The organism is Acinetobacter sp. WCHAc060042, assembly GCF_003231195.1.
Lineage (GTDB): Bacteria > Pseudomonadota > Gammaproteobacteria > Pseudomonadales > Moraxellaceae > Acinetobacter.
Window position 1 is genome coordinate 1 of sequence record NZ_QKVN01000012.1, and the last position, 96,341, is coordinate 96,341.

General features: G+C 42.4%; 86 protein-coding genes and 1 riboswitch. Of the genes, 51 read left to right on the plus strand and 35 right to left on the minus strand.

Going from position 1 to position 96,341, the window contains the following annotated elements; all coding sequences use genetic code 11:
• Positions 1 to 89: 89 nt before the first annotated feature.
• The 5 genes from DPG01_RS06880 to DPG01_RS06900 all read right to left on the minus strand — a co-directional run bounded on the left by DPG01_RS06880 (position 90) and on the right by DPG01_RS06900 (position 5,345).
• Positions 90 to 1,457 carry an MATE family efflux transporter gene (locus DPG01_RS06880; RefSeq protein WP_110974594.1) on the minus strand — a complete coding sequence of 456 codons (1,368 nt, stop codon included), beginning with the start codon at positions 1,455 to 1,457 and terminating at the stop codon, positions 90 to 92.
• Between the two features lie 124 nt (positions 1,458 to 1,581).
• On the minus strand, positions 1,582 to 2,739 hold the full coding sequence (locus tag DPG01_RS06885) for a methionine aminotransferase (protein WP_110974595.1): 1,158 nt from the start codon (positions 2,737 to 2,739) through the stop codon (positions 1,582 to 1,584).
• A gap of 128 nt (positions 2,740 to 2,867) precedes the next feature.
• Positions 2,868 to 4,175 (minus strand): DUF445 domain-containing protein, encoded by a 1,308-nt coding sequence (locus DPG01_RS06890; protein ID WP_110974596.1) that lies wholly within the window; start codon positions 4,173 to 4,175, stop codon positions 2,868 to 2,870.
• 16 nt (positions 4,176 to 4,191) lie between these two features.
• On the minus strand, positions 4,192 to 4,767 hold the full coding sequence (locus DPG01_RS06895; RefSeq protein ID WP_086210318.1) for a CC0125/CC1285 family lipoprotein: 576 nt from the start codon (positions 4,765 to 4,767) through the stop codon (positions 4,192 to 4,194).
• 38 nt (positions 4,768 to 4,805) lie between these two features.
• Entirely contained in the window at positions 4,806 to 5,345 is a 540-nt protein-coding gene (locus tag DPG01_RS06900) for a DUF924 family protein (protein WP_086210317.1), read from the minus strand.
• A 224-nt stretch (positions 5,346 to 5,569) separates the two neighbouring features.
• On the opposite strand from DPG01_RS06900, the gene gshA reads away from it, so the two are divergent.
• Both gshA and DPG01_RS06910 read left to right on the plus strand, forming a co-directional pair.
• A complete protein-coding gene (gshA, locus tag DPG01_RS06905) occupies positions 5,570 to 7,147 on the plus strand; it encodes a glutamate--cysteine ligase (RefSeq protein ID WP_086210316.1) in 1,578 nt (525 codons plus the stop codon).
• A gap of 19 nt (positions 7,148 to 7,166) precedes the next feature.
• The gene (locus DPG01_RS06910; RefSeq protein ID WP_086210315.1) at positions 7,167 to 7,682 is read left to right on the plus strand and encodes a disulfide bond formation protein B; all 516 of its coding nucleotides are present in this window, start codon (positions 7,167 to 7,169) and stop codon (positions 7,680 to 7,682) included.
• A gap of 54 nt (positions 7,683 to 7,736) precedes the next feature.
• On the opposite strand, the gene DPG01_RS06915 is transcribed toward DPG01_RS06910, so the two are convergent.
• Positions 7,737 to 9,068 (minus strand): hypothetical protein, encoded by a 1,332-nt coding sequence (locus tag DPG01_RS06915; RefSeq protein ID WP_086210314.1) that lies wholly within the window; start codon positions 9,066 to 9,068, stop codon positions 7,737 to 7,739.
• A gap of 244 nt (positions 9,069 to 9,312) precedes the next feature.
• On the opposite strand from DPG01_RS06915, the gene DPG01_RS06920 reads away from it, so the two are divergent.
• From DPG01_RS06920 to urtE, 7 genes are all read left to right on the plus strand, one after another.
• Complete coding sequence (locus DPG01_RS06920; protein ID WP_086210313.1) at positions 9,313 to 9,888, plus strand: YqiA/YcfP family alpha/beta fold hydrolase; 576 nt, start codon at positions 9,313 to 9,315, stop codon at positions 9,886 to 9,888.
• A 14-nt stretch (positions 9,889 to 9,902) separates the two neighbouring features.
• Entirely contained in the window at positions 9,903 to 11,783 is a 1,881-nt protein-coding gene (gene parE / locus DPG01_RS06925; protein WP_086210312.1) for a DNA topoisomerase IV subunit B, read from the plus strand.
• 415 nt (positions 11,784 to 12,198) lie between these two features.
• Positions 12,199 to 13,482 carry an urea ABC transporter substrate-binding protein gene (urtA, locus tag DPG01_RS06930; protein ID WP_110974597.1) on the plus strand — a complete coding sequence of 428 codons (1,284 nt, stop codon included), beginning with the start codon at positions 12,199 to 12,201 and terminating at the stop codon, positions 13,480 to 13,482.
• A gap of 95 nt (positions 13,483 to 13,577) precedes the next feature.
• On the plus strand, positions 13,578 to 15,209 hold the full coding sequence (gene urtB, locus DPG01_RS06935) for an urea ABC transporter permease subunit UrtB (protein ID WP_110974598.1): 1,632 nt from the start codon (positions 13,578 to 13,580) through the stop codon (positions 15,207 to 15,209).
• A gap of 4 nt (positions 15,210 to 15,213) precedes the next feature.
• Positions 15,214 to 16,287, plus strand: a complete 1,074-nt coding sequence (gene urtC, locus DPG01_RS06940) for an urea ABC transporter permease subunit UrtC (RefSeq protein ID WP_086210298.1) — start codon at positions 15,214 to 15,216, stop codon at positions 16,285 to 16,287.
• On the plus strand, positions 16,284 to 17,102 hold the full coding sequence (gene urtD / locus DPG01_RS06945) for an urea ABC transporter ATP-binding protein UrtD (protein WP_110974599.1): 819 nt from the start codon (positions 16,284 to 16,286) through the stop codon (positions 17,100 to 17,102). Before urtC ends, urtD begins: the two co-directional genes overlap by 4 nt.
• Before the next feature lie 10 nt (positions 17,103 to 17,112).
• On the plus strand, positions 17,113 to 17,811 hold the full coding sequence (gene urtE, locus DPG01_RS06950) for an urea ABC transporter ATP-binding subunit UrtE (RefSeq protein ID WP_086210296.1): 699 nt from the start codon (positions 17,113 to 17,115) through the stop codon (positions 17,809 to 17,811).
• Between the two features lie 114 nt (positions 17,812 to 17,925).
• Here urtE and DPG01_RS06955 read toward each other — a convergent pair whose 3' ends face one another.
• The 3 genes from DPG01_RS06955 to alc all read right to left on the minus strand — a co-directional run bounded on the left by DPG01_RS06955 (position 17,926) and on the right by alc (position 20,316).
• The gene (locus DPG01_RS06955; protein WP_110974600.1) at positions 17,926 to 18,633 is read right to left on the minus strand and encodes a phospholipase D family protein; all 708 of its coding nucleotides are present in this window, start codon (positions 18,631 to 18,633) and stop codon (positions 17,926 to 17,928) included.
• A gap of 56 nt (positions 18,634 to 18,689) precedes the next feature.
• Positions 18,690 to 19,202 carry an ureidoglycolate lyase gene (locus tag DPG01_RS06960; protein ID WP_110974601.1) on the minus strand — a complete coding sequence of 171 codons (513 nt, stop codon included), beginning with the start codon at positions 19,200 to 19,202 and terminating at the stop codon, positions 18,690 to 18,692.
• A gap of 109 nt (positions 19,203 to 19,311) precedes the next feature.
• The gene (gene alc, locus DPG01_RS06965; protein WP_110974602.1) at positions 19,312 to 20,316 is read right to left on the minus strand and encodes an allantoicase; all 1,005 of its coding nucleotides are present in this window, start codon (positions 20,314 to 20,316) and stop codon (positions 19,312 to 19,314) included.
• 212 nt (positions 20,317 to 20,528) lie between these two features.
• Here alc and hpxO point away from each other — a divergent pair, with 212 nt between their 5' ends.
• Together hpxO and DPG01_RS06975 are read left to right on the plus strand one after the other, a co-directional pair.
• Positions 20,529 to 21,686 (plus strand): FAD-dependent urate hydroxylase HpxO, encoded by a 1,158-nt coding sequence (gene hpxO, locus DPG01_RS06970; RefSeq protein WP_110974603.1) that lies wholly within the window; start codon positions 20,529 to 20,531, stop codon positions 21,684 to 21,686.
• Positions 21,687 to 21,832: 146 nt separating this feature from the next.
• A complete protein-coding gene (locus tag DPG01_RS06975; RefSeq protein WP_110974604.1) occupies positions 21,833 to 22,339 on the plus strand; it encodes a DUF1877 family protein in 507 nt (168 codons plus the stop codon).
• On the opposite strand, the gene DPG01_RS06980 is transcribed toward DPG01_RS06975, so the two are convergent.
• The 6 genes from DPG01_RS06980 to puuE form a co-directional block, all read right to left on the minus strand.
• Positions 22,328 to 22,834 carry a GNAT family N-acetyltransferase gene (locus tag DPG01_RS06980; protein ID WP_110974605.1) on the minus strand — a complete coding sequence of 169 codons (507 nt, stop codon included), beginning with the start codon at positions 22,832 to 22,834 and terminating at the stop codon, positions 22,328 to 22,330. The genes DPG01_RS06975 and DPG01_RS06980 overlap by 12 nt on opposite strands.
• Before the next feature lie 96 nt (positions 22,835 to 22,930).
• Positions 22,931 to 23,680 carry an outer membrane protein OmpK gene (locus tag DPG01_RS06985; protein WP_086210289.1) on the minus strand — a complete coding sequence of 250 codons (750 nt, stop codon included), beginning with the start codon at positions 23,678 to 23,680 and terminating at the stop codon, positions 22,931 to 22,933.
• A 127-nt stretch (positions 23,681 to 23,807) separates the two neighbouring features.
• On the minus strand, positions 23,808 to 25,166 hold the full coding sequence (locus DPG01_RS06990) for a nucleobase:cation symporter-2 family protein (RefSeq protein ID WP_110974642.1): 1,359 nt from the start codon (positions 25,164 to 25,166) through the stop codon (positions 23,808 to 23,810).
• Between the two features lie 37 nt (positions 25,167 to 25,203).
• Positions 25,204 to 25,530 (minus strand): hydroxyisourate hydrolase, encoded by a 327-nt coding sequence (uraH, locus tag DPG01_RS06995; RefSeq protein WP_110974606.1) that lies wholly within the window; start codon positions 25,528 to 25,530, stop codon positions 25,204 to 25,206.
• A complete protein-coding gene (gene uraD / locus DPG01_RS07000; RefSeq protein WP_110974607.1) occupies positions 25,527 to 26,030 on the minus strand; it encodes a 2-oxo-4-hydroxy-4-carboxy-5-ureidoimidazoline decarboxylase in 504 nt (167 codons plus the stop codon). The genes uraH and uraD overlap by 4 nt, the downstream gene beginning before the upstream one ends.
• Before the next feature lie 124 nt (positions 26,031 to 26,154).
• On the minus strand, positions 26,155 to 27,123 hold the full coding sequence (puuE, locus tag DPG01_RS07005) for an allantoinase PuuE (protein WP_110974608.1): 969 nt from the start codon (positions 27,121 to 27,123) through the stop codon (positions 26,155 to 26,157).
• 242 nt (positions 27,124 to 27,365) lie between these two features.
• Between puuE and DPG01_RS07010 the strand changes: the two genes are divergently transcribed.
• The 5 genes from DPG01_RS07010 (at position 27,366) to DPG01_RS07030 (ending at position 31,705) form a co-directional block, all read left to right on the plus strand.
• Complete coding sequence (locus DPG01_RS07010; protein ID WP_110974609.1) at positions 27,366 to 27,737, plus strand: HPF/RaiA family ribosome-associated protein; 372 nt, start codon at positions 27,366 to 27,368, stop codon at positions 27,735 to 27,737.
• Positions 27,738 to 27,875: 138 nt separating this feature from the next.
• Positions 27,876 to 28,418: a hypothetical protein gene (locus DPG01_RS07015; protein ID WP_086210283.1), complete on the plus strand. Its 543-nt coding sequence runs from the start codon at positions 27,876 to 27,878 to the stop codon at positions 28,416 to 28,418.
• A 14-nt stretch (positions 28,419 to 28,432) separates the two neighbouring features.
• Positions 28,433 to 29,203: a transporter gene (locus DPG01_RS07020; RefSeq protein ID WP_110974610.1), complete on the plus strand. Its 771-nt coding sequence runs from the start codon at positions 28,433 to 28,435 to the stop codon at positions 29,201 to 29,203.
• 18 nt (positions 29,204 to 29,221) lie between these two features.
• A complete protein-coding gene (gene dsbD / locus DPG01_RS07025) occupies positions 29,222 to 31,048 on the plus strand; it encodes a protein-disulfide reductase DsbD (protein ID WP_110974611.1) in 1,827 nt (608 codons plus the stop codon).
• Positions 31,049 to 31,066: 18 nt separating this feature from the next.
• On the plus strand, positions 31,067 to 31,705 hold the full coding sequence (locus tag DPG01_RS07030) for a glutathione S-transferase family protein (protein ID WP_110974612.1): 639 nt from the start codon (positions 31,067 to 31,069) through the stop codon (positions 31,703 to 31,705).
• On the opposite strand, the gene DPG01_RS07035 is transcribed toward DPG01_RS07030, so the two are convergent.
• A complete protein-coding gene (locus DPG01_RS07035; RefSeq protein ID WP_162900248.1) occupies positions 31,702 to 32,934 on the minus strand; it encodes a GGDEF domain-containing protein in 1,233 nt (410 codons plus the stop codon). The genes DPG01_RS07030 and DPG01_RS07035 overlap by 4 nt on opposite strands.
• 229 nt (positions 32,935 to 33,163) lie before the next feature.
• On the opposite strand from DPG01_RS07035, the gene DPG01_RS07040 reads away from it, so the two are divergent.
• Positions 33,164 to 33,730, plus strand: a complete 567-nt coding sequence (locus DPG01_RS07040; protein ID WP_110974613.1) for an FMN-dependent NADH-azoreductase — start codon at positions 33,164 to 33,166, stop codon at positions 33,728 to 33,730.
• A gap of 76 nt (positions 33,731 to 33,806) precedes the next feature.
• Here DPG01_RS07040 and DPG01_RS07045 read toward each other — a convergent pair whose 3' ends face one another.
• Positions 33,807 to 34,718, minus strand: coding sequence for an alpha/beta hydrolase (locus tag DPG01_RS07045; RefSeq protein WP_086210278.1), 912 nt, complete (start codon positions 34,716 to 34,718; stop codon positions 33,807 to 33,809).
• A 156-nt stretch (positions 34,719 to 34,874) separates the two neighbouring features.
• On the opposite strand from DPG01_RS07045, the gene DPG01_RS07050 reads away from it, so the two are divergent.
• Positions 34,875 to 35,312, plus strand: a complete 438-nt coding sequence (locus DPG01_RS07050) for a DUF2147 domain-containing protein (RefSeq protein ID WP_086210277.1) — start codon at positions 34,875 to 34,877, stop codon at positions 35,310 to 35,312.
• 47 nt (positions 35,313 to 35,359) lie between these two features.
• Here the strand turns inward: DPG01_RS07050 and DPG01_RS07055 are convergent, their stop codons facing one another.
• Together DPG01_RS07055 and DPG01_RS07060 are read right to left on the minus strand one after the other, a co-directional pair.
• Positions 35,360 to 35,710, minus strand: coding sequence for a Spx/MgsR family RNA polymerase-binding regulatory protein (locus DPG01_RS07055; protein WP_110974614.1), 351 nt, complete (start codon positions 35,708 to 35,710; stop codon positions 35,360 to 35,362).
• Between the two features lie 463 nt (positions 35,711 to 36,173).
• Positions 36,174 to 36,992 (minus strand): exodeoxyribonuclease III, encoded by an 819-nt coding sequence (locus DPG01_RS07060; RefSeq protein WP_110974615.1) that lies wholly within the window; start codon positions 36,990 to 36,992, stop codon positions 36,174 to 36,176.
• Positions 36,993 to 37,031: 39 nt separating this feature from the next.
• On the opposite strand from DPG01_RS07060, the gene pyrE reads away from it, so the two are divergent.
• Complete coding sequence (pyrE, locus tag DPG01_RS07065) at positions 37,032 to 37,682, plus strand: orotate phosphoribosyltransferase (RefSeq protein WP_086210274.1); 651 nt, start codon at positions 37,032 to 37,034, stop codon at positions 37,680 to 37,682.
• Between the two features lie 37 nt (positions 37,683 to 37,719).
• Here the strand turns inward: pyrE and DPG01_RS07070 are convergent, their stop codons facing one another.
• The 4 genes from DPG01_RS07070 to DPG01_RS07085 all read right to left on the minus strand — a co-directional run bounded on the left by DPG01_RS07070 (position 37,720) and on the right by DPG01_RS07085 (position 41,863).
• Positions 37,720 to 38,580 carry a methylated-DNA--[protein]-cysteine S-methyltransferase gene (locus DPG01_RS07070; RefSeq protein WP_110974616.1) on the minus strand — a complete coding sequence of 287 codons (861 nt, stop codon included), beginning with the start codon at positions 38,578 to 38,580 and terminating at the stop codon, positions 37,720 to 37,722.
• Positions 38,581 to 38,768: 188 nt separating this feature from the next.
• Positions 38,769 to 41,015 (minus strand): TonB-dependent receptor, encoded by a 2,247-nt coding sequence (locus tag DPG01_RS07075; protein WP_110974617.1) that lies wholly within the window; start codon positions 41,013 to 41,015, stop codon positions 38,769 to 38,771.
• Between the two features lie 198 nt (positions 41,016 to 41,213).
• Complete coding sequence (locus DPG01_RS07080) at positions 41,214 to 41,411, minus strand: DUF3565 domain-containing protein (protein WP_110974618.1); 198 nt, start codon at positions 41,409 to 41,411, stop codon at positions 41,214 to 41,216.
• Positions 41,411 to 41,863 carry a MarR family winged helix-turn-helix transcriptional regulator gene (locus DPG01_RS07085; protein WP_110974619.1) on the minus strand — a complete coding sequence of 151 codons (453 nt, stop codon included), beginning with the start codon at positions 41,861 to 41,863 and terminating at the stop codon, positions 41,411 to 41,413. The genes DPG01_RS07080 and DPG01_RS07085 overlap by 1 nt, the downstream gene beginning before the upstream one ends.
• A gap of 176 nt (positions 41,864 to 42,039) precedes the next feature.
• Here DPG01_RS07085 and DPG01_RS07090 point away from each other — a divergent pair, with 176 nt between their 5' ends.
• The 9 genes from DPG01_RS07090 (at position 42,040) to lpxC (ending at position 52,279) form a co-directional block, all read left to right on the plus strand.
• Positions 42,040 to 42,522: a glutathione peroxidase gene (locus tag DPG01_RS07090; protein WP_086210269.1), complete on the plus strand. Its 483-nt coding sequence runs from the start codon at positions 42,040 to 42,042 to the stop codon at positions 42,520 to 42,522.
• 216 nt (positions 42,523 to 42,738) lie between these two features.
• Entirely contained in the window at positions 42,739 to 43,683 is a 945-nt protein-coding gene (gene gshB / locus DPG01_RS07095) for a glutathione synthase (protein ID WP_086210268.1), read from the plus strand.
• Positions 43,684 to 44,164: 481 nt separating this feature from the next.
• Positions 44,165 to 45,262: an undecaprenyldiphospho-muramoylpentapeptide beta-N-acetylglucosaminyltransferase gene (gene murG, locus DPG01_RS07100; RefSeq protein ID WP_110974620.1), complete on the plus strand. Its 1,098-nt coding sequence runs from the start codon at positions 44,165 to 44,167 to the stop codon at positions 45,260 to 45,262.
• A 12-nt stretch (positions 45,263 to 45,274) separates the two neighbouring features.
• The gene (gene murC / locus DPG01_RS07105) at positions 45,275 to 46,723 is read left to right on the plus strand and encodes a UDP-N-acetylmuramate--L-alanine ligase (RefSeq protein ID WP_086210266.1); all 1,449 of its coding nucleotides are present in this window, start codon (positions 45,275 to 45,277) and stop codon (positions 46,721 to 46,723) included.
• A 56-nt stretch (positions 46,724 to 46,779) separates the two neighbouring features.
• Positions 46,780 to 47,709 (plus strand): D-alanine--D-alanine ligase, encoded by a 930-nt coding sequence (locus DPG01_RS07110; RefSeq protein WP_086210265.1) that lies wholly within the window; start codon positions 46,780 to 46,782, stop codon positions 47,707 to 47,709.
• Positions 47,710 to 48,564 carry a cell division protein FtsQ/DivIB gene (locus tag DPG01_RS07115; protein WP_086210264.1) on the plus strand — a complete coding sequence of 285 codons (855 nt, stop codon included), beginning with the start codon at positions 47,710 to 47,712 and terminating at the stop codon, positions 48,562 to 48,564.
• 66 nt (positions 48,565 to 48,630) lie between these two features.
• A complete protein-coding gene (gene ftsA / locus DPG01_RS07120; RefSeq protein ID WP_086210263.1) occupies positions 48,631 to 49,893 on the plus strand; it encodes a cell division protein FtsA in 1,263 nt (420 codons plus the stop codon).
• Positions 49,894 to 50,056: 163 nt separating this feature from the next.
• Positions 50,057 to 51,253 (plus strand): cell division protein FtsZ, encoded by a 1,197-nt coding sequence (gene ftsZ / locus DPG01_RS07125; protein WP_086210262.1) that lies wholly within the window; start codon positions 50,057 to 50,059, stop codon positions 51,251 to 51,253.
• A 123-nt stretch (positions 51,254 to 51,376) separates the two neighbouring features.
• Complete coding sequence (gene lpxC / locus DPG01_RS07130; RefSeq protein WP_086210261.1) at positions 51,377 to 52,279, plus strand: UDP-3-O-acyl-N-acetylglucosamine deacetylase; 903 nt, start codon at positions 51,377 to 51,379, stop codon at positions 52,277 to 52,279.
• Between the two features lie 97 nt (positions 52,280 to 52,376).
• Here the strand turns inward: lpxC and DPG01_RS07135 are convergent, their stop codons facing one another.
• Positions 52,377 to 52,817, minus strand: coding sequence for a DUF721 domain-containing protein (locus DPG01_RS07135; RefSeq protein WP_086210260.1), 441 nt, complete (start codon positions 52,815 to 52,817; stop codon positions 52,377 to 52,379).
• A 109-nt stretch (positions 52,818 to 52,926) separates the two neighbouring features.
• On the opposite strand from DPG01_RS07135, the gene DPG01_RS07140 reads away from it, so the two are divergent.
• The 11 genes from DPG01_RS07140 (at position 52,927) to recJ (ending at position 66,781) form a co-directional block, all read left to right on the plus strand.
• On the plus strand, positions 52,927 to 53,607 hold the full coding sequence (locus DPG01_RS07140; RefSeq protein WP_086210259.1) for a M23 family metallopeptidase: 681 nt from the start codon (positions 52,927 to 52,929) through the stop codon (positions 53,605 to 53,607).
• A 275-nt stretch (positions 53,608 to 53,882) separates the two neighbouring features.
• Entirely contained in the window at positions 53,883 to 56,585 is a 2,703-nt protein-coding gene (gene aceE / locus DPG01_RS07145; RefSeq protein WP_110974621.1) for a pyruvate dehydrogenase (acetyl-transferring), homodimeric type, read from the plus strand.
• A 2-nt stretch (positions 56,586 to 56,587) separates the two neighbouring features.
• A complete protein-coding gene (locus tag DPG01_RS07150) occupies positions 56,588 to 58,555 on the plus strand; it encodes a 2-oxo acid dehydrogenase subunit E2 (RefSeq protein WP_110974622.1) in 1,968 nt (655 codons plus the stop codon).
• Positions 58,556 to 58,694: 139 nt separating this feature from the next.
• Positions 58,695 to 58,982: a hypothetical protein gene (locus DPG01_RS07155; RefSeq protein ID WP_086210256.1), complete on the plus strand. Its 288-nt coding sequence runs from the start codon at positions 58,695 to 58,697 to the stop codon at positions 58,980 to 58,982.
• Positions 58,983 to 59,016: 34 nt separating this feature from the next.
• A riboswitch (yybP-ykoY riboswitch) is annotated at positions 59,017 to 59,157 on the plus strand.
• Positions 59,158 to 59,241: 84 nt separating this feature from the next.
• Positions 59,242 to 59,817, plus strand: coding sequence for a TMEM165/GDT1 family protein (locus DPG01_RS07165; RefSeq protein WP_086210255.1), 576 nt, complete (start codon positions 59,242 to 59,244; stop codon positions 59,815 to 59,817).
• 182 nt (positions 59,818 to 59,999) lie between these two features.
• Complete coding sequence (locus DPG01_RS07170) at positions 60,000 to 60,797, plus strand: MBL fold metallo-hydrolase (protein WP_110974623.1); 798 nt, start codon at positions 60,000 to 60,002, stop codon at positions 60,795 to 60,797.
• A 94-nt stretch (positions 60,798 to 60,891) separates the two neighbouring features.
• Complete coding sequence (locus DPG01_RS07175; protein ID WP_110974624.1) at positions 60,892 to 61,257, plus strand: YkgJ family cysteine cluster protein; 366 nt, start codon at positions 60,892 to 60,894, stop codon at positions 61,255 to 61,257.
• Between the two features lie 224 nt (positions 61,258 to 61,481).
• Positions 61,482 to 62,948: an IMP dehydrogenase gene (guaB, locus tag DPG01_RS07180; RefSeq protein ID WP_110974625.1), complete on the plus strand. Its 1,467-nt coding sequence runs from the start codon at positions 61,482 to 61,484 to the stop codon at positions 62,946 to 62,948.
• Between the two features lie 123 nt (positions 62,949 to 63,071).
• Positions 63,072 to 64,403, plus strand: a complete 1,332-nt coding sequence (gene glmM / locus DPG01_RS07185; RefSeq protein WP_086210252.1) for a phosphoglucosamine mutase — start codon at positions 63,072 to 63,074, stop codon at positions 64,401 to 64,403.
• Between the two features lie 14 nt (positions 64,404 to 64,417).
• A complete protein-coding gene (gene pdxH, locus DPG01_RS07190; protein ID WP_110974626.1) occupies positions 64,418 to 65,074 on the plus strand; it encodes a pyridoxamine 5'-phosphate oxidase in 657 nt (218 codons plus the stop codon).
• Positions 65,075 to 66,781 carry a single-stranded-DNA-specific exonuclease RecJ gene (recJ, locus tag DPG01_RS07195; protein ID WP_110974627.1) on the plus strand — a complete coding sequence of 569 codons (1,707 nt, stop codon included), beginning with the start codon at positions 65,075 to 65,077 and terminating at the stop codon, positions 66,779 to 66,781.
• Positions 66,782 to 66,827: 46 nt separating this feature from the next.
• On the opposite strand, the gene DPG01_RS07200 is transcribed toward recJ, so the two are convergent.
• Positions 66,828 to 67,583 carry a putative porin gene (locus DPG01_RS07200; protein WP_086210249.1) on the minus strand — a complete coding sequence of 252 codons (756 nt, stop codon included), beginning with the start codon at positions 67,581 to 67,583 and terminating at the stop codon, positions 66,828 to 66,830.
• Positions 67,584 to 67,752: 169 nt separating this feature from the next.
• On the minus strand, positions 67,753 to 68,529 hold the full coding sequence (locus DPG01_RS07205; protein ID WP_086209161.1) for a putative porin: 777 nt from the start codon (positions 68,527 to 68,529) through the stop codon (positions 67,753 to 67,755).
• 478 nt (positions 68,530 to 69,007) lie between these two features.
• Here DPG01_RS07205 and prfB point away from each other — a divergent pair.
• From prfB to DPG01_RS07230, 5 genes are all read left to right on the plus strand, one after another.
• Positions 69,008 to 70,103, plus strand: a protein-coding gene (prfB, locus tag DPG01_RS07210; RefSeq protein ID WP_110974628.1) for a peptide chain release factor 2 whose coding sequence is annotated in 2 segments (ribosomal slippage) — positions 69,008 to 69,079 and positions 69,081 to 70,103 — 1,095 coding nt in all. Because the reading frame shifts where the segments join, the coding sequence is not laid out codon by codon here.
• Positions 70,104 to 70,244: 141 nt separating this feature from the next.
• Positions 70,245 to 70,544, plus strand: a complete 300-nt coding sequence (locus DPG01_RS07215) for an ArsR/SmtB family transcription factor (protein WP_086209159.1) — start codon at positions 70,245 to 70,247, stop codon at positions 70,542 to 70,544.
• 27 nt (positions 70,545 to 70,571) lie between these two features.
• Positions 70,572 to 71,651 (plus strand): alkene reductase, encoded by a 1,080-nt coding sequence (locus tag DPG01_RS07220; protein ID WP_110974629.1) that lies wholly within the window; start codon positions 70,572 to 70,574, stop codon positions 71,649 to 71,651.
• A 99-nt stretch (positions 71,652 to 71,750) separates the two neighbouring features.
• On the plus strand, positions 71,751 to 73,031 hold the full coding sequence (locus DPG01_RS07225; RefSeq protein WP_110974630.1) for a 3-deoxy-D-manno-octulosonic acid transferase: 1,281 nt from the start codon (positions 71,751 to 71,753) through the stop codon (positions 73,029 to 73,031).
• Positions 73,032 to 73,245: 214 nt separating this feature from the next.
• Positions 73,246 to 73,956, plus strand: coding sequence for a 16S rRNA (uracil(1498)-N(3))-methyltransferase (locus tag DPG01_RS07230; RefSeq protein ID WP_110974631.1), 711 nt, complete (start codon positions 73,246 to 73,248; stop codon positions 73,954 to 73,956).
• On the opposite strand, the gene DPG01_RS07235 is transcribed toward DPG01_RS07230, so the two are convergent.
• On the minus strand, positions 73,942 to 74,913 hold the full coding sequence (locus DPG01_RS07235) for a mechanosensitive ion channel family protein (RefSeq protein WP_086209156.1): 972 nt from the start codon (positions 74,911 to 74,913) through the stop codon (positions 73,942 to 73,944). The genes DPG01_RS07230 and DPG01_RS07235 overlap by 15 nt on opposite strands.
• A gap of 446 nt (positions 74,914 to 75,359) precedes the next feature.
• Between DPG01_RS07235 and acs the strand changes: the two genes are divergently transcribed.
• Complete coding sequence (acs, locus tag DPG01_RS07240) at positions 75,360 to 77,303, plus strand: acetate--CoA ligase (protein ID WP_110974632.1); 1,944 nt, start codon at positions 75,360 to 75,362, stop codon at positions 77,301 to 77,303.
• 123 nt (positions 77,304 to 77,426) lie between these two features.
• Here acs and DPG01_RS07245 read toward each other — a convergent pair whose 3' ends face one another.
• The 5 genes from DPG01_RS07245 to msuE all read right to left on the minus strand — a co-directional run bounded on the left by DPG01_RS07245 (position 77,427) and on the right by msuE (position 81,334).
• Positions 77,427 to 78,041 carry a riboflavin synthase subunit alpha gene (locus DPG01_RS07245; RefSeq protein WP_110974633.1) on the minus strand — a complete coding sequence of 205 codons (615 nt, stop codon included), beginning with the start codon at positions 78,039 to 78,041 and terminating at the stop codon, positions 77,427 to 77,429.
• Between the two features lie 61 nt (positions 78,042 to 78,102).
• Positions 78,103 to 78,936, minus strand: coding sequence for an SDR family NAD(P)-dependent oxidoreductase (locus tag DPG01_RS07250; RefSeq protein WP_110974634.1), 834 nt, complete (start codon positions 78,934 to 78,936; stop codon positions 78,103 to 78,105).
• The gene (locus tag DPG01_RS07255; protein WP_110974635.1) at positions 78,933 to 79,343 is read right to left on the minus strand and encodes a DoxX-like family protein; all 411 of its coding nucleotides are present in this window, start codon (positions 79,341 to 79,343) and stop codon (positions 78,933 to 78,935) included. The genes DPG01_RS07250 and DPG01_RS07255 overlap by 4 nt, the downstream gene beginning before the upstream one ends.
• Positions 79,344 to 79,471: 128 nt before the next feature.
• Positions 79,472 to 80,578, minus strand: coding sequence for a dimethylsulfone monooxygenase SfnG (gene sfnG / locus DPG01_RS07260; RefSeq protein WP_110974636.1), 1,107 nt, complete (start codon positions 80,576 to 80,578; stop codon positions 79,472 to 79,474).
• Between the two features lie 27 nt (positions 80,579 to 80,605).
• A complete protein-coding gene (gene msuE, locus DPG01_RS07265) occupies positions 80,606 to 81,334 on the minus strand; it encodes an FMN reductase (protein ID WP_110974637.1) in 729 nt (242 codons plus the stop codon).
• 377 nt (positions 81,335 to 81,711) lie between these two features.
• Between msuE and DPG01_RS07270 the strand changes: the two genes are divergently transcribed.
• Positions 81,712 to 82,362 carry a response regulator gene (locus DPG01_RS07270; RefSeq protein WP_086209149.1) on the plus strand — a complete coding sequence of 217 codons (651 nt, stop codon included), beginning with the start codon at positions 81,712 to 81,714 and terminating at the stop codon, positions 82,360 to 82,362.
• Between the two features lie 54 nt (positions 82,363 to 82,416).
• Here the strand turns inward: DPG01_RS07270 and DPG01_RS07275 are convergent, their stop codons facing one another.
• Together DPG01_RS07275 and DPG01_RS07280 are read right to left on the minus strand one after the other, a co-directional pair.
• A complete protein-coding gene (locus tag DPG01_RS07275) occupies positions 82,417 to 83,184 on the minus strand; it encodes a hypothetical protein (RefSeq protein WP_086209148.1) in 768 nt (255 codons plus the stop codon).
• Between the two features lie 410 nt (positions 83,185 to 83,594).
• A complete protein-coding gene (locus tag DPG01_RS07280; RefSeq protein ID WP_110974638.1) occupies positions 83,595 to 87,092 on the minus strand; it encodes a PAS domain-containing hybrid sensor histidine kinase/response regulator in 3,498 nt (1,165 codons plus the stop codon).
• Positions 87,093 to 87,277: 185 nt separating this feature from the next.
• On the opposite strand from DPG01_RS07280, the gene DPG01_RS07285 reads away from it, so the two are divergent.
• From DPG01_RS07285 to betT, 4 genes are all read left to right on the plus strand, one after another.
• Positions 87,278 to 87,610, plus strand: coding sequence for a DUF485 domain-containing protein (locus tag DPG01_RS07285; protein WP_086209146.1), 333 nt, complete (start codon positions 87,278 to 87,280; stop codon positions 87,608 to 87,610).
• Entirely contained in the window at positions 87,610 to 89,325 is a 1,716-nt protein-coding gene (locus tag DPG01_RS07290) for a cation acetate symporter (protein ID WP_086209145.1), read from the plus strand. Before DPG01_RS07285 ends, DPG01_RS07290 begins: the two co-directional genes overlap by 1 nt.
• Positions 89,326 to 89,579: 254 nt before the next feature.
• Positions 89,580 to 90,269 (plus strand): ion channel, encoded by a 690-nt coding sequence (locus DPG01_RS07295; RefSeq protein WP_086209144.1) that lies wholly within the window; start codon positions 89,580 to 89,582, stop codon positions 90,267 to 90,269.
• 157 nt (positions 90,270 to 90,426) lie between these two features.
• Positions 90,427 to 92,394, plus strand: a complete 1,968-nt coding sequence (gene betT, locus DPG01_RS07300) for a choline BCCT transporter BetT (RefSeq protein WP_110974639.1) — start codon at positions 90,427 to 90,429, stop codon at positions 92,392 to 92,394.
• 49 nt (positions 92,395 to 92,443) lie between these two features.
• Here betT and omp33-36 read toward each other — a convergent pair whose 3' ends face one another.
• Positions 92,444 to 93,337: a porin Omp33-36 gene (gene omp33-36, locus DPG01_RS07305; RefSeq protein ID WP_265735889.1), complete on the minus strand. Its 894-nt coding sequence runs from the start codon at positions 93,335 to 93,337 to the stop codon at positions 92,444 to 92,446.
• A gap of 1,089 nt (positions 93,338 to 94,426) precedes the next feature.
• On the opposite strand from omp33-36, the gene DPG01_RS07310 reads away from it, so the two are divergent.
• Positions 94,427 to 96,136 carry a GGDEF domain-containing protein gene (locus DPG01_RS07310; RefSeq protein WP_110974641.1) on the plus strand — a complete coding sequence of 570 codons (1,710 nt, stop codon included), beginning with the start codon at positions 94,427 to 94,429 and terminating at the stop codon, positions 96,134 to 96,136.
• The last annotated feature ends 205 nt before the right edge of the window (positions 96,137 to 96,341 follow it).

The window sequence follows — 96,341 nt, forward strand, 5'->3', positions numbered from 1 at the left end:
TTGGCGGGTTTTTTTATGCTTCATTTTTGATGGATATCTGAAAGAATGATGCGTGGCGTGCGTGTAAGCAGGGCAGCAAAAATCCTATTTTAGATGAGCGTTTCAATAGTCTTTTTCTTCCAGACCAATTGATAGTACAGTCCTTGCATAATGCATAAGCTGACAAAGGCCAGTGCATAAGCATACCAAATACCTTGTAGTCCCCACCATTCACTAAACATATAGGCACAGGGCACTTCGATCGCAATAATCGCCACGATATTGATGACCATCGGCATGGTGACTGTACCGCTAGCCCGCATGATGGAGGCAAAAATGGCGCTGGCACCAAAGAATAAAATCGACCACAGTACAATAAACAACAACTGTTGCCCCAACTCAACTACCGCATGGTCAGTGATAAAGAGTGCCATGAGATATTTGGAGAAGAGGTAGGCCAACACCACCAAGGAGCCTGTAATGATGATGTTCATGCTGAGCGCTGTACGCGTGACTTTGGCCAATAACTCGGACTTGCCCGCACCAATGGCTTGAGCACCAAAAATGGATGCGGCAATCGCAATTGAAAGTGCAGGAAATTGAATATAGTTTAGGACTTGGTTGACTGCGCCATAAGCAGCTGTTGCATCTGCGCCGTGACGGTTAACCAGACCAACAATTACAAGGCCTGCCACGGAAGTGGTGATCATTTGAATGCCAGTTGGAATCCCCAAACGCAGAATAATTTTACTCAGTTGACGGTCAAAGCGAATATGGCTGAGCATTTGTGCATCAAGTCTTAGAGGGTGCTGCTTATAGCCCAAATAGAAATATAAAAATACCAAAACAGAAATGAAACCTAAGGTTGTTGCAATGGCAGGTGCAACAATCCCGAGTTTGGGAAAACCAAAATAGCCAGCGATGAGGATCGGTGTGACACAAAGCCCAATCAAAATGGTCATGCCAGAGGCGATGAGTGGCGTGGTGCTGTCACCGACACCGCGTAAAATTGAGGTATAAATAATATAAATAAATAATAGTGGGCTTCCCGCCAACATCCATCGTACATAAGGCAAGGACAGGTGCATGACATTTTCATCTATGCCCAAAGCCGATAAAATTGGACGTGCGAAAACTACCCCTAAAAAGGCAATAAAACTGCCTCCAATCAAGGTCATGAATAGCGTAGATCCAACCACTGCACGAACTTTCTCAATATTTTGTGCGCCCCACGCTTGGCCGATGAGGACTGTAGAACCCGCAGAAAGACCAATCACGAATGCCATTAAGCAAAACAGAATGGGGAAGAAAACAGCAACTGCAGCAATCGCCTGTACCCCCATCATCTGTCCGACGAAAACAGTGTTGATGGTTCCAGACAGATTTTGCAGAATATTGGTCGCAATTAAAGGCATCAAGAAAATGAAAAAGGCTTTCCATAGCTTTTGTTGTTGCACCAATGGGTTGTGTGCTGACATAAGTCATCCTGAAGGTCATTTTTATTACATTTTTCAGTCTTACCCTAGCATAGTTCTGTGCTGAAAAACCGATGTATTTCAGTAAGCAAAGGCGAGTTTCGAATAGAGTGTGGCGGTCAAAAAATTAGACTTTCTGCAAAATTTCGGTCGCTTGTGCCAGCGTTTGGTCAGTCTTAGCAAAGCAAAAGCGAATCAGGCGTAGTGCTTCGGGTGCCTGCTGATAAAACACCGAAACAGGGATGCCAACAATGCCATGCTGCTCTGCCAGAAAGTGGCAAAATTCAACATCGCTTAAATCGGGCCGAATGTGGCTGTAGTCCACATTTTGAAAGTAAGTGCCTTGAGAAGGTAGCCATTGAAAGCGTGAGCCAGTTAAACCCTCAATAAAACGATCGCGTTTTGCTTGATAGAATCCCGCTAAGTTTTGAATATGTTCAGGATGTTGTTGCATATAATTGGCCAAAGCCAGTTGTACAGGGGTGACTCCGCAAAAGTTGGCAAACTGATAGACCTGTCGGAATAATTGCATCAGTGCTGGTGCGGCAATGCAGTAGCCAGTTTTCCAACCCGTTACATGAAAGGTTTTGCCAAAGGAACCCACCACCACACTGCGTTCACGCAGTTCAGGAAAAGACAGCGCTGAATAGTGACATTGACCATCAAATACTAGATGCTCATAAACTTCATCGGACAGCACTAAAATATTGGTGTCGCGAATCAGTTCAATCAGCGTCAACCAATCTTGCTGGCTCCAAATGGCACCACTTGGATTATGTGGCGTGTTGATAATGATCAGTTTGGTTTTGGCTGTAATCGCGGATTTGACCTGCTCCCAATCCACCGAAAAATGTGGTGCATGCAGAGGGATGTGAACGGCCTTACCCCCAACCAAAGCGACACTGGGTGCATAGCTGTCATAACTGGGGTCAAAGATGATGACTTCATCGCCCGCATGGACCACGGCTTGAATGGTGGCAAAAATGCCGATGGTTGCGCCTGGGGTGATGGTAATTTCAGTGATTGGATCGAGTTGAATTTGATCGCGCTGTGCAAACTGCTGTGCCAGTTGTTCGCGTAATAACCAGACCCCATCGCCCGGAGCATACTGGTTGAACCCACTTTGTGTGGCCTGTGCTAAAGCATCCAGCAGTTCAGCGGGGGCTTCGAAGTCTGGAAAACCTTGGGATAGATTTAGGGCATTTAAGCGCTGTGCCATGGCAGTCATGGTGCTGAAAATAGTGATGCCCTGTGCGGGTAGTTTGGATGTAGGTAATTGAAGCATAAATCTTTATAAGTATTTAAATATTCATCCAAAATAGCACAGTAGGCCACTTTTTCTTATGCAAATTTTGCATGTAGCTACGGCTAAAAGCCGACATTTGGGTGAATGGTTTTTACTAAAGTGTGCGTTTACAAGAGTACTTCGACCACCGCACGAATAATTCCCAGTGCTAAACCAATAAATGCGCCCACCACCACACCATTGACTCGAATCATGTGTAAGTCACCACCAACTTCATTTTCGATTTTGTCGATCATGACACTGGAGTCCCATTCGTGGATGCGTTCACTGATAAAACGAATTACTTTTTCACTGTATTGATCGCTTAGATTGACTGCAATGCCACTTAAACGCTGATTGAGTAGATCTCGCACAGCTTGATTGGAGATGATATTTTCACCAATCTGTTGAATGGATACACGGATGTTGTGTGCAATGCCTGAGTCGGTTTTTTGTAGATCTTGTTTTATGGCATCACATAAAATGGCGACGGCACCACTAATAAAATTCAGTACTTGTGGACTATCCAATAGAGCATCTTTGGTTTGGTTCAAGCGTTGGCTGGCTGTACTGTTGGCATCTGCCAGTTCGAGCATGAGTTCATGTCCCATCGCTTCAATTTTTTGACGCCATGGATGTTCTGGATCGGCCAGCATTGACTCTACTCGTTGAATGAGTGAGTCAATGGTTCTTTGCTGAACATCTATCCCAATCCAACTGGCTCCTTTGGCCAACTTCCAGACCCCGAGTTCTTTGAACAAGGTTTGAGTCAGCTCGCGACTTTGTTCAGGGTGTTGGGTCATCCAGTCATGCGCCAAGTCGAGTCCGCGTTGTAATACATCTTGATGGAAATCATTTTCCAGCACTGCACGCAGCATTTCACTGGCCAAATGATTAACTTGGGTATTACGCACCCATTGCACGCTATTACTTTGAATAAAACGGCCAATTTGTTCTTGCCCCACAAACTCAAATACTTTAGGCACGGTTTGTTGAATCACTTGGGTGATTTGTAGATTGTTTTGCGGGTTGGCGAGCCATTGACCCACTGCCAAAGATAGGTCGGTACTTTGTAAGCTTTTTTCCACCACTTGGGGTGAAAGAAAATTCTCTTGTACAAAACGCCCCATGGATTCAGCAATCCGTGCTTTGTTACGAGGGATGATTTCGGTGTGGTCGCGCAAAAACTTTGGAATGGGCATTTTCCCAAAAGGGTTACGAAACAGCACAGTAATCGCATACCAATCTGCTAAACCACCGACCACACCTGCTTCAGCAGATAACATCAAAATATGAATGATCCACACTTTGTCTGTCGGGACAAACTTAGCAACTACCATCAGCAAAAGCCATGTCACGACTGCAGTGATGAGAGCAATAGTGGCAAAGCGTTTACTGCGTTGTAGGTTAGAAGACGTCGTTTGTGTTTCATTCATAGGCGAACTCTATGTCTTACTTTGTTTTGGTTGTGGGCGCTGGCGTTGTGGGTTCAGGTGGTGGCAAAACCTCGCCTGTTGGGCTTAGGCCATACTTTCCACCCAATGACTGTAAAATCAGCGTGGCGTCAAAGGCATCACTTGGTGCCGATTTTTGGTCTTTAAAGCATTGAATGCTGTATGACACTTGCACAGGGTCAATGTTTACAAGACGTGGTGTGTCATAGAATGGGTCGGGCCAGAAACCTGGGTGGCGTGAGTAATAGCCGTAGGGATAATAAGGCATTGGGTTAGAGTAAACCACGGCCTGCCTTGGTGCTTGATTCTGATTGCTTGGGTCATTCAACACTTTAAAGAAGCGATAACCATTTTGTACGGTGGTTTGTGCGGCTTTAACCAACGTGATTTCTTCAGCTGTACCATGGCTCATATTGGGACGTGCTTGAAAGCTGATTCGGTAGGTTGAGCTATTTAAAGGTGTGTTACTAAAGCGACCCAATTGGTCGAAGGTTAATGGTTTTGAGGGGGTAGAGGCACAACCCACTAAACTCAGACTAGTGGCCAATGCGCAGGCAATTAAAATTTTTGTCATGAGGTAGACTCCTTAGCACAGAGGGAGAAACCGAACAGTTAAAAATGGCTGTTGGGTTGCGTCAAAAATTCCAGTTCTTCTTGGCTTGAGTTACGTCCAAGGATTTGATTACGATGAGGATAACGTCCAAAACGGTCAATAATGACTTTGTGACGTTGTTCAAAGTCGAGATTGATCGGATTACCCAAGTCTTGGAACAATTTTAAAGCATATTGATGAATAAGTTTTGATTCACTATGCATAAAAGGCATATATAAGAAACTGCGTTGCGTCGCTGATAATTCGATATCTAATTTAAGTGAAATCGCTTCTTGTGCCAAAGCCAAAGCCAGCGCATCTTGAGCAAAGGCCAAAGGGCTGTTGCGATACAGGTTTCTCGACAGTTGATCGAGTACAATAATTTCAGCCAAACGTCCTTCAGCGCTACTGCGCCAAGACCAGAGCTCAGCATGTATGGCTTGCTCATGAATGCTCTTAAATTTTTCTTCGATCAGGGCATCAAAGGCATCATTTTGGCTAAACCACCAAGTTTGGTGTTGAGGATCAAACCAAAAGTCTAAAATTTCTTGATAATTCATAAAGTTTACAATTCTTTAGCATTTATTCTTCAATAGAATCACACTTTTGACATGTCTAATAGCGTAACTTTGTGATAAATATTTTCCGAAAAATAGAACAGATGGTTTACTTGAAAATAGGACTGGGTGTAATGTGCCGAGTTAAAATCACGTTATACTGATTTAAACTGATGATTTTATTTTATTCGTCGTGGTCGTTGTTTCTTCCAAAAAGTGAGATTGTAATGGGTCAACCCGCATCTAAATCTACAGCTGTGTTACCGACTTGGTTCAATTCATCACTTTTGCAAGGGATGTTACGCGGAATTGAGCGTGAAAGTTTGCGTATGCAAAGTAATGGCTTTTTATCTCAAGCTGATCATCCCCAAGCTTTGGGTTCTGCACTGACTCACCCACACATCACGACAGATTATTCAGAAGCGTTATTAGAATTTATTACCCCACCACAGCCGACTATTACTGAGGCCTTGGATTATCTAAAAGATATCCATACGGTGGCACATCGACACTTGGAAAGCGGTGAAAAATTGTGGCCCTTGTCAATGCCTTGTATGTTGGATGACGATGACGAAAAAATCCGTCTCGCTCAATATGGCACATCTAATATTGGAAAGTTTAAAACCCTATACCGTCATGGTTTAGGTGTTCGTTATGGGCGACGGATGCAAACCATTTCAGGACTGCACTATAATTTGTCCTTTCCCGATCAGCTGTTTGAACAATTACAACAACATGAGACAGATGAAGCGCTGAAAGCTTTGTCTGCACAGGATTATCGCAGTCATCGTTATTTTGGTTTGATCCGCAACTTTATTCGTCTCACGCCATTGGTGATGTTCTTGGTCGGGGCAAGTCCATCGGTCTGCCAGTGTTTTATGACAGGACGTGAACACCACCTATTGCCGTTGTTGCGCGGAACCTTATATTTGCCCTATGCAACTGCTCTGCGGATGGGACGTTTTGGTTATCAAAACTCAGCACAAAAGCAACTCGGGATTCATTATAACAATATCGACGGTTATCTCGAAGGTCTACAAAAAGCAGTCAAAACAGCTTATGCACCGTTTAGTCGTTTAGGCCTCAATGATGCGCAGGGCGAACCGATTCAGATTAATGATCATGTCTTGCAAATAGAAAATGAGTACTACAGTTTGGTACGTCCAAAGCAAGTACCACAAGCAGGGGAAACACCGTCCCAAGCGCTGAGTAATCGAGGCGTTGGTTATGTCGAGCTTCGCGCGGTGGATATCAATCCGTATAGCCCGATTGGAATCAATGAAGATACCGCTGGTTTCTTAGAAGTACTGGCACTGTATTGCTTACTGTTAGATAGCCCAGAACTTTTGTCCGCAGAGCAAGATCAAATCGAGAAAAACCAAGCGGAAGTGGTCAATCGTGGGCGCGCACCGAATGCCACAATTGCCGTGGGTGAGCAATCGTTCCCGATTGAAGCATGGAGTCAGTCTCATTTAGAGGCTATGCAAGAACTGGTTGTGTTGTTAGATCAGTGCTATGACACCACACTCTACAGTAAAGCAATGACAGTCATGCAACAGAGAGTGGCCGAAGTTGATGATACTTTGTCGGCGCAGATGATCGAAGATACTTTGGAAGCGGGTGGGACATGGGGCTTTGGTAGCCAAATGGCCGCACAACATGCATCAAGTTATGAGCGTCATCAGCTGAGTGCAGAGACATGGGCTTATTTTGATGATTTGGCTACGGTATCTTTACAACAGCAAGCACAATTAGAGCAAGACAGCCAACTGAGTTTTGAGCAGTATCTTGCACAATTTAGATAAAAAATTAAGAGGATTAACCATGCAATGGAGTTATCGCTTCGTGAGTGGTGTGTTGGTTTTAGCCAGTATTATTGGTATGGCCTTTGCCTTGTATTTAGAACATGGCCCTGCACAGTTGAACCCTTGCCCACTCTGTGTGTTCCAGCGTGTGGGACTGATTGGACTTGGGTTAATTTCACTGATTGCCTTTTTACATAACCCAGCATCAAATGGTTTTAAACGTTTTTATACGTTTCTTGGTAGTGTATCGGTCTTATGGTCTGCAGGTGTGGCAGCACGTCATGTTTGGCTACAAAACTTACCACCTGATCAAGTGCCGAGTTGTGGACCTGGTCTGGATTATTGGTTAGACACCTTGCCTTTGCGTTCAGTGTTTGAACAGGTACTGACAGGTTCTGGTGAATGTGCACTTGTGGACTGGACGTTCTTGGGTCAGTCTTTACCGGTATGGTCTTTGGTGTTTTTTGTGGCACTGGCGTTGATTAGCTTGTGGCAGCTGTTCCGTAAATATCCGAACCACGCAAAGAAAAAATAATAAAGATAAAAAAGCCAACGTCATGTTGGCTTTTTTATGAGCTGTATGAGTGGCTTAGGTCAGCGCAATACCCTCAAAATCATCCAGCCCAACCATGTATTCATGCACCTGACCATATTCCGTTTCAGTTGGATTTGGATAGAACCAATGTACGATTTGCTCTGCCACACTGGCATGGGTATGCAGTTCAAAATGGTTTAAGCCATAGAAAATCGCTTTATGCGAATCAGGCACTTTCAATTGAAAGCGTGGATTCATGTGTTCGCCTAAAGCACTTTTTACACTAACTAGATAATCGCCAATCACATTCAGCGCGCGATATTTGCGCTTTTCAAATTCAATCGTACCTGCGATCAAGAATGTATTGATATGTGAGGGCAATGGGGCAGGTTTACGGTTGTCATCAACTTGACCAATACGTGCTTCATTGTGCTCCCAGTCGTCATCACGCACACTGCCATGACGCAAGTCTAGAATGCCATTACTGCGAATATTGACGACATGCCCGATAATTTTGACAAATGGGAAACGCCCGAGTTTGTCTTGTAAATGAAAGCCAAAGCGTTCTAAAACTGCGCCATGGTGTGGAGAACCGATACAGACCATGTTTTCCACTACATGAATCCAGCTTTGCATATTCTGTTTGCCATAGAACAGTGCGCTGCGTGAAACCAGTCCACCCATGCTGTGTCCAATCAGATCAATTGAGCTGATACGGGGGTTACGGTTGAGCAAGTCTTGTAAAGTATTAGAAAAGCTACGTCCATTGGCTGAAATACGACGCCCTGTGTTGTAGTTCAAATACAACATCGTGTTTTGGGCTCGTTGTGCCAACAGCTTTTCCCCAATACCGCCATAACGCGCTGTACTCCAGTACAAATGATTCATGCATAGACCATGAACCATAATCACCACACGGCCAGATAACTCACCTTGTTGGACAGCGCCATAATGATCATACAGCACCATCGGTAGTGCCACAGGGTTATGGTATTTGAGTAAATAGTCACCCAAAACACCATTCAGCGCCCCAACTAAATAATGCAAGGTTGGGGTTAAGGGTTTATGGTGTAAATTGGGAAATTTTTCAATAATATGGCGTAAACTCGGTGCCAATAAATAACTACCGTAGTTTTGTAGGGTATTGAAAGAAAATTGGTAAAGCTTCTCAATGTAGCGGGTAGATAGAAACTTTTTTGAGCTGGCCTCGTTCATCCCAAACAAACTGATTAAAATTTCACGCTGAATGGCCTGAATTAAATCATGGACAACGTCGCCTAGGCGCGTGGTAAGCAGCTGAGCAACCCCTTCAAGCACATCGGCTTGGCTGGGAGGAGTACGATCCCATTTACAATAGGTCTCGTGCAGAGGCGTTAAACTTGGCATTTTTTCTACCCTTGAGTTTCTGTGTCGGCAGGGACTTTATTTTTTTCAACGATCACGGTATAAATTCTTAGCACTCTAGCTTATCTAATTCATCTCGAATAACTTTTACAATAGCGATGAATGTAAGGTTGATCTTATTTTTTTGTCTGACAATATTCGATACATACAAAAAAAATCAGTCAGTTAAAAGGATCTCCTTTGAGTGCACAATATAAATGATGATGTGGAAGAGTAAATTTACAGCATGAATATAATTTATTTACATGGCTTTCAAAGCAGTTCTTCATCAATAAAAGGTCAATTGCTGAAACACTACTGTGAAGCCCATTCAGGGTGGCAAGTACATTTACCTGACTTGAATATGCCTCCGCATTTGGCCTTGGAAAAATTAACGGCTTTGATTCAAGAGTTGGATCAAGTGGTGCTCGTGGGGAGCAGTTTAGGCGGTTTTTATGCGACACAATTGGTCGCGAAGTTGGCAGTCCCTGCTGTGCTGATTAACCCTGCTATGCAACCATGGCAATTGTTCAGAGATTTATTTGGTGTGGCTCAGTTGCCTTATAAGGTGAATGAACATTGGACGCTGGATGATGCACAGTTGGATTATCTTGAGCAGATCGAACTGCCATTTGTGCAAGATGCAGACAAAATTTTAGTGTTATTGCAACAAGGCGATGAAGTTTTGGATTATCGTGACGCAGAGCGCTATTATAATGGCGCAGCGCTTGTGATTTCGGAAACGAAAGGCAATCATGCGATGGAAGATTTCGCAGACAAAATACCGATGGCATTACAGTTTTTATCGGACTGCTTAAAATAAGGAAACAGTACAACGTGTCTCAATATACGGCCCAATCCCTTGAAGTATTATCTGGTTTAGATCCGGTACGTCGTCGTCCTGGCATGTATACCGATACCACACGCCCAAACCATTTGGCGCAAGAGGTTATTGATAATGCGGTCGATGAGGCACTTGCAGGTCATGCCAATAAAATTACTGTCACCGTTTATAAAGATGGTTCGCTGTCGGTGGAAGACAATGGTCGTGGTATGCCTGTCGATATCCACCCTGAATATGGTCAAAGCGGCATTGAAATCATTCTGACCAAACTGCATGCAGGGGGTAAATTCAGTACTGACAACTATCAGTTCTCAGGTGGTTTGCATGGTGTTGGAATTTCCGTGGTCAATGCGCTATCTAGCCGAGTTGAAGTGGAAGTTCAACGTCAGGGCAACCTTTACCAAATGGCGTTTGAGCAGGGGGAGCCGACTGCGCCCTTGGTGGTATTAGAAGGTAAAGCACCGAAGCGTGCGACAGGGACTTCTGTTCACTTTTGGCCTGAAGCCAAATATTTTGATTCACCGAAATTTGCCCTAAAAGCGCTGAAGCATAATTTAAAAGCCAAAGCCGTTTTGGCTGCAGGCTTACAAATCAATTATGTTGACCAAATCAATGATGAAAAAATTGTTTGGCAGTTTGAGAATGGCCTCGTCGATTATTTGATGGATGAAATAGAAGATCGTGAGATTCTGCCTCATCCAGCCTTTGTGGCTACAGGAGATGCTGAGCGTGCCAGTGCCGAATTTGCCATTTGCTGGAATGTTGATGGCGGTGAGTTGGTTCAAGAAAGTTATGTGAACTTGATTCCAACCGCGCAGGGGGGAACCCATGTGAATGGCCTACGTTCAGGCGTGACCGATGCAATGCGCGAGTTTTGTGAGCTTCGTAGCTTATTGCCAAGAAACATGAAGCTTTCTGCTGAAGATGTTTGGGATGGTGTGAACTATATTTTGTCGCTCAAGTTCCAAGAGCCGCAGTTTTCAGGGCAAACTAAAGAACGTTTATCCAGTCGTGAAGCAGCAGGGATTGTCCAAAATATCGCCAAAGATGCTTTTGCACTGTGGTTAAACCAAAACTCTGATATTGCCATGCAGTTAGCGGAAATGGCGATCTCGAAAGCGGGTCGTCGTCTGAAAGCTGCGAAAAAGGTTGAACGTAAGAAGATTGTGGCAGGGCCAACATTACCCGGAAAACTGTCAGACTGTGTTGGACATACCTTAGAAGAGTCTGAACTGTTTATTGTGGAAGGGGATTCTGCGGGGGGGTCAGCTAAACAAGCACGCGATAAAAACTTCCAAGCGATCATGCCAATTCGTGGGAAAATCTTAAATACTTGGGAAGTCTCTTCCGATGAAGTCTTGGCTTCGCAAGAAGTGCATAACATTGCGATTGCCATAGGAGTCGATCCGGGGTCGGATGATTTATCAGAACTACGTTATGGCAAGATTTGTATTTTGGCCGATGCTGACTCGGATGGTCTACACATTGCGACGCTGCTGTGTGCTTTGTTTGTGAAGCATTTTCCTGTCTTGGTTGAAGAAGGACATCTGTATGTGGCGATGCCACCGCTGTATCGAATTGATGATGCCAAAGATGTGCACTATGCCTTGGATGATGAAGAGCTGGAAAGCATTTTGAAAAAATGTAAAACCAAGAACCCACAAATTACCCGATTCAAAGGTTTGGGTGAAATGAATGCTAGCCAACTACGGGAAACTACATTGGATCCGAATACACGCCGTTTGGTGCAGTTGGACTTGGATGATAGTCATTTCACCGCAGGTTTATTGGATAAATTGCTGGCTAAAAAACGTTCGAGTGACCGTAAAGAGTGGTTAGAGCAAAAAGGCAATTTGGCAGAGCTAGTGGTTTAAATTTATTATAAGTGCATCAAAAGCCCACATATTGAACTGCACCCTGAAAGTTGGACACATTTAGTCTAACTTAGAGGGTGCTTTTTTATGGGTATATTTAATCTTCGGGTGCGCCTAATTTGTGCACAAATCTTAAAATAAAAGGGCAATAGTGGGCAAGATGGATTGATTTGGAACAAATGTTGTATACAAGCTTGTATGCATAAAAACAACAAAATGAGGTAAATTTAGGGTGCGTAGTGTGATTTTTTGTTTTATTTAAGATATTGATAAATATTAAAAAATATGTGTTTTAAAGAATGTTAAAACCTTCATTTAGACCTGCTTGGCATAGAAATTGAATTGGCACCTATAGCGCTAATAACAATCATGCATTGAAAAATGCACCCTAAGTTTCAAGTTTGGAGAAAATGAGATGTTCCAACAAAAATTATTAACGAAGACATTCCTTGCAACTGCAATTATGGGGAGTATTGCTTTAACAGGTTGTTCAAAACCTGCAGATAAAGCGAGCACAGCAGCATCTGAACCTGTTGCCACAGCAGCGAGTGGTGACACCATTAAAGTCGGGATTTTACATTCACTTTCAGGCACGATGGCCATTTCTGAAACGTCTTTAAAAGATACGGCATTGATGACCATCAATGAAATCAATGCCAATGGCGGTGTACTCGGTAAGAAATTAGAACCTGTGGTGGTTGATCCTGCATCTGATTGGCCTTTATTTGCAGAAAAAGCACGTCAGCTGATTACCCAAGACAAAGTGGCAGTAATTTTTGGCGCATGGACATCCGTTTCTCGTAAGTCAGTTTTGCCCGTAGTGGAAGAGTTAAATGGTTTACTGTTCTATCCTGTGCAATATGAGGGGCAAGAACAGTCTAAAAACATTTTTTACACGGGCGCTGCGCCAAATCAACAAGCGATTCCTGCAGTGGAATACTTGATGAGCGAAGAGGGCGGTAAAGCAGAGCGCTTTGTTCTACTCGGTACGGACTATGTCTACCCACGTACCACCAATAAAATCTTACGTGCGTTTTTGAAGTCCAAAGGTGTGGCAGATGCTGACATCATGGAAGAGTACACGCCCTTCGGTCATAGTAACTATCAAACTATTGTGAGCAATGTGAAGAAATTCGCTGCGGGTAAGAAAACAGCGGTGATTTCAACCATCAATGGCGACTCAAATGTGCCGTTCTACCGTGAATTGGGGAACCAAGGTATCAAAGCCTCTGACATTCCTGTCATGGCCTTCTCCGTGGGTGAAGAAGAACTCCGTGGTATTGATACCAAGCCATTGGTTGGACATTTGGCGGCGTGGAACTACTTCATGTCAGTGAAGAACCCAACCAACACCGAATTTGTCAATAAAATGAAGCAGTATGCAGTGGAATATAAACTGCCGAATGCAGACAAAATCGTGACCAATGATCCGATGGAAGCCACCTATGTGGGGATCAATATGTGGAAGCAAGCTGTTGAAAAAGCAGGAACGACCGATGTTGATAAGGTTCGTGAAGCAATGGCTGGTCAAGAGTTTAAAGCACCTTCTGGCTACACCTTAAAAATGGATGCAGAAAACCATCACTTACATAAACCAGTCATGATTGGTGAGATTCGCGCAGATGGTCAGTTTGATGTGGTCTACAAAACACCGAGTGTGATTAAAGCAGAGCCTTGGAGCCCATACATTCCTAAATAATTGTCTTAAGTACTGAGCCTATAGCTTCGGCTGTGGGCTCTTAAATAAAAACATCCCGATACGGGACTTTTTAAGCAACCTTAAGGGAATATTTTATGAATCCAAAGATTTTTTGTGTCGCGATACTCTGCTCAATGGCACAGCTCATGAGTAACAGTGTTTGGGCTAAAAATACTGAACCCACTTCTGCTACACAAAGTGCATCAGCATCTAATGATGCCATTCAACGTTTTGTTAAAGCAGAATTTGCAGAGCGTCGTGCCATGCTGAGCCAGTGGCCGGGCACGATTGAAGAGTTTGATCGTCTCGTTGCATTTATTGAAAATGATGAGTTATACAAAGACAGTGCAGGCACGACATATATTTTAAAAAATAATGAGAAATTATTGCATTATCCCGATGAGCAAGTGATTGAAACTTGGCCGGGTGATTTATCTCAAGTGACATTGGTCAATACTTTACGTAAAGCTTTAAACTTTGGTCAGGCACAAGCAAAATTAAAATCTGAAGACTTTTCTCAACGTTTAGAAGCGATTGATATTTTAGAAAATAACCTGTCCGAATTGAATATTGCACAGATTAATCAGCTCTATTTGAAAGAGCAAAATAACAAAGTCAAACAGCGCTTAGCACAGCTCAAAGCACGTTTAGATTTTGAAAATCCAGATGTGTTGGTACAGATTCAAGCAGCAAAAGTACTCGCTGAGTCAAATCGCCCCGATGTTTTAGCCTTAGTAGAACAAACCCTCACCCAGCCTAATCTGAATCCAGATCTCAAAGCTATTTTGGCGGATGGCAAAAGTCAGATTAAAACTCGCATTCAAGCCAGTGAATGGGCTGGACATGTATTTTCTGGTTTTAGTACAGCCAGCATTTTACTGCTAGCAGCGCTCGGTTTAGCCATCACTTATGGCCTGCTTGGTGTGATTAATATGGCACATGGCGAATTGATTATGATAGGGGCTTATACCACCTATGTGGTGCAAAGCCTGTTTAAGACTTACTTAGGCAGTTATGTTGATTGGTATTTAATTGCAGCTATTCCTGCAGCCTTTGTGGTAAGTGCGCTGATTGGCATGTTGATTGAACGGACGGTAATTCGACCGCTATACGGTCGTCAGCTGGAAACGCTGTTGGCAACTTTTGGCGTCAGTCTGATTTTGATGCAATTGGTACGGATGATTTTTGGCGCACAAAATGTTGAAGTTTCGAATATTTCTTGGTTATCGGGCGGTATTGCGCTGAGTCCCAGTTTAATGCTGCCGTATAACCGGATTGCCATTATTGTCTTTACGGTTGCGGTGCTACTGCTGTTGGTTTACCTGCTCAATAAAACACGCTTTGGTTTGTTTGTTCGTGCCGTGACGCAAAACCGCCAAATGGCACGAGCTGTAGGCATTCGTTCTAGTCGTATTGACATGATGGCTTTTGGACTGGGTTCAGGCCTAGCTGGTCTGGCAGGCTGTGCCTTAGCGCAAGTAGGTAATGTTGGGCCTGATTTAGGTCAGAATTATATCATTGATGCTTTCTTGGTCGTTGTTGTTGGTGGTGTAGGACAAGTCTGGGGAGCGGTACTGGCAGCACTCGGTTTGGGTATCAGTGGTACGATTCTTGAAATTGGCATGGGCGCTGTTCTTGCGAAAATTATTCTACTGGTTCTTGTGATTTTGTTTATTCAAAAACGTCCACAAGGTTTGTTTGCCATCAAAGGCCGTTTTGTGGAGTAAGCGCATGAAAATCAATTCTTTATTATCTGATAAACCTATCAGTGCAATGGCAATAGCGGCGTGTTTTGCTGTCATGTTATTGCTCCCATGGTTACATTTACTTCCTGCTGATTCGGCATTTTATCTTTCTGCGTATTGGGTCACCCTGATTGGTAAAATCATGTGCTTGGCTTTGGTGGCTTTGGCACTGGACTTGGTTTGGGGCTATGCAGGCATTTTAAGTTTAGGTCACGGCTTGTACTTTGCGCTGGGGGGGTATGCTTTCGGCATGTATCTGATGCGCCAATCTGCAGGGGATGCACTTCCTGACTTTATGCGTTTTTTAAGTTGGACTGAACTGCCATGGTATTGGGTGGGTACCAATCATTTCTTATGGGCTTTGGCCTTGGTGGTATTGGTTCCTGGTATGGTGGCTTTCATCTTTGGCTTCTTTGCGTTTCGCTCCAAAATTAAAGGCGTGTATTTTTCGATTATTACTCAGGCTATGACTTTTGCGGCGGCACTGTTGTTCTTTCGCAATGAAACAGGCTTTGGTGGAAATAATGGTTTTACAGGCTTTAAAACCATTTTTGGCATGGACATTACCTCAGCATCCATGCGTGCCACACTCTGTTTTCTCACCGCTGTTGTACTGTTGTTGTGCTTTGTGGGATTGCGTCATCTTATGAATAAACCTTATGGCCGTGTACTGGGAGCAATTCGTGACAGCGAAAATCGCTTACAGTATTTGGGCTACCGCACACTTTGGTACAAGCTATCTGCATGGGTGCTGTCGGCGGTCATTGCAGGTATTGCAGGGGCTTTATACGTTCCCCAAGCAGGTATTATTAACCCAAGTGAAATGAACCCCGTCAATTCGATTGAAATGGCGGTATGGGTGGCTGCGGGTGGGCGTGGGACTTTGATTGGCCCAATTTTGGGTGCAGGGTTAATTAATGGCGTGAAAACCTATTTCACCGTGGCTTATCCAGAAGCATGGTTATTAATCTTGGGTGCTTTATTTATTGTGGTCACCATTTTCTTACCCAAAGGTGTCATTGGTCTGTTTGACCGTTTTAAAAAGGAGCGTAGCGAATGAGTGAGCTAATACAACCTCATGGTGGCCATGCTTCAGACGGCTATGGGCGTCCCAAAGAACAAGGCGCTGACTTTAGCCACGGTATTGCACTGTACTTGGAGAAAGTCAGTGTTTGGTTTGATGCCTTTCGGGCCTTAAATGATCTGTCGCTGTACATCCAAGAAGGGGAGCTACGCTGCATCATTGGACCCAATGGGGCAGGTAAAACCACACTGATGGATGTGATTACAGGTAAAACCCGACCGACCGAAGGCTCAGCTTTTTTTGGGCAAAACTATGATTTGGCCAAGATGAGTACGGAGCAAATTGCAGAAGCGGGCATTGGTCGTAAATTTCAAAAACCAACGGTATTTGAAAATTTTACAGTGATGGAAAACTTGCTACTCGCGGCACCAAAAGATAAGCGCGTCAAAAAAAGCTTCTTCAGTAAACTGGATCCAGATGCGCAGTTGGCTTTGGATGAGTCTTTGGCGCAAATTCGGCTAGAAGAGTGGGTACATAAACCTGCGGGGCTGTTGTCACATGGACAAAAGCAATGGTTGGAAATCGGCATGTTGCTTATGCAACGTCCTAAGCTGATTTTACTTGATGAACCTGTGGCAGGAATGACTGATGCCGAAACAGAACGCACGGCTGAGCTGTGTTTAGAGTTGAAGAAAAATCACACTTTGGTGGTGGTTGAACATGATATGAGCTTTATCGACACCATCAGTGAAAAAGTGACGGTACTGGCTCAAGGGTCGATTTTAGCTGAAGGCACATTGGCAGAGGTACAGGCCAATGAAGATGTGATTGAGAAATACTTAGGACGTTAAGGAGCCGACCATGTTAGAAGTCAAAGACGTCAATCAGTTTTACGGTGGCAGTCATATTTTAAGAGATGTTTCATTTCAGGCCCCTGTGGGAGAGTGCTCGGTGGTGTTGGGGCGGAATGGTGTTGGAAAAACCACCTTACTGAAATGTCTGATGGGGATTTTACCGATCAAGTCGGGCCAAATTTTACTTGATGGCAAGGACATCTCGAAGATGAATCCTGAACAACGTGTTCGTGCAGGTTTGGCTTACGTGCCACAAGGCCGTGATATTTTTTCGACCCTAACTGTTGAAGAAAATATCCTGATTGGCATGGCCAAGTTTAAGGGGGCTAAAACCCGAAAAGTACCTGAACATTTGTATGAAATATTCCCCGTATTAGATGAAATGAAACATCGTCGTGGTGGAGATTTATCGGGTGGACAGCAGCAGCAATTGGCGATTGCGCGTGCTTTAGCGTCAGAACCGCGGGTGTTAATATTGGATGAACCCACAGAAGGCATTCAACCTTCTATTATCAAAGACATTGGCCGAGTGATTCGTAAACTGGCGGATGGTGGTGAGATGGCGGTGGTTTTGGTTGAGCAGTTTTATGACTTTGCCGAAGAATTGGCTGATACATATACCGTTATGGCCCGTGGGCAAGTGATTGCACAAGGGGCAGGCAGTGAAATGCCTGCAAAAGGTATTCGAGAATTGGTGGCGATTTAAGTCTCGTTATTTTCCCCTCTGTTGAACAAGTGACAAAAAGCCTCCCTGCTAAAGGGGAGGTTTAGAGGGATTTATTGTTTCTAATTCTTTTAGAAATTGGAAAATTTAATGTTTTTAAATCTCGGTATTTTCGTTCCATAGAAAATAAATACCATATTGACCCGTTCTAAATTCGCCACCAATAGCTTTTCCTGAGTCTGTCAGAAAATGCTTACCATTTTCTGTAAGGTTTAAATAGCCTTTATTGACTAATTTTTCCAATAAGTCTGGAGTTTTAATTCCAACTTTTGCAGCGAGTTTCGCAGTCGTTAGTTTTGTAAAAATGATGTCTTCTTCATGATCTGCCACTTCTGAAACTGGAGGTATTTCTGTTTTTACTTCATCTAGGGTAATACGTACTTCATCGCTAATTCGGATAATTCGTTGAGCTTCTTCATAAGCATCTTTGAAAACTTCAGTGTCTTCATATTTACGGACTAAGATTCCCATTTCATTGTTATTGACTTGGCTGAACTCATAAAGGTTTAGACTGGAAATAATACATTCACTTTCATTGATATAGCATTTTGCATGCAAATTTTTGCAAAAGCTAACTCGGACAAAATCTAATTTTTGCATCCATTTGATTTCGTCTGGATGTAAATCACTCTTTCCATAAACAATACGGATATCAATTTTTAGGCGATCTTTATCTTCTAAAAGTTCTTTGATTCGGTCATTTAAACGTAGATAAGGACTAATTAAAATGAGGCGTTCTTTGGCATTTTTGATGAGTTCTTCAAGAAAAAAATTAGTGCCACTCGTGTTTAAAAATTTTGCCATTTATCCCTCTGATTATTCTGAATAATTAAATGAGATACTAACGCATAAATACTGGGTTAGGGACGATCGAGAAGCATAATTTGAATTTTTTCATCAAACTGAAAAACATCACAATTATGTCCAGTCCCAATTCGATCAATAACGGCAAAATCACTAGGAGATTCCAGTGTTAAAAGTGGATGGTGCCATGTCCCTATATGATAATTCACACCCTGCGAACCATCTGTAATAAAAGCCTGTAATTTACAAATATCAGGTTGATCCGTATCCAAACTTGGCGCAACCAACACTAGAAATTTTTGACCGTGCATCGGGATGAACGCTTGAGAGCCTTTGGGGTGACGTTCCAACATTGAAATTTCAACAGGAAGTGTAGTGGTCTGGATATTTCGAAAGATACTAATACCAACTTTTGCATGGCCCATAATTTCAGTTTCAGCCAAGGCATGATAGCGCTCAGTGTGTGCATCATTAATATGGAAAAAATCATGCCCTCGGCAGCTAATCACATCACCAAACTCGGCAAAATTTTCATTGCTAATCGGTTGAATCAAAATATGATGGGGCATGGGTTTCTTCCAAATGAAAACTGTATTTTCAAAACTGATGCATATATGAAAATATAACAGCATAAATCTAAAAAAATAATTGAGCTAATCATGTCAATTTGAATATAAATTAGACAATTTTACCCCATAGACGAATGCGACTAATGCCACCGTCGGGAATCATATTGACCCGAATATGGGACACTTTGTTCTGTGTTAAAATTTCATTGGCATAACAATGGATATGATCCATTTGCATGGTTTTCGCCTCTAATAAAAAGGGCCAAAACATACTTTGTGGAATCAGTTGTGGGTCGGTAGCATCTTCAATATAAATGGCTTGAACTGAAACTTCAGCTGGGTAATTGCCTTTAAAATGTGCAGTGTCAATTTCAATTTTTTCAATAGAGCCTGCTTGCCCCAAGGCTAAAATGCACCAGTCAAAACCAGGTGCCCGACGACGTTTAGTTTCCCAGCCATCGCCCATATTGATCCCTCTACCGGGATTAATTAAATTACGGGGATGTCCAAAATGGGCATCACTATATGCAATGACGCGTCCTCCATTTTCCAATGCCAACAGATCTAATATTTGATTGTGGTCGGTAATTTGGGTTTGCACATCACCATAAACACGAAGACGTGCGATGCCACCATCAGGATAAATGTTTAAACGAATATGGGTATACACCATTTCAGTTTTAACCTCAAAAATATGGTGCTGGCTAGGTCCCAATATACTGTTTGGTAAAATTTGGTGCCATTCCACATCTTCAAAGTTACCCTTTGGTGCATAACAGGCTTCAATAGCCGCGGAAGCAGGATAATTGCCAGTAAAGAATGTCGTGTCGATATCAAAAGCTTTAATTTTTCCTGCGACTCCAAGTTTGACTATGGCCCAGTCGTAACCTGCATGGCGCTTACGCCGTGTTTCCCAACCATCCATCCATTTTCCGTGATCGTCAAATTTATCCTCCACAAAAACTGGAGCGTTAAATTGCAACATGCGTTTGGCTTCAGCAAAAAAATCATCCGAGCATTCAATCACTTCAGCCCCAATACGCAGATCTGCCAGATTGGTCAATTGTTGTATATTCGTAGGAAGCTCAAAGCTAGGTGCAAATAAGGTTGCCATGAAATAGGTCCGTGTTTAGGGTCATCAATAGGTGATTTTTCGTTTTAAAAATAAAGAAATTTATCTGCCAATTTTACGAAAATGAAATTACTTTCTTTCCTTTATATAGCACAGCTTATGCCAACTTTTGATGGACATAAATGAAGGGCTCAAAGATGGCATGCTTTTCGCTTTTTCAATCTGAATGATACAAATTTGAAAAAGAGGAACAGATGGAAATTGCAATTATTGGTGCAGGGATGGGTGGTTTAACGACAGGAATCGCATTGAAGAAATTTGGGCATCGAGTCACCATTTATGAGCAAACGGAGCATATTTTACCTGTAGGTGCAGCCATTTCATTGTGGTCAAATGGTGTGAAGTGCCTGAATTATTTGGGCTTAACCCACCAAGTCGCACGCCTAGGTGGGCAGATGGACCATTTGGCTTATGTTGATGGTTTAACGGGGGATGTCATGACCCAGTTCAGCTTGTATCCTTTGATTGAAGAGGTTGGACAGCGACCGTATCCTGTTTCGCGTGCCGAACTACAAAACATGTTGATGGATGAATTTGGGCGTCAGGATATCAAGCTCGGTAAAAAAATGCTGTCTTTAGCAGAGCACAATGATATGGTCACAGTTCGCTTTGCAGATGGAACAGAAATCCAAACAGAATTATTGGTTGGAGCAGATGGAACTCACTCTTTGACTCGAGCGTATGTTCTTGGTGATCAAGTTGAACGCCGTTACGCTGGTTACGTCAACTGGAATGGTTTAGTTGAAATATCTAGTGATTTAGCACCAGCAGATCAATGGACGACATTTGTTGGCGAAGGGAAGCGTGCTTCACTTATGCCAGTTTCTGACAATCGCTTCTATTTCTTTTTTGATGTGCCTCTACCAGTTGGTTTGGAAAATGATCGAAATCAATATAAAAAAAAGTTGAAAGAGTATTTTCAAAATTGGTGTGCGCCTGTGCAAAGCCTCATTGATGCAATGAATGAACAGCAGACTAATCGTGTCGAAATTCATGATATTGAGCCATTTATTGACTTCTATAAAGGTCGTGTGGTGATCGTCGGAGATGCAGCACATAGTACAACGCCTGATATTGGGCAAGGCGGTTGCCAGGCGATGGAGGATGCTATTTATTTGGCACGCGCACTACAAATTAATACTTTGGGCTTACAAGACTCGTTACGTCGTTATCAAAATAAACGCAACGAACGCACAGGAGAAATGGTGCTACGCGCACGTAAACGTTGTGATGTGACCCATATGAAAGATGAAAGTGTAACCCAGGCATGGTATGAGGACTTACGTACTGAGCAAGGCCCTCATATCATGAAGGGAATTATTAGTAATATTGTGGGTAATCCGCTGGATTAGGGGATATTTTTTGTGGCGTATTTAAGCTCGGAGTAAAGGACCACTGTCCTTTGCGTTTTTGTGAAAATTACTCATACAAATTGATTGAGCAGTTGGATTTCAGACGCGTTAAGCTAATGGAAAGTAACAACAATAAGAGCAGCCATATGGACACATTATTATTAAGTATTCAACCCAATGCTTTAGAAATGCTGATTTTAGAGTCGACTGCTGTGCAAGATGTATTGGATTCGCAACAGCTTGAATCACGTCTACTTTTAGGCTCAAACTGGAAGATCTTACAAACGTTGTTGCAGGGGAGTTTTAAGTCTGGAACTTCCTTACTGGCTTTGAGTGTACAAGCTGAACATCATTTATCGGAACGTCAGAAACAACTCACAGAGGTGCGCTATAACACGGCAGTTCGTGTAGTTGAAGTCGAAGAAGCATTAGGGAAACTCGATATTGATGACTTTAAAAAGCATATGCAAACTACTTGTTTAAAGCGCCTAGAGCAGGAACATGGGATTCGGACTGAGTCGATAGAACTGCAATTTGCGGAGTTGAGCTTGCTGTTTGCTCAACTCAAAAATTTTTATGAACAAGCAGCAAAGCATAATTATGCTGTGATCAGTGTAACCAGTGACAATTTAACGCCAATCTCACTGATTTAACATCAATTGCATCAGTACTAGATCACGCCATTGGCCAAATTTTTGTCCCACTTGTGGCATATAGCCTGTTTGTACGAAGCCGAATTTTTCGTGTAATGCAATTGATGCAAGATTGGCATGGTCAATTCCTGCAACCATGACATGCATTTGCTGTATTTTTGCTTGTTCAATCAAATAGGCTAAAAGTTGTTTACCTAAACCCTGACGTGCATAGTTGGGTGAAATATAAATAGAATGCTCAACGGTAAAACGATAGCCTGAAAAATTACGGAAAGTGGCATAGTCTGCAAATCCTGCAATCACCTTTTTCTCTTGGTCTTCCATTACACAAAATGGAAATTGCTGATTTTTAAAGTGTTGTAACTGTTTTTGAAAATGCGCTAAATCATATGCATGTTCATTCCACGTTGCCATACCATGTAGAACTTCAGCATTGTAAATATTTTGAATGGCAGGCAAATCGTGTTCAGTAGCAGGGCGGATGATAAAAGACATGGAAGGCTGAGTCGTTGTATTGGAGCTTTATCATGCTGCTTTTACATAAAAAAAAGCAAGACAGAAGTCTTGCTTTTGGATATTCACAAAAGTGAATTAGAAGTGGTATTTGATTAATGCACTAACGTCATTTTGGTCTAAACCTTTGATGCCGTATTTGTTGTTCCATACAGAGTGTTCAACACCCACATAAAGACGTGTATCTGGAGAAATGTGTTTACCAACATTCCATTTCCATTGTGTTGTCCAGTTTAATTCACTTGCATGACCTGCATTTTCACCTGTTGACCAGTCAAGGAAGCCATCAACAAGGAAATCTTCAGAACCTAATTTCACTGGAATACCATAGACAGCAGTCATTTGGTAGTCATCAGTTGTTCCTTTCTCATTATCCGCTTTATAGAAGTTCAACTGTGCATATTGGAAATAAGGAATAGCAAGATCAAAACCAATACCATAGAGGTAGTTGTTGAAGTCTGCACCTGGGTAGTTCGAGCTATTTGCTTCCCATGTTCCCGCAATTAAAATATCTTTAATTGGACCAGCTTCTAGTTTAGTTCCTGTAACAGCACTTAAGCTTAGGCGAGGCGAAAGCTCGAAATATGTGCTGTTTTCGAAATCATTGTGAGCACGGTCAGCGAAGCCGAAAAAGTCACCATATTTCAATTTAGCTGTATATTCGACAGTAGCCGTTGTTTGCTGGTTATTGTCATCCATATTTACAGGATGCGCATAGTTTTCACCGTATAAAGCAGTGAGGCTAAAGTCTTGCCAGATCGGCGCAGCTTGAGAAATTGCCGCAGCAGAAGATAATGCTACGAAAGCAGCAATTTGAGTCAGTTTCATGAATATTCCCCAAAAAATCGGATACAAGGATACCGATTATTAAGCAAAAATAAAGCCAAATTTGACGAACGTGATGGAGATGGATCATAAAAAAAGGTTATTTATTACACTTTTTTTACCAAATGGTTTAGTGGTGGGCTTCCTGAAGTATTTTATTTTTAGTGACAGACTTTCTTTTTGAAGAAGGAAGATGATTGAATAATAAATTTAATAATATCGCCATGATACAGGTCGAACTGATCCCAGAATGGAACAGGGTTTGCACCCATTTGGGGAAGTTTATAAAGAAAGAATAATCTATGATTGGAATCATGCCTGCTGCAATTGAAGTTGCAACAATAATTAGATTTTTTTGCTCATTATAGTCAACTTTAGCCAATGTTCGGATGCCACTAGCAGCTACTGTTCCAAATAAAACTAAACCTGCCCCACCTAAAACTGGGAATGGAATAGCCGCAATCAAGCGCCCCATAATCGGTAATAAACCCAAGATCACTAAAATGCCACCACCTGCAGCTACTACAAATCGGCTTTTAATTCCTGTAATGGCAACCAGACCGACGTTTTGCGCAAAAGCACTTTGCATAAAGGAACCCAAAATGGGTGCTGCCGCACTCGATAGCATATCTGCACGTAAACCTGCTGCAATGCGTTCAGCATCAACCTTCGTTCCAACAATTTCACCTACTGCAATAATGTCGGCAGTGGTTTCCGTCATAATGACTAAAGTCACAATCAGCATTGAAAGAATTGCGGTGAATTCAAAAACAGGAAGCCCAAAAGCAAAAACACTCGGGGCTTGAATCCAAGCACCATTGGTGATGTGGCTAAAGTCACCAAAACCTAGAATATAGGCGATGCATGTACCTAGAATGATTGATACTAGAATCGACAACCGGCGCATGGTCGGGCTTTGAAGCATATTCAGTCCAATCACGATTGCTAAAGTTAGGAGAGCCAAACTGATATTTTCAATACTTCCCCAGTTCGGTGCCGTTTTATTGCCACCCATCATCCAACGGACAGCGACAGGCAGGAGGGATAAACCAATGATGGTGATGACGGAACCTGTGACGACAGGGGGGAAAAAGCGAATAATTTTGGAAAAATAAGGGGCTAAGAAAAAGCCAATCAATGATGCAACGATGACTGCACCATAAACTGCGGGCAGCCCTCCACCTGTAGTGACAATCGCCACCATGGTAGCGACCCCTGCAAAAGAAACGCCTTGCACCAAAGGAAGTTGCGCCCCAATGTATTTCACTCCTATGGTTTGTAAAATAGTGGCTAAACCGCCGACAAACAACGCCGCAGCAATGAGTAAACCAATCTGTGCCGCGTTTAAGCCTGCTGCAGTACCAATAATCAGTGGGGGGGCAACAATTCCACCATACATAGTGAGCACATGTTGCAAACCGTAAGCTACACTTTTAGTCGCCCCCAAATACTCATGTTCTGGAGAGAGGCTTTTATTGAGTTTTGTCATGTTGTTTTTCCCCATATTCTGTTGGTTTGTGTTGTGCTTAGCTTCCACGGTAAGTGGAATAAGCAAAAGGGCTGATCAGCAGAGGAATGTGATAGTGTTGCTCGGTATTTTGGATATAAAAATGAATCACAGCTTTGGGGAAAAATGTTTCAAGGCCTTGTTTTTCGAAATAATCCTTTGTATTGAACTCAAGTGCATACTCTCCAGAAATGAGTGCTTCTAAGCCAAAATCTGCTGCTTGAATACGACCATCTATATTGGTTTGTGCACAAGCCAATAATTCGCCAACATGATTGAATAATCTCACATCGACCTGAGCTGCAGGTTGACCTAAAGCAGTATCTAGAATATGGGTGCTGATCATGCGGTAAGCTCCTGTGTAAGGCGAAGGATAGCAATTTCAGATAACTGCTGTTTGACGATGCGTTGTTCCGTTTCAGGGTCGTTTTTTAGTCGATAGTTCAGTGCCGTTAAAATATCATTCACATTTAAACCTGACGCCTTGATTAAGAAGATGTAGCCATATTTTTTTTCATAAGCGATGTTGGCGGTGAGCAATGCCTGTTGAGTCTCTTTATTGGTTTGGAGTTGGGCCTGTTCACGTTCTGAAAAAGCTTGTTCGGTTGGGCTAAGTTCAGTTTTGGCTCGCTTCTCTCCAATCCTTGGATGCATATCTAGAGCAGATTGAACCTCGTCCCATGTCCATGTCTGGCTGAGTTGAGTCGCGTAATCAAGTACCTTTTGTATAGATGAAAAGGGGCGAGCTGCAATAATGGCTTGCCCCCAACTTTGAATAGGCACGCAGTGTTTTAATCGGTTTTCGAGTTCGGCAGGGGGGGATTGATTAAATTCGTTCAGATGCACTATTTTGACCTGATGTTTAAAAAGAATAGCTAAAACTTTGCAATATCAGTGCCAAATACAGACAAATTTACACCCCAAAATAGCTAAATAAACGCCCAAAAGAGGCTCCTATTTACATGATGCTTCACATATTAGGGGCATGATGTTGATACCAATGTTCAGCAATCTCTGAGCGACGACAGATCCAAACTTTTTCATGGCTCTGAACGTAATCGAGAAAGCGTTGTAAGGCTTTAAAGCGACCCGGACGACCGAGAAGACGGCAGTGCATACCAATCGACATCATTTTCGGACTGCTTTCACCTTCGTTATACAACACATCAAAACTGTCCTTTAAATATTGGAAAAAATGTTCTCCTGTACTAAAGCCACCTGCGGAACTGAACTTCATATCATTGCATTCAAGTGTATAGGGAATAATCAGATGTGGACGTGTGGTGCCATCGGTTTGCGTTAATGTGGTCCAAAACGGTAAATCGTCGCCATAGTAGTCCGAGTCATATTGAATCTGTGGAAACGCTGCGAGCAATTGACGTGTATTGGGGCTGTCTCGGCCCGTATACCAGCCGATGGGAGTTTGACCCAATAATGTTTCAAGTACGCTCAAGGCCTGATCCATATGTTGATACTCGGTTTCAATATCGACATTTTGATAGTGCAACCAACGTTGTCCATGAGAGACCACATCGTAGTGGGCTTGTTTGATTGCTTCGACAATAGGTGGATTACGTGCCAGTGCCATACCTACCCCAAAGATGGTCATCGGGAGTCCACGTTTTTGAAACTCCGCATGGATGCGCCAAAAACCTGCTCGTGAGCCATATTCATACATGGAATCCATGGAGCGATGCTGAGCAGGAAAACTCGCTGCACCGACCAACTCAGATAGGAACTGCTCAGAACCAGCATCACCATGCTCAACATGGTTTTCAGCCCCTTCTTCATAGTTCAAAACAAACTGTAGTGCAATGCGTGCTTGATTCGGCCAGTGAGCGTGTGGTGGGGTTCCTGCATAGCCAATTAGGTCACGTGAATAGGCAGAAGTTTGAATAGAATCAATGAGTTCTTGGCCACGTAAGTAAGTGCTTGTCACAATAAGTATCCTTTTCATATTTTTTTTAAAATATCACTTGCATAATTTTGAGTTAGGCCCGATATTCAAAGTAGAAGGACACAGATCTGCAGACTCAAAAGTGTTCATCATTCAATCAGGGGAGGTTGCTTTCCAATAGAAATTGAAGATGGTCGTATGCTGTTAAAACAGTAAGCTACAAGTGTGCCAAGATAAAAAAGTTTTGCACAGAAAAGAGTCAAATAAAGAGAGGATGTTATTTTATGAACATAGAAATCCGTACAGATAAAAACATTCAAAATAGTGACCGTTTAATTAGTTATGTACGTGCAGAGCTCAATCAAGAATTCCAACGTCACAGTGAACGTATTACCCATTTTTCAGTGCATCTGAGTGATGCCAATAGCCATAAAGGCGGAGATGACGACATTCAATGTATGATTGAAGCTCGTCCTGCAGGTTTAAAACCCGTGGTTGTAAATCATAAAGGTCATAATGTCGATACGGCGATTCATGGTGCGATTGATCGCCTCAAACGTAGCCTAGAACATACCTTTGAAAGGAATGATAAACCACGTGCTGGGCAACCTGCTTATGCAGATCAGGATGATGGCCTAGAGGATGAGGAAGAATAAACCTCACGGAATTTTAAAAAGCCCCAGATTTGGGGCTTTTTTCATGTTTGGCACTCACTTTTATCCAACATTACGGATAACAAATGTTCCGTTTATTCGGCATAATAGAATAAAACTGAATTGAAGAGCGTCCTCTCCATGTTAACCGCGCAACAACAAGCTTTCGTGCAAGCACTTGAAGAATTAGATCTTCAGCAAGTTCAACGTTTATTAGCAGATGGATTAAATCCAAATTTTATTGACTCTGAAAAAGGACCTGTGATTTCAGTCTGGTCAGATGGCTTATTTAAATGGTGGGAAGCAATTTGCGAAGCGTATGAAGCGGGTACACCTTTATCAGAACAAGAAAAGCAAGATAGCCTAGCGGTACATTTAGAGATTTTAGAACAGTTAATTCAAGCAAAAGCGAATTTACATTTGTGGGATACAGAGGAAATTTATGGCCCACTTTGGGATGCTGCAAGTGCTGCATGTGCGCCCGCAGTCAAACGCTTATTGGATGAGAAAGTCGATCCAAACACCAAAGATGAAGATGGTTTGACTATTTTATCTTCGATTAGTGATTTGTTCTTTGATTGTGAATTTGATGAAATTAACTGGGCCGAAGCATTAGCTGAAGAAAAGCAAACTTTAGAGTTGCTTCGTCAGCACGGTGCAAAAATGTCAAAAGAATTAGCCTAAACAGCGAGAAAATCATGATGAAATTAAAACATTTGGGTTTATGTGTCACAGCTGGATTCAGTATGAATGCGATGGCTGCAGATTTTTCCTTTGACCGCCCTGGCTCGGGTATGGGTACTGGCATTACGCCTGTGGGTCAGTTGGCCTGGGAGCAGGGCTTAGCCAATGCAAATTATGTTGAGTCCACCACTGCCGATGGGGAAAAAGTAAAAACCACCAACTTAAATGTAGATATGTTGTTCCGCACAGGTCTAGCAAAAAACATTGAATTACAATTGGGTTGGGCAGGTCCGTCGTGGCAGCAAGTGAAAGTGGCGGGAAACAAGTCTGAAACAGATGGTTTGGGTGATGTCAGTGTGGGTGTAAAAGCGGCTATTCCACTGGATGATGAACGTTTGAGTATGGCCGTATTAGCTGAAGCGGTGATTGCCACAGGCAATGATGGTTTCACCAATGAAGATGATATTTATAGTCTGACTTCTGCTGTGTCTTATGATTATAGCGATCTCGTGACAACATCTATCACCATGCGTTATGAAGTTCAAAATAGTGATTGGGCAATTTCTGCAATTCCGACACTCGAGTACCAATTTACCGATAAACTCAGTGGCTTCTCTGAATTGGTTTACCGTAAAGCAGAAAGCCAAGACAATGAATATGCGCTGGGTACAGGTTTAATGTATGCGGTCAATCAGCGGATGCAACTGGATGCAAGTGTTGGCGTTGACTTAGATGGTTCAGATAAAAGCTATTACTCAGCCCTTGGCGTTTCATATTTATTTTAATTAGAAAAAGAAAACATTATGGAAAAGCATCTTCATCTGGAACAGGGGAAGAACGGAAGAACGTGGTATCTGGTGCTATCAGTATTGATTATCAATCTGTGTATTTTGGCCAGTATTCTAAACGTTCATGCAGAAACTCCACTGCTTTCAGCTAAGGATGCGTTTCCATTTACAGTGGAGTCCACAACTGAGCATAGCGCTCAGCTGCATTGGGATATCCCTGAACACTATTATATCTATCAGCACAAATTTGAAGTGAAACAGGCAGGACAGGTGCTTAAGTTAGAGCTACCTCCAGCCCATGATTTATATGATGAAAATTATGGGCATACCCAAGTTTATTATCAACACGTACAATTTGATTTAAATACACAAGCTTCGCAAACCTATCAGGTGACTTGGCAGGGTTGTGCCAAAGATCGTATTTGCTATCCACCGCAAACCATTGAATTTAAAACTGATGTTAATGGCTTGATCAGCCTGCAAGATCAGGCCAGTGGTTCAAAACGGCTGTTAGATTTGGCAGCGCAGTCGAATACTCAAGCGCAGTCCTTAGAGACAAATGTGACATCTGAACAAGTAACATTAAGCGCTGATGATTCCGCAGCCCAAGACCAAATGTGGTCAGAGGAATTGGCTAAGAGCTCGTTGGGTTATGGCTTATTGCTGTTCTTTGGGCTTGGCATCCTGCTCGCGTTTACACCGTGTTCTTTACCCATGTTACCGATTTTAACTTCTCTCATTATACGAGACAGTAAAGGTCTTAAAGCATGGATGATTGCTTTGGTTTTTGTCTGCAGCATGGCGATGGTTTATGCCATTTTGGGGTTGGTTGCATCCTCCGCAGGTTTGAATTTTCAGCGTTGGTTGCAGCAGCCTTCAACCCTCATTGCTTTTAGCCTGCTTTTTGTCTTATTCGCGTTAAATTTATTTGGACTATTTGAGCTTAAACTGCCTCAAGTGCTGGTCAATAAGCTTGATCATATTCAGTCCATGCAAAAAGGGGGTAGTCTGATCAGTGCGGGAATCATGGGTATGATTTCTGCCTTGTTGGTTGGCCCTTGTATGACAGCCCCTTTGGCTGGTGCTTTATTGTTCATTTCACAAACGCAAAGCCAGTGGCAAGGTGCAGTTTTATTGTTCACTTTAGGCTTTGGGATGGGAACGCCACTTCTGCTTGCCAGTATATTGGGGGCTAAAATCTTGCCACGTGCAGGGTTATGGATGAATCAAATTCGGGTGTTATTTGCTTTCATTATGTTGGCTTTGGCGCTGTATTTTATTCGCCCAATGCTTTCTGAGACATGGATGCAACTGCTGAGTTTAGTCTTAGGCTTAAGCTTTATTGGTTATGTGTTATATCGTTTAATGTGGAATAAAACCCAGTTACGTGTGTTATATATCGTGGCGTTGCTGATTGGCGGGTCTTATATTAGCTATAGCCAATATCAACAGAGTCAACGTTTTTTTGAGTCACCAGTGACAGACTCTGCGCATTGGCATGTCGCAAGTACGGCGGCAGAGTTTCAGCAGTTATTAGCACAAGCACCGAAAGGCCAAAAAATCGTGATTGATGTCTATGCGGATTGGTGTATTGCCTGTCAGCCGATTGAACACCGTATTTTAAAATCTGCCACAGTACAACAGGCACTTGCACCGTATTATTTAATTAAACTGGATTTGAGTCATTATGATGCAACCCATCAAGTGCTGTTAAACCAGTGGGATATTTTAGGGCCACCCACCTATTTATTTTTAGATGCCTCACAACAAGAAATTCGCAGTTTACGTTTAACAGGTGCATTTACTGAGGCTGAACTTTTAGCTCAATTACAACGTTTTTAAACCTGAGGGAGAAGGGTGATGCAACGTTTATATATTGCCAATAAAAACTCCTCCAGTTGGTCAATGCGAGCGTGGTTGGTTTTAACCGCATTTAACATCGACTTTGAAGAGGTACTCGTTCGCTTTGATGCGACAAACCCCAGTTTTAAAGAGCAACTATCCCATATTCATGCCAATGCTCAAGTACCTGTTTTAGATGTAGGAGAATTTAGAATTTGGGACTCTTTAGCGATTTGTGAATATTTGGCTGAGCAACATCCAGACTTAGCACTTTGGCCAAGAGCTAAAGCCTTAAGAGCGCAAGCACGAAGCATCAGTGGTGAAATGCACAGTAGTTTTATGGCACTGCGTGAATTGTGCCCAATGAATCTTCAGATGCAATACAGCACAGCCGAAGGTCAAGCACTTTGGGAGAAGCATGCGGCATTAAGAGCAGATGTTGCGCGGATTGAACACATTTGGGCTAAACGTGCAGACGCGCATGCTTTTTTATTTGGCAATTTCTGTATAGCCGATGCCTTTTATGCACCTGTGGTGATGCGTCTCAAGAGTTATGCATTGCCCGTATCTGAGCAAAGCCAGCAGTATATGCAACAGATAATCAAGCATCCTGCTGTCAGTGCTTGGATCCATTCTGGATTAGAAGAGACTGTCTAATGACGTGGAATATGAGGGTTATCACGGCATTTAGACTCGTATTCAATTTCAGAAGCACCGATTTCAAAATAGCATTTAATTTGATTCCGTCCTCCGGCTTTCGCTGCATAAAGTGCTTTGTCAGCTTGGTTTAATAATTGTTGGGGTTTTAATTTATGGGCAGATAGGGCAATACCGAAACTGGCGGTGATACGAATCGAACGTCCATCTTCATTTTCAATAACCAAAGATTCAATGGCTGCCCGACAACGTTCTGCAATACGGCGCGCACGATGTTGCGAAGAACGCTTTAAGATTAATATAAACTCTTCGCCGCCATAGCGACCTACGATATCCTGTTCACGTAAATGCTCACTCAATTTTTGACCGACTGCAATTAAAACTGCATCTCCCATATGGTGTCCGAACTGATCATTGATATTTTTAAACAGATCGAGATCTAGTAGCACAATTGCATAAGGAGAATGTTTCTCATGACCTAAGTTTTCTAAGTTTTGGCTAATACTGCGTCGGTTAAGCGTGTTGGTGAGGGGATCAATCTGACTTAAACTTTGGATCTGTTGTTCACGATGACGCCACTGGCTAAGTAAAATTTCAAATAAAATTAGGCAAGTGATTAAGATCGGAGTAATGAAATACAACATCGAAAATAACCAGAAGCCATTAAGAAAAAGTTTCCCATCAATGATAAAAAGAGGGGAGTAAGGGACAACGTCAATAAAACTCAGATATCCTGAAAAAACTAAAAAACTCGTGGCAGGAATCAGCATCATATAAATGATTTTGCGTTTAAACAGCACTAAACCCAGCGTCAGTAAACAAATGTAGGCAATCATGGTCATTGGGCTTAAAACCCCAACAAAATAGCTGTCTTGGCAAAGTGAAATCACAAAGATACCGATGGCGACATAAGGTAAAAAGCGTTGCACCCATGCGCGATCCTGTAAAGCATAGCAGGGGTAAATCAGCCCTAAGAGCACCAAACAAAAAATAGAATTCAGCACAAATTGAATGCGAACAAACTCGATATTGACCACCTGCCAGTATTGAGGGTTCATTAGAATAAACGTATCCCAGCCTAGCCAAGCAATATGGATGGTACAGGCTAAAATAAGCATCAGAATACATTTTTTCAATGTACTCCAATTCATAATGACTTCCTCTTCAAGTAGATAGCGAGAAAGTTTATTTTTCGTTAATTTTTTAGAGGCAACGGCTAGTGAATTCATTCAATATTCTTATCCTTTTATTTTCGTATTATTTTTTAATTTAAATATCATTATCATTAATTTTAAAATTGAAATAAAAGATAGCACCTAAAATCATAGTAAAAATATCCCTACAAAAAGGGAAAAGTGTTCTATTTTTGAAACATAGTGTTTTACTGAAGTGCATTATTCTGGTAGGGCAATTCTTTTAATATGCTCCTATTAAAGAAAGATTAGTCTGGAATATCCCATGAAAGTTTTACACATTGATTCAAGTATTATGTCTGATGCTTCTGTGTCTCGTCAGTTAAGCCAAGCCATTGTGTCGCAACTTATAGAAAAGCATCCTCAAGCCCAAGTTGAGTATTTGGATTTGGCGACACAACCAATTCCACATTTGGATGCGGAAATCTTGATGGGGCAAAATGCAGAGCAATCGGCTTTAGGTGAACGCATTATTCAACAATACCTCGGTGCAGATGTCGTGGTGATTGGCGCAGCAATGTATAACTTCGGGATTACCTCAACATTAAAAGCATGGATTGACCGCATTAGTGTTGCTGGTCGTACTTTTAAATATACAGAAAATGGTCCTGTAGGTTTGGCTGGTGACAAAAAAGCATATATCGCCAGTAGTCGTGGTGGTGTTTATGGCGACAACAGCCCTGTTGATTTCCAAGAAGGTTTTTTGAAAACAGTGTTTAACTTTACCGGCGTGACAGATGTTGAAATCATTCGTGCAGAGGGTGTGAATATGGGGCCAGAGTTGAAGGATCAAGCCATTACAGCGGCATTGGCACAGGTAAAAACCATCTAATCACAATAAAAAGCAGTTTCATGATTCCTCACTCGGTCAGCCTTAGGCTGACCTTTTTTTATTGAACTAATGATATCTAGTCTTGGTCGAGTGATTGAGCAAAAGTGGCAATATCGTCCAAGGCCATTTTGGCTTCGGGAAACCATGCATTAAACATTTGGAAGTTATGCCACATGCCCGTGTAGAGTTTAAAGGTCACGTCCACACCGGCTTTTGTTGCTTTATCTCTAAACCGTTGTGCATCATCTAACAGAATTTCTTTTGAACCGACTTGCACGAGAGTCGGAGGCAGATCGGATAAATCATCAAATAATGGCGAGACAAGTGGGTCAGCAGAATCAATTTGCTTGGGTAGATAGTACTCGATGCCCGTTTCAAGGGCTTCAATGGATAACAGCGCATCTAACTGGCGGTTATAGCGAATAGATTCACTGGTTAAACTTAAGTCCAAGAAAGGCGAGAGTAGAATCAGTCCACTAACCTGTGAGAGTTGTTCATCGCGAATACGCAGTGCTAAAGCCAATGCTAGATTTGCACCACAAGAATCGCCAGATAAAATAATGTCTTTGGCTTGTATCCCTTGTGCTAATAAAACTTGGTATACATCTAATAGTGCATCAATGGCCTCAGGATAAGGGTGCTCAGGTGACAAAGGATAATCCAGATGGATCACCTGCATGTGCGTGCTTGCAGCAAGGTCTGAGACAAATGCGCGGTGGGTATTCATTGAACCTAAAAAGAAAGCCCCGCCATGAATGTGCAAAATGAGCTGAGTGGCCTCGGTTTCAGCTTTCAGTTCTTCCGCACGCAAGCCTGCAAGACGCAGAGGGCGGATTTGAACGGATTTATTGAGTGGGAATGCACGACACATTTGTTCAATGAGAAAACGCTGACTACTGGGAGGGAGGCTAAATCGACTCGGGGTTCGAATCGTGGTTTTTAAAAACTGCTCTGTAATAATTTGTTTCCATGGATCGGCAATCTTCATAGTTATTCCATTTTATTATTTGTTTTACCTTGAGTTTGTGTATTTACCAACATAATTTACAAGGTTACACTAATTAGTCACATTGAAAAATTGAAAAATTGTTGTGACTTTTTAATAATGATAGTCGTCTATACTAGACTAGGGAAATGACAAAAAATGAAAAAAATTGCACTTGCATTAAGCGTACTGGGATTGGCCGCTCTAACTCACGCAGCAGATCCACTTAATGGCACAGTTTGGAAAACGATTGATGACAAAACGAAGCAACCGCGTGCGGTTGTGAAATTCACTGAGCAGAAAAATGGAACTTTAACTGGCAGTATTCAAAGCATTCTGACACCTGGTGAAGAAAATGCATGTACGAAATGTGAAGGTCCGTATAAAAACAAATCATTGAAAGGTTTGACAATCGTACATGGTCTAAAAAATGTCGGTGGTACAAAATACGATGATGGTAAAATTTTGGATCCGAAAAATGGTAAAACTTACAGCTTAAAAGGTGAGTTAACTTCGGGGGGTAAAAAGCTTGAACTCCGTGGTTATCTTGGCGTTGCTGCTTTAGGTCGTAACCAAACATGGATTCGTGTGAATTAATATATAGTCTAAAAAAGCCGAGCAATTGCTCGGCTTTTTTATTTTTGTTATGCCTTTAAGGCGCGAATTGCATCTTCATTGAAACCCACAACGAAACCATTTGCTGTCGCAATGACAGGGCGCTTAATCAGGCTGTGGTGAGTGGTGAGTGCATCAATCAACCCTTGCTCTGAAGCTAAAGCGGTCTGTTGTTCTGCTTCGGTCAGTTTACGCCAAGTGGTGCCTTTTTTATTCAGAACGACATCAGCACCTAGTTGATCCAGCCATGTTTTTACGGTTATAGCATCAATCCCTTGCTTTTTATAATCATGAAATTCATAGGCCAAACCTAATTCACTCAGTAGGTCGAATGCTTTCTTCATCGAGTTACAATTTTTAATGCCATAAACCTTCAACATGGGAAACCCTTTTTGCTTTTAATCTGGGTTTAGAGTAGCTGAAAAAAGAGGATGGCTCTAGTGCCGTGTTTTAATCTGAAAACGTCATGTGTTTGTCATAAAAGGTATTTAAAATAGAAATCAAGAAGAAGAGAATTGTTAAAATACTAATCTAAGAATAATAATTAAAAAAGAAGAGACTAAAAAAGAGAAAACCCGCATTTAATCATCCTGATCATGCGGGTCTCATTACAACGTCCATTGTCACATCCTTGAGAGCAAACTAAAACTATAGCTTGTTCAATTTCATCCTACGGCTTCCTGTCCTTGTGCTGTCATCCTGACATCGTCCCTTTGCCGTGGAAACATAATGCACTGATTGATTGATCAGAAAAAGACTCAAAAAACGGCAGATAATGTAAGTTAAAAACCCACATTCAGTAAACACTTGTTCACTAAATGTGGATGAAAAGTGGATATTTCACTAGATTTGATAGTCAATAATAACGGGTGCATGATCGCTAAACCAAGTCTCTTTATAGACCCAAGCATTGACTGTACGGGCTTTCCAGTCAGGGGAGCACGCTTGATAGTCAATCCGCCAACCCACATTTTTGGCACGGGCTTGCCCACGGTTTGACCACCATGAATAAAGTTCTGCTTCTTGACGAACTTCACGGAAAGTATCGACATAGCCAAGTTCATCATAAATGTGATCAAGCCAAGCACGCTCATGCGGTAAACAGCCTGAGGCTTTTTGATTGCCTGACCAGTTTTTAATGTCGATGCGTTTATGCACGATGTTGTAGTCACCACAGACAATCACGGACTTATTTTCTTCACGCCATTGTTTCAAAATTTGTTTGTATTCTTCTAAAAAGTGATCTTTACGTACTTGTGCTTCTTCGCCAGAAGAACCCGAGGGTAAATAGAGTGAACAAATATGTGCGGTTTGGCCTAAACCTAAGTCAAATTCAGCGGAAATAAAGCGACCTTGAGAATCGGCCAATTCAAAACCAAGCCCATCCGTGACTGAAACAAAGGGTAGACGGCTATAAATGGCAGTGCCTGCATAACCTGGACGTTCGGCAGGGAACAGGTGGGTATGCCAACCTTCAGGTTTAAATTTATCCGTCCATTGTTCGTGAGTGATACGAGATTCTTGCATGCAAATCACATCAGCATCTGATGTGGAGATCCAATCAAAAATTCCTTTTTTTTCTGCAGAACGTAGACCATTTACGTTAATTGAAACCACACGTAAAATTTTTTGATCACTTGGATAGCTACTCTTTGGTATCATGCGCAAGTCTTACCTCAATTTGAAAATTCGGAGCACCGCATGACAACGCAAGCGACATTTAACCCTCAAGCTTTTATCGAACTCGCATTATCACGTGGCGTGCTTAAATTTGGTGAGTTTACTTTAAAATCGGGTCGTGTGAGTCCTTATTTTTTTAATGCAGGTCTACTCAATGACGGCGAAGCCTTGTCTCTCTTGGCTTCTGGCTATGCAACCAAACTGACAGAATGCAACAATGTTGAGGTGGTTTTTGGTCCTGCATATAAAGGAATTCCTTTTGTTGCAGCGACAGCTGTGGCGTTGTCGCAAAACCATGGTGTGAGTGTGCCTTGGGGGTTTAACCGTAAAGAAGCCAAAGATCATGGTGAAGGCGGGGTCTTGGTTGGTGCATCTGTTGCAGGCAAAAAAGTCTGGATTATTGACGATGTGATTACTGCGGGCACAGCGATCCGTGAAGTGGTCACCATTTTGAAAAATGCAGGTGCGCAGATTGCAGGCGTGTTAGTGGCATTAGACCGTCAAGAAAAAGGTCAAGGTGATTTGTCTGCGATCCAAGAAGTGCAAAAAGAGTTGGAAATTCCTGTACATGCATTGGTGACCATGAAAGATTTGATGAATTATTTAGAGGCTAAAGGTGAGACTGAAGCGTTAGCCAAAATGGAAGCCTACCGTGTGAAATATGGCGTCTGAACGTTGAAATAAAAAAAGGAAGCTACTGCTTCCTTTCTTATTCGCTCTCTTTTTCGGTTGATGTTTGGCTATGCGCACCTTCCCAGCCAATCATCGCAGTTTTACGTGTTGTTCCCCACATATAGCCACCACGTTGCCCTGAAGACAGAATGACCCGATGACAGGGAATTAAAAAGGCAACAGGATTGCTACCAATTGCTGATCCGACCGCTCGCGAGGCACGCTCTTGCCCAATCTCTTGGGCAATATGTGCATAACTGCTGAGCCGTCCCATGGGGATTTTAAGCAGACTTTGCCAAACCTTGAGCTGAAAGTCAGTGCCTTTCAGGTGCAGTTTAATCTCTGATAGGCTGTTTTGATCTTGCTGAAAAATTGCGAGCGCTTTATGTTGTAATTCATCCTGATCTTCAATAAATGTCGCGCGTGGGAACTGTGTTTTTAGATAGATCAATGCATCTTGATTTGTTTCGGTAAAGGCCATATGGCAAATGCCTTTAGGGGTTGAGGCAATCATGACTGAACCAAAAATGGTTTCGGCAAAGCTATACTGAATGTGGAGTGCTTCACCGCCATGTTTGTATTCTGCGGGAGTCATACCTTCGATTTGAACAAATAAATCATGCAATCTGCTGGTACTAGAAAGGCCCGTGTCAAAGGTTGCTGCAAAAATATTATGTTCTGTGTGATTTTTCAAAACAGACTTGGCATATTCCACACTAATATATTGCAGAAATTTCTTTGGACTGACGCCTGCCCATTCGGTAAATATGCGTTGAAAATGTGTAGGACTTAAATGTACGTGTTCTGCAATTTCGGTCAAACTGGGCTGCTGTTTGAAGTTTTGTTCAATGTATTCAATCGCCCTTGCCACACGTGTGTAGTTGGTATGTTCTGTCATGATGACTCACGGAAATCATTTAACTTAAGAAAACAGTAACAAATCGAGTGAGGCCTGAAAATCCGTTTCTTGCGCTTTATAACAAAAGGCTCAAAGTTTGTATGGATTGGCTCAGTCGTCCTTCGGCAAGCATAAAAAAACGGAACAGTGACCTGTTCCGTTTGAGTTAAAACTTTATTTAAGGCAGTTTAGAACTGGTAGTTTAAACGCATCAAGAAGCTACGTGGTGTACCTGGCATAGAGTCTGAACGCCAGTATTCTTTATTGGTCAGGTTGCTGACAGCTAAGGTTAGGTTCCATGGATCAGCACTATAACCAATCGCGGCATCGACACGATTGAAACCATCCATCTTGGTCAAGTTATTGATGTTCGGATAGTAAGAGCCAACATACGTTACACCAACTTCACCATAGAGCTTTTCGGTAGGTAAGTAGCGCACAAACAGGTTACCTGTATTTTTAGAGGTATTAGAAAGAGTATTTCCTACATTTTCAGGCTTTTCTTTGTCCTTTTTGACTTGAGCATCGGTGTAACCATAACCACCACGGACAAAAAGATTATCTAATACGCGACCAATAAAACTAAACTCTAGACCTTTAGATTGATGTTCGCCACCCACAGCCCATACGTCTGGAACATCTGGGTCTGGACGGTAACGGATATTCTTTTTACGAATGTCATAAATAGAGAACTGGGTATTGAGGCGTTCATCGAACCAATCACTTTTGACTCCCATTTCGTATTGTTCGTTATATTGTGGCTCAGCATTAAAGATGTTCATATCTTGGCTTGCTGATGAAATTGGATTGACACCCATAGAGCCGCCAAAGGGCGCAAAACTTTTGCTGTATGATGCATACAGACTTTGATGTTCATTCGGTTGCCAGACTACGCCGACATTTGGGCTAAATGAATCATCATTAATAGATCGTTTACGTTTATCTGCAGCGACATTTGGTAGTTTATTGGTGGTAGAAAAATCATAGCTGTCGTAGCGCATACCAAGCATGATTTTGAATTGTTCATTCAAGCTGATTAGGTCTTGGGCAAAGAAGCCTAAACTTGTGCCTTGATTATAATTGTGTTGACTGATTTTAAGTGGGCCTGTACCACGACTAGATTGGCGCTCACCTGTGATTGGGTCTACATAACCATAAATTGCAGAACCGTTTTGGTTGGTATTGGCTAAACGTGGTTCTCGTTGTTCATAGCTCCAGTCACTGCCGAATACAAGATTGTGTTTAATTGATCCTGTATTGAATTCACCTTTAATATCAAAGGTGTTGCTGGTAGTTTTATTGTCTGTTTGTTGCCAATAATAAATTTGAGAGATGTCACCTACATGACCTTGGCATGTACCTGCATTACGGATTACAGTAGTCGCTGTTGCACAGTATCCACCTAAATAAAAATGATCAAAATTTTGTTCTGCTTGTCTATAGCTTGCAGCCCAATGGAAAATCCAATTTGGCGCAAATTCATAGCTTAAATCTGAGCGAATGACTTGTAATACATCGTCGACATAATCGCCATTTTGTGCAAAGCCTGTTTTAATGGATGTTCCACTAGGCAAGATACTATAACTTGGACCACGGTCAGGTACTCGCCCTAATTTGTCATAGGTATATTGTGTGGTCCACGTGAGGGTTTCCTCATCATTTTTATACGTGAAACTTGGCGAGATCATCTCAATTTTACTGTCGATGCCTGAACGGAAACTATCTGCTTCGCCGTATTCACCTGTTAAACGGACAGCCCAATTGTCATTTAATACTTGGTTAATATCTGCTGTCGCGCCATAAGTGTCATATGAGCCAACATAGGTACCGACTGAGCTTTTCGAGTCAAAATTGGCGTATTTACTGACCATGTTGACTACACCACCGCCCGCACTACGACCATATAACACCGAGGCAGGGCCTTTTAAAATTTCGATCCGTTCAATATTGGCTGTGCTACGGCGGACTTGACCACTTTCACGAATCCCATCACGGTAAATATCACCCGAATCGGCAGAGAAGCCACGGAGGGTGATGCCATCACCGCGCATATCGTAGTTAGTTGAAACCCCTGGTGTACCTTGTAGCATGACACTGAGATCATTAGAGCCGTAGATTTTATATTTCTGTACATCAATGGTGTCAATGGTTTGAGGGATGTCTTTTTTCTTTAGACCATTACGGGTGACATTGGCCTGATCATAATCGACATAGCTTTTGATTGGATCAAGTTCACTCATTGCCTCAATTTTTAAGGTGGGTAGAACTGCTGCTGTGCCCGATTTGTTTGTCATCGCTTGAGAGGGTGGGTTCTCATTATTTTGTAGTGTTGATTCATCTGCATAGGCTGCATGTGCACTTAAAATCATAAAGCTGAGTAAGCTATATTTGAATAGAGCGGAGCCACGGAGTGGGTAGGCTTGAAGTTTGGTCATGGGGAAGGCTCAGAGAGATTAAATGGGTAATAAAAGTGAGAATTATAATCATTTACTAAAAATGAACAAGACTTCGTGGAAAATTCATTTTTCCTACATAATTGGATTGGGTTTAAAAGAATGGCTAAAGGTGCTGTTTAATTATTTTAATTAGTTGATATGTAATAAATTTAAAATCAGAAGGACATTGGAAAAGCGTTATTGAACAGGATTTTCCAGACATTTCTTACAGTTTAAAAGAACGCCGATTTTTTCTTGGCGTCCGTGCTCAGTTAGTACCCACGGGCGGTTTTGCCATGGTGGCGTATGGCGGACATGCTGTGTGTGACCGCAGGCAAGCTCAGCTACCCAATGATGTTCTTCATCGAGATGAAAACCAATAATGGCTTGTTGCATTAAGCATCTCGACCGGCGTGTTGGGTCTGTTCCAAACCATTTAAAAAACGCTGACACAGTTGATGGATAGTCACCAAATCATGAGGATCTAGACCTAAAGAACATGCCAGTTCAAATGGAATCACCATAATTTTGTCTTTAGCTAGGAGTGCTTTTTCCAGAAGTACGACTTTTTTCATACGTTCATCCTCCTTGACTGCGACACGCTTTAAAAATTGTTTTTCTTCTAGCTTCTTAATAATGGGGGTTAAGGTGCCTGAGTCAAAAAAAGTTTTTTGTCCAATTTCAGTCAGCGTCACATTGTCCTGCTCATATAGAGCCAATAAAACAATAAACTGCGGATAGGTCAGATCATAGGCTTGTAGGCGTGGGCGGTATTGACGGACCATGGCATTGGTTGCGGAATACATGGCAAAACACACGCGGTTTTCTAAAAGTGGGGTGTCAGCCATGTTGCATGTCCTTGAGGATTGGTAGTTAGAAAACAGTATAAATGAAATGGAGCTGGAAGTATATTGCGTGTAATAAACTTGCACACAAGTTAATTGTGTGCAATATTGTTTGCCGCTATAGGTCAACCCTTGAAGCGACTTTAACGAATGATATTTTGATGAATGGAAGAGATGTAATGACGACAATTTATGATTTTCAGGCCGAGCTGCTGGAAGGCGAGCAAAAAAATCTAGCCGACTATCAGGGCAAAGTTTTATTGGTGGTGAATACCGCGAGCCAATGTGGTTTAACCCCACAATTTGAAGGTTTGGAACAGTTATATCAGGACTACCAACAACAAGGTCTTTTAGTTTTAGGTTTTCCATGTAACCAATTTGCGCAGCAAGACCCTGCGAGTAATGAAGAGATCGGCAGTTTTTGTCAGCGTAATTATGGGGTTTCTTTCCCGATGTTTGCTAAGGTTGATGTGAATGGTCCTACTGCGCATCCGCTGTATCAGTATTTAACGTCTGAGGCGAAAGGCATTTTAGGCAGCCAAAGGATCAAATGGAATTTCACCAAGTTTCTGATTAATCAAAAAGGGCAGGTGGTGAAACGTTATGCGCCGATCGTTAAACCTGAAAAAATTGCTCAGGATATTCAACGCCTTTTGGCTTAAGTTGAAGCCATTTGCGAGGAAGGTGGAAATAGCAGTAGATTTACTGTTTCTTTCCACCAAGTAAGCACTTTGAATTTATTTAATAATGCTAATGTATTGTAGCTAATTGAATAAAATAGATTTTTTAATATTTAATTAATACACAACTTGTTGTGCCCAAAGCTGAAAACTTCGCTATACTTTTTGCCAAGTTTTAAAAATATGAGCGTGAGACTTATGCGTGTACTGGTAGTGATGGACCCGATTGAAACGGTGAATCTGAAAAAAGATTCTACGATGGCAATGTTATGGGCAGCAAGCCGTCGCGGGCACGAGCTGGGTTATGCATTACAACACGATTTATATATCGACCAAGGCAAAGCCTTTGGTCTGATTTCTCCCTTAAAAGTGTTTGAAGATTACGATCATTATTATGATTTGGGCGAACCACAAAAAGAGTCCTTGGCGGATTACGATGTGATCTTGATGCGTAAAGATCCACCGTTCGACATGAACTTTGTGTATACCACTTATATTTTGGAACAAGCGGAACGTGAAGGCGCGTGGATTATCAATAAACCACAGTCTTTACGCGATTGTAATGAAAAACTGTTTGCTACGCAGTTCCCTGAACTTCAAGTTCCTACATTGGTGACTTCACAACAAAGCCTGATCCGTGAATTTATCAAAGAACATGGTGATGTGATTGTGAAGCCTCTTGATGGTATGGGTGGCATGGGAATTTTCCGCTTATATCAAGATGGTGTGAACATCGGCTCAACTCTAGAAATGCTGACTGAAATGGGTACACGTCCGATTATGGCGCAGCGGTATATTCCTGAAATTGTTGAAGGAGATAAACGCATCTTGCTGATCAATGGTGAACCGATTCCCTACTGTTTGGCGCGTATTCCGCAAAACGGTGAAGTGCGTGGGAACTTGGCTGCAGGTGGTTTGGGTCAAGCCCGTCCCTTGACTGAAAATGATAAGGCGATTGCCGCGAAAGTGGGACCCTTCTTACGTGAAAAAGGTTTGGTTTTTGTTGGACTCGATGTGATTGGCAACTATGTGACCGAAATTAATGTGACTAGCCCAACCTGTATTCGTGAGATTGATGCACAATTTGGTACTTCGATTGCCGATACTTTATTTGATGTCTTGGAAGCAGGTAAAGCCAGCTAAATCGACAGAAAGAGGAACCTGAAAAGGTTCCTTTTTTATTTCAATGAATAGGGAAGTTTTGAAATAAGGACATGGCTTACCGCAAAGTGTATAAATTGGGTTGAAGATAAATCACACAGTGCTACATGGCATTACAAATTTTCATTCTGTTCAAATGTTTCAGCTCAGAGGGTATTTCTATTTGCTAAAAATGAGGTTCCCATTCTTTTAGAGTTATATTAAATAATTGATTAAAATCATCTTCAATGTTTTATTTTTAGATATAAAACATGGTGCTGTCGAGCTTAAATGTGTGTGGTAGTTTGAGTAAAAATGTATATCTGATAACAAATCTAGTTTAAACTCGAAAATCAGTAGAAAAAAACAATCAAATGCCTGTTGAAAAAAAGTAAATAATCTTTCGCGGTTATGCGTTTGTGATTACAATTGATCGCTTAAAATTGAATTTTGTTTCCATATTTTAGAATTGAAGAATTAGACTGTGACCGAAGCAACACAAACAAAGCCGAAACATGTAATGATGATGGCTGCCGGAACGGGTGGACATGTTTTTCCAGCACTTGCTGTGGCTAAGGAATTACAGCAACAAGGCTGCCAAGTCTCATGGCTTGCTACGCCTACAGGTATGGAAAATCGCCTACTTAAAAATCACGATATCCCGATTTATCAAATTGACATTCAAGGTGTGCGTGGCAATGGCTTAGTCCGCAAAGTATTGGCACCCTTTAAAATTTTAAAAGCCACTTTAAGCGCAATGCGCTATATGAAGCAGCTCAAAGTCGATGCGGTTGCAGGCTTTGGGGGCTATGTTGCTGGGCCGGGTGGATTGGCTGCGCGTGCACTGGGTATTCCAGTGATTATTCATGAGCAAAATGCGATTGCGGGTTTTACCAATACGCAGCTATCACGTATTGCAAAAACAGTATGTCAAGCTTTTCCAAATACCTTTGCTGTACACAATAAAATTGTGACCACGGGTAATCCAGTCCGCAAAGAAATTACGGAAATTTTAAATCCGTCTTGGCGCTATCAAGAGCGTCAAAAAGCTGGCGTGCCACTGCGTATCTTAATTGTTGGCGGTTCGTTGGGCGCACAAGCGTTAAATGAACGTATTCCTGAAGCCTTGAAGCAACTCAATGTGCCTTTAAGCGTTTATCATCAGTGTGGTCAAAACCATGCAGAGGCGACGCAAGCGCGCTATGCCGATGCACCTGAACAGCTTCAAGTTGAGGTTCAACCTTTTATTGAAGATATGGCTCAAGCCTATAGCGATGCTGACTTAATTATTTGCCGTGCTGGGGCGTTAACCGTGACTGAGATTGCCACTGCTGGTGTGGCTGCAGTGTTTGTTCCGCTGCCGAGTGCAGTGGATGATCACCAAACGGCCAATGCAAAGTTTTTAGCCAATATCGGTGCAGCCAAAATTTGCCCACAAGCAAGTATGACGTCCGAAAGTTTAAAAGAATTATTATTACCCTTGATGAACCGTCAGTTATTGTCTGAAATGGCAGTGAAAGCACGTCAGCAAGCACAACCCGATGCAACCCAACAAGTGGTTCGTTTAATTCAAGCATTGTAAACCGAGTATTTTATGTCACCATCTACACCTGCTGATCAAGCAAAAAAACTTATTAAAGTGCCAGAAATGCGTCGTATTAAGCACATCCATTTTATTGGAATTGGTGGTGCGGGCATGTGTGGTATTGCAGAAGTGCTCAAGAACCAAGGCTATAAAGTCTCAGGTTCGGATATCAAGGCGTCAAAGACAACAGCACAGCTTGAAGAAAATGGCATCAAAGTTTATATCGGTCATACGGCTGAAAATATTCAAGGTGCCAACGTGATTGTGGTGTCAACTGCGATTGATGCTGAAAACCCTGAAATCAAAGCAGCACTTGAAACCCGTACACCAGTGGTCCGCCGTGCAGAAATGCTGGGTGAGCTGATGCGTTACCGTCATGGGATTGCTGTTGCGGGAACGCATGGTAAAACCACGACCACAAGCCTAGTCACTTGTATGTTGGCAGAAGAAAACCTTGATCCAACCTATGTGATTGGTGGTTTATTGAACCGTACTGGTGTGAATGCTGCGCTCGGTGCGAGTCGTTTTATCGTGGCTGAAGCGGATGAATCAGATGCTTCATTCCTGCATTTGCAACCGATGGCCACCATCGTGACCAACATTGATGCAGACCACATGGACACTTACGGCGGTAGCTTCGATGTTTTAAAAGATACTTTTGTACAGTTCTTACAAAAACTTCCATTTTACGGCTTGGCTGTGGTGTGTGGCGATGATGCCAACATTCGTGAAATCATGCCACGTATTGGTCGTCCATTGATCACCTATGGTTTTAATGAAGACAATGACATTCGTGCCGTTGATATTGAACAAGAAGGTATGCAGTCGCACTTTACCGTCTTGCGTAAAGATCGTGAGCCTTTGCGTTTAACCATCAATTTGCCAGGTTTGCATAATATTTTAAATGCACTAGCAGCGATTGGGATTGCGACCGATGAAGGTGTATCTGATGCTGCGATTGCTCGTGCGTTGGAAAGTTTCAGCGGTGTGGGTCGTCGTTTCCAAGTACAGGGTGAATTTGACATTGAAGGTGGCAATGTGAAATTGGTGGATGACTATGGTCACCATCCAAAAGAAGTCGAAGCGACCATTAAAGCTGCACGTGCAAGCCATCCAGACCGTCGTTTAGTGATGATGTTCCAACCGCACCGTTTTAGCCGTACTCGTGACTGTTTCGATGACTTTGTGGATGTACTGTCACATGTCGATCAGTTGTTGCTGCTTGAGGTCTATCCTGCGGGTGAAAAACCGATTGTCGGTGCAGATAGTCGTTCACTGGCACGTAGTATTCGCTTACGTGGCGATGTAGAGCCGATCTTGATTGATCCCGTTGAAGGTAATCTGCAACATGCCTTGAAAAAAGTGTTACAAGCAGATGACTTGTTATTGACGCAAGGCGCAGGTAATGTGGGTGCTATCTCGATTGAGCTGGCAAACAATCATTTGTATTTAAAATAATCACGCTTTGTGATTACTCAATCAATAAAACAGTTATAAAGTTTAAGGATATCAACGTGTCAAATGCTTCAAAATTCGGCAAAGTTGCTGTGTTGCTTGGTGGTAAATCTGCTGAGCGTGAGGTTTCTCTAGATAGTGGTACTGCTGTACTTGACGCATTGGTTCGTTCGGGCGTGAATGCTGAAGCTTTTGACCCGCAAGAACGTAGTGTGACCGAATTGGTGGGGTATGATCGTGCGTTTATTGTGTTGCATGGTCGCGGTGGAGAAGATGGTCAAATTCAAGGCGTCTTGGAGTGGTTGAATATTCCATATACGGGAACTGGTGTGCAAGGTTCTGCAATCGGAATGGATAAAGTGAAAACCAAGCAAGTTTGGCAGGGTTCAGACTTACCTACAGCACCTTATCGCATTATTAGCCAAGAGTCAGATTTGGCTGAAGTGGTGGCGAGCTTGGGGCTTCCGTTGATTATTAAGCCAGTACATGAAGGCTCAAGTGTTGGCATGAGTAAGGTTGAAAAAGCAGAAGATTTGGCGGCTGCAATTGCCAAAGCGACGCAACACGATGCTGTGGTGATGGCTGAAAAATGGATTACGGGACGTGAGTTCACCATTTCATTCTTAAACGGTCAACCGTTGCCTGTGATTCGCCTGCAACCGCCTGCGGATGTGGCGTTTTATGACTATGAAGCAAAATATCAACGTAATGATGTGGAATACGGAATTCCGTGCGGTTTAAGCATTGAAGAAGAGCAAAAGTTGCAAGCGCTTTGCCTCCGTGCATTCCAAGCGGTAGGTGCAAGTGGTTGGGGCCGTATTGATGCGATGCAAGATGAGCAAGGCAACTTTTGGCTCCTTGAAGTGAATACTGTACCAGGTATGACCAGTCACTCTTTGGTGCCGAAAGCGGCAAATGCAGTGGGTTACAGCTTCGATGCGCTTTGTGTGCAAATTTTAGAGCAAACACTGACAGGTGCGACTCACTAAATGGCGCAATTACCAGCTTCTATGCGCCGCAAACGCGCAGCGATTACGTCGATACACGATAAACCACCAACGCGTAAGGAAAAGCTTGCGAATTTTGGTGGTTGGGTGATGTTGGTGGTTGCAATAGCGGTCTTGTTGGTTGGTATTTATGGCTTATATCAAGTCATGACAGATGCACGTGTGGCTGAACTCGATGTGGTTGGCGTGCGTTCTGACGCGGAAAAGAGTCAGGTCATGGGGCATGTGTCACCGACCATCACCCATAACTATTTCACCTCAGATTTAGAAGACATTCGCGATCGAACTTTAGAGTTGGCTTGGATTGATCGTGTGGTGGTTTCGCGTGCGTGGCCGAATGCGATTCGCGTTCGTGTCATGCCAAAGCATGCTATTGCACGTTGGGGGACAGGGCGTCTCTTAAGTGATAGTGGTGATGTGTTTAGCGAAGTGACACCGAAAAATAATCAAAATTTACCGTTATTGCATGGCCCAATCAGTCAATCAAAAATGATGATGCGCCGTTATAATGAAATTAATCAGTTATTCCAACCAGTCAACCTGCGTTTAAAAGAATTATATTTAACGGAGCGGATGACTTGGTTTATGCAGTTCGATTCGGGTTTACGTGTTATCGTAGATCAGGATCAAACCATGAGTAAACTGCAACGCTTGAGTTATTTGGCTCAAAGTGATTTGAAGCCAGTTTGGGACAAAGTATCCGCTATTGATTTGCGTTATCGGAATGGCTTAGCCATTCAATGGAAGAATACTGCTGCACCAAAGATAGCAAATGGTCATTTTGTTGTAACGATTGATGACACAAGCATTGCAGGTGGAGTGGCAGCAAAGCCATAATACTTGGCTTTAAAACAGAGGCATAAAGCCATAAATTAAACAAACATGTGATGGTAGTAGTAAATAATGAATGAAGCGGTTCCCTCAGTTGTTGCGATTGACATTGGGACGCACAAAGTTTCAGTTTTGATTGGTAAGGTACATGCGCCAGATAATATCCAAGTGATAGGAATGGCAACTGCTCGTAACCGAGGCATGAATAAAGGAAAAATTGTAAGTCTTGATAAAGTCATTACAGCAATAAAAAATGCCGTGCAAGAAGCAGAAGATATGGCCGAATGCCGTGTCCATTCCGCATGGGTATCTATTCCCAGTGCAGAGTTAAAGAGCTTTTATGCGTCGGGACGAACACCAGTTGAAAATACTGATCATACAATTACAACAAGTGAAGTGGTTCGTGCATTAGAGTTGGCCAAAGCTAGCCACATGACCTCGGATCATTATCTGGTCAGTGCGGTTCCGTTGGGCTTTGAGCTAGATGACTCACCAGAATGGGTACAGAACCCAATACGTATGTCTGCACATAGTATGATTGGTCATTATCAACTGATGATGTTACCAATTAGTACTATGCAAAACCTTGATCGCGCACTTAAAGGTGCCAATATCGGGGTGGAAAAGTTGGTCGTATCTTGTTTGGCAACGGCAGAAGCAAGTCTGCTCAAAGATGAAAAAGAGTATGGCGTCTGTTTAGTGGATATTGGTGCAGGTACCACCAACATTGCGGTGTATTTAGATGGGCGTTTAGCACTGACGCATACTTTACAGCGTGGTGGTGAGCATGTCACCCGAGATATTGCTGCTGTGTTACAAACAACCACTGAAGAAGCGGAACGAATTAAACTACTCTATGGTTGTGTTGATATTAAATCGGTTAAACCAGACCATATGATTCAGATTCAAGGGATTGATGGTCCGCAAACGATTAGCCGTATTGAGTTGACTGAGATTGTGGTTGCACGTTATGAGGAAATCTTAGGTCAAGTACGCCAAGAACTTGAGCGGAATGGTGCAATCCATGGTTTGTATCATGGTGTGGTCCTAACCGGTGATGCCAACCAAATTGAAGGCATGGTGACGTTGGCACGTCGTATGTTGGGCGTATCAGCACATTTGGGTAATCCGCCTGTGCATGTGACAGCAGACGAGCAAAATATTGCAGCATTACGTCGTTCGCAGTATGCCACAGCAGCGGGTTTGTTGATGTTTAGTCAAAGTGAAACACAAGAAACGATTGTTGAGCCTGAAGATACAGAAAAACTATCGCTATTCAAACGCGTTGGGCGTGCTTGGTCTGGACTCAATGACAAGCTGAAATCTGTTTTTTAAGTTGAATTTTTTTGGAATATTGTTAAGAAGTTGTACAACGCATCGCTTAAACTTGACAAGCTATGGCTTGCACAGCATGCTTAAAAGCAATTTTGTTTATTAAGATCAAGGCAGTATACGGGCTTAAGTGACTGCCAATAACGAATTAGGAAATCTATAGGTCATGGCCTCATTTGAATTTTTAGAAGATGATCAAACCGATAGCAACGGTCAAGCCCGTTTTACTGTGTTTGGTGTTGGTGGTGCAGGTGGTAATGCCGTACAACACATGCTTGAGTCAGACATTCAAGGTGTAAAATTTGTATGTGCCAATACGGACAAGCAAGCGCTAGACCGTATGAATGCACAATTCAAAATCCAGTTGGGTGAACAAAGTACTCGTGGCTTAGGTGCTGGTGCCAATCCGAATGTGGGTCAAGCAGCGGCTGAAGAAAGCCGTGACTTGATTCGTCAGCACCTTGAAGGCACTGATATGGTGTTTGTGACTGCGGGTATGGGCGGTGGTACAGGTACAGGTGCAGCACCAGTGGTTGCTGAAATTGCCAAAGAAATGGGTATCTTAACCGTAGGCGTGGTAACGACACCATTTAACTTTGAAGGTAAGCGTCGCCTTCAATCTGCTGAGCAAGGGATTGAAGCATTAGAAGCGCATGTAGATTCTTTAATCATCATTCCAAACCAACGCTTGTTGAAAGTTTTCCGTGACATCTCAATGAAAGATGCCTACAAAAAAGCCGATGATGTTCTTCTTAATGCGGTACGTAGTATCTTTGATTTGGTGGTACGCCCAGGTCATATTAACCTTGACTTCGCTGACTTGAAAACAGCGATGAGCACACGTGGTTATGCCATGATGGGTGCTGGTTTAGGTCGTGGTGAGAACCGCGCACGTCAAGCGGCTGAACAAGCGATCCGTAGCCCATTGCTAGATAATGTGACCATCATGAATGCCAAAGGTATTCTCATCAATGTAACGGGCGGCGATGATGTCACCTTTGGTGAAATCGAAGAAATTACTGATGTTGTGAACCAAATTGTCGATCTAGACGAAGGCCAAGTGTTCTACGGCACTGTATTTGATCCAGATGCGCGTGATGAAATCAGTGTCACTGTGATTGCAACTGGCTTGACTCGAAATTCAGCAGATTCTGCTGAGCCCGTGAAACGTCCAAATGCACATGTGCAAGTAGCACAACATGGGCATACAACGCAAGCGGTAGTTGAAGATGATGATGTACCAGCAATCCAGCGTCAGAACCAAGATGCGGCTGCGACAGCAAATTCTGCATCTGCTGTGAGTGCGGCGCGCCCAACGCCAATGAGTATTCAAGATTATTTGAAAAATCAACAACGTAAGTAGTGCTTGCCCGTGTGGTAATTCCGCATTATTTGAAGAAAAGGTAGTCTCTGACTACCTTTTTGTTTTTTATCAATGGCTAAATATGCTAACGTATAGCGGTTTAGTGGTGAGATGATATGAAACATGTTGAAACAAAGAACTTTACAACGTGTCGTAAAAGCAAGCGGTATTGGTCTGCATAGTGGGCAAAAAGTTTTAATTAACTTTGTGCCACATCATGCGGACGGTGGAATTGTATTTCGTCGTATTGATCTTAACCCACCTGTAGACATTCTTGCCAATGCAATGCTAATTCAAGAAGCATTTATGTGTTCTAACTTGGTTCAAGAGGATACCAAGGTCGGTACCATTGAACATGTCATGAGTGCGATAGCTGGTCTGGGCATTGATAATCTGATTATTGAAGTGTCTGCATCTGAAGTGCCAATTATGGATGGTAGTGCTGGCCCTTTCATTTACTTGCTCATGCAAGGCGGCCTAAAAGAACTAGATGCCCCTAAAAAATTTATAAAAATTCTAAAGCCTGTTGAAGCACTCATTGACGACAAACGCGCCATTTTCAGCCCACATAAAGGGTTTCAACTGAATTTTACTATTGATTTTGATCATCCCGCCTTTAAGAAAGAATATCAGTCAGCCACTATTGATTTTTCAACTGAAACCTTCGTTTATGAAGTCAGTGAAGCCCGTACTTTTGGTTTTATGAAGGATTTGGATTATCTCAAGGCCAATAATTTGGCTTTGGGGGCCAGTTTAGATAATGCAATTGGGGTTGATGAAACAGGCGTAGTGAATGAGGAAGGTTTACGCTTTTCGGATGAATTTGTTCGTCACAAAATATTAGACGCCGTCGGTGATCTTTATCTGCTTGGTCACCAAATTATTGCTAAATTTGATGGATATAAGTCAGGCCATGCTTTGAATAATCAGTTATTACGCAATGTTAAAAGTGACCCAAGTAGCTATGAAATTGTAACATTTGATGACGAAGATCAGTGTCCAATTCCATACGTGAGTGTGACTTAAGTCATTGTCTTTGCTATGTGATGTTATATTGTAACTTTTGATATTGTGATGTATTTCACATTTAAGTAGTTGGGTTTAGACCGTATTCAAAGCTGGGTTACTTTTTTTTGCTTGCCAAACGGCGCATTGCTTGGCTAAGCTTAGGGTCGCTCACAAAGTCAGCAGCACCTCGAATTAGATCTTGAGTTTCGGTGCTGAGCGATCTTGAAATAGATTGTATTTTTGCGGGTGTTTGGGATGGGATTCTCAAACGAACTTGGAGTTTTTGTAAGTCCTTAAACTCGTCAAGTTGCGACAGTTGTGCAATATATTGTTTTTGAAGGTAACCAAGTTGACTAATCATCGCTTGATTTTCGCCGGTAATCGTCAAAATACCATATTGATAACAAACAACCTGCCACTGCTCTGGTTGCGGTAGGATAGGTTGGATCAGTTTAGTGAGTTTCTGCCATGCAGCAACTTGCTTTGAGAGAAACGTTAAGTTTCCTGTTTTTATGTGTTTTCTTGTTTGTTGAAAGAGATTCACTGGTTCGGACATACATATTTCCTTCATGTTGATGTCTTAATCTTATGCGTTCTTTTCAGTAGATATCAAGGACGAGATCACGCAAGAAATGTTTGTAAGAACAGTTTGAAGAGGTTTTTTTATGCATATGCGACGTATTTTGTTGGCTTTTTCTTTTGCGGCATCGGCTGCGTCTGTGGCCTTCGCCGATTTAGTTGAGCTCAATACAAATAACGCATCTTCGGATCGAATTGAGCAACTGACACGCACTTTGTCAGAAGGTGCTTATACTGCAGATGATATTGATCTTCCTGCTGAAACGAAAATGTCAGTGCAACTCCGTGAGAAAACAGTTGAGCTTAACAATGCTTCACTGGCTAAAAAATACGGCTCAGAATCTTCTTCAAAAGGTTTTTCAAACAACCCTCATTCATGGCTAATTGCACATCCATTACCAAGCGCACGGGTCAGTTCAAACTATGGCGGTCGTACGATGAATGGTCGTGCAGAACGTCATTCAGGCCTTGATCTTGCTGCACCAAGTGGTACTCCAATTTACGCAACAGGCCCAGGAATTGTGACCAAGTCAGGTTGGGGTACAGGTTATGGGCAATATGTTGAAATTAACCATGGTAACGGGTATATCACACGTTATGCACATGCTTCACGTTTAATCGCTCGTGTTGGCGACCGTGTAGACGCTGGTGAGCATATTGCCAATGTGGGCTGTACAGGTCGTTGTACTGGCCCACACTTACACTATGAAGTAGTTAAAGATGGTCAACGTAAAAACCCATCGACTTATCTCGCAATGTTGCCTTAATCCGTTTTGAACGATGATCCGAACTTACCGTTGGTCTGATGTTTGAAAAGGAATACAGGTCTGACGTAACCTAAATTAGCATCAAAAAATCGCATTAAATGTATAAAAAACCGCCTAAATTGGCGGTTTTTTGTTAACTTGGGTAACGAATGGTCAATGACTATTTAGCTGCTAAATAGTAGGGGTGGGCCATATTCAGCTGTAGCGATACTCTTATAGGACGAAAGTATGATACATATTAGCTCATAAGATTAGGATATCGAAATAGGTGAATTATGGCGTTTTATGGTGATACTGACGCGCAAGAAACGCAAGAATGGCAAGATGCGTTTGACTCCGTTTTACAACACATGGGGACTGAGCGTGCAGCTTTTCTACTGGAAAAACTGTATCAACAAGCAATCGCTAAACATGTCCCTATTCAGCGTTTAAACACGCCTTATTTAAATACAATTTCAGTGGCTGAAGAACCTGCAATGCCAGGCGATCAAGACATGGAGCGTCGTATCCGTGCGTTGATTCGTTGGAATGCTTTGGCAATGGTACTTCGTGCCAACAAAACGGGTGATGACTTAGGTGGTCACTTGGCCAGCTTTGCATCTTCAGCAACTTTATATGATGTCGGTTTTAACCACTTTTTCCGTGCCAATAATGACAGCTTTGGCGGCGACATGATTTATTATCAAGGTCACTGTGCACCGGGTATTTATGCACGTTCATTCCTTGAAGGTCGTTTAACCGAAGAGCATTTGAATAATTTCCGTCGTGAAGTTGGTGGGATTGGTTTACCTTCGTATCCGCACCCATACCTCATGCCTGATTATTGGCAGTTCCCAACGGTATCTATGGGTCTAGGGCCAATCATGTCGATCTATCAAGCACATATTCAAAAGTACTTGATGAACCGTGGTTTAATTAAAGAAGAAGATCGTAAAGTCTGGGCATATCTAGGCGATGGCGAGATGGATGAGCCTGAAAGTACAGGTGCAATCTCACTGGCTGGTCGTGAAAAGTTAGATAACTTGATCTGGGTGGTGAACTGTAACTTACAACGTCTAGATGGCCCAGTACGTGGTAATGGTAAAATCATTCAAGAACTAGAATCTTTATTCCGTGGTGCGGGCTGGCGTGTCATTAAGGTGGTATGGGGTCGTCATTGGGATCCGTTACTTGCTAAAGACAGCACAGGCGCTTTAAAAGCGGTAATGGAAGAAGCGGTGGATGGTGATTACCAACGCTACCAAGTCAAAGGTGGTGCATACACCCGTGAGAAATTCTTTGGTAAGTATCCTGAAGCAAAAGAATTAATCAAAGACCTGAGTGATGAGGATATTGATAACCTCAACCGTGGTGGTCATGATCCGTACAAGGTATTTGCTGCTTATGCAGAAGCGATGAAAGCCAAAGGTCAGCCAACGGTCATCCTTGCGAAAACGGTGAAAGGTTATGGTTTGTCTGAAGAAATTGAAGCAGTCAATAAAACGCACCAAATCAAAAAGATGCAGATTGACTCTTTGAAATATGTACGTGACCGTTTTAACTTGCCATTTACCAATGAGCAGTTAGAAGAAGTTCCATTCTATCGTCCAAGCGAAAACTCTCCTGAATTGAAATATATGAAGGCACGTCGTGAAGCTTTGGGGGGATATTTACCTGCACGTCGTAAAGAAAGTGAACAGCTCGCGATTCCTGCATTGTCCGTATTTGATGCGGTGTTAAAAGGTTCAGCAGGTAAAGAACAGTCAACCACTATGGTAATGGTGCGCTTGATTTCTTCACTCTTGAAAGAAAAAGCGATTAAAGACCGTGTTGTGCCAATCGTTCCTGATGAAGCGCGTACCTTTGGTTTAGAAGGTATGTTCCGTCAGTTGGGTATTTATGCCGCACACGGCCAAAAATACACACCTGAAGACCAAGAACAATTGATGCATTACCGTGAAGCCAAAGACGGTCACATGTTACAAGAAGGGATCAACGAAGCGGGCGCGATGAGTGCGTGGGCGGCGTTGGCAACCAGTTATTCAACCAATAACTTGCCAATGATTCCAATGTACATGTATTACTCAATGTTTGGTTTCCAACGTATTGGTGACATTGCATGGGCAGCAGGTGATGCACAAGCGCAAGGTTTCTTATTGGGTGCAACCGCGGGCCGTACCACGCTAAACGGTGAAGGTTTACAACACCAAGATGGTCACTCACACATTTTAGCCAACACCATTCCAAACTGTGTGTCGTATGACCCATGTTTCGGTTATGAGTTAGCGGTCATTGTGCATGATGGTTTACAACGTATGTATGTCAACCAAGAGCGTGTGTTCTACTACTTAACGGTCATGAACGAAAACTACGAGCATCCTGAAATGCCAGTAGGCGCTGAGGAAGGCATCAAACGTGGTATGTACTTGTTCCAAGAAGATGAAAAAGCTACGGTTCAGTTGATGGGTTCAGGCGTAATTCTGCGTGAAGTCATCAAGGCTGCGAAAATCTTACGTGATGAATACCAAATTCACTCAAATGTGTGGAGTGTGACCAGCTTCAACGAATTAGCACGTGATGGTATGGCATGTGAAGAATACAACCGCTTACACCCTGTGACTGAAGATGTGAAAGAGTCTTGGGTATCTCAGCAGTTGCGTGGGAAAGAGGGGATTGTAGTTTCTGCAACCGATCATATGCGTGCTTATAGCGAGCAAATCCGTGCGTATTTACCAGATGGTCGTCCATTTGTAGCATTGGGTACAGACGGTTACGGTCGTTCTGATACACGTGCGAACTTACGCAGCTACTTCGGTGTAGATGCGGCGCACATTGTGGTTGCTACCTTGAAGAAATTGGCTGATGAAGGTGAAGTAGATGCACGTTTAGTCAAAGATGCGATTTCTAATTTTGAATTAGATACGGATCGTCCTGTGGCGTGGGCACCGCAAGCAACACCTGAGATTCACGCTGTTGCAGACTACAAAGAGGAGAAATAATCATGCAAATTACGACTCCTGATATTGGTGTAGATAAGGCGACCGTCGCTGAAATCTTAGTGAAAGTCGGCGATCGCATTAGTGTCGATGACAGCATTATTTTACTGGAATCCGACAAAGCCTCTGTTGAAGTGCCGAGCACTTCAGCAGGTGTGGTGAAAAGTATTTTGGTGAACTTAGGTGACTCGGTTGCCGAAGGTGCAGCACTGATTGAGCTAGAAGCCGAGGGACAAACTGAAGCGCCAACGGCACAAGCACAGGCTGAGGTTGTACAAGCTGAAGAAAAGCCTGTCCCTGCTGTTGCTGAAACGGTTGCACCAGCTGCGACTACAGCATCACAAGTGATTGATGTGCAAGTGCCAGACATCGGTGTAGAAAAAGCAACTGTTGGTGAAATTTTGGTGTCGGTTGGCGATGAGATTGCTGTCGATCAAAGCATCCTTGTGGTTGAATCAGACAAAGCCACCGTTGAAGTCCCGAGTACGGTTTCAGGTACAGTGCAATCAATTGGCATTCAAGTGGGTGACAGTGTTAAAGAGGGTGTGGTGATTCTGACTGTAAAAACAGCAGTTTCAATTACACAAGCGACTGCTGAGCCTACGCAAGTTGCAACGCCTCAAACCACTGAAGCTCAGCCTGCTGAAGCGGCACCACAAGTTGCTGCTGCGCCTGTAGGTGCAGTTGAAATTGCAGTGCCTGATTTGGGTGTAGACAAAGCGACTGTTGCTGAAATTTTGGTGTCAGTCGGTGATACGGTTGAAAAAGACCAGAGTATCATCGTGGTTGAGTCAGACAAAGCAACGGTTGAAGTACCAAGTACGACAGCAGGTGTGATTAAAGCGATTCATGTTGTATTGGGTCAAAATGTCTCAGAAGGCGTGGCTTTGGTGACTATTGAAGCTGAGGGGCAAGCCTCTGCACCAGTAGCTCAAGCTGTTGCTCAGACACCAGCGAAACCTACAATTGCTCAAGTTACAACTGCGCCAGTAGAGACGCCTGTTGTACAGACTGCACCACTAGTTCAAGGCGCAGATAAGCTGACCAAAGAGCAAAATGCAGCCAATGCTAAAGTCTATGCGGGTCCTGCGGTACGTAAATTGGCGCGTGAGTTGGGGGTAGTACTGGCAGAAGTCAAAGCCTCTGGTCCACATGCACGTTTAATGAAAGATGACATTTTTGCTTATGTGAAAGGTCGCTTGACAGCACCGCAAACAGCACCTGTTGCGGCGGTTGCTGCCACTGCGGGCTTACCGAAACTGCCGGACTTTAGTGCTTTTGGTGGTGTAGAAGAGAAAGTGCTGACACGTCTGCAACAAGTCTCTATTCCTCAGTTGTCTTTAAACAACTATATTCCACAAGTCACTCAGTTTGATTTGGCGGATATTACTGAGCTTGAAGCTTGGCGTAATGATCTTAAAGGCAACTTTAAGAAAGATGGCATTAGCTTGACCATTATGGCTTTCATTATTAAAGCTGTTGCGCATCTGTTGAAAGAAGAGCGTGATTTTGCAGGTCACTTGGCTGATGATGGCAAATCTGTACTGTTGCGTAATGAAATTCATATGGGCATTGCTGTAGCAACACCAGATGGTTTGACTGTTCCTGTACTGCGTAATCCAGACCAAAAGTCTATCAAAGAAATTGCGGTGGAGCTCGGTGTACTGGGTCAAAAAGCCCGTGATAAGAAGCTTTCGCCGAAAGATCTTCAAGGCGCAAACTTCACCATTTCAAGTCTCGGTGCAATCGGTGGCACAGCATTTACGCCATTAGTGAACTGGCCGCAAGTTGCAATCTTGGGTATTTCACCTGCAACGATGCAACCGGTATGGAATGGGCAAGGTTTTGATCCTAAGCTGATGTTACCATTGTCCTTGTCTTATGATCACCGTGTGATCAATGGGGCAGATGCAGCACGCTTTACCAATAAACTCACCAAGTTACTAAAAGACATCCGTAGCTTGTTGATCTGATATGATTTAAATTTAGAAAACCTCGCCTAGGCGGGGTTTTTATGTTTTGGGATAATAATAAGTGTGATTTTATTGATTCAGGCTTTCTTTTAAAATAATTTTAGACTGATAACGATTCTATTTGAGATGAGGTGCAAGGATGCTGGTGATCTATCGAATTGTATTGCCTATATTATTGATTGTTTTTGTATTAATGGGTTTGTGGGTAAGTTTCTTAGATTTTTCATCAGACTGGGTGATGTATATCGTCATGGGGTTGGAGGTGCTTGCGGCGACTATGGTTTTGGCCATGGAGTATCAAGCCCAAAGTGTTGGTGGTGCAAGTGGCTGGGGTATTTTTGGTTTTTTTTGTTTAAGTGTGAATTTAGCTTTTATATTGGGTATTGCTCGTGTGTTGATGTGGACTTACCAAAAAATTTGGATATAGAGATTCAAAAAGTTCTGATTGTTTGGTAAAATGCTATCACTTCATTGGGGAGTAGCCGCTCTTTACGCAAAGTAAAGGGGTGATGATCAACATAATTGTTCAACAGAACATGGTCATCATAGCAAAGAACCAAAAACGACTTTTCAGTCGTGCTTTTGTTGGCAAGACCTTTGATTTACCACTCTGCATCAATCTATTTGATTTTGGCTAGCAGGAGGGGTAGGTCATCGGTATATTTTGCTAGCCAGAGCATTCAACTATGTATGAATTCCTCATCTCCACTTCAATTGTTGCCCTTGCTGAAATGGGTGATAAGACCCAATTGCTTGCGCTTTTACTTGCAGCGCGTTTCCGTAAACCCATCCCGATCTTAATTGCAATTTTACTTGCGACGACGATCAATCATGGTATCTCTGCGGTGTTGGGCCAATGGATTACGACAGTACTTAGCCCCGAAATTCTATTGTGGATACTTGCACTTGGCTTTATTGGGATGGCGATCTGGATGTTGATCCCCGATGAATTGGGGGACGAAACTGAAAGCATTAATAAATGGCAAAAGTTTGGGGTATTTGGCGCAACCTTTATCTTATTTTTCTTAGCGGAAATTGGCGATAAGACTCAAATTGCGACAGTAGCTTTGGCTGCACGTTTTGACAGTATTTTTTGGGTCATGTTGGGTACGACTTTCGGTATGATGTTGGCCAATGCACCCGCTGTGTTTATTGGCGATAAATTGGCAGATAAATTACCGATTTCGTTGATTCATAAAATTGGTGCAGCGATTTTTTTAGTTGTGGGTATTTCTACACTAGTACAGCATTATTTCTTCTAATTCACTATAAAAATCACCAATCCCGACTTAAAAAATCGGGATTTTTTATTGTTAAATCATCCTCAATTTATTGATATATCAAATGATATTGGTCGCAAATGCATTGTAAGTTTGTGTAAATCCATATATGTTGTAGGCATTAAAAAGTCGTTTAAGAAAAACAGTATTTTGAGGGGATTGGTATGGCATTTGACCGTACAACGTCACAGGTTTTATATGATGATGGCACACATAAATGTATTAGCTTTACCAGCTTGGTCAAAGGTGAAGGCGTTCAGGCGAACCAGTTTTTAATTATTGACCATGAACGTGCTGCAGTGTTAGATCCGGGTGGAGATTTAACCTATGTACCACTCACGATGGAGTTGAATAAATATACTCGTTTGACCAATCTTGATTATGTCATGGCTTCACATCAAGATCCGGACATTATCACCTCAATGCCACGTTGGTTAGTGTATACCGAGGCAAAAGTTGTGGCTTCTAAACTGTGGGCACGTTTTTTACCGCATTTGAACTCTGCATTTATGAGTGAGCGGATGAAAGGCAACTGGTTAGATCGGTTGGTGGAATTGCCTGATCATGGTCAAGTCATCACTTTGGGTCAATCTTCCATTATTGCTGTACCTGCCCATTTTCTACATTCGGTAGGCAATTTTCAGTTTTATGACCCGATTGCCAAGATTTTGTTTTCAGGTGATATGGGGGCATCAATGGTGGATGATGCCTCAAAACCTTTAGAAAACTTTGCTGCGCATATTCCTAAAATGAAAGGGTTTCATCAGCGCTATATGTGTAATAACAAAGTGATCCGTTTATGGGTCAACATGGTCCGCACGATGGATATCGAAATGATCGTGCCACAACATGGGACCCCTTTTATTGGTCAAGAGCAGATCCATCAGTTCTTAGACTGGATTGAAGGTTTGGAATGTGGCACAGATTTGATGGACGAGAGTGTATTTACCTGTCCCACTTAAGTGACAAAATAGTCGTAAATTTTGCTTGTTTGGCGACCACAATTTTTTTAATATTTTCTTCCAAAAAAGTTTTTTGAAAACGAGAATATAAAGGATGTTGTCTCAAGTTCCGACGGAAGATGCCTGTTTAAGCTGTGGGGCATGTTGTGCCTTTTTTAGAGTCTCATTTTATTGGGCCGAAGGTATTCCCATGCCTGAGCACTATGTCGAGCCTGTGACGGCTGTGTACTCATGTATGGTGGGAACGAATCAAGCAAACCCACGTTGTATTGCACTAGATGGAGCTATTGGTGAGCAGGTGAGTTGTGGTATGTATGAACAACGGAGTTCATCATGTAAAGAAGTTCAGATTGCTGACGATCAATGCAACAAAGCACGACGTGCACACAATATGATTCCTTTTGTGCAACTAGACGCAGGCTTATCGGTCAATGATGAAGGGTTTAATCAGGTATGCTAATTGCAAAAAGTGGAGCTAAGGCTCTACTTTTTCATTTTTAAATATGACCTAAATCCTTTGCAAAAGAAGAAATAAAAAAATAAGCGTGAAAATGATAGCTCAAAAACAAAATACGTGTTTTATCATATTCTTTTCTAAGACAAAAAAATAATTTTTGCAATTGCAATGAAATTTAAGGCTATTTTTGTTTATAATAGCGCACGGAAATTACCAGTGAGACTGTTATGTTGACCATCGTTCAAGACGCGTTAACTTTTGATGATGTCCTATTACTCCCTGCCTACTCTACTGTTCTCCCAAAAGATGTCTCTTTAAAGACACGATTCACGCGCGGCATTAATTTAAATATCCCACTTGTGTCAGCAGCAATGGATACGGTGACTGAATCGCGTATGGCGATTGCGATGGCGCAAAACGGTGGTATTGGTATTTTACACAAGAACATGGATATTGTTGCACAAGCTGCAGAAGTCCGTCGTGTGAAAAAATTTGAAGCAGGAATGGTGAAAGATCCAATCACTGTAACACCTGAAACCACAGTGCGTGAATTGATCTCGATTACTCAAGCCAACAATATCAGCGGTGTACCTGTTGTGAAGGATGGCAAAGTAGTTGGTATCGTGACTGGTCGTGATACACGCTTTGAAACGAACCTTGAGCAATCTGTAAGCAATATCATGACAGGCCAAGATCGTTTGGTGACAGTGCGTGAAGGTGAATCGAAAGAAAATATTCAAGCATTATTGCAAAAGCATCGTATTGAAAAAGTTTTGGTTGTGGGTGAACACAACGAACTTAAAGGCTTAATTACGGTCACTGATTTCCGTAAAGCGGAAAGCTATCCAAACAGCTGTAAAGATGACCTCGGCCGTTTACGTGTGGGTGCTGCAGTTGGTACAGGTGCAGAAACACCAAGCCGTGTTGAAGCACTGGTTGAGGCGGGTGTGGATGCGATTGTCGTGGATACTGCACATGGTCATTCTGCGGGTGTAATCGAGCGTGTACGTTGGGTAAAAGCGAATTACCCACAAGTCCAAGTGATTGGCGGTAACATTGCCACTGGCGATGCCGCTTTGGCTTTATTGGATGCAGGTGCTGACGCAGTTAAAGTCGGTATTGGCCCAGGTTCAATCTGTACCACTCGTATTGTGGCTGGTATTGGTATGCCGCAGATTTCTGCGATTGATAGCGTTGCCAATGCATTGAAAGACCAAATTCCATTGATTGCAGATGGTGGTATCCGCTTCTCTGGCGATATGGCAAAAGCGATTGGCGCTGGTGCGAGCACGATTATGGTTGGCTCACTCCTTGCAGGAACTGAAGAAGCGCCAGGTGAAGTTGAATTCTTCCAAGGTCGTTACTATAAAGCCTATCGTGGTATGGGTTCATTGGGCGCGATGGCAGGGGCAACAGGTTCTGCGGATCGCTATTTCCAAGACTCTAAAGCAGGTGCGGAAAAGTTAGTTCCAGAAGGGATCGAAGGTCGTGTGCCATACAAAGGCCCGATGGGTAACATCGTACACCAAATGATGGGCGGTTTACGTTCTTCTATGGGCTATACGGGTTCATCTGTGATTGAAGATCTTCGTCAAAATGCGAAGTTTGTGAAAATTACATCTGCGGGCATGTCTGAGTCACATGTCCATGATGTGACAATTACCAAAGAAGCACCGAACTACCGCGTTGGCTAATTCAGCTATACCAATTGTTTAATGTAAAAGCCGTCATAAAAATGACGGCTTTTTCGTTTTGGTGTAAAGTATTTCACAATGAAAAAGGATGATGCAAATCACCCATTAAGAAGTGAGACATACATGAGTTATTTTGGTACCGACGGTATTCGTGGAAAATTTGGCGTTCTCCCTATTACTCCTGAATTTGCGCTGAAGTTAGGATTTGCCGCAGGTAAAGTGATTAAGCGTCATAGTAAAAAAGCTAAACCGGTGGTGGTCATGGGAAAAGACCCGCGTTTATCTGGTTATATTTTGGAATCTGCACTTCAATCGGGTCTTAATGCTGCGGGTGTGTATGTACATTTATTGGGGCCTCTACCAACCCCTGCTATCGCTCATTTGACTCGTGCTCTACATGCAAATTTAGGGATTGTCATTTCTGCTTCGCATAATCCATATTTTGATAATGGGATTAAGTTTTTTTCAAGTGAAGGGAAGAAACTCCCAGATACGCTACAAGAAGAAATCAACCTTGAATTAGAAAATGATATTTTCATTGAAGATACTGAAAACCTAGGTAAAAGTGTTCGCGTTGATGATGCACAAGGTCGTTATATTGAATTTTGTAAATCGTCCTTTCCATACCACTACGATTTAAATGACTTAACGATTGTGGTGGATTGTGCCAATGGGGCTGCCTATCATGTAGGGCCAGCAGTTTTTCGTGAATTGGGTGCGAAAGTCATTGCTATTCACAATGAACCAAATGGTTTAAATATCAATAAGGGTTGTGGTTCGACCCATCCAGAAAGCTTACAAAAAGCTGTCGTTGAGCATAAAGCTGATTTGGGTATTGCATTTGATGGTGATGCAGATCGGGTTATTTTGGTGGATAAAACAGGCAAGTTGATTGATGGAGATCATGTCCTCTATATCCTCGCAACGCAAACGCAGAAAAAGCCAGCAGGAATTGTGGGTACTCTGATGTCGAATATGGCCTTAGAGCTTGCCTTAGAAAAAGCAGGTGTTGAATTATTACGTGCCAAAGTGGGAGATCGTTATGTCCTACAAGGTCTAGAGGAAAAAGGTTGGGTTATTGGTGGTGAGCCATCTGGACATATTTTAACACTAGATAAAAGTACGACAGGCGATGCCATCATTGCAGCGTTGCAAGTGTTGACGGTGATGGTTGAGCAGAAGAAAGCCCTGCATGAACTGGTTGCTGAATTTAAGCTTTTACCGAATGTGTTGGTGAATGTCCGTTTAGAGGCGATGTTTGATCCTTATGCAGTGCCTGCTTTGGTGGCTGAATTTGATAAAGCAGAGCAACAACTCAAAGGTCGTGGTCGTTTGTTGATTCGCAAGTCAGGGACTGAACCTGTGATTCGTGTCATGGTGGAAGGGGATGATCTCGATGAAGTTAGTACTTTAGCTCATACATTGGCTGATGCCGTACGTGCGAATGCAGCTTAGTAAGGAGTTGAAAAATGACTGATTTAATTAAAGATCTCAGCGAGCTTCGTTTAAGTTACCAAAAAGGTGAGTTGTACGAAGCACGAGTAGAAACCCATCCACATGCCCAGTTTTTACTTTGGTTCAATCATGCACTAGAAGCACAATTGCATGAGCCTTATGCGATGTCGCTGGCAACAGCGAGTGGGCAGGGTCGTCCACATGTGCGGACTGTTCTCTTACGAGGTGCAACCGAAGCTGGATATGATTTTTATACCAATTATGATAGCCAAAAAGGCAATGATTTGGCTGAAAATCCGTATGCAGAGTTACTGTTCTATTGGCAGGAGCAGGAGCGTCAAATTCGCATTGGGGGTAAAGTGGTCAAAATTTCTGAAGCGGAATCGACAGACTACTATCATAAGCGTCCACGAGATAGCCAAATTGCGGCACATATCAGTACACCCCAAAGTGGCGTAATTGAAAGTCGTGAGGTATTGCAACAACGTTTTGAGCAATTGCAAAGCCAAGTTGAAGGTAAATCGGAACTGAATAAACCACTATTTTGGGGTGGCTACCGTCTTGAGCCAGACTACTATGAGTTTTGGCAGGGGCGCCCGAACCGTTTGCATGACCGCTTAAGTTATGAAAAACAGCACGATGTTTGGCTGTTGAAGCGTTTGATGCCATAAATGTCATCCATTCAAATTAAGCAAAGACCCTTCATTAGCCGTCCTGAATTATTTCAGGATGTTCCTGCGTTTATTGCAGAAATTTTAGCTCGTCGTGGTGTAGCGTCAGCACAAGAACTGGAATTAAAGCTTAAGCATCTACTAGCACCTAATATGAAAGGCTTAAACGAAGCTATTCAGTTGATAGATGCTGCAATGGATCAGCATCATAAAATCGTCATTGTCGGCGATTATGATGCAGATGGTGCAACCAGTACGGCTTTGATGGTCTTGGCTTTGCGTGAGATGGGGGCACAGGTAGAGTATCTGGTTCCAGACCGCTTTAAATATGGTTATGGCTTAACCCCAGCGATTGCAGATTTGGCATTTACCACCTTTACACCTGATTTATTGATTACGGTTGATAATGGTATTTCCAGCCATGACGGTGTGAAACAAGCGCAAGATCATGGTATGCAAGTGATTATTACCGATCATCACTTGACCACTAAACCCACACCGAATGCTGAAGCGGTAGTCAATCCAAACCAGTTGGGCTGTGATTTTCCAAGTAAAGCTTTGGCAGGTGTGGGGGTTGCCTTTTATGTTTTAGCCAACTTATCGAGCTATCGTAAAAAACTCAATAAGTCTTCGGCCGTCATGAGTCAGTATCTGGATTTGGTGGCCTTGGGAACTTATGCCGATGTTGCCAGTCTTGATTACAATAATCGTATTTTGGTCGATGTCGGGCTGAAGAGAATTCAGCAGCATTTATGTCGTCCTGGCATCAGTGCATTACTCGAGATTGCAGGGCGAGAGGCTACAACTTTAAAAGCGCAAGATTTGGGATTTGTACTGGGACCACGTATTAATGCGGCAGGTCGCATGGAAACCATGGATATCGGGATTGAATGTCTATTGGCACAGGACTTTGCTACTGCTTATCCATTGGCGGAGCAACTGAATCAGTTGAATGTGGAGCGTCGTCAGGTTGAAGCGACGATAAAGCAGGAGGCTTTAACAGCCTTAGATCAGATTCAACTGGATGATACGGCTTTACCTGCGGCCTTACTGATGTTCGAGCCACATTGGCATCAGGGGGTGATAGGCATTGTTGCGGGGCGCTTAAAAGAACAGTTTCACCGTCCAAGTATTGTGTTTGCAGCAGATGAAGACGGGATACATATCAAAGGTTCAGCGCGCTCGATAGAAGGGATTCATATTCGAGATGCCATTGAGTGTGTTGCTGAGCAATATCCATATTTGGTCAGCCACTTTGGTGGTCATGCAGCAGCAGCAGGATTAACCATTCAAAAAAGCCATTTTGAAGAGTTTAAACAGGCTTTTGAAGCACTGATGGCAGCTCAGGATGAACGTTTATTTACAGCCACTTTATGGACTGATGGTGAGCTCCCTGCGCAAAATATTCAGGTTGAGACGGTCAATATTTTGCAACAACTCAGCCCATGGGGGCAAAAGTTTCCAGCCCCGATTTTTGAAGGAAATTTTCAGATTTTAGATTTCCGTTGGTTGAAAGAAGTGCATTTAAAATTACGCCTTGCTTTAGATAATGGTCAGGTGGTTGATGCTATTGCTTTTAATGCAGCGGACAAGTACCAGTTTAATGAGATGAATCATCAAGTTCGTTTGGTCTATGAGTTGGATAAAAATGAATTTCGTGGCAATGTCAGTGTACAACTTCGCATTTTGCATTTAGAACAACATTAAAAAACCGCTCTATAGAGCGGTTTTTTTAAATACATTTTTGTTTCAATTAGAAGCGGTAAGCACCACGTAAACCGAATATATTGCCTTCATCAGCAAAGTCAACTGAACCTTCTAGGCTAACCTGTTGTGTGAAGAATTTTTTCGCACGAATGGTAAATACGTCAGCATCTTCTTCGTCTGTATCAGAAAAACCGAGACCAACGCTCAAGGTTTTATCTAAATATAAGTCAGCAGCTAAGTTATAAGCATCAATATCGCCAAAAGATGCACCACCTTCAAAATTCATGTCGTAGGTGCCGACTTGGGTGACATATTTTGCACGTAAGGTTGGGTCTACATCGTCGCCATAATCATTATCATATCCGAATAAACCGACTGCAACCAATAGGCCTGGAACGGGAAGGTAGCCAAGCTCAGCAGAATAAATTGTTGTATCTAGATCTTCAACATCATCCATTTCATGTTTGGTTTGTCCAATATTCCCGTTGATATAAAAATCTGAGTTTGGCACAAAATATTCGAGTCCAACATTAAAAGCAGTGACTTCATAGATATCATAGTCAATATAAGAAACTGCGCCATTGAGATTACTGGAGCGGTTTAAAAAAGCAGCTTCATTCAGCGGATTGTTTTTGACTTGAACAGGGTTGAAGTAGTAGATGCCATCTACACCAAAACCTGTTGCAGTATCCCCATGATCAGGATCAACGACAGCAATGGTGCCACCAATTTCACCTTGGTAAGCATGTGCAGTCCCGAAGCTCGCAATCAGTGCTGTAGTAAGCGCAAGTTTTTTAAGCATTTTAGAGATTCTCTCTTTGTTATAAGAATAATGACTGTTCTATGACAGTTGTAACGCAGTGTACAAAAAAGTAGCAGAGAGTCAATCTTTATTTATAACAATGCTTTATAGAAATGAAAAAAGCCCATTCGAGAATGGGCTTTTGTTTTCAAACCTTAATTGAGTGGTTTTAGAAGCGGTATTTCGCAGCTACACCGAATTTGTTGTAGTCGTTGTTGCCGACTTCACCAAAACCAACACGGCCTTCAAGGCTGACTTGTGGAGTGAAGAATTTACGAGCATTGATACCGAATTCATTGGTATCAGTCAGATCATTGCTGTAATAGTCAGCCCCTAAGCTTAAAGTTTTGTCGATGAAATAATCGCCTTTAAGGTTATATTCATCAAGGTCTCCGAAAGCGGCACCTGCTTCTAAGTTTATGTCTTTACCATTACTGAGTGTTGTGACATATTTGGCACGTAAAGTTGGGTCTACGCCATCGTCATAATCGTTATCATAACCCTTTAGACCCGCAGCGATTAATAAACCTGGAGCAGGTAAATAACCGACTTCAGCACTATAAACTGTAGTATCAAAGTCACCGCCATTATCAAAAGAATAATCATCACGTCCAACTTTACCACCGAGGTAGAAGTCTGAGTTCGGAATGAAGAATTCTGCACCAATGCCATATTGCTGACGTTCATCATCACCAACTTCATCGTATTGGTATTTGGCATTTACATTACTGGCACGATCTAAGAATGCTGCTTCTGCAAGTGGCGCATTACGAGTTTGTACGGGGTTAAAGTAGTATGTACCATCCACACCAAAAGAGCCGCTTGAACTACCATTGTCTGGATCAATTAGGCCAGCAGAAGCACCGACTTCTGCTTGGTAGGCATGCGCAGTACCTGTGATTGCCAAAGCTGAAAGAAGTGCTGAAGCAATTGCTAATTTTTTCATGGAATGTACCCCTCGAAAGTGGACCGATATTTAAATTTTTTGTTACAACTTCAGTCTAGGTCAAAATAAAAAAGCGTCAACCAATGGAAAGTTAATGCTCTGTATCCATGGTTACATCATGTAATTTTTCATATTTAAATAATTGATAATAAATTATATTTTTATAATGTTTTGTTTTATTAAAATTGTGTAGATTCTGTGGACTTCATAATTTTTGTCCATATTTTATACAATTTTAGGCCAAAATGTTTAGCCCATTTGTCTGCTGAGAAATGCTCTCAGATTTGTTTTATGTGGTTGCTGAAGCATATAGAGATTTGCTTGCTCATTGAAGTAATCACTTTCTTGACTGAAGGTTAACTTTCCATCTTATGAAGAAGAGCCAGTTGTGTCGGGTTTGAGATGAATAATCACAGCCACTGAGTGTGCTATAATCAGCGACTATTTTTTCGCTTTATATTGATTGAGAGTAATTCACGTGGAAATTAATCCGTATCTAAACCAATTAAAAGACTTAAACGACCGTGGTCTCACATTACGGGGGTATCTTTGACTACGATCTGAAAAAAGAGCGTTTAGAAGAGGTTCTCCGTGAATTAGAAGATCCAGCGATTTGGAATGATCAAAGCCGTGCGCAAGCGATGGCCAAAGAAAAAGGCGAACTTGAAAACGTCTTAAACGTGTTAGATGGTTTGGCAACACAGCTTGAAGACGCAGAAGCGATGCTCGATTTGGCAGTCGAGGCCGATGATGAGAGTCTGCTGGCTGATGTTCAGGCTGAATTGAATTCTGCAGAAGAAGAATTAGCGAAGCTTGAATTCCGCCGTATGTTCAGCAACCCAATGGACCCGAACCCATGTTATGTGGAAATTCAAGCAGGTTCAGGGGGTACAGAAGCGCAAGACTGGGCTTCAATGTTACTGCGTATGTACATGCGCTGGATTGAACGTCATGGTTTTAAAGCTGAATTGATGGAAGAGTCAGACGGTGATGTCGCCGGGATTAAGTCAGCAACGATTCGTGTGGAAGGTGAATATGCTTATGGTTGGTTGCGTACTGAATCGGGCGTGCATCGTTTAGTTCGAAAATCGCCATTTGACTCAGGTAACCGCCGTCACACCTCGTTCTCTGCTGTGTTTGTGTCGCCAGAAGTTGATGACAATATTGAAATTGATATCAACCCATCTGACGTGCGTACAGATACTTACCGCGCTTCAGGTGCTGGTGGTCAGCACATTAACAAAACAGACTCTGCGGTACGTTTAACCCACGCACCGACAGGGATTGTGGTGGCATGTCAGAACCAACGTTCACAACATGCCAACCGTGATCATGCATGGAAACAGTTACGTGCGAAGTTGTATGAGTTGGAAATGAGCAAACGTAACGAAGCGGCTCAAGCACTTGAAGACTCGAAGTCAGATATCGGTTGGGGCAGTCAGATTCGTTCTTATGTTTTGGATGACTCACGTATTAAAGACTTACGTACTGGTGTTGAAAATTCTAATACAGGTGCAGTACTAGATGGTGACCTTGATAAGTTTATTGAAGCCAGCTTAAAACAAGGTTTGTAATTTAAATAATGAATGAAAGCAAAGCGTTAAAAGTTATTTTACAATATATCTAAAAAATTCGATATTAAAATCGAAAAAATACGATATATTAGATGAAAGAAACTGAATCACGCTTTGCTGCCCATTAAACGTGTCTTGAGTATGGATATAGATTTAATTTTTAAAGCCTTGGCTAATCCGACGCGTCGTCAGATTTTGGAATGGTTAAAAAAGCCTGAACAATTTTTATCGAGCGACGAATGTGGTGACTTTAAACGGGGCGTATGTGCAGGTCATATCGAGCGGTTGGGCAATGTGTCGCAATCGACGATGTCGAACCATTTATCTGTGTTACAGCAGGCCGGTTTAATTCAAGTCGAGAAAAATGGACAGTGGTCATATTTTTCGCGCAATGAAGCGTTGATTCAGCAATATATCGAACATTTGCAACGTTCACTTTAATTGAAAAAAGTGGCGATCGAGGCGACTATGGCTGAACTGAATACTCCTTTAACTTTGGGTGATTTACACTTAAAAAACCGCGTCATTATGGCTCCATTAACGCGTAGTCGTGCAACAGCAGACCGTGTGCCCACAGCCATGATGGCAGAGTATTATGCACAGCGTGCAAGTGCAGGTTTGATTATTTCTGAAGCGACCGTGATTTCGGAAGAAGCCAATGGCTATTTGAATACACCGGGGCTATTTAATGAAGCACAAGTTGAAGGCTGGAAACAGGTGACTCAAGCGGTACATGACAAAGCGGGCTTAATTGTGGCGCAGTTGTGGCATGTCGGTCGTGTATCGCACCCTGATTTATTGGATGGCGAAACTCCAGTTTCTGCAAGTAGCGTACAACAAAAGGGCTATGTCAGTTTATTACGTCCAAAACGTGAATATGTGGTTCCTCGTGCATTAGAGATTGCTGAAATTCAAAGCATTGTTGAGCAGTACAAGCAAGCAGCGGTTTATGCTAAAGCGGCGGGCTTTGATGGTGTGGAACTGCATGCGGCCAATGGTTATTTGATTGATCAGTTTTTACAAAGCTCAACCAATCTACGTAAAGATCAATATGGTGGCAGCGTAGAAAATCGTGCGCGTTTGTTGCTTGAAGTGGTGGATGCATTGATTGAAGTCTGGGGTGCAGGTCGTGTTGGGGTGCATCTAGCTCCACGTGGTGATGAGCATGACATGGGCGATGATGATCCACGTGAAACCTTTGGTTATGCACTAGAGCAACTGGGTCAACGTCAGATTGCGTTTTTCTTTACCCGTGAATATTTGGCTGATGACAGTATCAGTACGTACCTCAAACAACGTTCGGGTGGTGTACCATTGATTGCCAATATGCGTTTAAGCCGTGAAGATGCGATTGATCTGTTGGCATCGGGTCAGGCCGATGCAGTGTCTTGGGGTAAAGACTATATTGCCAATCCAGACCTGTATGAGCGTCTACTGCAAGATGCGCCACTGAATGAACTGAAACTGGAAAATATGATTGGAACGGATGTCGCGGCAGGCTATGTGGACTATCCGACTTTAGCTGAAATGGAAACTGCTGCGGTTTAAATTGCTTTTCCGTTAAATTCGCGACAAGATAACAGCGCAATTCATTTCATGGCATGAGTTGCGCTGTTTTATTTTTGCATTGATTTTTGGAGCACGTATTTGGCTACTCCTTTTTGGTATAACGCAGCACTTGCGCTGATCAAACCGCTGTATAAGTCTAAAATAAAAAAACGTGCAGAGAGTACAGAACAGTTTCAACAAGAATGTCTCGAACGTTTCGGGCCATTTCAACCCGTTAAAAATCGCCAAGCGATTTGGTTCCATGTGGTATCTGTGGGGGAAACCAACGCAGCGCAACCTCTCATCGAACATTACTTAAAAGCGGGTCATCCAGTCTTGGTAACCAATACCACCAAAACGGGTCAGGCACGGGCCAAATCACTCTTTTTAAAAGCACCTTATTTAGACCTGTTCCAAGCGGTATATTTACCTGCAGATCAGAAGCCCTTAGTTCGTCAGTTCTTTGCATTGTATCAGCCTAAACTCTTGGCTTTGGTGGAGACGGAACTGTGGCCAAATTTAATTGCCCAAGCGGGGCAGAGTCAGGTGCCATGTATTTTGATGAATGCCCGTCTTTCTGAAAAATCAGCCAAAGGCTATGCCAAAGTATCTAGCCTGACGCAACCAATGTTACACGGACTAGATCAGCTCTTGGCACAAGATCATGCAACTGCGGAGCGCTTTATCCGGCTCGGTGCAGTTCAGTCAAAGACGCAGGTGGTGGGGAGTATTAAGTTTGATATTCATGCGCCTGAATCATTTGTTAAACAGGCGGCTCAGCTCAGGCAAGAATGGTCATTGGCTGGACGTAAGATCATCACTATGGCCAGTACTCATGCACCTGAAGAACAAAAATTGTTAAGTGCGTTTAAGCCGTATTTGGATGCACAGCCTGAACTGTTGTGTATTGTGGTACCGCGTCATCCAGAGCGTTTTGATGAGGTCTTTAATGTCACGCAAAGTTTAAATTTAAACACCACTCGCAGAAGTACGGGACAAAGAATAGAAGCAAAAACTCAAGTCTATTTAGCCGATTCAATGGGAGAGATGTGGTTATGGTATGCCTTATCGAATACCTGTTTTGTCGGTGGCTCGCTGAATGAACCCGGGGGTGGGCATAATATTTTAGAGCCGATTGCGTTAAATGTGCCAACAGTTTTGGGCAAAAACTATTTTAATTTCCAAAGTATTGTTGATGAGTTTGTACAAGCTGATGCAGTGAAAGTTGTTGATGATGCTGAACAGGCTGCCGCAGTGTTGATGACACTGTTAGAGGATATTGAGCAAGCGAATACACTGAATCAATCTGCACAAAAGATTATGCAGTTGAATACGGGTTCTTTGAAAAAGCATATTCAAGTGATTGATGCTTATTTATAAAATTTGAGTGAGTTTGTCATTACTATAAATACTGTAGATTTTATGGATGGCTTTGCGTAAGTGGCTCCTACTTTTCAAAGATGAAAAGTAGCAAAAATCTTTTGCTGTGCTGAAGGTACATCCTGTACTTCAGCACAGCGGGCGACATCCTTGTCGCCGTTCACGATGGCATGTGCTGATTAGGCCTTCACTGTTTGGATTCTTTCTATTTATTATGAATATCGTTCTCTTAGACCCGCGCCAAACTGAATCTGAACTCTGGTCCATTAGTGCCAAGCGTCAGCTTGAACATTTACATCGTCATTTAGAGCTTAAAGTCGGCGATACTTTAAAAGTCGGGATACAAAATGGAAAGCGTTATCTTACGCAAGTGGTTGATGTTTCCGAAACAGCTGTACGTATAAAACCCTTACATGAAGAGTCTGTACCTGCCAAACTGCCAGTGACTTTAATTGTCGCAATGCCACGCCCTAAAGTTCTACGTCGTTTGATTATGGATGTGGTGACTTTAGGGGTTGAGAAAATTATTTTGCTGCACAGCTATCGGGTCGATAAAAGTTATTGGCAAACCCCATTTTTACAACAGTTGGATCAATATGTGACTTTGGGGTTAGAGCAGGCCGGTGATACGGTTGCGCCGAAAATTGAAATTTATAAACGCTTTAAGCCTTTTGTTGAAGATCAATTGCCAAGTCTGATTTCGGCCGATTGTCCTGCCTATGTGGCACATCCCTACAGCGAGACCAAAATGCCGAGTGCAATTCAACATCCCTGTACAATTGTGATTGGGCCTGAAGGTGGATTTATACCTTACGAAGTTGAATTACTGGTAAAAAACGGCTGCCAAGCGATGAGCTTAGGCAACCGTATTATTCGGACTGAAACCGTGATCCCTTATGTCTTAGGACGCTTATTTGGCGGTTGAAGCATCCATTGGATAGCTGTCATTCTTCGCTACGCGAACTTCTTGAACAGGGTATGGGATAGAAATATCATGTTCAGCAAAAGCTTCCACGACATATTCTTGTACAGCACTGATTGAGCCAGATACCGTGGTTTCTGTGGTGTTAACCCACCATTGAACTTTAAGGTTAACCGAAAAATCTGCAAGTGCAGCGACGTTCACACTAAAACCCGGCTGACTTAAAATAGTCGTATCTCGGTCTAAAATGCCTAAAATAATATCTTTGGCTTTTTTGATATCATCTTCATAACCAATACCGACCAAGAACTCACAGCGACGACGTGGATAGGCAGTGTTGACCGTAACAGCGCTGGTATACACAGTTGCATTTGGGATCACAATACGACGACCATCTGGGGCGCGTAAGTAAGTGGCACGAATTTGAATATCCTCAACATTGCCTTCCATACCCGAGACGATGATGTCATCACCTATTTTAAAGGGTTCACTCAATAAAATGAGAATTCCCGAAAGCAAATTTTGGAAGATATCTTTAAAAGCAAAACCAATGGCAACTGAGCCAATCCCTAAAGCACTCATCAGCTGACCGGGTGTGAAACCAGGAATTGCAATCACCATAGCAATCAGAAAACCAATAAAGATGATGGCTGAACTGCCGACACGGTTTAGGACTAGAACAAGATTCTGCTTGGTATAGGAGCGATCAGACAGTGCTTTACGAACAAACAGTTTGAACAGCTTAGAGAGTAGATAAAAAATGATAAACGTAATCAGCGCAATACAAAAATAAGGCATACGTTCCCAAAAACTATCGACAAATTTGTCAATCGTCGAATAGGCATCATTATATTTTGCAGTATGTGCGATTACGCTTTGCGTGGTTTTCGCTGTCGCGTCATGTAGCATCTCTGACGTACCTTGAGCAACCTCGCTCAAAGTATTGGTTTGTTCTGACACTGGTCTTCCAATCACTGAAAATTTGGCATATTTTGCCTGAAAATTGTGTGTATTTAATAGAGAAAAACGTATGAGATTGGCGCATTGGCTGATGACAATGCTAAATCAACCATTCTCTTCATTTTTAGCTCGGTTAAATTTTGGATTAAGGTGTGCTTAGTGCTGCTATATCGGCCATAGAACGCTTAAATGTAACAATATACTAAAAAAAGATCAGATCGCACCTATTTACAGCCTCTTGGGCTGTTCATGTTACGGATTTGACACAGGAACTCATTGAAAGATCACTATAAAATGTGTTTTAAATTGTAGAAATAATATACGACCAAAGCCGTGTTGATCTGTTTAAAAAACAATCGTCATACTGTGGTTATGCAGTCCAATAAAAAACCAATAACTGTGGCATAAGCTCTCGCGATGAGAGCCAGAATATAAGGAAGTATGATATGAAAGAAGTCTATCCTGTACCTGCTGAATTTGAAAAAACTGCACGCACCAATGAGCAAGAATATTTTGAGCGTTATCAAAAATCACTAGAACAACCTGATGAATATTGGGCTGAACAAGCTTTGAAGCTGGATTGGATCAAGCCGTTTAGTCAAGTTAAAAACACCAGTTATGATAAAGACAATTTTAAAATTGAATGGTTTGCAGATGGTCAACTGAACTTAAGCGCCAACTGTCTTGATCGACATTTAAAAGAGCATCCGTATAAACCTGCGATTATCTGGGAAGGTGACCATCCTTCACGCCATAAGATTATTTCCTATACTGAACTGTATGATGAAGTATGTCGTTTCGCCAATGTCCTGAAAAAGCATGGTGTGGTAAAAGGCGATCGTGTGGTGCTGTATATGCCGATGATTTCAGAAGCAGCCATTTCGATGTTGGCCTGTGCCCGAATCGGTGCCGTGCATTGTGTGGTGTTTGGTGGCTTTTCGCCTGACTCATTGGCGAGCCGAATTGATGACAGCCAAGCTAAAATTGTGATTACCGCAGACTCTGGAATGCGCGGGGGTAAACCGATTCCGCTGAAAGAAAATGTAGATGCGGCATTGAATCTACCCGGTACAGACTCGGTACAAAACGTGATTGTGGTACATCGGACAGGTAATCCGATCACGCTGAAAGAAGGGCGTGATTTGTGGTATCACATGGAAATCATGACCGTCAACGAGATCTGTCCACCTGAACCGATGAATGCAGAAGATCCACTGTTTATTTTATATACCTCAGGTTCAACGGGTAAACCGAAAGGCGTACTGCATACCACAGGGGGTTATTTAACCTATGTGAATAGCACCTTCCGCGAAGTATTCGACTTAAAACAAGATGATGTGTTTTGGTGTACCGCCGATGTGGGCTGGATTACGGGACACTCTTATGTACTGTATGGACCCTTGTCGAATGGAACGACAACGGTGATGTTTGAGGGAATTCCACAGTATCCAAGTTGGGCGCGAACTGGGCATATTGTCGACAAACACAATGTGACGATTTTATATACGGCACCAACAGCGATCCGCGCCATGATGCGTGAAGGGGATGCCTTTGTTCGTGAGAGTGATCGTAGCAGTTTACGTTTGATTGGTTCCGTTGGAGAGCCGATCAACCCTGAAGCATGGAATTGGTACTATACGGTAGTGGGAGAAAGCCGTTGCCCAGTGGTGGATACTTGGTGGCAAACCGAAACAGGCGGGATTTTGATTTCTCCACTTCCGGGTGCGACACCACTGAAACCGGGGTCTGCAACGCGTCCTTTATTTGGGATTCAACCTGCTTTGGTCGATGCTGAAGGTAACGAGTTAGAAGGAGAGGCTGAAGGCAATCTGGTGATTAAGGATTCATGGCCGGGACAAATGCGAACCATTTGGGGGGATCCTGAGCGGTTTATCGAAGCATATTTTGCAACCTATCCAGGAACGTATTTCACGGGTGATGGTGCTCGTCGTGATAAAGATGGTTACTACTGGATCACAGGGCGAGTGGATGATGTGCTGAATGTGTCAGGGCACCGCTTAGGCACGGCTGAAGTGGAAAGTGCTTTGGTGGCACATGAGGCGGTGGCTGAGGCTGCGGTGGTGGGAATGCCACATGACATCAAAGGGCAGGGAATTTGTTCCTTTGTCACTTTACAAGCGGGCACAGCGCAAACGGAAGAACTCCGTGCAGAGCTGATTCAGTGGGTAAGAAAGGTACTCGGTCCTGTGGCGACACCAGATGCCTTACATTGGGCACCGTCTTTACCCAAAACACGTTCAGGCAAAATCATGCGGCGTATTTTAAGAAAAATTGCAGCGAACGAGTTAGATAGTTTGGGCGATACATCGACGCTGGCTGAACCACAAGTGGTCGAGGTGTTGATTAAAGAAGTATATCCAAACGGCTAAAATCGGCTTAAAAAATACCGTCTTAAGCAGACGGTATTTTTATTTAAGCATAAGCAAAAACAGGTCTGGATTGAGCTACAAACATGTATATAGGATGCAGTCGAATTAGATAGAAGAGCGATCTTAACGCTGATGGATATTCTCTAAAGTATCGACCATCGTCCGTGTCATTTGATCAATTTCATAATTGACCGCATCGCCGACTTGTACCGATGCCCACGTGGTTAAACGTAAGGTTTCAGGAATCAAATCGACTGAAATTTCATGGCTGTTACGATCAACACGGTTGACGGTGAGGCTACAACCATTCAGACCAATAAAGCCTTTTAAGAAAAAGTATTTGATATTGCCTTCTGGAATATGGAGATCCACATGTAAGGTCTCGCCGTGGCGGCTCAGCTGCTTGACCGTGGCTGTTCCTTCGATATGTCCATACAAGTTGTGCCCCCCATTTTCCATCCCAACTTTGGCTGAACGTTCGATATTCACCTCATCTCCTGCCTGTAAAGTCCCTAAAGTGGTCAGGCGTCGAGTCAAATCCGAGACATCAAAATGGACTTGATTGGCGGTAAGATCAATATGCGTCGCGGTTAAGCAGGTGCCGTTAATGGCTACACTTGCACCGATGAAGACATCGTGAAAAAAGTTGTGGGTATTTGAAACCACAAGGGTGCTAAAGCCATCACCTTGACGGACATCTAAGATTTTCTCTAAGCCTTGTACGATACCTGTGTACATCAGAAGTCTTCCTAATTCGGGGTTTATGTTTAATGTAAATGATCTATCACTTGATGTGGCATTATTTTGAATGGAGATGCGCTAAAGCTGTATCTTTGATGGGATTCCGCCGCCAATAATAGGGCCGCAAAAATCGGAGCAACAGACGTAAGGGCGTCATCCATACGATGCGACTATGGCGACGTTTATTTTCTAAAATACGTTGAGCCAAATAGCGACAGACCACTTCGGGGGGATCAATAATAAAAAAGAATAGCCTTTTCATTTTGTTCCAGTGTTGCACATTGCCATTTTGCCAAGAGGATACCAGTAGATCGGTTGCTACCATTCCGGGGCTGAGTGTGCCGACTTGAATGTGGGTCTGTTTGGTTTCTTTAAACAGGGCTTGACTAAAGTAACCTAGGGCACGTTTAGTGGTAGCATAGGTCGTCATGCCTGCACTCCACTCGCCGCGAGTACCCCAACCTTCCATATTGAAAATTTGACCATAGCCTTGTGCCAACATGCCGTTTAAGGCCACTTGTGAGCCGAACATACTGCCGAGAATATTGGTTTGAACCACCGTCTGTATGTCTGCTGCTGCGAGATCTTTAAAGTCCAGAGTCGCCGTACAACTGCCTGCATTATTAATCCAAATCTGAACAGCGCCAAATTGTTGAACAGCTTCATCCCAAAGCGTTTGTACTTCATGGATCTGTGTGACATCACACGTGACGGCATAAATCTGCGCAGTGGGAAAGCAATGTCGCAACTGTTGCAGTGCACTGTGCAAATCTGTGCTATTTCGACTAGATATTACCACGGCTTGTTGTTGTTCTAAGAAGGCATGAGCTAAACCCAAGCCGATACCTTTAGAACTGCCTGTAATGACGATGCAACCTGATTTTGAAGTCATATTGATCCTTTATTTTGTGTACTAAAGGAAGCCGTTTCCTGATTGCGAAGCATACAATAACAAACGGATAAACTAATCATGGCAATATTCATGACCACAGGATTAAAAGCACGAACAAGACTGTCTGGTATCAGAAAAGTGACCAATGCGAATAAAAACACTAAGCTAAAGATACTGAGGTAATGCAGATATTTACTGGAGCTAAACAGAAGCAATAAAGCAAAAACACACTCAAGCACACCTGAGAGCTGACCTGCCAGTTGAGCCTGCGCGTAGGAAAATCCAAAAGTTTGCCAAATGGCAATTTCATCGGGATTGATAAAAAGAATTTTAGGAATTAGACCTTGATAGCCCCATAAAAAGGACAAAGAGAGATTGATGAATTTCAAGAGTGGGTTGTTGTTCATATCAAGGGGTTATTTTTTACTTTGTACGGATTATACACCAATAAAAAAACCCTCAAGCCGAGCCTTGAGGGAAGAATAGAGTCACCTATCATTATTATTTTTTTAGTTCGTGTCTGCTGCTTACCGAGCTAAGCAGATTTGGCAGTCTCAACGGATTGCTGTTGAGCTTCCAACTCACGAACCAATGGCAACACTTTGGCACCGAAGTATTCAACCTCTTCGATAAAATGTAAAAAACCTGAAAGGATTAAATCCACCCCAACGGCTTTTAATTCCACAATACGTTCCGCAATTTGGCGTGGTGTACCAATCAAATTGGTTTTAAAGCCATCATTGTATTGAACCAAATCTTCAAAGGTCGATTTGGCCCAATTGCCTTCACCTTCAAGTGTTGCAGCACCCGCCTCACGGGTGGCATCGCCAAAGGCATGAACCGCTTGAATATTCGCTTTATCAATAATTTCTTGCAGAACACTTTGCGCTTCTTCCTCGGTATCTCGGGCAATGATAAAAGCATTCACCCCAATTTTGACCTGATGGCCATTCTGTTGGGCTTTTGCACGAATATCATCAATCTGTTTTTTAAGCTCCTCAGGGGTATTGCCATTGGTGAAATACCAGTCTGAAACCCGCGATGCCATATCCCGTGCAGCACGAGAACTGCCGCCTTGGAAAATTTCAATGTGTGGCTTCTGCACAGGTTTGGGTGACAAGGTGTAGTCTTTGAACTGGTAGTATTTTCCATTGAAACTATAGTTGTCTTGGGTCCAAACACCTTTTAATGCACGAATAAATTCTTCCGAGCGGGCATAGCGTTGGTCATGTTCAGGCCATGCTTCACCAATGGCATCAAATTCGCCGCGGAACCAACCACTGACCACATTAATCGCAATACGTCCTTGAGTTAAGTGGTCGATGGTTGCAAGCTGTTTTGCGGCAAGCACGGGTTTCCACGGGCCAGGTAAAATGGCTGCAATCACTTTGAGTTTGCTGGTTTTGGCTAAAATACCGTGACTAAAACTGACCGATTCATGTTGGTTTTCTGCGTTATAACCCGCAGTAAAACGAATCTGAGTTAGAGCATAGTCAAAGCCATTCTTTTCCGCAGTCTGCGCTAAACGGACGTTATAGTCATAGCTCCAATCTGTGCGTTGCTCAATATTACTTACCACTAAGCCACCGCTGACATTGGGTACCCAATAAGCAAACGTAATATTTTTATTCTGTTGCGACATGTGAAAACCCTCTCCATGCTTTTTGCGTTAAGCGACTTGTGGTTTGGCTTTTTTCTGATGCAAGCGAGACTCAGCTGCATCTAAATTTGGGACCGCTGCTGAAGGCAGTACATCGTCTTGTTCAATTTGCGTGTTGATACCCAAGTTCTGATTGGCTAGTTGGGTCTTTTCTTTCACCACTTCTGCACGCTGACCTTTCGCAGGTGCCCATTCTAGGATGGGTAAAGCACGAGCTACCGCAAGAGTAATCCGATCTCGTAATAATTCACTTTGGATGGTATACGCTGGGGTAAAGTCTTTGTCTGTGGCATAGACGCCAATCGGTAACGTTTGCGCTTGGAAGAAACTGAAGAGTGGGCGAAGTTGGTGTTCCAGTACCAGTGCATGGCGTTCACTGCCACCCGATGCGGCAAGTAGTACTGGTACATCGACCAGTGCTGTTTGTTCAACAAAGTCGAAAAAATGTTTAAACAAGCCCGTAAAAGAGGCGCGGTAAACTGGTGTTCCAACAATCAATGCATCAGCAGCTTCGACCGCGGCTAAGTCATCTTGCACACGTTGTGGCAGTTGGTTGCGGTAAATTGCGCCACCAAGTAAATGTCCAATTTCACTAAACTTAATAAAATGTACATGGATTGGGGTTGCATCGCCCAGTTCATTTAAAATTTCTTGCACTAGCGCTTCAGTTTTAGACGGGGTATTTAAACCACCTGACACAGCGACAATATTGAGTGGTTTTTGCAGTAAAGTTGACATAAGAAAAGCCCTAAAATGTTGTATCTCGGAATGGGCTTATTTATCTAATATCTCGGCTTAGACTGTAAAATAAAGAAATAGCGTTAAGTTATCAGATTTTAAGATATATCTTTTTTGTGTTTCAAATGGACTCCAATTTTTTTTCAAACATTTGAAATCAAAATATATATTTAGTTTAAATAAGGTTTTTCATTATGAGTATAAAATTTATATCAAAATGTGATTAGTTATTTATATTGTGGGATTGAACTGAATTTGCTGCCGTTTTAGTGCATAAAGCGTGATAAAGTGAAAAAAAGTTATACTTTGCATATCCTTATCGGCACTTGTATGGTTAGAATAGTCAAGACTAGTGCACTCGAAATCTCTCGTTGCTTATGAATATATTAATCGTTGATGACCATCCGCTGTTTCGCCATGCGTTGATCCAAGCTGTTCGTTATAGCTTACCGCAAGCTCAGATTCATGAGACAGCTGCAGTAAACGAATTCTATGAACGCCTTGAAAAAGGTCCTGAACCTGACTTGGTGTTATTGGATTTAAACTTACCTGGTGCTTCAGGCTTTTCAGCATTGGTACATGTCCGTGCTCAGTATCCATCATTGCCGATTATTGTGGTTTCTGCACATGAAGAAACTTCGATTATTCAACGTTCAATTGCACATGGTGCAATGGGCTATATTCCAAAATCAGCACACCCAAGTCATATTGGCGAAGCCATTCGTGAAGTCTTAGATGGCGAAATTTGGTTACCACCAAATTTACCTGCGAACATGAACTTTGACCCACGTGCAGCGGATGAAACAGCTTTGGCTGAGCGTATTCAGTCTTTGACCCCACAGCAGTTCCGTGTATTGATGATGGTGGCAGAAGGCTTGTTGAATAAGCAAATTGCCTATGAACTCGATGTTTCAGAAGCGACAATTAAAGCACATGTGACTGCTATTTTCCGTAAGCTTGGAGTACAAAACCGAACTCAAGCTGTGCTGGCGATTAATGCTTTAAATATTGAAGAAAAGAAAATCTAAAATCATTGAGATAAAAAAAGCGCTGAAACATCAGCGCTTTTTTATGTTTTGGACTTAAGCCAAGCAATTTTGTTTACTGGTAACATCTGTACAGAACAGAGGATTTAAAGCACATTGCAGGTCATCAATTTGCTCTTCAGAGACATAGCCCAATTGTTTTAAATAGGCTGCGACACGATCATCCCGTAGACTTAAAAAGGCTGCATCATATACCCCAAGATCGACAAAAAGTGCAGCAGTTTCGAGGCTGTTGAAACGGTCTAAATAAACTTCGTTGTCATACATCAGGAAAATATGATCTTGAGTACCTTGAGCATTAATAGCTAAGCGTTCCGCTAAAACTTGTGGTGGGGTCTTGATAAAGAGTAGATCCGAAAGTTGGTCAAACTGGGTAGTGTCGAGTTCATCCTGATCGGTTTTGACTTTACCAAGCCATGCTTTAAACACCAGCACTGCACCGCCACGGAGCAACATACTCCATATCTGATGACGCACATCTTCATTTAAACCGCTACTTTCTGCCTCTAAGGCGAGCAGTAATTGCTGTTCTTGTTGTTGCAGCTTTTCAAACAGACCTAAGCCTTGTGGCTGGTAGGCTACTGGTTGGAACACATCAAAATCGAGTTGTTCAAACACTTGCAATGCGAGTGGGACAGCACTGTGATACAAGGTGTCTAAGGCTTGAACATGGGTTTCACTGAGCTTGCTTTGTTTAAACAGTTCACGCCAGTCAATTGTTGGTAAAAATGCATTGGCACTATATTGACGTAAGAATTGTTGTGACTGATCTGAACCGTGTGGCATGGCTTTAGAAATGTTCATCGTAAAACTCCAATATGAGATATGGATGATCAGTTTCTTGAGCTAAAGAAAGAAGGCACACATTTAGACAAAACTGATCTTTTCTTAGTCCTAGTTATCTGCCAATGCCTTATGGATATGAATACGACTAAAGTCGTATTTTTGATTTTTCAATATATTTAATTAATATAAAACAATGGTTTAAAAAATTGTAACTAAGTATACAAGTGTTCACTAATGTAACTGGTGTATTTTGCCATAGTAAAAGTAAATGTGTAATTTTTAGCCAGTTTAAATGGGCTCAAATATACTCAAAATGATCACTTTGGTTAGTGGGGGTGAAACTTTAGTCATTTGGCTTAAGATTTTGAGGTTCAAAGTGACAAACCTCAAATAGGATCACTTGAGGTTTGTGAATACATGTAGCGAATTTATTCAGTGTTTGAAATTTTTAAACCCGAGAGCCATGCGCGTAATGAGGCGGGTTTTAATGGTTTCTTCAACAATACAATATTCATGTCTTTGACCCGTTGAGGCAGTTCAGGATCTGAATCTGCTGTGATCAAGGCAACAGGCACGTTTTCTTGACGGTTGGCTAAAATAAAGTCCAACCCGATTTTGTCATGATTCAAGTGCTGATCGACCAACCAGACCTGAATGTTTTCTTGCTGAATCATTTCAAACGCTTGTTCAGGTTCAGTCGCTTTAAACACTTGATAGCCCCATTTAGTGAGTAACGTCGACATCCCTTCTAAAATCGTTTCGTCATTGTCCAAACACAGAATTTTATAGGCTTTGGTTTTGAGTGGAACGGCCTGTACAGGTGCAGCAACCACTTTTGGTGGGTCTATGATAGGGACTTCAATCATAAAGCAGGAACCTTTGCCATATTCTGAATAGACATGTACAGGGTAGTCGAGCAGACTGGTCATTCGTTGCACGATGGCTAAGCCCAGACCTAAACCTTGTTCACCCCATGGCGAGGTATGGCCACAGCGCTCGAACTCTTGAAACAGTTTGATTCGTTGTTCTTCTGCAATACCGGGGCCTGTATCCCAAACCCCAATTCGAATATGACGTGGTCGATCACTGGAACGAAGTACACCCACCACCACTTTGCCTTTGGCAGTATAGCGCAGGGCATTACTCACAAAGTTTTGAATAATACGACGAATCCACTGCGGGTCGGTATCTATCCAGAATTGCGCATCATGTACGCTGAAACGAATACCTCGTTGTGCGGCAATAGATTTAAATTGCAATTCAAGGTCACTGAGTAAATCATGTAGCGGATAAGCCTGACGGTTGGGTTGAATAGTGCCACCTTCAAGACGGGCAATATCTAATAATGCAGACAACATACTTTCCGCCCCATGTAAGGCACGATCAAGCTGTTGTAAAGTTTTGCGGTCTTCTTCACTTTGTACGCTTTGTTCTAAAGCGGTACTGAACAGACGTGCAGCATGCATTGGTTGCAATAAGTCATGACTGGCAGCGGCAATAAAGCGACTTTTTGACATATTGGCTTTATCGGCTTGTTCACGTGCCAGTTGTTGTTCAGACAATGCATCTGCCAACTGTTGAGTTCGATCTTGAACCCGTGCCTCAAGCATGGCTTCATTTTCACGGAAGGCGGTAATGTCGGCAAAGGTGGTGACAAAGCCACCGCCTTCAATCGGGTTACCGCGCATTTGAATGACACGACCATCTTTACGGATCCGTTCAAACTCATGTGCGCTACCAACTTGCATCCAGTGCATCCGTTTCCGTACATGTTCCTCGACCGAACCTGGGCCACACTCGCCGCGTTCTGCGTTATATCGAATCAAATCAGAAATTGGACAACCGACATAGACAATGTCTTTAGGATAATCAAACAGTTTTAAATATTGGTTATTCCATGCCACCAAACACATGTTTTCATCGACCACACTCACCCCTTGGGTCATGTGGTCAATCATAGTCATGATCAGGTTTTGATTAAAACGTTGCCATTGTGAGGCTTGGTCTAGAATGTTTGCCACTTGGCCAAGTGCAAGACCATTGTTGACCATCGCGGTGGTGAGCAGGGTACGCGCCGATGCAGCGCCGATAGTGCCTGCTAAATATTGTTCGGTAAAACGCCACCACATACCGTTGGCATTGCTGTTTTCATTCAGCACCACATTGTTTTGTGCGCAGAACTGTTGAAATGCGCGCATGGTTGCGCCATCGCCTGTAATCCGTTTGGCTAAGGTGATCAAATCACCGACTTTCAAACGTGCAACATCGTGATGAATGTAGCTGATGTCCGTTGACGTGCTTTGTGTTGGCAGTGGCTTGGTTTCATAATAGAAAAAGCTTTCAGCCTGAATTTGTTCAGCCACGCTTGGACGAAATACACGGGAAATCCAAATGTATAAAATAATATTCAGACCGAGTGCCCACACCACGCCATGGGTAAGCGCGGCAAAGGATTCAAAACCGAGCAGGGCTTCAGGACGTAACCAGTTAATGCCCATTGGTCCGAAATTGAGGAAGCTTTCGGTGAAGTGTGCATATTCAGCCGGTAAACTGCGTAATACAGTGGGTAACAGCAGGGTGTAGGCCCACATGCCAAAACCTGCCAATAGACCTGCATAGACCCCTTGTTTACTACCACCACGCCAGTAAAGACCACCAATGAGGGCAGGTGAGAATTGAGCCACAGCACTAAAGGCCAATAAGCCAAAGACTGATAATTGGTCAATGTCATTGAAGAAATGGAAGAACAAAAAGCCCAGGAGCATGACGGCTAAAATACAGACCCGACGGGTGAATTTCAGTACCAAAGGTAGACGCTTGTCATGACGTGATAGCACATTTGTGCGCCATAAAGCTGGCATGATCAGGTCGTTACTCAGCATGATAGATAAGGCGACGGATGATACCAATAACATACCCGTAGAGGCCGAAAATCCCCCTAAAAATGCCAAAAGAGTTAACCAGTCTTGTCCATAACTCAAAGGTAAAGACAGGACTGCGACATCCGGGATCGCTAAATAACCTGGCGTTGCATGTAGCGCCCAACTGGCAATCGGGATAATCGCAATGATGGTTAAAACTAAATAGACAGCAAACCAGCGCCGTGCCCCGCGAATGTGCTTTTCATCACGGAGTTCAACCACAGCGACGTGGAACTGACGCGGTAAACAAATGATCGCTAACCCTGCTAATAAGGTTTGAATCCAGAAGGTATCGGGCACACCGATTAGCTGTACTTGATGGAACGTCTCTGCGACGTCTTTAGAGATTTGATGGACATTTTCAGGTGCAGCAAACACGAAAAAGAGAGCCACACAGAGTAAAGCAAACAGTTTGACAAAAGACTCGAAGGCAACTGCTAACATCAGACCGCCATGTTGTTCGGTATTGGCAATCTGTCTGGTTCCAAAAATCATGGCCAAAATGGCCAAAATGCCAGTGAGGAACAGGACACCGTTGGTGGTTGAGGCAATGCTACCTGCTGTTGGTTCTAAAATTACCGCAGCACTGAGGGCAATGGCCCGCAGCTGAAGGGCAAGGTAAGGAATAATGGCAATGACCGCGAGGATAGTCACCATCGAGGCCAAAGGTCCGCTTTTACCATAGCGTGCTGCGACAAAGTCTGCGATGGATGAAATCGCATGGTGCTGGCGGACACGCCCTAAACGACGCCAAATGTCATAGCCCAGTGCAACGAAGAGTAGTGGACCAAGGTAAATGGGCAGAAAGATAATGCCTTCACGAACTGCGGCACCTGTAGCACCATAAAAAGTCCATGATGAGCAGTAGACGCCTAAAGTTAAACTAAACAATAGCATGCGCCCACGCGTACTCAGGCGACTGGCGTGTTTTTCACCAAAAAAGGCACAGATAAAGAGTAATGCAATGTAGAGGGCCAAGACCCCTATGATGAGCCAGCTGTTCATTTTACCTAAAGTTTTTCCACCATGGTTGCATCATAACGCATCTCGGAGAGAGCCTGCTGTGCTTGTTTAAAATTTAGAGACCAAAGTCTAAATTACAACCAATACAGAAGCTTGCTAATTTAGCAAATGTAATAATTCGAATTAAAAAATTGTATCTACGGTTGGATACAGACAGGAGTGTGGTTATGGACGAGAGACAAGTAGAACAGATTCTACAAAATCCCAAATTCAAGGAAATGGTTAGTCGTAAAAGTAAACTCAGTTGGACATTAACGGGCATTATGTTGGTTGTGTACGTTGGTTTCATGTTGTTAGTTGGTTACAACAAAGAGTTTCTAATGACCTCAGTCAGTGGTGGGGTGACCACGATTGGCATGCCATTAGGGCTAAGCATTATTGTATTGTCTTTTGTTTTATGTGGTGTGTATTCGTATATTTCGAATAACAAACTAGATGCATTAAATGAAGAAGCAATGCGTGAAGTTGAAGCCATTGCGCAAGAGAAAGGACAGCACTAATGAAATGGAATTCATTGAAAGCGCTTACAGTCGCTACGATAACACTGTTGGCTTCAAGCCTAGCAATCGCAAGCCCTGATTTAGGTGAGGCTCAACAGCAGGCGACAAACTGGCATGCCATTATCATGTTCGCAATTTTTGTGGGCTTTACATTGCTGATCACTAAATGGGCAGCAAAACAAACCACCAATACTGCTGACTTTTATACAGCGGGTGGCGGTATTTCGGGCTTCCAAAATGGTTTAGCAATTGCGGGTGACTATATGTCCGCAGCGTCATTCTTGGGTATTTCCGCAATGGTTTTCAGCTCAGGCTTTGATGGTTTGCTTTACTCACTTGGCTTCATGGTGGGCTGGCCAATCGTATTGTTCTTGGTTGCTGAGCGTCTACGTAACTTAGGTAAGTTCAACTTATCTGACGTGGTGTCATTCCGTTTAGCTGAGAAACCAGTACGTACACTTGCTGCGGTGAGTTCATTGGTGGTGGTTGCATTCTATCTGATTGCTCAGATGGTGGGTGCAGGTCAGCTGATCAAACTGTTATTTGGTTTGAACTATAACATTGCGGTGGTGATTGTCGGTCTTCTGATGATGGCTTACGTGATCTTCGGTGGGATGCTGGCAACGACTTGGGTGCAGATTATTAAAGCTGTAATGCTTTTGTCTGGCGCAACATTCATGGCTTTCATGGTGATGAAAGGCGTGGGCTTCAGCTTCTCTGAAATGTTCTCTCAATCAATTCAAGTTTTCTCTAAAGTTCATGATATTTCTTTAGCAGAAGCGGGCAATATTATGGGCCCTGGTAAACTTGCAGCGAACCCAATTGATGCGATTTCTTTAGGTCTTGCATTAATGTTCGGTACAGCAGGTCTTCCACACATCTTGATGCGTTTCTTTACTGTTAAAGATGCTAAAGAAGCACGTAAATCAGTGGTTGTTGCAACAGGTTTCATTGGTTACTTCTACCTTTTAACTTTCATCATTGGCTTTGGTGCGATCCTTTATGTATCGAATAACCCTCAGTTCCTTGATGTTGCGAAAATGGCAGTAACTGGCAAGCTTGAGCTTGTAGGTGGTAACAACATGGCTGCGGTGCACTTGTCTGACGCTCTTGGCGGTGACTTGTTCATGGGCTTCATTTCAGCGGTAGCATTCGCAACAATTCTTGCCGTAGTAGCTGGTTTGACATTGTCTGGTGCTTCAGCAATTTCACATGACTTGTATGCAAACGTATTCAAGAAAGGTCAAACAACCCCTGAATCTGAACTTCGTATGTCTAAAATCGCGACTTTAGGTCTTGCTATTTTTGCGATGATTTTAGGAATTCTGTTCGAGAAGCAAAACGTAGCCTTCATGGTGGGTCTAGCATTCTCTGTAGCAGCATGTGCAAACTTCCCAGTACTTGTACTTTCAATGTTCTGGAAAGGTTTAACCACACGTGGTGCGGTGATTGGTGGCGTGGTTGGTCTAGCAACTGCAGTAACATTGATTATCTTATCTAAAGCGGTTTGGGTAGATACCTTGGCTATCTCTGAAACCCCAGTGAACCCATTCAATGGTCCAGCAATCTTTGCTATGCCATTGGCGTTCTTCTGCTGCTGGTTGTTCTCTGTGACTGATAATTCAGCACAAGCTCAAGCAGAACGTAAAGCATTTGATGCGCAGTATGTACGTTCACAAACAGGTATTGGTATCTCAGGTGCTTCAGATCACTAATCTGAACCTGATAAAAAAAGCCCCAACTGATGGGGCTTTTTTTTTGTGGGTAGCTCTGAACTTTTGACCGCAAAGTGTCTTTTATCTAGACATTGTTAGATGGAGGTATTAGCGGAAAAGTAAGTAAGATGAAAAGGAACGTGATGACATCTACAAAAACCATGAGCTTCCTATTTTATTCATGTTAAATTAACCACGTAGAACAAAAATGAATCACACTGGGCTTTAAAAAATAATAACTTGGATGGCTAGATATGCAGGTATTGGTCGACTTTTGGAAAGGTTTCCGCTTACTCCCTTCAGCATGGCTGCTGTTACTGCAATTTATGATGCTGATCTTGGCGATGCTGAGCGGACATAGTTTGTCTTTGCGTGTCTTGGTTTGGGGCTTAGGTGTATTGGTGTTATTGATGATTGCCAAAGTCATACGCCAAACCCCAGTATTTACCATTCTAGGGCTGAGTTTTGTCGGTGGAGCCCTGTTCTTTTCCTTATTGATTTTGTTGGGTGCCACGCATCCGATGCTCTTGGTGATTAGTCATGCCTTTGAAGCAATGGCGTATTTTATTGCGGCCTATGGCTTGTTGCGCTATATGTTCGCAGACCGTTATCTGACCAAAGATGAGCTTTTTGCAGCGGGTGCAGTGTTTACCCTTATCGCATGGGGCTTTGCTTTTCTATATAGCATTTGTCAGATTTTGGAGCCCAATAGCTTTTTAAATCCCAATGTGGTGGGCGCACAGTCATGGCTAGATTTATTATTTTTAAGTTTTAGTTTGCAGTCGGCAACGGGCTTGTCTGATTTAATGCCGCTAACACCACTGGCCCGTATGATTGCCATGTTACAGATGTTTTGTGGCGTCATGTATTTTGCGCTAATTGTCTCTCGTTTAATCGCATTGCAATATATTCAGCATCGACCCAATGATCATAAAGAAAATTAAACTGTTACAGGATTCGCACTGCCTTATTTTTAAACATAAATTATGATGGTTCCGAATCGTTAAACTTTAAACAATTCACTTTTCAGTCTGAATCAGACTCGTCTCATTAACCATCTTGGTTATATCTTTGTATTAAAAATAATTTTCTGGGGGAATTATGCCTTCCATAAAACCATCACTGTTTGCGAACGTCAAACAGAATGTATTTCTTAGCACGGTCGTGATTCTAGTGCTTTTTCTAGCCTTAATTCTTTTTGACCCAAGCGGGTTTGAGGCTTTGACCAAACATTTAAATCAATGGATTATTGATTCATTTAGCTGGTTTTATGTCTTAGCCGTTGCATTATTTCTCATCATACTGGTATTTATTGCACTCTCCGACATGGGGAAGATCAAACTTGGTCCAGACCATAGTTTACCTGAATATAGCAGTGGTTCTTGGTTCGCCATGCTATTTACCGCGGGTATGGGGATTGGTCTCATGTTCTTTGGTGTGGCTGAACCCGTGATGCACTATGTCAATCCGCCCACGGGCGATGGACAAACTGTAGATGCTGCACAACAAGCGATGCGCATCACCTTTTTCCATTGGGGATTACATGCATGGGCCATTTATGCACTTGTGGGCTTGTCACTAGCTTATTTCTCTTTCCGACATAATTTGCCTTTAAAAGTTCGCTCCGCTTTATATCCTTTGGTCGGTAAAAAAATTTATGGTGCAACGGGAGATGCGGTTGATACTTTTGCAACCTTAGGCACTATTTTTGGGATCGCTACTACACTTGGATTTGGGGTAACTCAAATTAACTCGGGACTGAATTATTTATTTGGTATCCAGCAAAGTATCGGGATTCAGGTTGGACTGATTATCTTTGTCACTTTTTTGGCTTCACTCTCGGTCGGTTTTGGTTTAGATAAAGGCATTAAACGTCTGTCTGAACTGAACTTGGTACTCGCATTGGTGTTATTACTGTTTGTCTTTTTTACCAGTTCTTCTATTTATATCCTACAAACCAGCATTCAAAATGCAGGGCAATATGTTTCCAACTTATTTGCCATGACCTTCAACCTATATGCCTATCAACCGAATGGTTGGATTGGTGGTTGGACGATTATGTATTGGGCTTGGTGGATTTCGTGGTCGCCTTTTGTGGGGATGTTTATTGCCCGAGTGTCTAAAGGTCGAACCATTCGCGAGTTTATTGTTGGGGTACTGTTCATTCCTACAGGTTTTACGCTGATTTGGATGGGCTTTATGGGAAATGCGGCACTGTTCAGTATTATTCAAGAAGGCCACACTTCTTTAATTACTGCGGTACAACAAGATTCATCGGTTGCACTATTTGAATTTTTAACTCATTTGCCTTTCGTTCAAATATCAAGTCTGATTGCGACCGTTCTGGTGGTGTTATTCTTTGTCACTTCTGCTGACTCAGGTTCATTGGTGATTGATTACTTAACCGCAGAAACAGAAAACTCACCCTTATGGCAACGGCTGTTTTGGACCATTCTGATTGCTTTACTGTCGATTATCCTACTGATGGCAGGTGGGCTGTCCGCCTTACAATCGGCCACAATTATGAGTGCTTTACCGTTTACTTTGATTATGCTGTTGGTCTGCTGGGGCTTATTGAAAGCACTACGTTTAGATGTCACCAAAATGCGTGCACTGCAAGATGCGCGAATTACCCCTCGTGCGATTCAAAATCCACGCAGTTGGCAACAGCGTCTAGGTCTGATTATGCATTATCCGCATACTCAGCTTGAGGTGGAGCAGTTTATTGAACAGCGGGTGCAAGCTGCTTTTTCGGCAGTACAAAAGGAATTCCAGCGTCGTCAATTAGACGTGACCATTCAACAGATTGAGCATGGCTTGCAGTTACGCGTAGATCACCATAATGAGATTAACTTCATCTATCAGGTGGTTGCCCGTGAAACGCAACCGCCAAGTTTTATGGCGGATAGACTGGAGGAACAGCAGTTTTATCAGGCTGAGGTTTTCTTAAGAGAAGGCGGGCAGAATTATGATGTGATGGATTGGACTTTAGAAGATCTACTGCAAGATATTATTGACCAGTACGAACGTCATTTACATTTCTTAAATTTAGTCAGAACCACAAACTAAAAAAAGGACGCTTCAAGCGTCCTTTTTTTTATTCAGTTTCTAAATTGAATTAGAAGCGGAATTTAGCATTTACGCCAACAGTTTGTGTATCGAGATTTTCGATTTCTTTAGCGTTAGCATTTACATAGCTTGCGCCTACAGCAACTGCTGGAGTGATGAAGTAGTTAACGTTTGCACCCCAAGCTGAGTCAGGAGTACCTGCAAAGCTTGATTCAGCATAAGATGCGCCTACGCTCAATTTAGGCGTTAAGTAAAGGTCAGTTTTTAATTGGTAAGCAGTGCTTTCGCCATAAACAAGACCAGCTTCTAAACCAAGCGCCATGTTTGTACCGTCGATGTTACCTACATATTTAGTACGTGCAGTGATTGCGTCTTGGTCATCAGCAATAGTAGCTGCTTCGCCAAAAGTTTTAACTACGCCATTATTCATGATACCGAATGCATCAAGAGCGGTTTGATCAGCAACGCTAGTATAACCTACAGCAACCAAGAAGTTAGGTGCTACTACTGCACCAAGTTCTAATGCATAACGGTCGCCATTGTCATCACGAGTTACGGCATTTTTGCCATCAGTATGAGTGTGGCTATAAGATGCGCTCGCATAAGCAGGTACGAATTTAGTTGGGATATACGCTTCAGCTTTAGCGCCGTAAACATGAGATTCGATGTCAGAACGACCTTCATCTACAGGAGCATCATACTGGCCATATTGGTAAGCTAAAGATACATTTGACGCTTGGTTTAAAAAAGCAGCTTCAGCTAAAGGACCTTTAGATGAATCAACGTTTTTAAAGTAGTAAGTACCTTGTACAGCACCAGTGAAGTTTTTGTCGTTTTCAGTCGTATCTACGTACTCTGATTGACCTTGTACTTCGAATTGGTATGCTTGAGCACCGGTCATGGCTAATAATAAAGCAGTGGCTAAACCGAGTTTTTTCATGATATTTACCAGTTTGTTAACATTGGATTAAACAATGAACATTCTATTGTAACAATTTATTAAGTCAATGAACTCTAATGACATTATAATATTGAGTAAATACTCTAATTATGATGTTGAATAAAAAATGCTCAAATAAACAGATCCATGTCAACCAAAAAAAACTTATGTCAGAACAATAGGGTATATCTATTTATAAAACAGAGAATGCGCAATATTGAATTATCCTGAACTGATTCTTTAATTGATAAATTAGATTGAATTAATAATAACAAACGGTAAAAAAACTAATAAAGTCCCCTTTAAACACTTCAATTTTGTGACATAAATCATGTAAATGCTTAAATTTAGTGCATTAAAACGGCTTTTTGCTTGCATAATGTACATATCTGCAAGTCATTTGTGAGAATTCTCACAATTTTTGTGCAATTATATCAATTCATAGTGCTTTACTTGGCTTTACAATCGAGCAGATTTATTTCATAATTATTTTAGCGAATCATTTAACAATATTGTTGTTTTCTGAGAAGCTAATTCTCCTCAAACAGTTTTTGTTTATATGCCCAACTTTCCCCAAGGTTGGGCTTTTTTTTATTTAAAATTCAGAGACTTTTATTTTATAAGCAGGCAAAGGGTTAAAATATTTTTTGAACCAAAATGGTGCATTATTTTGTTCGATACATTCATTCATATTTTAACATGGTATAAAAAAACCCAATCTTTTGAGGAGATTGGGTTTTCTTGCCAAAACTTGTGGGAAAATTAGAATATTTGCTGAGAGTATATTCTAATTCGCCCCAATGTTGTGCATTATGCACCATAATGTTGCGCATGTAAATATGGCATCTTCAAATGTAAGCGTCTAAAAAAATATTGAAAGAAATTCATCTTTAACATGAAAGTTATTAATGATTGATTTCCTTAGCTTTCATTTGTATTTGAGTATGAGCCTCAAGGAATTTTGCATTAATGAATACTAAAAACTAGGCAAAACAAAGAATTAATGACTTAAATAAGAGATATATTGTTTGTATAATGAGCATTATTGATTATATTTTTTTCTTTTTTAAGAATAGGGGGCGTAGTTTAAGTATGCGAGAAGTACGCTCTGAACATCTGAGTAAAAAGTTATATATCGCAATGAGCATTATTATTTTGTCATTGTGTAGTCTTTCTATTCCCTTGATGGTCAAAAGTTATAATGATTATATAAAAGCTAACCAAGCACTCATTGAGATACAAGCTTTGCAAGCAGTAGCTGACCTTGCCAATAAAATTTCGCGAGAGCGTGCACCAGCGAATAAAGTGATGTCGAGTAATCAACAAGACTTTGCTAAACATGTCTTGGAGCTAAAAGCATATCGGGCTAATGTCGATGAACAAATGCGTAGTACCCAGAAAATTCTTAAAAAATCGGGGTTTTCTAATTTAAATTTAGACTTATTTTCTCAGCTCGAACAAGCATTAGCACAGGGAAGACAGCAAGTAGATCAATATGCAGCTTTGCCACGTGAGCAACGTAATGCAGAAAAAATGGATCAAGCTATTTTAAAAATGTTTACGGCTTGGGAGCGTAGCCATGATGTTTTAAAAGATGTGATTGCCGTTTCAGAAGGAAAAGACACGGCCATTTCAAATTTTTATACGCAAATTTTGTTATTGGCAGATTTAAGGGATCAAGCTGGGCGGGCAGCATCAAATGTCATGGCGCATGTAACCTTTGAACAACCGATTCCTGAAACCAACTTGGCGCGTTCCTTACAAACACGTAAGCAAGTCATGTACTTGTGGGAGCTGATTGATACTCTCCAACCTGAACGTGATAAAACCCCTGAATTCAAGGCATTACATCAAGCTGTTTATAATGAGTTCTTAGCCAAAGGATTGTTGATTGTTGAGCGACTGATGAATGAAAGTATTTATCATCAGCCATATTATTTAACGGGAACACAACTTACCGAGGTGATTGTTGATAAATTCACTACGGTTGTGGATTTGCAGAATTATTTACTCAAATATAGTGTGGAAAAGGCCACACTTGAAAAACGTAAGGCTAAAAATGTTTTGCTCACGACTGTAAGTATTTCATTAGTCTCGATTATTGCTGCGTTATTCACTATGATTTATGCACAAAAAAGAGTTTTTGCTCCATTAATTCAGGCGCGGGAAATCCTTCTCGATTTGTCTAATTCGAGTATGCGTTCTAACGATTTAGAGTCTAAAGATCAATCCGCCAATGTACATTCATTGTTTACAGCGATACAGCAGCTTAAACACACGCTTCAGCAACGGGATGCATTGGAATTTCGGTTGAAAAATATTGCACATTTGGATTCTTTAACAGGCGTCGCAAACCGTTATGCGCTTAACGAGTACATTAAGCTTTTGGAAAATCAGCCGACGCAGTTTTCTGAAACTTGTTTAATGATGATGGATATTGATTATTTTAAACAAGTGAATGATGTTCATGGGCATTTGGTGGGTGACCAAGTCATTCAGTTTGTGGCTGAGAAATTAAAAGATAATATTCGGACTTCTGATTTGTTGGTGCGTTATGGCGGCGATGAATTTATTGTACTCATTGAAAACATTAGCATGGAACGTGCTTTAAAAATTGCTGAGAAGATTCGCTGTGAGATTTATGAAGCAGCATCAATGGATTCAACACGTAGTCCAGATTTGAGTGTGACCATAAGTATTGGTGTTGCGATTGGAGCGGCGAGTTGGACTGAACTTTTGGAGAAAGCCGATCGTGCCTTGTTTCAAGCTAAAGAGCAGGGGAAAAATAAGGTGGCGAGTTAATGTATCGGAGATATTTATATCCACATAATGAGTAAAAATAGACCTCTTCCATAAATAAAAAGATGATCATTTTTTATTTATGGAAGAGGTCTATTTTAAATGTAATTTAAAGTTTTACTATTTTGGGTGTCATTGCATAATAATAAGTCGATAAATATTATTTAAAAGTGGATTCTGCTTTAGTGTAACATTATTTTAAATGATC

Bases quoted from the DNA above. Each gene is read 5' to 3' on its own strand.
- DPG01_RS06880 (WP_110974594.1), bottom strand. From the start codon at position 1,457: ATGTCAGCACACAACCCATTGGTGCAACAACAAAAGCTATGGAAAGCC.
- DPG01_RS06885 (WP_110974595.1), bottom strand. From the start codon at position 2,739: ATGCTTCAATTACCTACATCCAAACTACCCGCACAGGGCATCACTATT.
- DPG01_RS06890 (WP_110974596.1), bottom strand. From the start codon at position 4,175: ATGAATGAAACACAAACGACGTCTTCTAACCTACAACGCAGTAAACGC.
- DPG01_RS06895 (WP_086210318.1), bottom strand. From the start codon at position 4,767: ATGACAAAAATTTTAATTGCCTGCGCATTGGCCACTAGTCTGAGTTTA.
- DPG01_RS06900 (WP_086210317.1), bottom strand. From the start codon at position 5,345: ATGAATTATCAAGAAATTTTAGACTTTTGGTTTGATCCTCAACACCAA.
- gshA (WP_086210316.1), top strand. From the start codon at position 5,570: ATGGGTCAACCCGCATCTAAATCTACAGCTGTGTTACCGACTTGGTTC.
- DPG01_RS06910 (WP_086210315.1), top strand. From the start codon at position 7,167: ATGCAATGGAGTTATCGCTTCGTGAGTGGTGTGTTGGTTTTAGCCAGT.
- DPG01_RS06915 (WP_086210314.1), bottom strand. From the start codon at position 9,068: ATGCCAAGTTTAACGCCTCTGCACGAGACCTATTGTAAATGGGATCGT.
- DPG01_RS06920 (WP_086210313.1), top strand. From the start codon at position 9,313: ATGAATATAATTTATTTACATGGCTTTCAAAGCAGTTCTTCATCAATA.
- urtA (WP_110974597.1), top strand. From the start codon at position 12,199: ATGTTCCAACAAAAATTATTAACGAAGACATTCCTTGCAACTGCAATT.
- urtB (WP_110974598.1), top strand. From the start codon at position 13,578: ATGAATCCAAAGATTTTTTGTGTCGCGATACTCTGCTCAATGGCACAG.
- urtC (WP_086210298.1), top strand. From the start codon at position 15,214: ATGAAAATCAATTCTTTATTATCTGATAAACCTATCAGTGCAATGGCA.
- urtD (WP_110974599.1), top strand. From the start codon at position 16,284: ATGAGTGAGCTAATACAACCTCATGGTGGCCATGCTTCAGACGGCTAT.
- urtE (WP_086210296.1), top strand. From the start codon at position 17,113: ATGTTAGAAGTCAAAGACGTCAATCAGTTTTACGGTGGCAGTCATATT.
- DPG01_RS06955 (WP_110974600.1), bottom strand. From the start codon at position 18,633: ATGGCAAAATTTTTAAACACGAGTGGCACTAATTTTTTTCTTGAAGAA.
- DPG01_RS06960 (WP_110974601.1), bottom strand. From the start codon at position 19,202: ATGCCCCATCATATTTTGATTCAACCGATTAGCAATGAAAATTTTGCC.
- alc (WP_110974602.1), bottom strand. From the start codon at position 20,316: ATGGCAACCTTATTTGCACCTAGCTTTGAGCTTCCTACGAATATACAA.
- hpxO (WP_110974603.1), top strand. From the start codon at position 20,529: ATGGAAATTGCAATTATTGGTGCAGGGATGGGTGGTTTAACGACAGGA.
- DPG01_RS06975 (WP_110974604.1), top strand. From the start codon at position 21,833: ATGGACACATTATTATTAAGTATTCAACCCAATGCTTTAGAAATGCTG.
- DPG01_RS06980 (WP_110974605.1), bottom strand. From the start codon at position 22,834: ATGTCTTTTATCATCCGCCCTGCTACTGAACACGATTTGCCTGCCATT.
- DPG01_RS06985 (WP_086210289.1), bottom strand. From the start codon at position 23,680: ATGAAACTGACTCAAATTGCTGCTTTCGTAGCATTATCTTCTGCTGCG.
- DPG01_RS06990 (WP_110974642.1), bottom strand. From the start codon at position 25,166: ATGACAAAACTCAATAAAAGCCTCTCTCCAGAACATGAGTATTTGGGG.
- uraH (WP_110974606.1), bottom strand. From the start codon at position 25,530: ATGATCAGCACCCATATTCTAGATACTGCTTTAGGTCAACCTGCAGCT.
- DPG01_RS07010 (WP_110974609.1), top strand. From the start codon at position 27,366: ATGAACATAGAAATCCGTACAGATAAAAACATTCAAAATAGTGACCGT.
- DPG01_RS07015 (WP_086210283.1), top strand. From the start codon at position 27,876: ATGTTAACCGCGCAACAACAAGCTTTCGTGCAAGCACTTGAAGAATTA.
- DPG01_RS07020 (WP_110974610.1), top strand. From the start codon at position 28,433: ATGATGAAATTAAAACATTTGGGTTTATGTGTCACAGCTGGATTCAGT.
- dsbD (WP_110974611.1), top strand. From the start codon at position 29,222: ATGGAAAAGCATCTTCATCTGGAACAGGGGAAGAACGGAAGAACGTGG.
- DPG01_RS07030 (WP_110974612.1), top strand. From the start codon at position 31,067: ATGCAACGTTTATATATTGCCAATAAAAACTCCTCCAGTTGGTCAATG.
- DPG01_RS07035 (WP_162900248.1), bottom strand. From the start codon at position 32,934: ATGAATTCACTAGCCGTTGCCTCTAAAAAATTAACGAAAAATAAACTT.
- DPG01_RS07040 (WP_110974613.1), top strand. From the start codon at position 33,164: ATGAAAGTTTTACACATTGATTCAAGTATTATGTCTGATGCTTCTGTG.
- DPG01_RS07045 (WP_086210278.1), bottom strand. From the start codon at position 34,718: ATGAAGATTGCCGATCCATGGAAACAAATTATTACAGAGCAGTTTTTA.
- DPG01_RS07050 (WP_086210277.1), top strand. From the start codon at position 34,875: ATGAAAAAAATTGCACTTGCATTAAGCGTACTGGGATTGGCCGCTCTA.
- DPG01_RS07055 (WP_110974614.1), bottom strand. From the start codon at position 35,710: ATGTTGAAGGTTTATGGCATTAAAAATTGTAACTCGATGAAGAAAGCA.
- DPG01_RS07060 (WP_110974615.1), bottom strand. From the start codon at position 36,992: ATGATACCAAAGAGTAGCTATCCAAGTGATCAAAAAATTTTACGTGTG.
- pyrE (WP_086210274.1), top strand. From the start codon at position 37,032: ATGACAACGCAAGCGACATTTAACCCTCAAGCTTTTATCGAACTCGCA.
- DPG01_RS07070 (WP_110974616.1), bottom strand. From the start codon at position 38,580: ATGACAGAACATACCAACTACACACGTGTGGCAAGGGCGATTGAATAC.
- DPG01_RS07075 (WP_110974617.1), bottom strand. From the start codon at position 41,015: ATGACCAAACTTCAAGCCTACCCACTCCGTGGCTCCGCTCTATTCAAA.
- DPG01_RS07080 (WP_110974618.1), bottom strand. From the start codon at position 41,411: ATGCAACAAGCCATTATTGGTTTTCATCTCGATGAAGAACATCATTGG.
- DPG01_RS07085 (WP_110974619.1), bottom strand. From the start codon at position 41,863: ATGGCTGACACCCCACTTTTAGAAAACCGCGTGTGTTTTGCCATGTAT.
- DPG01_RS07090 (WP_086210269.1), top strand. From the start codon at position 42,040: ATGACGACAATTTATGATTTTCAGGCCGAGCTGCTGGAAGGCGAGCAA.
- gshB (WP_086210268.1), top strand. From the start codon at position 42,739: ATGCGTGTACTGGTAGTGATGGACCCGATTGAAACGGTGAATCTGAAA.
- murC (WP_086210266.1), top strand. From the start codon at position 45,275: ATGTCACCATCTACACCTGCTGATCAAGCAAAAAAACTTATTAAAGTG.
- DPG01_RS07115 (WP_086210264.1), top strand. From the start codon at position 47,710: ATGGCGCAATTACCAGCTTCTATGCGCCGCAAACGCGCAGCGATTACG.
- ftsA (WP_086210263.1), top strand. From the start codon at position 48,631: ATGAATGAAGCGGTTCCCTCAGTTGTTGCGATTGACATTGGGACGCAC.
- ftsZ (WP_086210262.1), top strand. From the start codon at position 50,057: ATGGCCTCATTTGAATTTTTAGAAGATGATCAAACCGATAGCAACGGT.
- lpxC (WP_086210261.1), top strand. From the start codon at position 51,377: ATGTTGAAACAAAGAACTTTACAACGTGTCGTAAAAGCAAGCGGTATT.
- DPG01_RS07135 (WP_086210260.1), bottom strand. From the start codon at position 52,817: ATGTCCGAACCAGTGAATCTCTTTCAACAAACAAGAAAACACATAAAA.
- DPG01_RS07140 (WP_086210259.1), top strand. From the start codon at position 52,927: ATGCATATGCGACGTATTTTGTTGGCTTTTTCTTTTGCGGCATCGGCT.
- aceE (WP_110974621.1), top strand. From the start codon at position 53,883: ATGGCGTTTTATGGTGATACTGACGCGCAAGAAACGCAAGAATGGCAA.
- DPG01_RS07150 (WP_110974622.1), top strand. From the start codon at position 56,588: ATGCAAATTACGACTCCTGATATTGGTGTAGATAAGGCGACCGTCGCT.
- DPG01_RS07155 (WP_086210256.1), top strand. From the start codon at position 58,695: ATGCTGGTGATCTATCGAATTGTATTGCCTATATTATTGATTGTTTTT.
- DPG01_RS07165 (WP_086210255.1), top strand. From the start codon at position 59,242: ATGTATGAATTCCTCATCTCCACTTCAATTGTTGCCCTTGCTGAAATG.
- DPG01_RS07170 (WP_110974623.1), top strand. From the start codon at position 60,000: ATGGCATTTGACCGTACAACGTCACAGGTTTTATATGATGATGGCACA.
- DPG01_RS07175 (WP_110974624.1), top strand. From the start codon at position 60,892: ATGTTGTCTCAAGTTCCGACGGAAGATGCCTGTTTAAGCTGTGGGGCA.
- guaB (WP_110974625.1), top strand. From the start codon at position 61,482: ATGTTGACCATCGTTCAAGACGCGTTAACTTTTGATGATGTCCTATTA.
- glmM (WP_086210252.1), top strand. From the start codon at position 63,072: ATGAGTTATTTTGGTACCGACGGTATTCGTGGAAAATTTGGCGTTCTC.
- pdxH (WP_110974626.1), top strand. From the start codon at position 64,418: ATGACTGATTTAATTAAAGATCTCAGCGAGCTTCGTTTAAGTTACCAA.
- recJ (WP_110974627.1), top strand. From the start codon at position 65,075: ATGTCATCCATTCAAATTAAGCAAAGACCCTTCATTAGCCGTCCTGAA.
- DPG01_RS07200 (WP_086210249.1), bottom strand. From the start codon at position 67,583: ATGCTTAAAAAACTTGCGCTTACTACAGCACTGATTGCGAGCTTCGGG.
- DPG01_RS07205 (WP_086209161.1), bottom strand. From the start codon at position 68,529: ATGAAAAAATTAGCAATTGCTTCAGCACTTCTTTCAGCTTTGGCAATC.
- DPG01_RS07215 (WP_086209159.1), top strand. From the start codon at position 70,245: ATGGATATAGATTTAATTTTTAAAGCCTTGGCTAATCCGACGCGTCGT.
- DPG01_RS07220 (WP_110974629.1), top strand. From the start codon at position 70,572: ATGGCTGAACTGAATACTCCTTTAACTTTGGGTGATTTACACTTAAAA.
- DPG01_RS07230 (WP_110974631.1), top strand. From the start codon at position 73,246: ATGAATATCGTTCTCTTAGACCCGCGCCAAACTGAATCTGAACTCTGG.
- acs (WP_110974632.1), top strand. From the start codon at position 75,360: ATGAAAGAAGTCTATCCTGTACCTGCTGAATTTGAAAAAACTGCACGC.
- DPG01_RS07245 (WP_110974633.1), bottom strand. From the start codon at position 78,041: ATGTACACAGGTATCGTACAAGGCTTAGAGAAAATCTTAGATGTCCGT.
- DPG01_RS07250 (WP_110974634.1), bottom strand. From the start codon at position 78,936: ATGACTTCAAAATCAGGTTGCATCGTCATTACAGGCAGTTCTAAAGGT.
- DPG01_RS07255 (WP_110974635.1), bottom strand. From the start codon at position 79,343: ATGAACAACAACCCACTCTTGAAATTCATCAATCTCTCTTTGTCCTTT.
- sfnG (WP_110974636.1), bottom strand. From the start codon at position 80,578: ATGTCGCAACAGAATAAAAATATTACGTTTGCTTATTGGGTACCCAAT.
- msuE (WP_110974637.1), bottom strand. From the start codon at position 81,334: ATGTCAACTTTACTGCAAAAACCACTCAATATTGTCGCTGTGTCAGGT.
- DPG01_RS07270 (WP_086209149.1), top strand. From the start codon at position 81,712: ATGAATATATTAATCGTTGATGACCATCCGCTGTTTCGCCATGCGTTG.
- DPG01_RS07275 (WP_086209148.1), bottom strand. From the start codon at position 83,184: ATGAACATTTCTAAAGCCATGCCACACGGTTCAGATCAGTCACAACAA.
- DPG01_RS07280 (WP_110974638.1), bottom strand. From the start codon at position 87,092: ATGAACAGCTGGCTCATCATAGGGGTCTTGGCCCTCTACATTGCATTA.
- DPG01_RS07285 (WP_086209146.1), top strand. From the start codon at position 87,278: ATGGACGAGAGACAAGTAGAACAGATTCTACAAAATCCCAAATTCAAG.
- DPG01_RS07290 (WP_086209145.1), top strand. From the start codon at position 87,610: ATGAAATGGAATTCATTGAAAGCGCTTACAGTCGCTACGATAACACTG.
- DPG01_RS07295 (WP_086209144.1), top strand. From the start codon at position 89,580: ATGCAGGTATTGGTCGACTTTTGGAAAGGTTTCCGCTTACTCCCTTCA.
- betT (WP_110974639.1), top strand. From the start codon at position 90,427: ATGCCTTCCATAAAACCATCACTGTTTGCGAACGTCAAACAGAATGTA.
- DPG01_RS07310 (WP_110974641.1), top strand. From the start codon at position 94,427: ATGCGAGAAGTACGCTCTGAACATCTGAGTAAAAAGTTATATATCGCA.